At 66.7% G+C, this 114197-nt stretch carries 102 protein-coding genes (1 of these 102 running past the window's edge); 66 read left to right on the top strand and 36 right to left on the bottom strand.

From position 1 onward, the window contains the following. Positions 1–191 precede the first annotated feature (191 nt). A complete protein-coding gene (locus U5A57_RS31005) occupies positions 192–452 on the bottom strand; it encodes a hypothetical protein (protein WP_158762800.1) in 261 nt (86 codons plus the stop codon). A 138-nt stretch (positions 453–590) separates the two neighbouring features. On the opposite strand from U5A57_RS31005, the gene U5A57_RS31010 reads away from it, so the two are divergent. Together U5A57_RS31010 and U5A57_RS31015 are read left to right on the top strand one after the other, a co-directional pair. Continuing rightward, a complete protein-coding gene (locus U5A57_RS31010) occupies positions 591–1208 on the top strand; it encodes an HAD family phosphatase (protein WP_321915501.1) in 618 nt (205 codons plus the stop codon). 23 nt (positions 1209–1231) lie between these two features. Continuing rightward, on the top strand, positions 1232–1921 hold the full coding sequence (locus U5A57_RS31015; RefSeq protein ID WP_321915502.1) for a DUF4410 domain-containing protein: 690 nt from the start codon (positions 1232–1234) through the stop codon (positions 1919–1921). Positions 1922–1943: 22 nt separating this feature from the next. Here the strand turns inward: U5A57_RS31015 and U5A57_RS31020 are convergent, their stop codons facing one another. The 5 genes from U5A57_RS31020 to U5A57_RS31040 form a co-directional block, all read right to left on the bottom strand. Further along, positions 1944–2648, bottom strand: coding sequence for a glutathione S-transferase N-terminal domain-containing protein (locus tag U5A57_RS31020; RefSeq protein WP_321915503.1), 705 nt, complete (start codon positions 2646–2648; stop codon positions 1944–1946). Positions 2649–2791: 143 nt separating this feature from the next. Beyond that, a complete protein-coding gene (locus U5A57_RS31025; RefSeq protein ID WP_158762796.1) occupies positions 2792–3103 on the bottom strand; it encodes a cupin in 312 nt (103 codons plus the stop codon). Between the two features lie 46 nt (positions 3104–3149). After that, the gene (locus U5A57_RS31030; protein ID WP_321915504.1) at positions 3150–3923 is read right to left on the bottom strand and encodes a hypothetical protein; all 774 of its coding nucleotides are present in this window, start codon (positions 3921–3923) and stop codon (positions 3150–3152) included. A 125-nt stretch (positions 3924–4048) separates the two neighbouring features. Next, positions 4049–4771 carry a dienelactone hydrolase family protein gene (locus U5A57_RS31035; protein ID WP_321915505.1) on the bottom strand — a complete coding sequence of 241 codons (723 nt, stop codon included), beginning with the start codon at positions 4769–4771 and terminating at the stop codon, positions 4049–4051. Positions 4772–4856: 85 nt separating this feature from the next. Further along, entirely contained in the window at positions 4857–5276 is a 420-nt protein-coding gene (locus U5A57_RS31040) for a secondary thiamine-phosphate synthase enzyme YjbQ (protein ID WP_321915506.1), read from the bottom strand. A gap of 183 nt (positions 5277–5459) precedes the next feature. Between U5A57_RS31040 and nfsB the strand changes: the two genes are divergently transcribed. Together nfsB and U5A57_RS31050 are read left to right on the top strand one after the other, a co-directional pair. Continuing rightward, positions 5460–6110 carry an oxygen-insensitive NAD(P)H nitroreductase gene (gene nfsB, locus U5A57_RS31045; protein ID WP_321915507.1) on the top strand — a complete coding sequence of 217 codons (651 nt, stop codon included), beginning with the start codon at positions 5460–5462 and terminating at the stop codon, positions 6108–6110. Between the two features lie 73 nt (positions 6111–6183). Further along, positions 6184–6639, top strand: coding sequence for a PACE efflux transporter (locus U5A57_RS31050; RefSeq protein WP_321915508.1), 456 nt, complete (start codon positions 6184–6186; stop codon positions 6637–6639). 28 nt (positions 6640–6667) lie between these two features. Here the strand turns inward: U5A57_RS31050 and U5A57_RS31055 are convergent, their stop codons facing one another. From U5A57_RS31055 to U5A57_RS31070, 4 genes are read right to left on the bottom strand one after another with little or no spacing between them, the layout of a single operon-like run. Next, positions 6668–8257 (bottom strand): efflux transporter outer membrane subunit, encoded by a 1590-nt coding sequence (locus U5A57_RS31055; RefSeq protein WP_415774681.1) that lies wholly within the window; start codon positions 8255–8257, stop codon positions 6668–6670. A gap of 35 nt (positions 8258–8292) precedes the next feature. After that, entirely contained in the window at positions 8293–11607 is a 3315-nt protein-coding gene (locus tag U5A57_RS31060) for an efflux RND transporter permease subunit (RefSeq protein ID WP_321915509.1), read from the bottom strand. Continuing rightward, positions 11604–14762 (bottom strand): efflux RND transporter permease subunit, encoded by a 3159-nt coding sequence (locus U5A57_RS31065; protein WP_321915510.1) that lies wholly within the window; start codon positions 14760–14762, stop codon positions 11604–11606. Before U5A57_RS31065 ends, U5A57_RS31060 begins: the two co-directional genes overlap by 4 nt. 18 nt (positions 14763–14780) lie before the next feature. Next, complete coding sequence (locus U5A57_RS31070; protein ID WP_321915511.1) at positions 14781–16112, bottom strand: efflux RND transporter periplasmic adaptor subunit; 1332 nt, start codon at positions 16110–16112, stop codon at positions 14781–14783. Positions 16113–16481: 369 nt separating this feature from the next. On the opposite strand from U5A57_RS31070, the gene U5A57_RS31075 reads away from it, so the two are divergent. Then, positions 16482–16691, top strand: coding sequence for a hypothetical protein (locus tag U5A57_RS31075; RefSeq protein WP_321915512.1), 210 nt, complete (start codon positions 16482–16484; stop codon positions 16689–16691). 29 nt (positions 16692–16720) lie between these two features. Here the strand turns inward: U5A57_RS31075 and U5A57_RS31080 are convergent, their stop codons facing one another. Further along, the gene (locus U5A57_RS31080; RefSeq protein ID WP_321915513.1) at positions 16721–17533 is read right to left on the bottom strand and encodes a helix-turn-helix transcriptional regulator; all 813 of its coding nucleotides are present in this window, start codon (positions 17531–17533) and stop codon (positions 16721–16723) included. Between the two features lie 206 nt (positions 17534–17739). Here U5A57_RS31080 and U5A57_RS31085 point away from each other — a divergent pair, with 206 nt between their 5' ends. From U5A57_RS31085 to U5A57_RS31095, 3 genes are all read left to right on the top strand, one after another. Further along, complete coding sequence (locus U5A57_RS31085) at positions 17740–18963, top strand: AAA family ATPase (protein ID WP_321915514.1); 1224 nt, start codon at positions 17740–17742, stop codon at positions 18961–18963. A 14-nt stretch (positions 18964–18977) separates the two neighbouring features. After that, positions 18978–20768, top strand: coding sequence for a cobaltochelatase CobT-related protein (locus tag U5A57_RS31090; RefSeq protein WP_321915515.1), 1791 nt, complete (start codon positions 18978–18980; stop codon positions 20766–20768). 118 nt (positions 20769–20886) lie between these two features. Then, positions 20887–22014, top strand: a complete 1128-nt coding sequence (locus tag U5A57_RS31095) for a J domain-containing protein (RefSeq protein ID WP_321915516.1) — start codon at positions 20887–20889, stop codon at positions 22012–22014. Positions 22015–22035: 21 nt separating this feature from the next. On the opposite strand, the gene U5A57_RS31100 is transcribed toward U5A57_RS31095, so the two are convergent. Both U5A57_RS31100 and U5A57_RS31105 read right to left on the bottom strand, forming a co-directional pair. Beyond that, positions 22036–22377: a DHCW motif cupin fold protein gene (locus tag U5A57_RS31100; RefSeq protein ID WP_321915517.1), complete on the bottom strand. Its 342-nt coding sequence runs from the start codon at positions 22375–22377 to the stop codon at positions 22036–22038. Between the two features lie 45 nt (positions 22378–22422). Further along, positions 22423–22848, bottom strand: a complete 426-nt coding sequence (locus U5A57_RS31105) for a MarR family transcriptional regulator (RefSeq protein WP_321915605.1) — start codon at positions 22846–22848, stop codon at positions 22423–22425. 229 nt (positions 22849–23077) lie between these two features. Here U5A57_RS31105 and badH point away from each other — a divergent pair, with 229 nt between their 5' ends. From badH to aliA, 4 genes are read left to right on the top strand one after another with little or no spacing between them, the layout of a single operon-like run. Beyond that, positions 23078–23845 (top strand): 2-hydroxycyclohexanecarboxyl-CoA dehydrogenase, encoded by a 768-nt coding sequence (gene badH, locus U5A57_RS31110; RefSeq protein ID WP_321915518.1) that lies wholly within the window; start codon positions 23078–23080, stop codon positions 23843–23845. A gap of 50 nt (positions 23846–23895) precedes the next feature. Further along, positions 23896–24678 carry a 2-ketocyclohexanecarboxyl-CoA hydrolase gene (badI, locus tag U5A57_RS31115; RefSeq protein WP_321915519.1) on the top strand — a complete coding sequence of 261 codons (783 nt, stop codon included), beginning with the start codon at positions 23896–23898 and terminating at the stop codon, positions 24676–24678. Between the two features lie 57 nt (positions 24679–24735). Beyond that, positions 24736–25887 (top strand): cyclohexanecarboxyl-CoA dehydrogenase, encoded by a 1152-nt coding sequence (gene aliB / locus U5A57_RS31120; RefSeq protein WP_321915520.1) that lies wholly within the window; start codon positions 24736–24738, stop codon positions 25885–25887. Between the two features lie 46 nt (positions 25888–25933). Beyond that, positions 25934–27652 (top strand): cyclohexanecarboxylate-CoA ligase, encoded by a 1719-nt coding sequence (gene aliA / locus U5A57_RS31125; RefSeq protein ID WP_321915521.1) that lies wholly within the window; start codon positions 25934–25936, stop codon positions 27650–27652. On the opposite strand, the gene U5A57_RS31130 is transcribed toward aliA, so the two are convergent. Next, positions 27588–29171, bottom strand: a complete 1584-nt coding sequence (locus U5A57_RS31130) for an inorganic phosphate transporter (RefSeq protein ID WP_321915522.1) — start codon at positions 29169–29171, stop codon at positions 27588–27590. The two genes, aliA and U5A57_RS31130, sit on opposite strands and share 65 nt — an antisense overlap. A gap of 324 nt (positions 29172–29495) precedes the next feature. Here U5A57_RS31130 and U5A57_RS31135 point away from each other — a divergent pair, with 324 nt between their 5' ends. Then, positions 29496–31103 carry an AMP-binding protein gene (locus U5A57_RS31135; protein WP_321915523.1) on the top strand — a complete coding sequence of 536 codons (1608 nt, stop codon included), beginning with the start codon at positions 29496–29498 and terminating at the stop codon, positions 31101–31103. 34 nt (positions 31104–31137) lie between these two features. On the opposite strand, the gene U5A57_RS31140 is transcribed toward U5A57_RS31135, so the two are convergent. From U5A57_RS31140 to U5A57_RS31150, 3 genes are all read right to left on the bottom strand, one after another. Further along, positions 31138–32493: a PucR family transcriptional regulator gene (locus U5A57_RS31140; RefSeq protein WP_321915524.1), complete on the bottom strand. Its 1356-nt coding sequence runs from the start codon at positions 32491–32493 to the stop codon at positions 31138–31140. Positions 32494–32617: 124 nt separating this feature from the next. Continuing rightward, entirely contained in the window at positions 32618–33796 is a 1179-nt protein-coding gene (locus U5A57_RS31145) for a porin (protein ID WP_321915525.1), read from the bottom strand. A 120-nt stretch (positions 33797–33916) separates the two neighbouring features. Beyond that, a complete protein-coding gene (locus U5A57_RS31150) occupies positions 33917–35833 on the bottom strand; it encodes a bifunctional sugar phosphate isomerase/epimerase/4-hydroxyphenylpyruvate dioxygenase family protein (RefSeq protein ID WP_321915606.1) in 1917 nt (638 codons plus the stop codon). Between the two features lie 306 nt (positions 35834–36139). Between U5A57_RS31150 and aroQ the strand changes: the two genes are divergently transcribed. The 11 genes from aroQ (at position 36140) to U5A57_RS31205 (ending at position 48912) form a co-directional block, all read left to right on the top strand. Continuing rightward, on the top strand, positions 36140–36595 hold the full coding sequence (gene aroQ / locus U5A57_RS31155) for a type II 3-dehydroquinate dehydratase (protein WP_321915526.1): 456 nt from the start codon (positions 36140–36142) through the stop codon (positions 36593–36595). Next, positions 36592–37503, top strand: coding sequence for a shikimate dehydrogenase (locus tag U5A57_RS31160; RefSeq protein ID WP_321915527.1), 912 nt, complete (start codon positions 36592–36594; stop codon positions 37501–37503). The genes aroQ and U5A57_RS31160 overlap by 4 nt, the downstream gene beginning before the upstream one ends. Before the next feature lie 92 nt (positions 37504–37595). Then, complete coding sequence (locus U5A57_RS31165) at positions 37596–38888, top strand: MFS transporter (RefSeq protein ID WP_321915607.1); 1293 nt, start codon at positions 37596–37598, stop codon at positions 38886–38888. Positions 38889–39008: 120 nt separating this feature from the next. Then, positions 39009–39677, top strand: a complete 669-nt coding sequence (locus tag U5A57_RS31170; RefSeq protein WP_321915528.1) for a TetR/AcrR family transcriptional regulator — start codon at positions 39009–39011, stop codon at positions 39675–39677. Positions 39678–40026: 349 nt separating this feature from the next. Continuing rightward, positions 40027–41700 (top strand): methyl-accepting chemotaxis protein, encoded by a 1674-nt coding sequence (locus U5A57_RS31175; RefSeq protein WP_321915529.1) that lies wholly within the window; start codon positions 40027–40029, stop codon positions 41698–41700. Between the two features lie 13 nt (positions 41701–41713). Continuing rightward, positions 41714–42208, top strand: a complete 495-nt coding sequence (locus U5A57_RS31180) for a chemotaxis protein CheW (protein ID WP_321915530.1) — start codon at positions 41714–41716, stop codon at positions 42206–42208. Next, positions 42205–43686, top strand: coding sequence for a CheR family methyltransferase (locus U5A57_RS31185; protein ID WP_321915531.1), 1482 nt, complete (start codon positions 42205–42207; stop codon positions 43684–43686). The genes U5A57_RS31180 and U5A57_RS31185 overlap by 4 nt, the downstream gene beginning before the upstream one ends. After that, the gene (locus tag U5A57_RS31190) at positions 43679–44386 is read left to right on the top strand and encodes a chemotaxis protein CheW (protein ID WP_321915532.1); all 708 of its coding nucleotides are present in this window, start codon (positions 43679–43681) and stop codon (positions 44384–44386) included. The genes U5A57_RS31185 and U5A57_RS31190 overlap by 8 nt, the downstream gene beginning before the upstream one ends. Beyond that, positions 44383–46704, top strand: a complete 2322-nt coding sequence (locus U5A57_RS31195; protein WP_321915533.1) for a hybrid sensor histidine kinase/response regulator — start codon at positions 44383–44385, stop codon at positions 46702–46704. Before U5A57_RS31190 ends, U5A57_RS31195 begins: the two co-directional genes overlap by 4 nt. Then, positions 46701–47726 (top strand): chemotaxis response regulator protein-glutamate methylesterase, encoded by a 1026-nt coding sequence (locus U5A57_RS31200; protein ID WP_321915534.1) that lies wholly within the window; start codon positions 46701–46703, stop codon positions 47724–47726. The genes U5A57_RS31195 and U5A57_RS31200 overlap by 4 nt, the downstream gene beginning before the upstream one ends. Before the next feature lie 202 nt (positions 47727–47928). Continuing rightward, positions 47929–48912 carry a diguanylate cyclase gene (locus tag U5A57_RS31205; protein WP_321915608.1) on the top strand — a complete coding sequence of 328 codons (984 nt, stop codon included), beginning with the start codon at positions 47929–47931 and terminating at the stop codon, positions 48910–48912. An 11-nt stretch (positions 48913–48923) separates the two neighbouring features. Here U5A57_RS31205 and U5A57_RS31210 read toward each other — a convergent pair whose 3' ends face one another. After that, complete coding sequence (locus U5A57_RS31210; protein ID WP_321915535.1) at positions 48924–51116, bottom strand: hypothetical protein; 2193 nt, start codon at positions 51114–51116, stop codon at positions 48924–48926. Between the two features lie 226 nt (positions 51117–51342). Here U5A57_RS31210 and U5A57_RS31215 point away from each other — a divergent pair, with 226 nt between their 5' ends. Genes U5A57_RS31215 through U5A57_RS31225 form a run of 3 tightly spaced genes read left to right on the top strand, consistent with a single transcriptional unit; the run spans position 51343 to position 53550 of the window. Then, a complete protein-coding gene (locus U5A57_RS31215; RefSeq protein WP_321915536.1) occupies positions 51343–52119 on the top strand; it encodes a transcriptional regulator in 777 nt (258 codons plus the stop codon). A 55-nt stretch (positions 52120–52174) separates the two neighbouring features. Further along, positions 52175–52693 carry a sigma-70 family RNA polymerase sigma factor gene (locus tag U5A57_RS31220; RefSeq protein WP_321915537.1) on the top strand — a complete coding sequence of 173 codons (519 nt, stop codon included), beginning with the start codon at positions 52175–52177 and terminating at the stop codon, positions 52691–52693. Then, positions 52690–53550, top strand: coding sequence for an anti-sigma factor (locus tag U5A57_RS31225; protein ID WP_321915538.1), 861 nt, complete (start codon positions 52690–52692; stop codon positions 53548–53550). Before U5A57_RS31220 ends, U5A57_RS31225 begins: the two co-directional genes overlap by 4 nt. A gap of 88 nt (positions 53551–53638) precedes the next feature. Here U5A57_RS31225 and U5A57_RS31230 read toward each other — a convergent pair whose 3' ends face one another. The 4 genes from U5A57_RS31230 to U5A57_RS31245 all read right to left on the bottom strand — a co-directional run bounded on the left by U5A57_RS31230 (position 53639) and on the right by U5A57_RS31245 (position 57375). Then, a complete protein-coding gene (locus tag U5A57_RS31230) occupies positions 53639–55456 on the bottom strand; it encodes a trypsin-like peptidase domain-containing protein (protein WP_321915539.1) in 1818 nt (605 codons plus the stop codon). Between the two features lie 320 nt (positions 55457–55776). Then, positions 55777–56103, bottom strand: coding sequence for a DUF4148 domain-containing protein (locus tag U5A57_RS31235; RefSeq protein ID WP_415765459.1), 327 nt, complete (start codon positions 56101–56103; stop codon positions 55777–55779). Between the two features lie 133 nt (positions 56104–56236). Beyond that, on the bottom strand, positions 56237–56806 hold the full coding sequence (locus U5A57_RS31240) for a chromate transporter (RefSeq protein WP_158762757.1): 570 nt from the start codon (positions 56804–56806) through the stop codon (positions 56237–56239). Next, on the bottom strand, positions 56803–57375 hold the full coding sequence (locus U5A57_RS31245; protein ID WP_321915541.1) for a chromate transporter: 573 nt from the start codon (positions 57373–57375) through the stop codon (positions 56803–56805). The genes U5A57_RS31240 and U5A57_RS31245 overlap by 4 nt, the downstream gene beginning before the upstream one ends. 219 nt (positions 57376–57594) lie before the next feature. On the opposite strand from U5A57_RS31245, the gene U5A57_RS31250 reads away from it, so the two are divergent. Further along, the gene (locus U5A57_RS31250; protein WP_321915542.1) at positions 57595–58701 is read left to right on the top strand and encodes a PHB depolymerase family esterase; all 1107 of its coding nucleotides are present in this window, start codon (positions 57595–57597) and stop codon (positions 58699–58701) included. 377 nt (positions 58702–59078) lie between these two features. Then, positions 59079–59297, top strand: coding sequence for a hypothetical protein (locus U5A57_RS31255; RefSeq protein WP_321915543.1), 219 nt, complete (start codon positions 59079–59081; stop codon positions 59295–59297). A 14-nt stretch (positions 59298–59311) separates the two neighbouring features. Here U5A57_RS31255 and U5A57_RS31260 read toward each other — a convergent pair whose 3' ends face one another. From U5A57_RS31260 to U5A57_RS31280, 5 genes are all read right to left on the bottom strand, one after another. Beyond that, complete coding sequence (locus tag U5A57_RS31260; RefSeq protein WP_321915544.1) at positions 59312–60070, bottom strand: amino acid ABC transporter ATP-binding protein; 759 nt, start codon at positions 60068–60070, stop codon at positions 59312–59314. Next, entirely contained in the window at positions 60070–60747 is a 678-nt protein-coding gene (locus U5A57_RS31265; protein ID WP_321915545.1) for an amino acid ABC transporter permease, read from the bottom strand. The genes U5A57_RS31260 and U5A57_RS31265 overlap by 1 nt, the downstream gene beginning before the upstream one ends. A 13-nt stretch (positions 60748–60760) precedes the next feature. Beyond that, positions 60761–61540, bottom strand: coding sequence for an amino acid ABC transporter substrate-binding protein (locus tag U5A57_RS31270; protein ID WP_321915546.1), 780 nt, complete (start codon positions 61538–61540; stop codon positions 60761–60763). A gap of 178 nt (positions 61541–61718) precedes the next feature. Continuing rightward, entirely contained in the window at positions 61719–63167 is a 1449-nt protein-coding gene (locus U5A57_RS31275; protein ID WP_321915547.1) for an LLM class flavin-dependent oxidoreductase, read from the bottom strand. 5 nt (positions 63168–63172) lie between these two features. Then, positions 63173–64417 (bottom strand): acyl-CoA dehydrogenase family protein, encoded by a 1245-nt coding sequence (locus U5A57_RS31280; RefSeq protein WP_321915548.1) that lies wholly within the window; start codon positions 64415–64417, stop codon positions 63173–63175. Between the two features lie 358 nt (positions 64418–64775). Here U5A57_RS31280 and U5A57_RS31285 point away from each other — a divergent pair, with 358 nt between their 5' ends. The 11 genes from U5A57_RS31285 (at position 64776) to groL (ending at position 77098) form a co-directional block, all read left to right on the top strand. Then, positions 64776–66266 (top strand): sugar ABC transporter ATP-binding protein, encoded by a 1491-nt coding sequence (locus U5A57_RS31285; protein WP_321915549.1) that lies wholly within the window; start codon positions 64776–64778, stop codon positions 66264–66266. 3 nt (positions 66267–66269) lie between these two features. Beyond that, positions 66270–67328 carry an ABC transporter permease gene (locus U5A57_RS31290; RefSeq protein ID WP_321915550.1) on the top strand — a complete coding sequence of 353 codons (1059 nt, stop codon included), beginning with the start codon at positions 66270–66272 and terminating at the stop codon, positions 67326–67328. Positions 67329–67399: 71 nt separating this feature from the next. Continuing rightward, positions 67400–68638 (top strand): SfnB family sulfur acquisition oxidoreductase, encoded by a 1239-nt coding sequence (locus U5A57_RS31295; protein ID WP_321915551.1) that lies wholly within the window; start codon positions 67400–67402, stop codon positions 68636–68638. A 29-nt stretch (positions 68639–68667) separates the two neighbouring features. Further along, positions 68668–69765, top strand: a complete 1098-nt coding sequence (locus U5A57_RS31300; protein WP_321915552.1) for a substrate-binding domain-containing protein — start codon at positions 68668–68670, stop codon at positions 69763–69765. Positions 69766–69993: 228 nt separating this feature from the next. Beyond that, complete coding sequence (locus U5A57_RS31305; RefSeq protein ID WP_321915553.1) at positions 69994–70461, top strand: rhodanese-like domain-containing protein; 468 nt, start codon at positions 69994–69996, stop codon at positions 70459–70461. A gap of 72 nt (positions 70462–70533) precedes the next feature. Beyond that, positions 70534–71508, top strand: a complete 975-nt coding sequence (gene epsC / locus U5A57_RS31310; RefSeq protein ID WP_321915554.1) for a serine O-acetyltransferase EpsC — start codon at positions 70534–70536, stop codon at positions 71506–71508. Further along, the gene (locus tag U5A57_RS31315) at positions 71505–71759 is read left to right on the top strand and encodes a helix-turn-helix transcriptional regulator (protein WP_321915555.1); all 255 of its coding nucleotides are present in this window, start codon (positions 71505–71507) and stop codon (positions 71757–71759) included. Before epsC ends, U5A57_RS31315 begins: the two co-directional genes overlap by 4 nt. 195 nt (positions 71760–71954) lie before the next feature. After that, complete coding sequence (locus U5A57_RS31320; RefSeq protein ID WP_110382762.1) at positions 71955–72887, top strand: family 2A encapsulin nanocompartment shell protein; 933 nt, start codon at positions 71955–71957, stop codon at positions 72885–72887. Continuing rightward, a complete protein-coding gene (locus U5A57_RS31325) occupies positions 72862–74883 on the top strand; it encodes a family 2A encapsulin nanocompartment cargo protein cysteine desulfurase (RefSeq protein WP_321915556.1) in 2022 nt (673 codons plus the stop codon). Before U5A57_RS31320 ends, U5A57_RS31325 begins: the two co-directional genes overlap by 26 nt. A 267-nt stretch (positions 74884–75150) precedes the next feature. After that, positions 75151–75441, top strand: a complete 291-nt coding sequence (groES, locus tag U5A57_RS31330; protein ID WP_199124958.1) for a co-chaperone GroES — start codon at positions 75151–75153, stop codon at positions 75439–75441. A 22-nt stretch (positions 75442–75463) separates the two neighbouring features. Beyond that, positions 75464–77098 (top strand): chaperonin GroEL, encoded by a 1635-nt coding sequence (groL, locus tag U5A57_RS31335; RefSeq protein WP_321915557.1) that lies wholly within the window; start codon positions 75464–75466, stop codon positions 77096–77098. Between the two features lie 65 nt (positions 77099–77163). Here groL and U5A57_RS31340 read toward each other — a convergent pair whose 3' ends face one another. Beyond that, entirely contained in the window at positions 77164–78198 is a 1035-nt protein-coding gene (locus tag U5A57_RS31340) for a sulfonate ABC transporter substrate-binding protein (RefSeq protein WP_321915558.1), read from the bottom strand. A gap of 252 nt (positions 78199–78450) precedes the next feature. Between U5A57_RS31340 and U5A57_RS31345 the strand changes: the two genes are divergently transcribed. From U5A57_RS31345 to U5A57_RS31425, 17 genes are all read left to right on the top strand, one after another. After that, entirely contained in the window at positions 78451–79194 is a 744-nt protein-coding gene (locus U5A57_RS31345; RefSeq protein WP_321915559.1) for a GntR family transcriptional regulator, read from the top strand. After that, positions 79191–79934, top strand: coding sequence for an ABC transporter ATP-binding protein (locus tag U5A57_RS31350; RefSeq protein WP_321915560.1), 744 nt, complete (start codon positions 79191–79193; stop codon positions 79932–79934). The genes U5A57_RS31345 and U5A57_RS31350 overlap by 4 nt, the downstream gene beginning before the upstream one ends. Before the next feature lie 41 nt (positions 79935–79975). Continuing rightward, entirely contained in the window at positions 79976–80749 is a 774-nt protein-coding gene (locus tag U5A57_RS31355; protein WP_415774683.1) for an ABC transporter permease, read from the top strand. A 26-nt stretch (positions 80750–80775) separates the two neighbouring features. Continuing rightward, positions 80776–81774: an ABC transporter substrate-binding protein gene (locus U5A57_RS31360; protein ID WP_321915562.1), complete on the top strand. Its 999-nt coding sequence runs from the start codon at positions 80776–80778 to the stop codon at positions 81772–81774. 64 nt (positions 81775–81838) lie between these two features. After that, positions 81839–82843 carry an SDR family NAD(P)-dependent oxidoreductase gene (locus tag U5A57_RS31365; protein WP_321915609.1) on the top strand — a complete coding sequence of 335 codons (1005 nt, stop codon included), beginning with the start codon at positions 81839–81841 and terminating at the stop codon, positions 82841–82843. Positions 82844–82865: 22 nt separating this feature from the next. Beyond that, entirely contained in the window at positions 82866–83327 is a 462-nt protein-coding gene (locus U5A57_RS31370) for a PaaI family thioesterase (RefSeq protein ID WP_321915563.1), read from the top strand. Continuing rightward, a complete protein-coding gene (locus U5A57_RS31375) occupies positions 83327–84091 on the top strand; it encodes a VOC family protein (protein ID WP_321915564.1) in 765 nt (254 codons plus the stop codon). Before U5A57_RS31370 ends, U5A57_RS31375 begins: the two co-directional genes overlap by 1 nt. Then, positions 84088–85671 carry a class I adenylate-forming enzyme family protein gene (locus U5A57_RS31380; RefSeq protein WP_321915565.1) on the top strand — a complete coding sequence of 528 codons (1584 nt, stop codon included), beginning with the start codon at positions 84088–84090 and terminating at the stop codon, positions 85669–85671. The genes U5A57_RS31375 and U5A57_RS31380 overlap by 4 nt, the downstream gene beginning before the upstream one ends. Further along, positions 85658–86746, top strand: a complete 1089-nt coding sequence (locus U5A57_RS31385) for an ABC transporter substrate-binding protein (RefSeq protein ID WP_321915566.1) — start codon at positions 85658–85660, stop codon at positions 86744–86746. The genes U5A57_RS31380 and U5A57_RS31385 overlap by 14 nt, the downstream gene beginning before the upstream one ends. Further along, positions 86743–88044 carry an acyl-CoA thioesterase/bile acid-CoA:amino acid N-acyltransferase family protein gene (locus U5A57_RS31390; RefSeq protein ID WP_321915567.1) on the top strand — a complete coding sequence of 434 codons (1302 nt, stop codon included), beginning with the start codon at positions 86743–86745 and terminating at the stop codon, positions 88042–88044. The genes U5A57_RS31385 and U5A57_RS31390 overlap by 4 nt, the downstream gene beginning before the upstream one ends. Continuing rightward, positions 88041–88796 (top strand): ABC transporter ATP-binding protein, encoded by a 756-nt coding sequence (locus tag U5A57_RS31395; RefSeq protein WP_321915568.1) that lies wholly within the window; start codon positions 88041–88043, stop codon positions 88794–88796. The genes U5A57_RS31390 and U5A57_RS31395 overlap by 4 nt, the downstream gene beginning before the upstream one ends. After that, positions 88793–89590, top strand: coding sequence for an ABC transporter permease (locus tag U5A57_RS31400; protein ID WP_321915569.1), 798 nt, complete (start codon positions 88793–88795; stop codon positions 89588–89590). Before U5A57_RS31395 ends, U5A57_RS31400 begins: the two co-directional genes overlap by 4 nt. Positions 89591–89744: 154 nt before the next feature. Next, the gene (locus U5A57_RS31405) at positions 89745–90998 is read left to right on the top strand and encodes a DUF1479 domain-containing protein (RefSeq protein ID WP_321915570.1); all 1254 of its coding nucleotides are present in this window, start codon (positions 89745–89747) and stop codon (positions 90996–90998) included. 93 nt (positions 90999–91091) lie between these two features. Beyond that, entirely contained in the window at positions 91092–92144 is a 1053-nt protein-coding gene (locus U5A57_RS31410) for a transporter (RefSeq protein WP_415774074.1), read from the top strand. 104 nt (positions 92145–92248) lie between these two features. Beyond that, a complete protein-coding gene (locus U5A57_RS31415) occupies positions 92249–94153 on the top strand; it encodes a diguanylate cyclase (protein ID WP_321915571.1) in 1905 nt (634 codons plus the stop codon). A 125-nt stretch (positions 94154–94278) separates the two neighbouring features. Next, the gene (locus U5A57_RS31420; protein ID WP_321915572.1) at positions 94279–95889 is read left to right on the top strand and encodes an EAL domain-containing protein; all 1611 of its coding nucleotides are present in this window, start codon (positions 94279–94281) and stop codon (positions 95887–95889) included. Between the two features lie 154 nt (positions 95890–96043). Further along, positions 96044–97015: a sulfonate ABC transporter substrate-binding protein gene (locus tag U5A57_RS31425; RefSeq protein WP_321915573.1), complete on the top strand. Its 972-nt coding sequence runs from the start codon at positions 96044–96046 to the stop codon at positions 97013–97015. Between the two features lie 46 nt (positions 97016–97061). Here the strand turns inward: U5A57_RS31425 and U5A57_RS31430 are convergent, their stop codons facing one another. From U5A57_RS31430 to U5A57_RS31450, 5 genes are all read right to left on the bottom strand, one after another. Next, entirely contained in the window at positions 97062–98003 is a 942-nt protein-coding gene (locus U5A57_RS31430) for an ABC transporter substrate-binding protein (protein WP_321915574.1), read from the bottom strand. A gap of 112 nt (positions 98004–98115) precedes the next feature. Beyond that, entirely contained in the window at positions 98116–99159 is a 1044-nt protein-coding gene (locus U5A57_RS31435) for an ABC transporter permease subunit (protein WP_321915575.1), read from the bottom strand. Positions 99160–99200: 41 nt separating this feature from the next. Further along, positions 99201–100754: a sugar ABC transporter ATP-binding protein gene (locus U5A57_RS31440; protein ID WP_321915576.1), complete on the bottom strand. Its 1554-nt coding sequence runs from the start codon at positions 100752–100754 to the stop codon at positions 99201–99203. Next, a complete protein-coding gene (locus tag U5A57_RS31445) occupies positions 100741–102000 on the bottom strand; it encodes an ROK family transcriptional regulator (RefSeq protein WP_158762746.1) in 1260 nt (419 codons plus the stop codon). Before U5A57_RS31445 ends, U5A57_RS31440 begins: the two co-directional genes overlap by 14 nt. Before the next feature lie 355 nt (positions 102001–102355). Next, a complete protein-coding gene (locus tag U5A57_RS31450; RefSeq protein ID WP_321915577.1) occupies positions 102356–103495 on the bottom strand; it encodes an MBL fold metallo-hydrolase in 1140 nt (379 codons plus the stop codon). Between the two features lie 88 nt (positions 103496–103583). On the opposite strand from U5A57_RS31450, the gene U5A57_RS31455 reads away from it, so the two are divergent. From U5A57_RS31455 to U5A57_RS31480, 6 genes are all read left to right on the top strand, one after another. Beyond that, positions 103584–104201: a TetR/AcrR family transcriptional regulator gene (locus tag U5A57_RS31455; RefSeq protein WP_321915578.1), complete on the top strand. Its 618-nt coding sequence runs from the start codon at positions 103584–103586 to the stop codon at positions 104199–104201. Between the two features lie 94 nt (positions 104202–104295). After that, the gene (locus tag U5A57_RS31460) at positions 104296–104649 is read left to right on the top strand and encodes a YciI family protein (RefSeq protein WP_321915579.1); all 354 of its coding nucleotides are present in this window, start codon (positions 104296–104298) and stop codon (positions 104647–104649) included. A 145-nt stretch (positions 104650–104794) separates the two neighbouring features. Next, complete coding sequence (locus tag U5A57_RS31465; protein ID WP_321915580.1) at positions 104795–105214, top strand: YciI family protein; 420 nt, start codon at positions 104795–104797, stop codon at positions 105212–105214. Between the two features lie 32 nt (positions 105215–105246). Continuing rightward, positions 105247–105669: a VOC family protein gene (locus tag U5A57_RS31470; RefSeq protein ID WP_321915581.1), complete on the top strand. Its 423-nt coding sequence runs from the start codon at positions 105247–105249 to the stop codon at positions 105667–105669. Further along, the gene (locus tag U5A57_RS31475; RefSeq protein WP_321915582.1) at positions 105666–106970 is read left to right on the top strand and encodes an RNA polymerase sigma factor; all 1305 of its coding nucleotides are present in this window, start codon (positions 105666–105668) and stop codon (positions 106968–106970) included. Before U5A57_RS31470 ends, U5A57_RS31475 begins: the two co-directional genes overlap by 4 nt. A gap of 113 nt (positions 106971–107083) precedes the next feature. After that, positions 107084–108154, top strand: coding sequence for a hypothetical protein (locus tag U5A57_RS31480; RefSeq protein WP_321915583.1), 1071 nt, complete (start codon positions 107084–107086; stop codon positions 108152–108154). 15 nt (positions 108155–108169) lie between these two features. Here the strand turns inward: U5A57_RS31480 and solA are convergent, their stop codons facing one another. The 3 genes from solA to U5A57_RS31495 form a co-directional block, all read right to left on the bottom strand. Beyond that, on the bottom strand, positions 108170–109327 hold the full coding sequence (gene solA, locus U5A57_RS31485) for an N-methyl-L-tryptophan oxidase (RefSeq protein ID WP_321915584.1): 1158 nt from the start codon (positions 109325–109327) through the stop codon (positions 108170–108172). Positions 109328–109459: 132 nt separating this feature from the next. Then, positions 109460–109741, bottom strand: a complete 282-nt coding sequence (locus U5A57_RS31490; RefSeq protein ID WP_321915585.1) for a hypothetical protein — start codon at positions 109739–109741, stop codon at positions 109460–109462. 265 nt (positions 109742–110006) lie between these two features. Continuing rightward, positions 110007–111032, bottom strand: a complete 1026-nt coding sequence (locus U5A57_RS31495) for a LacI family DNA-binding transcriptional regulator (RefSeq protein WP_321915586.1) — start codon at positions 111030–111032, stop codon at positions 110007–110009. Between the two features lie 206 nt (positions 111033–111238). Between U5A57_RS31495 and U5A57_RS31500 the strand changes: the two genes are divergently transcribed. From U5A57_RS31500 to U5A57_RS31510, 3 genes are all read left to right on the top strand, one after another. Then, on the top strand, positions 111239–112375 hold the full coding sequence (locus U5A57_RS31500) for a sn-glycerol-3-phosphate ABC transporter ATP-binding protein UgpC (protein ID WP_321915587.1): 1137 nt from the start codon (positions 111239–111241) through the stop codon (positions 112373–112375). Positions 112376–112487: 112 nt separating this feature from the next. Further along, positions 112488–113753, top strand: coding sequence for an ABC transporter substrate-binding protein (locus U5A57_RS31505; RefSeq protein ID WP_321915588.1), 1266 nt, complete (start codon positions 112488–112490; stop codon positions 113751–113753). Positions 113754–113812: 59 nt separating this feature from the next. Continuing rightward, positions 113813–114197 carry the start of a sugar ABC transporter permease gene (locus U5A57_RS31510; protein WP_321915589.1) on the top strand. The gene runs 521 nt beyond the window's last position, so 385 of the gene's 906 nt are visible here — the first part of the coding sequence; the start codon lies at positions 113813–113815; its stop codon lies off the right edge, out of view.

Genomic DNA, 114197 nt, shown 5'->3' on the forward strand with positions numbered 1-114197 from the left:
TGGCACAAGGCCGGTATACGTAACACGCGTCCTGACGACTGACCTTGCGTCATGTCGACGGTTGCACGATGTTGAATCGGACGGCACTGAACCCTATCGTTGAACGAGACGGTTTCTTTCGTCAGCAGGAGGGCAGTCGCATGAGTGTGAAGATGGGCACTGCAATGGATGGCGCCCCCCAGGGGCGTGCCTCACTCCCCTTCGGGAATATCGAGTGCCTTGCGCTCGCGCCGTTCCTCGTTGCCGCGCCGCGCGCGCTGCCGCTGGCGCGAAAGCACAGTGATGATCTGGCCGGTGGTGGCGTCGGCGGGAATTTCGTTGCGGATCACGTTCGCCACCATCGGCAGCCCCTTGCGCTGGCGGCGCAGCGCCTGCGCGATCGCCTGGCGGCACGCTGGCCCGTGGCAATCCCATTCGTCGCGCAATTTTCCGCAGTACCGGCAGGTGTCCATGTGGTCCAGTTTACCCAAAATCCATCGACGGTTTCAGGGCGCGATCATGGTATGCCGCGCTTGCGCCAGCCCGGCGGTATGATCGGCAGCGGACGGGGTTAGGGACCGCAGTTGGACATTTCATCGCGGGAGCGGCAGATGGCGGCGATCGGCGTAGTCCTCTTCGACATGGAAGGCGTGCTGTCCCACTACGATCGCGACGCGCGCGTGGCGAGCCTCGCGGCCGCCACTGGCGCGCCGCCTGCAACCGTGCGCCATGCGATCTGGGGCTCGGGCCTCGAAGCGCGCGCCGACGCCGGTGAGATCGACCCCGACGCGTATCTGCAAGCGCTCGGCGCCATGCTCGGCTGCGAGGTGGCCCGCGACGTGTGGCTCGCTTCGCGGCGCGCCTCGATCACGCCGAACGAGGCGGCGCTCGCACTGGCGCAGCGCGTGGCCGCGCGATGCCGCATCGCTGTGCTGACCAACAACTGTTCGCTCGTCACGCATCACCTCGATTATCTGAATCCGCCGGTCGCGCAGCTTTTCGGCTCGCAAATCTATTCGTCGGCAACGTTCGGCGCCGTCAAGCCGGCTGCGCAGACCTATCTTGGCTGCGTGGCGCAGATCGGCGCCCAGCCACAGGAAACGCTTTTCATCGACGACAGCGAAGCGAACGTGACGGGCGCGCTCGACGCGGGTCTGCAGGCGTGTCACTTCGTCGAAACCGATTCGCTCGCGCGTGACCTCACGCGGCTCGGGCTGATCGACGTTTGATGGCCAATCTACGGGAGCATGCCATGAAGATACGACGTCACTGGAACCTGGTTGCGACGCTGTGGCTGTGTGCGTTCGCGCCGCTTGCTTCGGCGCAAGTCCTGGGCGCGCCCGCGGCGCCAGGACCTGCGCCTGGCGCGCCGGTCGTGTACGTGACGGATTTCGAACTCGACGCGGCCAACGTCAAACAGGATTCGAACCCTGTGGAGAATGCGCGCGAGCACGTGGGCGGGCTATTGCCACGACCGCTGCTGCGTCACCGCGACCCGCAGCAGCGGGCCGATCAGGACGTGGCAAAAATGGCCAATGCACTGGTGAACGACCTGCGCGCGAAGGGTCTCGACGCGCGCCGCCTGCCCAGTGGCGCGCCGCTGCCCGCGCAGGGCTGGCTCGTGCGGGGCGTATTCCTGAGCGTGGACGAAGGCAACAGCTTGCGGCGCGCGGTGGTGGGCTTCGGCTCGGGCGCAAGCCAGATCGAACTGGCGGTAGCGGTGGACAACCTCGCCACCCAGGCGCCGCAGCCGCTTTATCAGGTGATCGACAGCGAGTCGAGCCACGCGAAGCCGGGCGCCGGCGCGGCCATTGCGCTCAATCCGTATGTGGCGGCGGCCAAATTCGTGCTGGCGCGCGCCGATGACCGCAAGAACGTGGACCGGGCGGCGGCCGAAGTGGCCGACTCGGTCGCCGCACGCGTGAAAGCGGCGCCGCAATGACGCCGCTCGCGCACGACTTGCCTCAGCCGCGCGGCGGAATGTTGAGCCCGCGCTCGACTGCTGGCCGCGCGATGAACGCCGCGAGCACGCGTGCGACGTTTTTAAAATCGGCGTAACCCACGAGGTCGCCCGCCTCGTAGAAGCCAACAAGGTTGCGCACCCAACCAAATGTGGCAATGTCGGCGATGGTGTACTCGTCGCCCATGATCCACTTGCGGCCCTCGAGGCGCTGGTCGAGCACGGCGAGCAGGCGCCGCGATTCGGCGACGTAGCGGTCGCGCGGACGCTTGTCCTCGTATTCCTTGCCCGCGAATTTGTGGAAGAAGCCCACCTGGCCGAACATCGGGCCAATGCCGCCCATCTGGAACATGACCCACTGGATCGTTTCGTAGCGCGCCGCGCCTTCGCGGGCGAGGAAACGGCCGCACTTGTCGGCGAGATAAATGAGGATCGCGCCCGACTCGAAGAGCGCGAGCGGCTCGCCGCCCGGCCCGTTCGGATCGAGGATCGCGGGAATCTTGTTATTGGGGCTCAGCGAGAGGAATTCCGGCGACATCTGGTCGTTCGCGTCGAAGCGCACGAGATGCGGCTCGTAGGGCAGGCCGCTTTCCTCCAGCATGATCGAGACCTTGACGCCATTGGGCGTGGGCAGCGAATAGAGCTGAATGCGCTCGGGATGAAGCGCTGGCCACTTGCGCGTGATGGGAAATGCGGAAAGGTCGTTCATGCGAGGTCCTTGCAGTCCTGAAAGCCCATCGGCGCCGGGGCGCGAGCCGTGTTAGACGCGCCAGGGGCCGATGGAGGGAGTGGAGTCAGGCCGCCAAGTGTAGTGGAAACGGCGCGTGCCGTCTTTTCGCCGCAAGGCGCGGATTACACGCTGCCTTCACGCTCGACCACAAGAATGCGCGCCTCGCCGCGCGGGTGCGCGACATGCTCGCAGCCCACGCCCGCGAAGAACACGTCGCCGGCCTCGAGCACCGCGACGTGCTCCGCGCCGCCTTCGCGGTAATGCATGTCGACCACGCCGTCGAGCACGGCGAACACCTCCTCGCCGTCGTTGACGTGCCATTTGTACGGCTGGTCGGTCCAGTGCAGGCGCACAGTGGTGCCGCTCATGTTGGCGATGTCGAGCGCCCCCCAGGGGCGGCTGGCGGTGAAGGTTTTCGAACGGATGACTTTCATGGCTGGACGGGGATGGGCGCGATCATGCGGCGCCGCGAAGCGGCGCTCAAGGATTCGCAGGCAGGGATTGCGCAAGGCTCAACAGATTGATCGGCGCGACGCGAATCAAGCCGCCGCGCGGGCTGTCGATATCGGCGATGAGCGTGAGCGACAGCGTCACCGTAATGGGCAGCACGAGCAGCAGCACGCGCCGGCCGACCTGGCCGGACGCGCCGTAACCCTGCATCAGGTTGCTGAAGATGGCGATCACGATCATCAGCGCCCAGGCGGCGACGGGAATGCGATTGACCCACGCGGCCTGCGTATAGCCCTGTGAGTTGATGACGTCGTTCATGCCGCCGACCACGAGCGCCATCACCGGATTCGGCTGCGCCTTCGCGGCATCGCGCACGATCGCCCAGAGTTGCGTCTGGAGCTCGCCGGTGTTGCGGTTGACCTGATCGAGTGCGGCAGCGTCGTGCACGACATAGAACTGGATGCGCGCCTGAAGGTAGCGCGCGAGCAGCGCCTTGGTCTGGGCAGCCGCCTCGCCACCAAGCAGCTCGGCGCGCAGGTACTCCGTGCCGATCGCGTTGGCCTCGTCTTCTTCGAGGTTCTTGCGCTGGTCGTAGCGGCTCACGGCCATCGAGAGCGTGAAGCCGATCAGGAGCGCAAGCAGCGTGAGTGTCGCGCCCTGCACGATCTTGTAGTTCTCGCGCGCTTCCTCGGCGAGCGGGAAGCATCGGTGCAGCACTTTTGAGCCGAGCCCGGCGGCGAGCGGCAGGACCAGGATTAGCACGATGAAGAGCAGCGCAGGGCGCTGGAGGATGAGCGGCGTCATGAAGTCTCCGCGAGAGCGTGAGAGGGACGAAGGCGCTGCAATGCAAATCGGCGTCGGCCGCGCGAGGCGGGACGACGCCGATTCTACGACAGATCCGCGCGCCGGCGCGGGCCGCTGTCAGCGCTTCAGCGCGCCGCGCCTTGCGGCCACAGCGTGCGGCCCCAGAACGTCAGCGAGCGGTCCCACGCGAGCTGCGCCCAGACCGGGTCGTACTGGGTGATGGCGATGCGGGTCGGGCCCACGGCGGTCTCGTTCGCGAACGCGTGGTGGGCGAGATAGCGATGGAATTCGACGTCGACGTTGGCGTTCTTGAGCTTCGTTTCGAGCTCCGCCACGGTTTCGATGTTGAACGCCTGGTCCTGGGTCGCGAAGTGGCCGAGGATAGGCGCGGTGATCTTGCTCGCATCGATGTAGTCGAGCGGCGGGAAGCCATACCACACCACGGCGGCCGAAAGCCCCGGGACCATGGTGGCCGCGAGCAGCGTGAGCGCTCCTCCCATGCAGTAGCCCGTCACGCCTACGCGGTCCGTGAGCGTTTTCAGGTAAGTGACCGCGCCGTACACGTCCTGCGAGGCCGCGTCCGCGAAGTCGAGGCCCGTCATCAGATGGTGGGCTTCTTCCTGCTCGACCGTGCTCTTGCCGCGATAGAGGTCCGGCACGAGCGCGAGGTAACCCGCCTGCGCGAGCCGGTCGGCCACGCCGCGGATCTGGTCGTTCAAACCCCACCACTCCTGGATCACGACGATGGCGGGTGCGCCTTCGGCCTTCTCCGGCTTGGCGAGATAACCCTGGAGCGACTGGCCGTCAGGGCGGGTAAAGGAAATCATGGAACCGGCGGACTGTTTCATTTGGGGCAACCTTTGGTGAGTCGGTTGAACGAAAGACGCAAGCATAGCGCTTGCGTACGGGATTGGTGTGTATGCACCCGCGGGCTCATTCGCCGATCAGATGCAGCACGATGTCGCGCGTGTGCGCCGCGCGCCGATGTTCGAACACATAGATGCCCTGCCACGTGCCCAGCACGGGATTGCCGTGCTCGACCGGAATCGAGAGCTGCGTGTGCGTGAGCGCCGTGCGCAAGTGCGCGGGCATGTCGTCGGGGCCTTCGGTGTCGTGCTCGTAACGCGCTGGATCTTCGGGTGCGAGCTGCTCGAAAAAGCGTTCGAGATCGCGGCGCACCGAGGGATCGGCGTTTTCCTGGATCACGAGCGAGGCCGACGTGTGGCGGCAAAAGAGGGTGAGCAAGCCGGTGGCGATGCGCTGTTCGCGCACGAACGCGCGCACTTCATGGCTGATTTCGACCAGCCCGCGCGTACGCGTGTTCACCGGCAGATGATGGATGGCCTGGCGCATGATGGTGTTCTCCTTGCGGGCCTCGGCGCGTGGCTCACGGGCCGCCGCGGCAATGTCAACTCTCAAGCATAGCGCAGGCGCGCCTCGCGCGCAGACCGCGTCCGCGGCCGGCGCGCGATGCTGGTACGATGTCGGCCTTGCCGGGCGCTGCCTCGGCCGACCGCACACGAAGGAGAAAACCGCTTGAACCTCACCCGCTACGCGAAAGCCCGCCACGCCACCAAGGCGTTCGATCCCGCCCGCAAGATTCCCGCCGCTGTCATCGCGGAACTCAAGGAGCTGATCCGCTTCAGCCCCTCGTCGGTGAACTCGCAGCCGTGGCACTTCGTGCTGGCGGAAAGCGACGCTGCGCGCGCGCGTATCGCCCGCGGCATGGAAGGTTTCGCATACAACGAACCGAAGGTCACGCGCGCCTCGCACGTCGTGGTGCTGTGCGTGCGCACCGACATGGACGAAGCCCACCTCGCCGAAGTGCTCGCGCAGGAAGAGGCAGACGGCCGCTTCGCCAATGCCGAAGCGAAGGCCGGTCAGGAGAAGACGCGCTCGTTCTACGTGAACCTGCATCGCGAGCGCAACGACCTCCCCGCGTGGATGGAGAAGCAGGCGTATCTCGCGCTCGGCACGCTGCTGATCGGCGCATCGACGCTCGAGATCGACGCCTGCCCGATGGAAGGCTTCGACGCGAAGGCGCTCGACGAAGAGCTGGGACTGCGCGAGCAGGGCCTCACCGCGCTCGTGGTGATCGGTCTCGGCTACCGCAGCGCCGACGACTTCAACGCGAAGCTGCCGAAGTCGCGTTTGTCTGCGGCTTCGGTATTTACCGATCTGGGTTGATTCGCGAACGATTTCGCCGCGCGCGCAACAGGCGCGGCGATTGACGCGGGAGCCGCATCAGGAGCATTCGTCCATGCAGGGTATCAAGCGCCGCATCGTCTACGTCGCGTTGTTCGAAGGCATCGCGATCCTGATTACCGGCTCCAGCTTTGCCTCGCTCTCGGGCAGCGGCATGAATCGCGCGGGCGCCGCGGCGCTGTTTTCATCGCTGATCGCGGTCGGCTGGAACTTCGTCTTCAACGTGCTGTTCGAGCGCTGGGAAGCGCGCCAGACGAAACGCGGCCGCAGTGTCGCGCGCCGCATTGCGCATGCGGTCGGCTTCGAGGGCGGGCTCATCGTGTTTCTCGTGCCGATGATCGCGCTCACGCTGCAAGTCCCACTGATCGAGGCGTTCGCGATGGATATCGGGCTCTCGGTGTTCTTCCTCGTCTACAACTACGTCTACAACCTGATCTTCGACGCCGTGTTCGGGCTGCCGGCCTCCGCCATGCCTGTGACAGCCGCTTCGGACACGGAACCGCGCACGTAGCGCGAATTCCTTCGCTCACGGATTGCGATCAGGGGCTCTGAACGGCGCCCTGCGCGCGGCTCGCCTCCACGTTCGCTGGGCCACTCGCGCCCGCTGCCGGCGCTGCAGCGCCGGAAGCCGGCGTCGCCGCGCGCGCCGGATGCTGCGCATCGTGCAGCTCGCCGGACCAGCCGCCGCCCAGGTCGCCGATCAGCGAAGCCGTATCGAGCAGCCGCTGCTGCTGCACGTTGAGCGCGCTCTGCTGATTGGTCACCTGGGTGGCGAGCGCCGTGGCGACCGTCGTGTAGTCCACGGTTCCCGCCTCGTATTCGTTTTGCGTGATCTGCGCGCCGTGTATGGCGTCGCGTACGGCGGCGTCGAGCACTTCGGCCTGCTGCGCAAGGATGCGCAGGCCCGAGAGATCGTTTTCCACCCCCTGGAACGCCGTCAGCACCGTGCCGCGATAGTTCGCCACCGCCGCGTCATAGCTCGCGCGCGCCGCCGCCACCTGGCCGCTGCGCTGGCCGCCGTCGAAGATCGTCTGGGTCGCGCTCGCGCCAAGCGACCACACGTAATTGCTTATGTGCAGCAGGCCCGAAAGCGGCGACTGCGTGAAGCCGTCGAGCGCGGTGAGCGAGATCGACGGATAGTACGCGGCCACCGCCACGCCGATCGCCGCGTTGGCCGACGCCATCTGGCGCTCGGCGGTCGCAATGTCGGGCCGGCGCTGCAGCAGCGTGGAGGGCACGCCGGCCGGAATGGCGGGTAGCGCGGGAAGCTGCGTGCTGTGCGGTATATCGACCTCTTCGGGGTTGCGGCCCACTAGCACCGCAATGGCGTGCTCGTATTGCGCGCGCGCCACGCCCAGCGCGATCAGGCTTGCGCGAGCGGATTCGAGCTGCGTGCGCGCGGACACGAGGTCGGACGGCGGGACGGTGCCCGCCTGGTCCTGGTTGGCCACCACGCGCAGGAAGTCCGTGTATGCCTGCACGGTATGCGTGAGCAGGTCGATATCGGCGTCGGTGATACGCAGATTGATTACGGCGTTCGCCAGCGCAATTTGTTCGGACAGCGTAGCGTTGGCCAGCGTGGCCTCGCTCGCCTGCGCCGTGGCCGACTGTTCCTCGATCTGGCGGCGCACCTGGCCCCAGAGGTCGATGTCCCAGCTCGCGTTGGCTTCGAGCGTGCCGCCGTTGACGATGCGCGCGCCGCTCGGCGTGGAGGTGATGCTGCTCACGCTGCTGAGCGTGCCTGTGGAGGAGCGCTCGCGCGCAAGCGAGCCGGTAATGCCGATGGTCGGAAAGAGGCTCGCACGCGCCACGCGCACTTCGGCAAGCGCTTCCTGGTAGTTCGCGTAGCTTTGCCGCACGGTCTGGTTCGATACCACGACGAGCGGCTCCAGCTCATCGAGCAGCGGGTCCTGGAAGGCGGTCCACCAGTCGCCCTTGGGGCCCTGCGCGGCTTCGGGCTCGGCCTGGGTCCAGCCGGGCAGCGCTTTCCAGGTGGCGGGCACGGCAACCTCGGGCCGGTGGTAGTCCGGCCCGACCATGCAGCCCGCGAGCAGCAGCGCGGCGCTGAGAGGCGCGAGCGGCAGTGCGCGCGTGGCCGCGCAACGGGCGGCGGAGGTCAGCATTCGCATGAGCGATGGATTCGATGGGGCAAGGCAAGTCTTCATCATGATGCGCTCTCATCGGCCTGGCGATTCCACGGCAGGCGCGCGGCCCAGCGCGCAAGGCGTGCGCGCAGGCGGTCGAGGAACAGGTAAATCACCGGCGTGGTGTACAGGGTAAAGACCTGGCTCAGGATCAGGCCGCCCATGACCGTCACGCCGAGCGGCTGGCGCAGCGAAGCACCCTGGCCGATGCCGATCGCGAGCGGCGCCGCGCCGAGCACGGCGGCGAAGGTCGTCATCATGATCGGGCGCAGCCGCACCACGGCGGCTTCGTGAATCGCTTTGCGCGCTTCCATGCCTTCGTTGCGCTGCAACTGGATGGCGACGTCGACCATCATGATGCCGTTCTTCTTCACGATGCCAATGAGCAGGATGATGCCGATCATCGCGATCACCGAGAACGGCGTGCCGAAGATCAGCATGGCGAGGATCGCGCCAATACCGGCCGAAGGCAGCGTGGAGAGGATCGTGAGCGGGTGGATGGTGTTTTCGTACAGCACGCCCAGCACGATATACACCACGGCGAGCGCGGCCAGAATGAGCAGCGGCACGACGCCCATGGACTGCGCGTAGGCCTGCGCCGCGCCCGCGAACGCGCCGTGAATGGAGGCGGGCATGCCGATATTGCGCTCGGCCTGCTCGATGATGTTGCTGGCCTCGGAAAGCGAGCCGCCCTGGGGCAGGTTGAACGAGATCGTGCCCGCCACTTCGGTGCCCTGGTGATTGACCTGCGTGGCCGTATGGCGCGTTTTCCAGTCCATGAGCGCCATGAGCGGCACCATGGTTTCGGCGGCCGTGCTGTCCGCGCTGCCGCTCGAGCTGCCGCCCTTGCTGTTGGCAATCGCGTTGTTCTGCTGGTTGGCCACCGCATTGGCGTTGCGCTCGTTGGTGTTGCTGCTCGTCGAGCTGGTCGTGGTCACGGCCGTGAACGGCGTGACGCCCGAGATGACGCTCGACGGCATCTGCGTTTGCGCCGCGCCGCTCGCGTTGCCCGCCGCCGTGCTCAGCCAGATATCCTGGAACGACTGCGGAAACTGCCAGTATTGCGGCGCCACTTCCATCACGACGAAGTACTGGTTGATCGCGTTGTAGATGGTCGAAACGGTGCGCTGGCCGAAGGCGTCGTAGAGCACGTTGTCCACCTGGTTCGGATCGAACCCGTAGCGCTTGGCGGTCGAGCGCTGCACTGTCATGTAGGCCTCCAGACCATTTTGCTGCAGGTCCGAGTTCACATCCGTCATCTGGGCGCGGTGCTTGTTCAGCTCGTCCACGAGACGCGGCACCCAGGTGAAGAGGGCGTCGGCGTCGTCGCTCGTCAGCGTGTACTGATACTCGGCCGCGGACTGCCGCCCGCCGATCTGCAGGTCCTGCTGCGCCTGCATGAAAAGGCGTGCACCGGAAACGGCATTGAGCTTGGGGCGCAGACGGTTCACGACCTCGGTGGCCGTCAGGCGCCGCTCGGCAATCGGCTTCAGTTCGACGAACACGGTGGCCGTATTGAGCGCGCGCCCGCCCGTGAAGCCCGCCACCGACTGCACGGCGGGGTCGGCCTTCACGATGGCCTGCAGCTGCGCGAGCTTCTTCTCCATCGCCGTGAACGAAATGCTCTGGTCCGCGATGATCTGCCCGATCAGAATGCCGGTGTCCTGCTCGGGGAAGAACGTGCCGGAAAGCAGCCGCGCGAGAAACACGTTGCCGACCAGCAGCGCGAACAAGACGAAGATCGTGAGCCGCGCGTGATTGAGCGCCACGTCGAGCGTGCGCGAGTAGAACTGCTTGAAACGCTCGAACTGCGCGTCGATCCACACGGCCGCCCGCGAGGGCTTGTGGTGCAGCGCTTCGCGCTTGAGCACGTAGGCGCACATGGTGGGCGTGACGGTGAGCGAGATCACGAGCGAGATGAGGATCGCGATGGAGAGTGTCATCGCGAACTCGTGAAAGAGCAGGCCCACGATGCCGGGCATCAGCAGAATGGGCAGGAACACGGCGATGAGCGAAAGGCTCATGGAGAGCACCGTGAAGCCCACTTCGCCCGCGCCTTTGAGCGCCGCTTCCTTCGGCTCCATGCCGGCCTCGACGTGGCGCACGATGTTCTCCAGCACCACCACGGCGTCGTCCACCACGAAGCCGGTGCCGATGGTGAGCGCCATGAGCGAGAGGTTATCGATGCTGTAGCCGAGCAGATACATGGGCCCGAACGTACCCACGATGGAAAGCGGCAGCGCCACCGCCGGAATGAGCGTGGCGCGCGGCGAAAGCAGGAACACGAACACCACGCCGATCACGAGCAGCACGGCGATGAAGAGCGTGCGCTCGGTGTCGGCCACGGAGGCGCGCACCGACTCGGAGCGGTCGACCGCCACGTTCACCTTGATCGTGGCGGGCAGCGCGGCTTCGATGGAGGGCAGGCGCGCGCGAATCTGCTGTACCGTCTTCACGACGTTGCTGCCGGGCATCGGGTAGACGATCACGAGCACGGCCGACTTGCCGTTGTAGAGGCCCGCGTTGCGGATGTTTTCGTTGGAGTCGATGACCGAAGCCACGTCGCGCAGGAACACGGGCGCGCCGTTGCGATAGGCGATCACGACGTCGCGAAACGGCGCGGCGTTGCTGATCTGGTCGTTCGAGAGCACCGTGTAGCGCTGGTTGCCCTGGTCGATATGGCCTTTCGCGCTGTTGGCGTTGGCCGCGCCAATGGACGCGCGCACGTCTTCGAGCCCGATGCCGTAGCTGTTGAGCTTGCTGGGCTCCAGCTCCACGCGCACGGAGGGCAGCGCGCCGCCGCCCAGCGTGATCTGGCCCACGCCGTCCACCTGCGAGAGCTGCTGCATGATGACCGAATCGGCGGAGTCGTAGAGCTGCGCCTTGGTGAGCGTGTCCGACGTGAGTGCGAGCACCATGATCGGCGCGCTCGCGGGGTTGTACTGGCGGTAGGTCGGGTTGCTGCGCAAGGTGGTGGGCAGGTCCGCGCGCGCGGCCTGGATGGCGGCCTCCACGTCGCGCGCCGCGCCGTTGATGTCGCGGTTCAGGCCGAACACGACCACGATCAGCGACGAGCCCGTGTTGCTGATCGACGTGAGCTGGCTCACGTCGGCGATGGTGCCGAGGCGCCGCTCCAGCGGCTCGGCTACGGTCGACGCCATGATGTCCGGGCTCGCGCCCGCCATGTTGGCCTGCACGACGATCACCGGATAGGCGATGTTGGGCAGCGGCGCGACCGGCAGCCGGAAAAAGGCGAGCATCCCCGAAATGAGGATCGCGATCGCGAGTAGCGACGTCGCGACCGGCCGCCGGATGAAGAGCGCCGAGAGGTTCACGGCGTGCCCTCGGGCGCGGGTGGCGCGCCGTTGCCGGAGCCGCCTTCTGCGTCACTGTCTGCGTCGGTTTCCGGTTTGCGCTTGCGCCCGAATCGCTCGGCGAGCCGGTCGAAGTACAGATAGATCACGGGCGTCGTAAAGAGCGTGAGCAACTGCGAGAGCGTGAGCCCGCCGATGATCGCAAGGCCCAGCGGACGGCGCAGCTCCGAGCCCGTGCCGCTGCCGAGCAGCATGGGCAGCGCGCCGAGCATGGCCGCGAGCGTGGTCATGAGAATGGGCCGGAAACGCAGCAGCGACGCTTCGAAAATCGCCTCGCGCGCCGGCTTGCCGTGCACGCGCTCCGCTTCGAGCGCGAAGTCCACCATCATGATGGCGTTTTTCTTGACGATGCCGATCAGGAGCACGATGCCGATAATGCCAATCACGTCCAGGTCCTTGCCCGCGATCATCAGCGCGAGCAGCGCGCCGATGCCGGCCGAGGGCAGCGTGGAGAGGATCGTGACCGGGTGCACATAGCTCTCGTAGAGCACGCCCAGCACGATATAGACAGCCACGAGCGCCGCGATCAGCAGATACACCTCGCTGGAAAGCGAATCCTCGAACGCCTGCGCCGCGCCCTGGAACGACGACGTGATCGAGGGCGGCAGATTCACGGCGGCCTCGGCCTTGCGCACGTCGCGCACGGCGGCGGAGAGCGAGGCGCCATCGGCGAGATTGAACGAGATCGTGACCGACGGGAACTGCGCGAGGTGGCTGATCATGAGCGGCGAGCGCGTGATGCTGATCTTCGCAATGCCCTTGAGCGGCACCTGACCCTCGCTGCTCGTCTGGCTCGGCAGATACAGGTCGCCAAGTGATTCGACCGTGGGCAGCGACTCGGGCTTCGCGACCAGAATCACGCGGTATTGGTCCGACTGCTGGAAGATGGTCGAAACGATGCGCTGGCCCAGTGCGTCGTAAAGCGCATTGTCGATGGTCGCCGCCGTGATGCCGTAGCGCGCCGCGAGCTGGCGGTTCACTTCGACGTTCACGGAAAGGCCGTCCGTGTTGAGGTCGCTCGTGACGTCGCGAATCGACGTGATCTGTTTCATGCGCGCGATGAGCGCGGGCACGTACTGGTCGAACGCCTCCTGGTTCGGCCCGCGCAGCACGAAGTTGTACTGGTTGCGCGACACCGTCGTGTCGAGCGTGAGGTCCTGCTCGGGCTGCACGTAAAGGCGCACACCTGGCACGTTCGCGACCGACTGCTGGATGCGCCGCCCGATCTCGTCGGCAGTTTCGGAGCGGTCGTCGTGCGGCTTCAGGTTGATAAGGAAGCGCCCGTTGTTGAGCGTGTTGTTGATGCCGTCGATGCCCACGTACGAGGTGAGCGAAACCACATCGGGGTCCTTGAGAATTTCCTCGGCGAGCGCGGACTGGCGCTGCACCATCGCCTGGTAGGAGATGGAGTTGTCGGCCACGCTGATGCCCTGCAGCACGCCCACGTCCTGCACCGGAAAAAGGCCCTTGGGGATGACCACATAGAGCAGGCCGGTGAGCGCGACGGTCACCGCGAAAACAACGAGCGTGAGCACCTGGTGGTCGAGCACCCAGCGCAGGCCGCGTTCGTAGGCGTTCAGCGTCTTGTTGAAGAGCCCTTCGCTGATGCGCTCGAAGCGGCTAGGGTGCCGCTCGGCCTGGGCGCGCAAAATACGCGCGCACATCATCGGCACGACGGTGAGCGAGACCACGGCCGACAGCACGATGGTCACCGCGAGCGTCACGGCGAACTCGCTGAAGAGGCGCCCGATCACGCCGCCCATGAAGAGCAGCGGAATCAGCACGGCAATGAGCGAAATGGTCAGCGAAAGAATCGTGAAGCCAATCTGGCCTGCGCCTTTTAACGCTGCCTGCAGCGGTTTGTCGCCTTCTTCCAGGTAGCGCACGATGTTCTCGATCATCACGATCGAGTCGTCCACCACAAAGCCCGTGGCGATGATGAGCGCCATGAGCGAGAGGTTGTCGATCGAGTAGCCTAGCTCGTACATGAGCGCGAGCGTGCCGATCAGCGAGACCGGCACCGAGATGCTCGGAATGATGGTGGCGGGCAGGTTGCGCAGGAACACGAAGATCACGGCCACCACGAGCGCCACGGCGAGCACGAGTTCGAAGGCCGCGTCGCTTACCGAAGCGCGGATCACGCCCACGCTGTTCGACACCACCGTGACCTGCATGCCCGCGGGCAGCGACGCTTCGAGCTGCGGCAACTGCCGCATGATCTGGTTGACGGTCGCGATCACGTTCGCGCCCGGCTGACGCTGCACGTTCAGCACGATGGCGGGTGCCTTGTTGTACCAGGCGCCGCGCTCCACGTCCTGCGCCGCCGTGGACACGCGCGCCACGTCGCGCATGAACACGGGCGAGCCGTTCTGATAGGCGACGACCGTGTCTTCGTAGTCCTTCGGGTCCGAGATCTGGTCGTTCGAATTGATCGTGTAGTTGAGCTCGGGGCCGTCGAAGTTGCCCTTCGGGTTGCTCACGTTGACGTTGGCGAGCAGCGTGCGCAGGTCGTCGAGATTCAGGCCGTAGGCGGCGAGCTTTTGGGGGTCGGCCTCCACGCGCACGGCGGGCACGTTGCCGCCCGCGGTGGTGACGAGGCCCACGCCCGGCACTTCGGAAATTTTTGTGGCAAGACGGTTGTTGGCCGCGTCCTGCAACTGCGTGAGCGACATCGACTTCGACGTGATCGCGAGCGTGAGGATGGGCTGGTCGGCCGGGTTGACCTTGGCGTAGGTCGGCGGCGCGGGCAGACCGCTCGGCAGGAAGCTGTTCGCCGCATTGATGGCCTGCTGCACGTTCTGCTCGGCAACGTCCAGGCTCAGCGAGAGGTCGAATTGCAGCGTGATGACCGAGGCCCCCTCGGAGCTGTACGAGATCATTTGCTGCAGGCCGGGGATCTCACCGAGCTGCACTTCGAGCGGCGCCGTGACGGTGGTCGCCATCACGTTCGGGCTCGCGCCCGGATAGAACGTCTGCACCTGGATGGTGGGGTAGTCCACCGCGGGCAGCGAGGAAACCGGCAGGAACTTCATCGCGACGAGGCCGATCAGCACCATCGCGATCATCAGGAGCGAAGTCGCGACCGGCCGCAGGATGAAGAGACGCGAAATATTCATCGGCGCTGGGTCCGGGGCTTAACCAGCTTGCGAGGCGGCGGCGCTCGCGTCGGAGGCGTTCGGCGCCGTGGCGCCGGGGGCGCTCGACGCTACGGGTGCGCTGCCGTGATGCGGCGCGCTCGCGCCGCTCGCCGCACCTGCGGCGCCGGCGTGCGTGGCGGGCCTCGGTCCTGCCGGCTGGATCTTCGCGCCGTCGTTGAGGCGGTCGAGGCCGTCGGTCACGACGTGCTGACCCTGCTGCAGGCCCGCGGAGATCACGGTATAGCGGCCGTCGCTCGGCCCGAGCGTGACCTTGTGGACCGACACGGTGTTGTCGGCGTTCACGAGGTACACATAGTCGCCGGGCGCGCCGGTCTGCACGGCGGGCGTGGGCACGAGCACGGCGTTCTGCAGCGTGTCGACAAGCAGCCTCACGTTGACGAACTCGTTCGGAAAGAGCGCCTCGTCGTCGTTGGGCACGCTTGCGCGCAGCGTGACCGTGCCGGTGGCCGTGGCCATCTGGTTGCTGAGCGCGAAGAGCGTGCCGGTGGCGATTTTCCGCGTGTTGTCGCTGCTGTACACGCTGATCGGCAGCTTCGCGCCGGCGTTGACGCGCTCGAGCACGCTGCCAAGCGAGGTTTGCGGAATCGCGAACTGGACGGTGGTGGGCTTCATCGTCGTGATGACGGCAATGCCCGTGGAACTGGACGAGGTCACGTAGTTGCCCGGATCGACGAGCCGCAGGCCCACGCGCCCCGACACCGGCGCGGTGATGCGGCAATAGATCAGATCGAGTTCGAACAGTCTGACGTTCGCCTGATCGGCCTTGACCGCGGCCTCGTACTGCATGACGAGGAACCGCTGGTCGCTGTACGTCTGTTCAGCGATCGAGCGTTTCTCGTTCAACTGCGTGTAGCGCACGAGGTCGGCGCGCGCCTGGGCGAGCAGGGCCTGGTCCTTGGCGAGCTGCGCGATGGCTTGTTCCTTGCTGATCTCGTACTGGCGCGGGTCGATCTGCGCGAGGAACTGCCCCTTCACGACATCCTGGCCTTCCTTGTAGCCCACCTCGGTGAGGTAGCCGCTGATTTGCGGCAGAACCGTGACCGTGGCGACAGGCGTGACGGTGCCGAGCGCGTTGAGCGTCACGGGCATGGGCCCGAGCGTGGCGGCGGCCACGGTCACGACCTGCGGCGCGGCACCGTGCTCCGTCTTCTTGTTGCGCATGATGTGCACGACCACGAGCATGATCAGCAAGATCACGACAATCGCGAGAATGAGCGGGCCGAGCCGGCGGCGCTTCGGCGCCTGCGGCGGGGGGGCGGGCGGCGGGGGTGGCTGGGGCGCGGGGTGCGTCTGCGGGACGTCGCTCATGCCTGCCTCCATGAGGTCGGACCACCGCGCGAGGCGGTGTGGAGAAGCCGTATCGGCGCGTTCAACGGCTTGTCTGCCGCGAATTGCTGCCGGTGACTGTCGAGTTGCTGCATACGCATTCTCATGATTGTTATGCCGTCGAAGCCAGGCCCTGCCATGCAGCGAAGGCCAAGACTCGCAGTCTAACCAACTCGTGCGCCAATTTCGAAACGTTAGTTATTTGTAAGGTTTTCAGGCGGTTACAGCACGCGCGTCGGGTGATCGGGGAGCACCGGTCGCGGTGTGCAATGCAACGCAGAAATGCTTGTTTGCGTGTGCGCCCATGACTGTCTAGATTGGAAGGGGTCAACGCCTTGCAAGGAGTCCGCAATGTCGAAGTTGTCGATGCCGGCGTGGTTTGCGCGGCGCGGCCGTGCGAACAGCCCGCCTGCGCCAAACGGCGGCGAGCCTGAACCGCGCGATGCCTCGCGCGAAACCGAGCACCTCGAACGCATCGCCACGTATGCACGGGCCGGTTACTTCAATATGGGCTATACGCCCGACATGTTTCCGCTAGTGGGCGATCTGCCGCCGCATTGATCTGCGGTATGCGCCCGCGTGCGCGTCAGTCACTGCGCCGCGCTTTCCTCTGCGAAGCCCGCCGTGCCGCCCAGTGTGCCGGTGGGCCGGAACTCGCTGGGCGGCACACCCAGTTCGCGGCGGAACATGTCGCTGAAGCTGCTGGGCAGATAGCCCAGCATGCGCGCCACGGCGCTCACAGGCTCGCCTTCCGCGAGGCGCGATACCGCGAGTGCGAGCTGCACCTGGCGGCGCCACTCCGCAAACCCCATGCCTAGCTCGCGCGTGAAGAGCCGCGAGAGCGTGCGCACGCTTGCGCCCACCCACGCCGCATGTTGCTCGAAGCCGATATCGGCCGACGGGTTGTCGATTACTGCGCGGCACAGGGTGGCGAGGCGGCGGTCGGATGCGTCGGGCAGCGGAATGCGCAGCGTGGAGCGCGGCGCGTGGGCAAGCTCGATCGACGCGAGGCGATAGGCCGCGTCGAGCCAGGCGTCGTCTTCGCGCGCGCGTTCCGCGAGGCTCGTGATGAGTTCGCGCAGCAGGCCGTTGACCTCGAACACTTCGCAGCGCTCGCTCAGGTGCCGGCTGTCGCACTCGTGCAGATAGAGATTGCGCATCTCGACGGCGCTCAGCATATGAATGGCGTGCTGCGTGCCAGGCGGCAGCCACACGGCGCGCTGCGGCGGCACGACGAGCGCTTCGCGCTCCACCTCGACCCACATCACGCCGGAGACGGCGTAGAGCACCTGCGCCCAGGTATGCGTGTGCGGCTCGATCTGCAGCCCGCGCGGGTAGTGGCGCGCGAGCGAACGGCCGCGCCCGGGCTCGTCGTCGAGTTCGGGCGGCGCGGCTTGGGGCATGGGAGTCTCCGGGTGACAGGGGAGGCGTGCTTGCCTCGTATGGCGGTCGTCACGCTAGCATGGCTCGACGTGGCGTGGAAGCAGGGCCGTGGCGCGGGCGTGATCCTCGCTTGGTCGTCATTGTCACGCTTTTGCGCACTGCGACACGCACCGGTAATATGAGACGAATTTCCGGACCGCGCGCCAGCGCCCTGTATTGCCTGCCCATGAACGCATCCGATCCCGCACTGCAAGAAGAAGACCCGCTCGGCTTCTACACCCGCGGCGCCGGCCGCGCGCGCGAATGGTGGCGCGTTTCGCCTTCCGCACGTGCGCATATGTACCGCATCGAGCACGGCCAGGGCGAGGACGACAAGGTCGATATCGACACCGAAATCGACCTCGACAATCTCGAAGCGAAGCTGCTCAAGTGGCGTCGCGAGGGCTTCGTTTCCGATGCGCAGCGCGCCGATGAAGCGCGAGCCGCACAAGCGGGCAGCACGTTTTCGGCAGCCTTGCGGCAAGCCGTCGAAGCGGCGCGTGAGTCGAGAGCCGCTCAAACCCGTGCACAAGTTGAAGCGCCCACCGTACGCATCGGCACCGTTGATCTGCCGCGCGGCGAGCCGAACGCATTGGTGCCGCGCGTGAACGCGGCTTATCTTTTCACCGAACGCGGCGACGACATCGTTCAGGACATCGTAGAAAATCGCCGTGTCATGCTGATCGGCCATACGGGATCGGGCAAGACGAGCTTCATCGAGCAGGTGGCCGCACGTGCGAATTATGGCGTGCTGCGCGCGAACATGAACGGCCAGACCACGATTGGCGACTTCGTGGGCTTCTGGAGCGTGAAGGGCGGCGAGACGATCTGGGTGGACGGCGTGCTGCCCGTAGCGATGCGCGAGGGCTACTGGCTCATCATCGACGAACTCGACTTTGCCGAGCCGTCCATTCTTGCGGTGCTCACCGCCGTGCTGGAACCGAACGGCCGCCTGCTGCTCAAGGAGCGCGGCAACGAGATTGTCGAGCCGCATCCGTCGTTTCGCCTCTTCGCCACCGCGAACGCCGCAGGCGCGATGAGCGCGTACCGCCATCTGTACCAGGGTGCGAACCTGCTCAACGAGGCGTTTCTCGACCGCTGGCGCGTGTACCTGTTCGACTATCTCTCGCTTGAAGAGGAAACCGAAGTATTGCTGCGCACGCTGCCGGTGCTCACGCGGCCGCTCGCGCAGACACTCGCTGCCGTCGCCGCCGACTGCCGCGCGGCGTTCGCCCGCGAGGACCTCGCGAGCGCGTTTTCCACGCGGCGCCTGATCGACTGGGCCGAACTCATGCTGCGCACGGGCGACGTCGAGCGCGCGGCGGGGCCGGCAATCTACGCGAAGGTGAGCGCCGACGATGCAGCGCTCATACGCAGCATCATTCGTCATCACGTGATCTTCGACGCGTGAGTGCGGAGGCGTTTGTGTCCAGCTTGCGGGACGAAACGGAAGGCTTGACGGCGGGCGCCGATCCCGAGGGCGCGCTCGGGCGTCTTGCGCGCGTGCTGACCGGCGACACGCGCGTGAGCGTGACGTTCGGCGCGGGCGAGCCGCGCGTGGAAGGCGAACGCTTCGTGCTGCCCGCGCGCCTCGTGAGCGAAGGCGCGAATGAAGCCGCAAATGAAGCGGCACTGCTCGGCGCGCTCGACTTGCTGGCGGCGCGCCATCGCTACAGCCAGGCGGCGCGTCTCGACACGCCGCAAGCCGGCGTGACGGGGCGTATTGCGCAGGCGATCGAGGACCGTCGCGTGCTCGCGCAGCTCGCGCGAACGTTCCCTGGCGCGCGACGCTACGCGCAAAGCTGGCGCGCGCAGCGCAGCGACGACATCGCGCGGCGCTGGCCAAAACTGGCATGGCGCGAGCGCCTGGCTTGGGCGATCGAGCGCACGCTGTGGGGAGAAGCGCCGGGCGTGCTGGAGCGCGACGCCGCAGCGCTCGCCGCCGCGCTGCGCGCGATCGACGCTCCGCTCGACGCGGCCCGCGCGAGCCAGTCGACGCAGGCGAGCCTGCGTGCAGCCGCGGCGATCGTGGCGGGTGTGCGTTCGCTCGCATCGCGCGGCGTGAACAACATGATGCAGACGGCGGGGCCGGCCGAAGGCCTCGACGATGAAGCGGCCGGGCTCGCGCAGGCGATGGATGAATTCGGTGCGCCAGACGAAGTCGAACCGCCGGGCGGCGCGGCGCAGCCAGAGGACGCCCGCGAGCGTGACGGCGGCGCTTCGGCGCGCGCGAGCGCGGAGTCCGATTCCGCTGCCGGTGCATCGCTTTCCGAGGCGGACGCGCCGCACGCCGCCGCCGGCAATCGCGGCCCCGCGCACATGCGCCCACGCCTGTCGATCCCGCTGACCACCGAATTCGACGTCGTCACCGACCTCACGGGCCGCGGCGACTCCACCGCCTGGCGCAAGCTGCGCGCCTTGGCGCGCGCGGAAACCGGCGCGCTCAAGGCCCAGCTCGAGCGCGTGCTCAAGGCCGACGAACTCACGCACTGGAAGCGCGAGCAGGAGCGCGGCGAGATCGACCGCGCCGCGCTCGCGCGTCTCGCTGCCTCGCGCGGCTACCGCACGCCGTTTCGCGTGGCGCGCCACGCAAGCGGCCGCGACACGGTGGTCACGCTGCTGCTCGACCTGAGCGGCTCGATGGCGGGCGGCAAGATCGAACTGGCGCGCCTGTGCGCGGCGGCACTCGCCGATGCGCTCACGCAACTCGCTTTCGATTCGGAAGTGCTCGGCTACAGCTCGATCGAAGCGCCGGCAATGCGCGCGCGCTATGAGCGTGAACGCGCGGCCGGCGCCAATCTGCGGGTCTATAACCGCTTCGTCGAGCGGCTGGATCTGCGTGTGTTCAAGCGCTTCGATTCACGCGACTTGAGCGGGCTCGCGGCCATCGAGTGCGGCCACGAGAACCCCGACGGCGAAGCGCTCGCCTGGGCGGCGGCGCGGCTCGCGCAGCGCAGGGCGCGCAGGCGGCTGCTTTTCGTGCTCTCGGACGGCTATCCTTCAACGAGTGACGGCGACCCGGCGGTGTTGCGCACCGACCTGCTCGCGCGCGTGCAGGCGGTGACGGAGCAGGGCATCGAGCTGGTCGGCATCGGCATACTGGACGACGCCGTTGAGGCGTTTTATCCGAACGCCGTGGTCGTGCGCAAGCTGCACGAACTGCCGGCCACCGCGTTCGCGACGCTAAGCCGCCTGCTGGCGGGGCGGCCGCACTGAAACCGTGCAGGCGCGGGCGGCGGCGCTTTCCTTGCCGGACCGGGCGCATTGCGCTAATTTGAACAGGCAGGCGTTGCGCCTGCCTGCCCACCCATCCACTGACGAACACTGACAGGTCATGCCAGGCCGCGATTACCGACCCGTGGATTACGACCGCCTCTACTACCGGCTCGATCTGGAGCCTGGGGCGAGCGAGGCGGACATCAAGCATCACTATCGCCATCTCGCGCAGATCCTGCATCCCGACAAATGGCGGCACCCCACGGCCGCTTCGATGCGCTGGGCCGACGACCAGTTCAAGCGCGTCAAGGAGGCGCGCGAGTTGCTTGAGGCCTACTGGTCCGTGCATCACGCGCCGCCGGTGAGCCGCGCCGCGCTGAGCGTCGCGCAGGCTGAAGAGTTGCACGCGCAGATGCAGGCACTGCTGGCACAGCGCGAACGCGTGCGTGCCGAGCTGGACGGGCTGCGCGCCGAGCGCACGCGAACCCTCGACGAGATCCAGCGCATGCGCACCGAACGCGACTCGCTGCACGGCGAACTCACGGCAATGCGCGACGAAGCGGATGCTGGGCAGCCAGGCGAGCCTCAGGGTGCAGCCGAGCCTCAAGCCGTTGACGTGCAGGCGCGTTCAGGTGTGCGCGATTTCCTGTTTGCGAAACTCGACGACCCTTCGCGAGGCTGGCTGCTGACGCTCGCCGCGAGCGTGTTCGCGTGCATTGTGATCTTCGTGATCGCGCATTGGATCGTGGGCTTGCTGCTCGCGCCCATCGCGCGCTTCGAGCTTGGCCGCTGGCTTGCCCATGTTCTGCGTTGGGCGCTCGTGGCGGGCGGCGTGGTGCTCACGTTCGGCTGGGGCTGGTCGCAGCGCACGCTGTACCGCGCGGGGCGTGCCGGGTGCGAGCACCCCGTGGCGCTGCCCGGCGACGAAACGCGCCGCCGCGTGAGCGCGGCGTTGCGTCACGAGGCGCACTACGGCGCCGAGTGGAGCATCGAATCGTACGACGCCGCGCCCGACGATACGCAATTCGCGCTGCGTGCGGTCATGCGTTTCTCGCCTGGCTCGCAAACCGGCACGCGCCGCCAGGTGGTGGCGTTCTGGTGCCGGGCGCACACGACTGGCGCCGCGCAAACGGCGCTCGCGTATGACTTCTCCGTGGCGGCTCCCACGTGGTGGCTCGTGCCGGCCGCACGTGTGGTGCGCGATCTGCGCAAGCGGCTCGACGCCGATCTCGGCGCGCCGCGCTGAAGCGGCGCGCGCCGGCCGCTTTCAATCGACGACGAAAAGCTTCGCGCCCGTGCGCGTGTACGACTGGTGCGCCTCGGCGTTGTCCCCCACCTGATAGCTCATGCCAGGCGTGAGGACGAACTTGCGCCCGTCGTCGAGCGTCGTTTCGAGTTCGCCTTCGAGGCAGAACAGAATGTGCCCCTTCTTGCACCAGTGATCCGCGAGGTAGCCGGGCGAGTATTCGACCATGCGCACGCGGATCGGGTTGGCTTCGTCGCCGAAAGAGCGCGTGCGCCAGCTGGCCATGCCCGTTTCCCCTTTGTGTTGCGTGGGCTCGACGCTGGACCAGTCGGTGGTGCCAAAGCGAAATGCGTCCATTTTCACGTGGTTTTCTCCTTGCGCGTGTCGTCTGATTGTAGCGGAGCAGGCTCACGTTTCGTCGTCGTCCGCCGCGCGCTCCCGTTCGTCCACGCGCTTCATGTTGTCGAGCAGCTTAAGCAGGTAGTGCAGCGTGTGCGTCATGTCGTCGGACGAAAAATTGTCCAGCACGGCTTCGTAGTACGCCTCGATTTTCGGCGTGGCCTGCGCAACCCATAGCTTGCGTCCCGGCCCGGTCATGCAGACGAGCCGCGAGCGGCGATCGCGCGCATCCGCCTGGGTCGTCACATGACCGTCGCGTTCCATCCGGCTGATCAGGCCCGAGAGATTCTGGCGGCTCACCATCAAGTATCGCGCGAGGTCGCCCACGCTCATGCCGGGTTGAGCCTCCTTGCGCGAAAGCGCGCCGAGCACAGCCCATTGCTGCGTGGTCAAGCCCTCGGCCTCCACGGCGCGCGTACCGGTTTTGTGCAACATGTTTGCGCATTGATAGAGCCGGAAGAACAGCCGGTTGGCAAGATCGAAGCGGCTCGAATTCTGAATTTTTGATGTTTTTGGCAAGGGTTTCTCCTGGTGTTTCCGCGCTTGTCTTCGATCTGGGTGTTACCTAGTATACGTCAACATATTGACGTAATTCGATGCGGGGCTCAAAGAGGGCTGGCTTCGAAGGCGTCTATGGTACTGCTCAACCGAATGGAGGATCGCGGTGCGAAAACTCGAAGGCAAGACGGTCGTAGTGACGGGCGGCGGGGGCGGCATCGGCGGGGCGACCTGCCGGCGCTTCGCAGCCGAGGGCGCGCGTGTGGCGGTGCTGGATCTGTCGCTCGAAGCGGCGCTGAAGGTAGCGGAGGAGATTCGCGAAAAAAGCGGCGAGGCGCTGGCGCTGCGTTGCGACATCACGAACCGCGAGGAAGTGGATGCTGCGCTCCAGCAAGTGCAAGCGCAGCTCGGCCCCGTGGATGTGCTCGTGAACAACGCGGGCTGGGACGTGTTCCGCCCGTTCACGAAGACCGAACCCGTGCAGTGGGAAAAGCTCATCGCCATCAATCTCACGGGTGCGCTGCACATGCATCACGCGGTGCTGCCCGCCATGGTCGAGCGCAAGCGCGGGCGCATTATCAACATCGCCTCGGACGCCGCGCGTGTCGGTTCGTCGGGCGAAGCGGTCTATGCGGCATGCAAGGGCGGCCTCGTGGCGTTTTCGAAGACCATCGCGCGTGAGCATGCGCGCCACGGCATCACCGTGAACGTGGTGTGCCCCGGTCCGACCGACACCGCGCTCTTCGCCGAATACAAGGAAGGCGCGGGCAACCCCGACAAGCTGCTCGAAGCGTTCCAGCGTTCCATTCCGCTCGGCCGCATTGGCCAGCCTGAGGATTTGCCCGGCGCGATCGTGTTCTTTGCGAGCGACGACGCGAACTACATCACGGGACAGGTGCTGAGCGTATCGGGCGGTCTGACCATGGCGGGCTGATGCCGGCGAACGCTCTCTCTATCGACTACGAATCAGCAAAGACATCGATCATGAACTACGAAGACATTCTTTACGAAGTGCGCAACGGCGCGGCATGGATCACCATCAACCGGCCCGAGAAGATGAACGCGTTTCGCGGCCGCACCTGCGACGAACTGATTCACGCGATCAACAAGGCGGGCTACGACCGAGAGATCGGTGCGATCGTCCTGGCCGGCGCGGGCGACAAGGCGTTCTGCACGGGCGGCGACCAGTCCGCGCACTCGGGGCAGTACGACGGCCGCGGCACGATCGGCCTGCCGATGGAGGAACTGCATGCCGTGATTCGCGACGTCCCCAAACCCGTGATCGCCCGCGTGCAGGGCTATGCGGTGGGCGGCGGCAACGTGCTGTGCACGATCTGCGATTTCACCATTGCTTCGGAGAAGGCCGTGTTCGGACAGGTGGGCCCGAAGGTCGGCTCGGTCGATCCTGGCTACGGCACTGCGTTCCTCGCACGCGTGGTGGGCGAGAAAAAGGCGCGTGAAATCTGGTATCTGTGCCGCCGCTATCCCGCTGCCGAAGCGCTGGCCATGGGCCTCGTGAATGCGGTCGTGCCGCACGATCAGCTCGACGCGGAAGTGCAGAAGTGGTGCGACGAGATCATGGAAAAGAGCCCCACAGCGATTGCGATCGCCAAGCGCTCGTTCAATATGGACACGGCGCATCAGGCTGGCATTGCGGGCATGGGCATGTACGCACTGAAGCTCTACTACGACACGGAAGAATCGCGCGAGGGCGTGCGTGCATTCCAGGAAAAGCGCAAGCCCGAGTTCCGCAAGTACGTCAAATAAAGGCGTCTTCATGACGATCAGGATTGCGAATCGAATTAGCTGCTTCCGGGAGACACCATGAATCCGTATATCGACGAAGACCTCGCCGCGCTGGGCGAGCACGCGCGGCGCTTCGCGCAGGGACGCGTGGCGCCCGGCTTCATCGAACGCGACGCTACGCGCGTGCTCGATCGCGGCCTCATGCGCGAAATGGGCGAAATGGGCTTCATCGCGCCGGAATTGCCCGAGCAGTATGGCGGCCAGGGCCTGGGGTGTCTCGCCGCGGGTGTGATCCACGAAGAGATTGCGCGCGCCGACCTGAGCCTCTCGTACATCAACCTGCTTGCCTCGCTCAACGGGCAGATTCTCGCGAAGCACGCCGCGCCCGAAATTGCCCGCCCGTGGCTCGAGCGGCTCACGCAGGGCCGCGCGCTGCTCGCCATCGCGCTCACGGAGCCGCGCGGCGGCTCGGATGCCGCGAACCTGCGCCTGAAGATGGAGCGCGTGGGCGACCACTACGTCCTCAACGGCGAGAAAACCTCGATTTCCGCCGCCGACCAGGCCGACGCCGCCGTGGTGTTCGCGCGCACCGGCAGCGTGGAAGACGGCGCGCGCGGCGTGTCGGCCATTCTCGTGCCGATGGATCTGCCGGGCGTCACGCGCAACCGCTTCGACTGTCACGGGCAGCGCGCGATCGGACGCGGTTCGATCTTCTTCGAGAACGTGCGCGTGCCGGTGGATCATCTGCTGGGTGATGAGGGCAAGGGCTTTGTGCAGGTCATGCAGGGTTTCGACTTTTCGCGGGCGCTCATTGGCCTGCAGGTGCTCGCCGTGGCGAGCGTGAGCCTCGAGGAAACCTGGGCGTACGTCGCGCAGCGCGAAGCCTTCGGCAAGCCGCTCTCCGCGTTCCAGGGCGTTTCGCATCCGCTCGCCGAATACGCAACCCAGGTGGAGGCTGCGCGCCTGTTGTGCCTGCAAACCCTGTGGCTCAAGGACCGCGGTTTGCCCCACACGGCCGAGGCCGCCATGTGCAAGTGGTGGGGGCCGAAGCTCGCCTATGACGTCGTGCACCAATGCCTGCTTTCATTTGGGCACGGCGGCTACGACCGCGGGCCGCTCGAACAGCGTCTGCGCGACGTGCTGGGCTTCCAGATCGGCGACGGCACGGCGCAGATCATGAAGACCATCATCGCGCGCTCGAACGCGGGCCGCGACGCGGTGCCGGCATGATGCGCGCCGCCTGCGACGTTCCCTTCAACGCCACGGGAGGCAGCACATGGAGTTCGACGCGGTATTGATCGGGCCGCGCCGCGCGCGGGAGGAGGCACGGCGCTGGTGGCCCGGGCGCACCATCAACGACGAACTGGACGCCTGTGTAGGCGAATGCCCGGCGAAGATCGCGCTGACTGCCGTGCGAATCGAAGATGGGGAGGCCACGCGCTTCACCTACGCGCAGATGGCGCGCATGGCGGATCGCATTGCCGTGGGTCTTTCGCGGCTTGGCGTCACGAAGGGCGACGTGGTCTCCATGCAGCTGCCCAATTGCTGGCAGTTCACGCTGCTCTATCTGGCGTGCTCGCGCATCGGCGCAGTGCTCAATCCGCTCATGCCGATCTTTCGCGAGCGCGAGCTGTCGTTCATGCTCAAGCATGGCGCCAGCCGGGTGACGATTGTGCCGCAGCGCTATCGAGGCTTCGACTACGAGGCCATGATGCACGCGCTGCAGCCTGAGTTGCCGGCCTTGCGGCACATTGTAGTTGTGGGCGCAACGGATCGAGGAGAGCCTGCACAGCACAGCTTCGAAGCGCTCCTGAGCGGCCCGCGCTGGGAAGAGGCGAGCGACGCCGAAGCGATACTCACGCGCGATCGCCCGGGCCCCGACGACGTGACACAACTGCTTTACACCTCAGGCACGACGGGCGAGCCCAAGGGGGTGATGCACACGGCGAACACGCTGTTTTCGAACATCCTGCCTTATGCGCAGGCCATGCGTCTCGGTCACGACGACGTCGTGCTGATGGCTTCGCCGATGGCGCATCAAACCGGCTTCATGTACGGTCTGATGATGCCGATCGCATTGCGGGCGAGCGCTGTTCTGCAGGACGTATGGCAGCCGGAGGCAGCGCTCGCGCTGATCGCGCAGGAGCGCGCGACGTTCACGATGGCTTCCACGGCGTTCCTCGGAGATCTCGCAAACGCGGCTATCACGGCGGGAACGCGTGCGCCGACGCTGCGCACGTTCTTGTGCGCAGGCGCGCCGATACCCGGCGCACTGGTCGAGCGCGCGCGCCTGGCGCTGGGGGCGAAGATCGTCTCCGCGTGGGGCATGACGGAACTCGGTGCGGTGACGCTCACCGGTCTGGACGACGACGATGAACGCGCATCCACGACCGACGGCGTGCCGCTGCCTGGCGTGGAAGTGAAGGTCGTGGACGAGAGCGACCGCGCGCTGCCGCCGAACGTAGCGGGCCGGCTTTTCGTGCGCGCATGCTCGGGTTTCGGCGGCTATCTCAAGCGCGCGCACCTGAATGCTACGGATGCCGAAGGCTGGTTCGACACCGGCGACCTCGCGATTGTCGACGAGCGCGGCTATATCCATATCAGCGGGCGCAGCAAGGACGTGATCATTCGCGGCGGCGAGAACATTCCCGTGGTCGAGATCGAGTCGCTGCTCTACCGCCATCCGGCCGTTGCTCAAGTGGCGATCGTCGCGTACGCGGACGAGCGGCTGGGCGAGCGCGCGTGCGCCGTGGTGGTGGCGCGGCCTGGCGCGGCTGTCGATCTGCCCTCGCTCGTCGCATTCCTCAAGTCGCACAAGGTCGCCGTGCAGTATTTGCCCGAACGGCTATTGCTGCTCGATGCCATGCCGACCACGCCCGCAGGCAAGGTGCAAAAGTTCCGTTTGCGCGAAATGCTGCGTGAAGCCGACGTCAGAGAAACTGCCGGAACATCCAGTAAAGACCCGCAGCCAGCGCAATGGAAGCCGGCAACGTGAGCACCCACGCAAGCACGAGATTGCGCACGGTCCCCCACTGCAGGCCCGAGCCGTTCGCGGCCATCGTGCCCGCTACGCCCGAGGCGAGCACGTGCGTGGTCGACACCGGCATTCCGTAGACGTCGGCCATGCCTATGGTGATCATGGCCACGGCCTCCGCCGAGGCGCCCTGACCATAGGTGAGATGCTGCTTGCCGATCTTCTCGCCCACCGTCACGACAATGCGCTTCCAGCCCACCATCGTGCCGAGACCGAGCGCCACGGCCACGGCCACCTTCACCCATGTTGGAATGAACTTGGTCGAGTGGTCCATCTGCTGGCGGAAGGTTTCGAGCACCCTGGCGTCAGCGGGTGACATCGGCGGCGCCTTCGCCTTCTGCATCAGCCGGATCGCTTCGCTCGCGACATACATGTTGTTGCGCACGTTGTCGACGATTGTGTCGGGCACCGTCGCCATCGAGCCGGACAGCGCCACTTGGTCGCCGATGGTGTCGGTGAGCTGGCGCAGCGCGGGCAGCGTGGCGGGCGTGAGCTTGCGTGTGCGCACGAACGCTTCGACCTCGGCGCGGGCGTTGTCGGGCGGCGCGCCGTTAGCGTAGCGGCCGAGCGTGGCAGACGCCTCACGCGCCACGACCACGAACGCCGCGGTTTCCTCGGGCGTGACAGCCTTGTTGAGCGCATAGGCGGTAGGCACGACGCCGATCAGGATCAACATGATGAGGCCCATGCCTTTCTGGCCGTCGTTCGACCCGTGGGCGAACGAAACGCCGGTGCAGGTGAGGATGAGCAGCGTGCGGATCCAGAGCGGCGGCGGCTGGTTGGACTTGGGCTCGGCATACAGCGCGGGCACGCGCACGAGCAGCTTGAGCACGAGGAGCAGCAGCGCGGCCAGGACGAAGCCGGCCACGGGCGAGAACAGCAGCGCCTTGCCTACGCCCAGCGCCTGGTCCCAGTCCACGCCGCTCGTGCCGGACGGCCCGCTGATGAACTGGTTCATGATGCCCACGCCGATGATCGAGCCCACGAGCGTATGCGAACTGGATGAAGGCAGCCCGAAATACCAGGTGCCGAGATTCCAGACGATGGCAGCGATCAGGAGTGCGAACACCATGGCGAAGCCCGCACCGCTGCCCACCTGAAGGATGAGCTCCACCGGCAGCAGTTGCAGGATGCCGAACGCGACGGCGCCGCTCGAAACGAGCACGCCGATGAAATTCCACGCGCCCGACCACACCACGGCGAGATGCGGATCGAGTGAGTTCGTATAGATGACGGTGGCGACGGCGTTGGCGGTGTCGTGAAAGCCGTTCACGAACTCGAAGCCGAGCGCGATGATGAGCGCGAGCCCGAGCAGAACGAAGGGCAGCGCCGAACTCTCGCGAACGGCGCGCAAATCGACGACGAGATGATCGATGACATAGATCGCTCCGGCCGCGATGATGGCGAGAAATACGGCGACGCCGATGCCGCGGCGGCGTGCGCTTGGCGCGCGGGAGGGGGACAAGGGTATGTCCGGCATGAAAGCGATGCTCTGGTCAATCCGCTTCGGGAAGCGCCTCGACGCAGCGTATGCGTGTTAGCAAACGCGCGTGGCGCGATGCCGCGCCGGCACGCCAGAACGGCGATTGGGACGAGACGGTGCAGTGTCGCACAATTGACAAAGATCAGACACGGACGTGGCGTCGCACCTGCAGGCACGGGGCGCCCCCGTGAGTGTTTTTGTGACTTTTCACAATCACGTTATCCGCTTTCCCAGTTCTCCAGGCGCGGGCAAGTCCGTAGTATGGGCATGAAACGCGGCACCCTTGCAAACAAGCCGCGATCCGAATTCATGGAGACGAACGTGTCGAAAGCCCCCTGGCTCGCCAGCTACGGCGAGATTCCCGCTACTATCAATCCCGATCTGCATCCGTCGCTCGCGCACATGTTCGACGAAGCGATGCGCGAACACGCGCACCGGCCGGCATTGCGCGCGGGAGATGCCACGCTCAGCTACGCCGACGTCGATCGTCTCTCGCGCAATTTCGCGGCGTACTTGCAGCGCGCGGGCGTGAAGAAGGGCGACCGCGTCGCCGTGATGTTGCCAAACCTGCTCGCTTTCCCCATTGCGCTGATCGGCATCGTGCGTGCCGGAGCGGTGCAGGTGAATGTGAATCCGCTCTATACGCCGCGCGAGCTTCAGCATCAGCTCGTAGATTCCGGCGCGCAAACGCTCGTGGTGTTCGACGGCGCGCTGCCGACTTTCGAGGCAATCAAGGCGAATACGGCCGTGCAAACCGTGTTGAGCGTGGCCGCAAGCGATTGCGCGGGCAGCGAGCGCGAACCGCAGCCCGGCTCGTTCGCCGCGGCGCTCGAGCAAGGTGCAACCTTGCCGTTCGAAGCCCCCACGCTGTGCGGCGACGACGCGCTCTTCCTGCAATACACGGGTGGCACGACCGGGCTTTCCAAGGGCGCGCTGCTCACGCATCGCAACCTGGTCGCCAATGTCGAGCAGTTCAAGACCTTCATGCCGGGCTTCATGAACCCAGGCGAAGAAGTCGTCGTGACGGCGCTGCCGCTTTATCACATCTTCGCGCTGACGGTGAATCTCATCGTCTACTTCTCGATTGGCGCGCAGAACTGGCTCGTTGCGAATGCGCGCAATCTCGACGGCCTGATCGACGTGTTCAAGGCCGCGCGGCCCACGAGCTTCATGGGCGTGAATACGCTCTATGCGGGGCTCGTTGCGCATCCGCGCATTGGCGAGGTCGATTTTTCGCGGCTGCGGCTCGCGGGCGGCGGCGGCGCGGCGGTCATTTCCACCGTGTCCGAGCGCTGGCAGGCGATTACCGGCGGCTTCATCCGCGAAGGCTATGGGCTTTCGGAGACGAGCCCCGTGGTGTCGTTCAACCCAGGGAGCGTCGACCGCTTCACGGGCACGACGGGGCTGCCGGTGCCATCCACCGACGTCAAGCTGATGAACGACGGCGTCGAGGCAGCGCCGGGAGAGCCTGGCGAGATTTGCGCGAAAGGCCCCCAGGTGATGCAGGGCTACTGGAACCAGCCCGAGGCTACGCGCGCTGCATTCACCGACGACGGCTACTTTCGCACCGGCGACGTGGGCGTCTTCGACGCGCAAGGCTTCCTGCGCATCGTCGATCGCTCGAAGGACATGATCCTCGTGTCGGGCTTCAACGTGTATCCGAATGAAATCGAGGCGGTCGTGACCGCAATGCCGGGCGTGGCCGAATGCGCGTGCGTGGGCGTGGCCGACGAGCGAAGCGGCGAGGCCGTACGTGTGTTCGTGGTGCCCGCGCGTGAAGCGGTGCTGAGCGAGGAGGCGGTGATCGCGCATTGCCGCGCGCAACTCGCGGCGTACAAGGTGCCGCGCGTGGTGAGCTTCGTGGAGGCGCTGCCGAAGTCGACGGTAGGGAAGATCTTGCGGCGGGAGCTGCGCGACGCGGCGGCGTGAAACGTGTGAAAGCGAAAAGAGCGCGCCGCGACAATCAGCGCTCCGCGCTCTTCGCCTTTTTCACACCCAATCGTCCCTTCCTTTCCTTCTTTTTTCCGTCGCGCTCCGAACCCTGCGTCGCTGAACGCAGCTTGAGCGCGATATCGAGCCTGGCAATCCATTGCGCGTCGTCGAGCTTCGCGCCCAGCAGCGTTTCAATGCGCTCAAGCCGGTAATCGAGCGTATTCGGATGCACACCTAACGTTTCTGCCGTCTGCCTGCGGCGCTGGCCGCTTGCGAACCACGCTTGGAGCGTGGCGAGCAGGTCCGCTTCCGTCGCCAGTTGCTCGGCGAGCGAAACGAGGTAGCGCAGAACGTTGGCGCTACTGCGCACACTCTCCTCGATGGCGATAGACGAAAAGCGGTGCACGCAAAGGACGTTGCCGAATTCGTCGCCAATGTCGTTGTCGTCATTCGCGCTGCTGCCGCGCGGCGCGAAGTCCACGGCCTTCAGCGCTTCTTCCACCGAGGCCGCCCAGCCGCGCGCCCCTTCATTCATGAGCCCGATGCCGATGCTGCGCACGCGCGGCTCGGCACGAGAGAGCGCGGCCGCGTGCTCGGCCGCGCGCTGATCGTTGCGCGTCATCGAATCGCCGCGCACGCACGGCAGCCAGAACACCAGCCGCTCGCGATGCCACACGCGCACGAGCGCGTCGGGCTTCAGTTCGAAGTGACGCGCGGCGCTGAGCGCGAAACGATCGAGCGCATCCTCGCGCACCGAAGGCGCGTGATCGCGCAAGTCCAGATCGACGGCGAGCGCGATACGCGGCAGCGTGGCGTCGAGGCCGAGCGCCTCGACGGTCTCGCGAAAGCGCGCGGCGTCGTCCGGGGCATGGAACACGAGGTCGTAGAGCTGCTGCAGCAGCGAGCCGCGCCAGCGCGCCTGCTGATGCTGCTCGTCGAGATAGGCTTCGGCAATGTGCTCGGCCATTGCATCGAAGTAATCGAGCAGATAAGGCGAAATATCGAACAGCAACTCGTGCGCGAGCGCCGGGTCCGCTTCGGCAAGCTCCGTGCAGGTGCGCCAAAGCTCGCGCGCGCCGAGACGAAACGCGCGCAGCAGCGAGCGCAGCGGCACATTCTGGTGCACGCGGCGGCGCGCGAACGCCGCAGTCTGGTCCATGACTTCGGCGGAGGGCTGCGTGCCGTCGAGCAGGCACTGGAACCATAGGCCCGCGGAAAACGCGATCGAGGAGAAGATATCCTTGCGCGCCGCCGCTGAGAGCGTGCTATAGCCTTCGAGCGAGAGCAGCGTGTCGTAGGTGCGCTGAACGGCCTTGGGCTGGGTTTTGGCGAGCGTGCGCAGCTTGCTGCGCAGGCGTGGGCTGATGGCGGGAACGAGGGGCGGCACGGTGAGTTCGCGAGATTCGCGCGGATTCGTTGAGGCGATACCCGCGAGTGTACTCAGCGCCGTGCCGCTGCGTCGAGGGGTTGAGGGGGAACCGGGAGCCATCCGAACGGCCCCCGCTAACCGATCAGAACAACAGCGCGATACCCGCCATGCCGACGAACTGCGAGCGCGTGGACGAGGGCGTGGCGTTCTGCGAGTCGCCCACGGCCGGGCTCGCGTTGACGATGTTGCCCGCGCCGTTCGCGCCGAGCGTCTGGCCGCCCGCGTGCTGGTAGGCCTGCAGGGCGTAGAGCGTGGTGCGCTTCGAGAGGTGGTATGCCTCCTTGAGTGAGTATTGCTGGTAGCGCGCCGCGCTCGTGATGCCGTTGGCCTGCGAAGCGAGCGTGTAAGCGAAGCCGCCGCCCACGTCGAAGGCCGGCGTGAAGCGATACACCGCGAGCGCCGCCCAGGTGTTGAAGATGGCCGTGTCGTGGAAGATCGACTTGCCGCCCGCGATGTACTGAACGTTCGAATACGAGGCGCCGACGATCAGGTTGCCGATCGTGTAGTTGCCGGCCGCCGCGATGTGCTGGACCGCGCTTGCGGAGACATAGCCCGTGTTCAGTGAGGACTTGCCGAAGCTGCCGGTGGACGAGCTGTCGAAGCCGCTCGTCAGCTGCGCGTTGTCCATGCGCAGGATGGCCGCCGCGAGGCTCAACGGGCCGGCGGAATAGCGCAGCGCGGCGCTCCACGTCTGACCCTTGCCGGTGCTGCCCGCAATGCCGCCGAGCGCGTACATGGCGCTTGCCTGCACGCCGTAAAAGGTCGGCGAGGTGTAGGTGGCCGAATTGTTGATGCGCACGGTCGTGTCGAGACCGTCGATGTCGCCGGGGTGCGCGCCGGTCGCGCCGGTGAGCCAGGCGCTACCCGTGAGCGGGCCGACGAACAGGTAATACGGCGTGTACTGGCGGCCGGCCGTGAACGTGCCCAGATTCTGGTTTTGCAGGCCGACGTAGGCCTGGCGATTGAAGATCAGTCCGCTCGACGAAAGGGCGCCGCTGTTGAGGTCGAAGCCGTTTTGCAGGTCGAAGATCGCGAACGTGCCGCCGCCGAGATCCTCCTTGCCCTGCAAGCCGAACTTCGACGCATACAGGTTGCCCTGGCGCAGATAAACGTTCGAGTGACCGTTCTGGTTGTTGACGTAAGTGATGGCGTCGTCGACGGCGCCGTAGAGTGTGACGCTGCTTTGCGAAAATGCGGGGCTCGCCACAAGGGCTGCGCCAGTCGCGACAAGCGTACCAAGACCAAGGCCTGTTTTCTTCATCGTCGTGTGTCTCCGGTGAGATTTGGACTGCTTATTGTTTTCTTTGCTACGCCGCCCGATTTTCAGGTCGATGCGGCGTGCGTACTGCTGCGGGAAGTGACTAAATCGACTGCGTGTACATCAATCTTGCAGTTCGTGCGCCCCCTTTGCGGCAAGCGCACGCTGGCGCGCTTGCGCCGCGAGGCGCACAGCGGCGTTGGGCGCGCCGTAGCCGTCGTAGCCGCCGCGCCGCTCCACGATCTCCAGGAAGAAGCGCTGGTCGAGCGTTTCCGTGTAGGCGTGCAGGAACTCGCCGCCGCGTTCGTCGCGGTCGTAGAGCAGGTTGTGCTCGCGCAGCGCGTCGAGAAACTCGGGGTCGAGGGCGTGGCGCGCGTCGAGATCGTCGTAGTAATTTGCCGGCACGCGCAGGAGCGGCACGCCGGCCGCCTCGAACTCGGTCACCGCGCGGAAGATGTCGCTCGTGTTGAACGCCACATGGTTCAGGCCCGTGCCGTGGTAGGCGCGCACGGTTTCCGCCGCGGCTGTGTGCTGGTCCACCGAGGCGTTGAGCACGACGCGCAGCCCGCGGTCGCGGCTCATGAGCGCGCGGCTGCGCACGAGCCCATACGGATCGGGCAGCAGCACGGCGGGCGTAGCTTCGAGCCCGAACACCGACTTCAGGAACAACACCCAGGAGTCGAACGAGCCGGCCGGCAGCGAAAGGCTCACATGATCGATGCCCGAGATCGGGCCTACCTCGACCGGGCCATCGATATCGGTGAGCGCGAAATCGGCTTCGAAGAGCGTGGGCTGACCCGGCTCCTCGTTAACGAAATAGTTAAGACTGCCGTCCGGCCCCTGGACGGCGGGCACCACGCGCTCGTTCGGACCCACGCGGCCCGAGAACGGCTGGTAGCCGAAACCCGCGGCGCGTTCGAGCGCCTGGCGTGCATCGTCCACGCGAAACGCCGATGCGCACAGCGAGAGCCCATGACGCTGGAAAAAGGCGTCGGCGAACGAGTCGGGCTCGGCGTTCAGCACGATGGCGGCCGAGCCGTGCTGATAGAGCGTTACATCCTTCGAGCGATGCTGGCCCGCGCGGCGGAAATGCAGCGTTTCGAGCCAGTTCGCCACGTGCGCGCGCGCCGTGTCGTCCACGGCGAATTCGAGGAACTGCCACTGCGCGTGCGCGGGCGCGGCGCTCGGATGGTAGAGCGCGCTCGCTTCGACATGCTCCGCTTGCAGCGTCTCGCGCGTGAGCGATTCGAGCAGCAGCAGCGAGCGATGACCGTCGGCGGCCGTGGCGGCGGGCGGCGCGCCGCGAAAGCCGTCGTTGAAGATTTCGAGCGAGAGCGGGCCCGTGTAGCCGCTTTTCACCACCTGCGCCGTGAAATCGGCAAGCGCGAAGTCGCCCTGGCCCGGGAAGCAACGATAGTGCCGGCTCCATTCGAGCACGTCCATCTGCATTCTCGGCGCGTCGGCGATCTGCACGAAGCCGATGCGTTCGCCCGGAATCGCGGCGATACCGTCGGGCGTGTCGTCGAGCGAGAGCGTGTGGAAGCTGTCCAGCGCGAGCGTGAGGTTCGCGTGATTCACCGTGTTGACGATCCGCCACGCGTGGCCATAGGTGCGCACGTGGCGTCCCCACGCGAGCGCTTCATAGCAGATCGTCACGCCTGCCTCAGCGGCGGCTTGCGCGAGCGCGCCGAGCTGCTCGGCGGCGAGGCCGTCGTCGCAGATCGTTTCGGGCGAGACGTTGCTGCACACCAGCAAACGATCCGTGCCCAGTTGGTGCATCACGTCGAACTTGCGCTTCACGCGTTCGACGTTGCGTGCGAGGCGCTCGGGCGCGACGCCCTCGAAATCGCGGAACGGCTGGTACAGCACGATATCGAGCCCGAGATCGCCAGCCATGCGGCGCACGTCGGCGGGTGAGCCTTCGAAATAGAGCAGATCGTTTTCGAAGATCTCGACGGCATCGAAACCCGCGGCGCGGATGGCGGCGAGCTTTTCGGCGAGCGTGCCGCTGATCGACACCGTGGCGATCGAGCGGCGCAGCGCGCGAGAGGGGGTGTGGAGCGGCTTGGACATGGGCATGGCGAACGGGCTGACTGCAACTGCGGTGTTGAACAAGGGTCCGGCGCGGCGGCGTGGGGCGGGCGATTAACTCACTGGCGCACCGCAGGCACACTTGCCGCTGGAGTGTCCGAAGGATACGCCAAACTAACTAGTTAGTACAAATTCTGGCAAACCCCAGGTGACCGCTGGACCGCTTCGCGGCACACTTGCGACCATGCGGTGAAGCATGCGTCGGTTGCTCAGTATGCGCCGCGCCGGTCGTCAAGTTGTTCTGGAGTGTGTGTAATGGGAATGCCTTCGGTACTGGTCCTGAACGGGCCGAACCTGAATCTGCTGGGAACGCGGGAGCCCGCGATCTACGGCGCTGAAACGTTAGATGACGTTGCCAACCTGTGCCGCGAAGCGGCGGGGCGTCTTGGGCTCGAGATCGATTTTCGCCAGTCGAACGCCGAGCATCAGTTGATCGACTGGATTCACGAAGCGCGTACGCGCGCAGACGGCATCGTCATCAATCCGGCGGCCTATACGCATACGTCGGTGGCGATTGCCGATGCGCTTTCCGCGATCGCAAAGCCCGTGATCGAGGTCCATATTTCGAACGTGCACAAGCGCGAGGCGTTCCGGCACCATTCCTTCGTTTCGCCGATCGCAGAGGCGATCATCGTTGGCTGCGGCACGCAGGGGTATGTGCTCGCGCTGGAGCGCATGGCTACGCTGCTCGCGAAAAAGGTGGCGAAATGAGCGCGCAGAACTCAGGCAAAACGAACGCGCTCGGCGCGCGTGCAACCGCCCATTCATTTCTCTGCGGGCTGATCGGCTCCGGCATTAGCGGCTCGCTAACGCCCGCAATGCAGGAGCAGGAAGGCCGCGAACTCGGCTTCAACTATGTGTACCGGCGCATCGACCTCGAAGCGCTGAAGCTCACGCCCGCCGCGCTCCCCGAGTTGTTGCTCGCCGCCGAGCGCATGGGTTTCGACGGCCTGAACATCACGTATCCGTGCAAGCAGGCCGTGATCGAACTGCTCGACGAACTCTCCGACGACGCCCGCGCGCTGGGCGCCGTGAACACGGTGTTGTTCCGCGACGGCAAGCGCATCGGCCACAACACCGACTGGTCGGGTTTCGCGCGCGCGTTCCAGCGCGGCCTGCCCGATGTCTCGCTCGAGGCGGTGGTGCAACTGGGTGCCGGCGGCGCGGGCGCGGCAGTCGCGCACGCAGCGCTGCAGATGGGCGCCCAGACGCTCACGCTGTTCGACGTGGATGGATCGCGCGCCGAATCGCTCGCCAGCGAACTGCAGGCGCGCTTCCCGGCGGCCCGTGTGAGCGCGGGCGGCGATTTGCGCGAAGTGCTCCAGCATGCCACGGGTCTCATCCACGCCACGCCCACCGGCATGGCGAAGCTGCCCGGCATGCCGTTGCCTGCGGAATATCTGCACGAGCGGCTGTGGGTGGCCGACATCGTGTATTTCCCGATCCGCACGGCGCTGCTCGAAGCGGCCGAGGCGCGCGGCTGCCGCACGCTCAGCGGCGGCGGCATGGCGGTGTACCAGGCAGTGGATGCGTTCCGGCTGTTCACGGGCGTCGAGCCCGACGCGGAACGCATGTATGCGCATCTGCAATCCATGCTGGCGGCCAACGCCGGCGCATAACAAACAGTTTGGAGAGAGACATGGCACCACCCGTATCCACGGGGCGCGGCGACGCGCCGGCCCTTTCCGCAGCAACGCCCGCGGAGGGCGCGATGCGCCGCTCGAAGGCGCGCTATCGCATCCTGGGCCTGCTGGCCGTCGGCACGATGATCAATTACCTCGATCGCACCGTGCTCGGCATCGCGGCGCCACAGCTCACAAAGGAGCTGGGCATCAACGCGGCGCTCATGGGCGTCGTGTTCTCGGCGTTCTCCTGGAGCTATGTCGTCGCGCAGATTCCCGGCGGCGTGTTCCTCGACCGCTTCGGCAGCAAGTTCACCTACTGGCTTTCGATGACGCTCTGGTCGATGTGCACGCTCGCACAGGGCTTCATCAGCGGCGTGGGCGCGCTGTTCGCGTGCCGTCTGGGTTTGGGCGCCGCCGAGTCGCCGTGCTTCCCGACCAACAGCCGCGTGGTCGCCACGTGGTTCCCGCAAAGCGAGCGCGCGTTCGCCACCGGCACCTATACAGTGGGCGAGTATGTCGGCCTTGCGTTCTTTAGCCCGTTCCTCTTCGCGCTGATGGGCGCTTACGGCTGGCGCTCGCTGTTCTACGTGGTGGGCGCCGTGGGGATCGCGTTCGGTGCCGTGTGGTGGTTCCTGTATCGCGAGCCGCACGAACACCCCGCAGCCAACCGCGCCGAACTCGATTACATCGAGGCGGGCGGCGGTCTCGCTCGCCACGAGCGCAAGGCCGACGCGCAACCCGCAGGCGAGAAAAAGCAGGGCTTCGACTGGCGCATGGCCGGCCAGCTGGTGCGCCGCCGCCAGCTTGCGGGCATCTGCCTCGGGCAGTTCGCGGGCAACTCCACGCTCGTGTTCTTCCTCACGTGGTTCCCGACCTACCTCGCCACCGAACGCCACATGGGCTGGCTCAAGATCGGCTTCTTCGCGATCATGCCGTTCATTGCCGCCTCCATTGGCGTGATGTTCGGCGGCACGTTCTCGGACTGGATGCTGCGCCGCGGCATCTCGGCCAACGTGGCGCGCAAGCTGCCGATCATCGCCGGACTGCTGCTCGCCTCGACCATCATTCTCGCGAACTTCGTGGACAGCAACGTGGCCGTCATCGCGATCCTTTCGGTGGCGTTCTTCGCGCAGGGCATGGCCGCGCTCGGCTGGACGCTCGTTTCGGATATCGCGCCGGCTGGCATGCTCGGACTCACGGGCGGCATCTTCAACCTTGCCGCCAATCTCGCGGGCATCATCACGCCGCTGGTGGTCGGGCTGATCGTCGGCGCAACGGGCTCGTTCGTCTGGGCGCTCGTGTTCATCGGCGTGATCGCGCTGATCGGCGCGGCCTCGTATATCTTCATCGTGGGCGATATCAAGCGCATCGAGTTGTAAGGCGCGCAAGCCGCGTCCGGGCGGCTTCGAGCTGGATTGCGGGGCGCGGCGCCTGAGAAAGGGCCGCGCCCCGCATGCTAGAATCGCCCGCATTCCTTCCCTGCTGCGGGCCACAAAAACATGGCAAGACCGGCGGCTTCGGCCGAACGCAACGTTGCTCAATCCGAAAGCCGGCGCAAGTACGATCCCGAGCAGACCAAGCGCAATATCCTCGAAGTCGCGACCGCCGAGTTCTCGGCGATGGGTCTCGCCGGTGCGCGAGTCGACGCGATTGCCGAGCGCACCAACACCACCAAGCGCATGCTGTACTACTACTTCGGCAGCAAGGAAGGGTTGTACGAAGCGGTGCTCGACAAGGTCTACGGCGACATTCGCGCGCTCGAGCTGGACCTGCATATCGACGAACTGGACCCTACCGAAGGCCTGCGGCGGCTTGTCGAATTCACTTTCGACTATCACGACCGCCACCGCGACTTCGTGCGCCTCGTGACGATCGAGAACATTCACGGCGCGAAGTACATCGAGCGCCTGAAGACCTTCCGCAGCCGCAACGCCAGCGCGATCCGCACGATCGAAGACCTGCTCGCGCGCGGCGTGGCAAGCGGTGCGTTCCGCGACGACATCGATCCGATCGACCTGCACTTGCTCATCAGCTCGATGTGCTTTCACCGCGTGGGCAACCGCCACACGTTCGGCGCGGCGTTCGGGCGTGATCCGTCGCATCCGCGCCTGCGCGCGCGCCATCGCGAGATGGTCGTCGACGCCACGCTGCGCTTCGTGAAGAAGTAAGCCGGACCTGGGGACGCGGCCGCCCTGGCCGCTTCGCGCTTGCCCGCCGATGCACGACGCATGGATCAAGCAAGGGTCAAACATGGGTCAAGGCGCGCCCGCATCCTCGTAGAGCGCCGCGCAGTGCTGCCAAAACGCTCCGGCGAGCGCTGCAAATTCATCTCCAAAAGCCCGGTGAGCCCCGTCCTGCGTGGCTGTCAGCTAACCTTCCTTATCACAAAAAAGTACGCAAACGCATTACACTACGGCGGTCAAGGCCGCCGCGCGCGGTCTCGCCGTGCGCCGCCGCGCCCCGCCTCGCCGGCAGGGGCGGTGCGCCGGTCCACGCCACCGGAGAGCCCCAAGCGCAATGAGCACCGCCATGCCCCGTTCCGGCCAAGCCGGCCTGCCTCGACAGACTCAAGGTCGTTACACCCTCGGCACGCGCATCGTCCTCAGCTTCGGCTTGCTGTTCGTGCTGATGCTCGCCACGGCCGCCATCTCCTGGGACCGGCTGCGCGCCATCGACAGCGAGGCGATGAGCCTCACGCACGATTCGGTGCCGGGCCTGTTCTACGCGACCTCCATGCGCGCGGCGGCCAATCAGACCTACAGCCTCGTGGAGCGTGCGGCCTTCGTCGACGCCGATGCGGACAGCGTTGCGCGCGATGTCGCCGCGTTGCCCACGGCGATGGCGCAGGTCGAGGAGAATGCGCGGCAATACGAGCGCTCGCTCTTTCGCGCCGACGACCGCGAGCGCTTCCAGCGCTTTCGCGACGCCTACGCGCGCTATCTGCCGATGGCGAAAGCGGTGGCCAGCCAGTTGCCCGCGTCGCGCCCGGCAGCGCAGGCCGCGTTCATGCAGATCGGCCCGGTATGGCAGGAGGTGCTCGCCACGGCCAACGCGCTCGTCGACGAAAACCGTCAGCAGGCCGACGAGTCCGCTCAGACCATTCGCAGTTCGGTCACGGGTACGGAAATCACACTCGCCACGGCACTCGCTGTCGTGCTGCTCGCCGCGCTCGCTACGGGCTACGCGCTGTACCGCGCGATCACCGTGCCGATGGCGCGCCTCGTGGAAGTGCACGACTCCATGCGCACCGGCAACCTCTCGCAGCGTCTCGCGTTGAACCGCGGCGACGAATTCGGCGTGCTGGAAGACGGCTTCAACCGCATGAGCGACGAACTGGCGAGCCTCGTGGCCCAGGCGCAGAAGTCGTCGCTGCAGGTTACGACCTCGGTGGCCGAAGTGGCCGCGACCTCGAAGGAACAGCAGGCCACGGCGAGCGAGACGGCCGCCACCACGACCGAGATCGGCGCCACTTCGCGTGAGATTTTCGCCACGGCGCGCGACCTCGTGCGCACCATGAGCGAGGTGGCGACGGTGGCCGAGCAGTCGGCGGGGCTCGCCAGCACGAGCCAGAGCGGCCTCACGCATATGGAAGACACCATGCGCAGCGTGATGGAAGCGGCGGGCTCGGTGAACGCCAAGCTCGCCATCCTCAACGAAAAGGCCGTGAGCATCAATCAGGTCGTGGCGACGATCACGAAGGTGGCCGACCAGACCAACCTGCTTTCGCTGAACGCGGCGATCGAAGCGGAGAAGGCGGGCGAATACGGGCGCGGCTTCTCGGTGGTCGCCACCGAAATCCGCCGCCTCGCCGACCAGACGGCCGTGGCCACTTACGACATCGAGCAGACCGTGAAGGAGATCCAGTCGGCCGTCTCGGCGGGCGTGATGGGCATGGACAAGTTCGCTGAAGAAGTGCGGCGCGGCATGCACGACGTGCAAGCCGTGGGCGCGCAGCTTTCGCAGATCATCGGTGCCGTGCAGACGCTCGCGCCGCGCTTCCAGGTCGTGAACGACGGCATGCAGGCGCAGGCCACGAGCGCCGAGCAGATCACCCAGGCGCTCACGCAGCTTTCCGAAGCCGCCCAGCAGACGGCGGAGTCGCTGCGCCAGTCGTCGCAGGCCATCGACAATCTCACGCTCGTCGCCAACGAACTGCGCACCGGCGTGTCGCGGTTCAGGATCGAGGCGTGACGCGGGAGCCGCGATGCTCTTCCTGGTGTTCGAACTGGACGGCGAGCGCTACGCGCTCGATGCCCGCGAGATCGCGCACGTGCTGCCGCTCGCTCCCGTGCGCGCGTTTCCGGGCACGCCCGCGTATATCGCCGGCGTGATCGACTACGAGGGCGCGCCCGTGCCCGTGGTCGATCTGCCGATGCTCGCGCTCGGGCGGCCCGCGCGCGCGCTCATGTCCACGCGGCTCGTGCTCGTGTATGACCGCGAGGACGACGCTGGCGCGGCCGCCTCTCAGGTGCCGCCGCGCCGCCTCGCGCTGCTGCTCGAAAGCGCGACGCGCACGCAGTCGATCGCGCCCGAGTGCTTCGCCGAAGGCGGCATCGCCACGCCCGAAGCGCGGTGGCTTGGGCCCGTGGCGCGCGACGAGCGCGGTTTTGTCCAGTGGGTGAAAGTTGCCCAACTGCTCGACGCGCGCGTGCGTGCGCTGCTCTTTCCCGACCCGCCTTCGTGGCAAGGCGCGGCATGAGACAGGTCGACCCGCGCTTCGCCGCCTGGTTGCTCGAAGAAACCGGCATCGACGCCGAATCGCTGGGCGCCAACGCGCTCGCGCGCGCGGTGGGCGCACGGGCGGCGGTGACGCTCGAGGTTCAGGCGGACCTGCATCCGGCCGAGACGCGCAGGGAGTGGATGAGCGGCGCCGTGCTGCCTGAATGGGCGCGCGAAGCGTACTGGCAGCGACTCGCGACCACGCCGGCCGAGCGCCAGGCGCTGATCGACGCGCTCGTGGTGCCCGAGACCTGGTTTTTTCGCGAGCGCGAGGCCTTCGCCGCGCTCGCGCGCCTCGGTGCGAAGCGGCTGGCCGCGCAGCCGGGCGAAGTGCTGCGCGTGCTGAGCGCGCCGTGCTCGAGCGGCGAGGAGCCTTACTCGGCGGCGATGGCGCTGCTCGACGCGGGGCTCGCGCACGAGCAGTTCGCCATCGACGCGATCGACATCAGTGCGCAGTCCATCGCGGCGGCCGCGCGCGGGGTGTACGGCCGCAATGCGTTTCGCGGCGACGGCCTCGCGTTTCGCGAGCGCTACTTCGAAGCGACGCCCGACGGTTGGCGTATCGCCGCAACAGTGCGGCGCGCCGTGACGTTCGAGCGCGCGAACCTGTTCGAATGGCTCGCCCCGCACCCGGTGCGTTACGACTTCATTTTCTGCCGCAACGTGCTGATCTATTTCGACCGCGCCTCGCAGGACCGCGCCATCGACCTGCTGCGCGCGCGCCTCACGGCGGGCGGCATGATCTTCGTGGGACCGGCGGAAACCGGGCTGATGATGCGGCATGAAATGGTGTCCGCCTATATTCCGCTCGCGTTCGGTTTTCGCACGCCCGAACCCGGCGCGACGACGGATCATCATCCGGCGAGCCCGGCGGCAGCGGTGCCGCCCGCGCTCACGCCGCTGCCGGTGATCGCGGCTACGGCAGCGGCGCCCGCATTCGGCAGCGCGCCGGTGTTCACGCCGCTCGACGCGCCCGTGGCCGCAGCGGCACACCGGGCAAGGCCTGCGCCGCCGCGCCACACGCTGCGGCCGTTGCACGGCGCGCCGGCTCCGCGCGCCGCCGCTGTGGTGCGCGCACCGGCTGCGGGCGCGGAGTGTGTGGGCGCCACGCCCGAAGCCGCGCTCGCCGACGCGCGGCGCTTAGCCGATGCCGGTGCGCTCGACGAGGCCGAACGCCTCGCCGCTCAAGCGGCCAAGGCGCTGGCGCAAAATGCGGACACCTGGTACCTGCTCGGCCTGATCGCCGATGCGCAGGGCCGCGCCGCCGAAGCGCTCGCGCACTATCGCAAGGCCATCTATCTGGAGCCTTCGCACTACGAAGCGCTCACGCATCTGGCTGCGCTGCTCGAAGTGCAGGGCGACGGCGAGGGTGCCCGCCGCCTGATGCGCCGCGCGAAGCGCGTGGCGCAGGAGATGGCACAGCGCGGCGCGGCGGATGCGGGAGGTACCCATGCCTGAGCGCGACTTCACGGAGGACCTGGTGCTCGCAGCGCAACCGCTTGACCCGTGCTGGAAAACCATCGGCACGCTCGGCGACAACTCGTGCCCGCGGCTTCAGACGTGTGTGCGCTGCCTGAATTGCCCGGTTTTCGAAGAGGCGGCGGCGCGCATGCTCGACCGGCCCGCGCCGCTTGCGTCATCTGCGCTAGCGCCCGAACGTGTGCCGGAGTCTGCCGGCCCGCAAACGCGCCACGAAGGCTCGCTCGTATTTCGCGTGGGCGGCGAGTGGCTCGCGCTGCCCGCTACCGCGCTGCGCCATGTGGACGAAGCGCGCGCCATCCACACGTTGCCGCACCGTCGCAGCGCTGCCGTGCTGGGCGTGGTGAACGTGCGCGGCGTGCTCACGCTCGCGGTATCGCTGGCGGCGCTTCTGCGTATCGAAGTTGCGATGCCGCAAGCCGCTACGGCAGGCGCGCAACGGCGCGCCGCCACGCCGCGCCTGCTCGTGACCGAATGGGCGGGTGCGACGACGGCGTTTCCCGTCGACGCCGTGGAGGGCGTCACGAGCTTCGGCGCCGATGCGCTGCTGCCCGCGCCCGCCACGCTTGCGCAGTCGGCTGGGCGGCATGTGCGCGGCGTGACGCACTGGCGCGGGCGTTCGGTGGGCGTGCTCGACGCCGACGTGCTATTCGATGCGCTTGCAAGGAGTTTGCGATGAGCGACGACGAACTGAGCCGCCGCTCGCTGCTCGATCTCTTCCAGGAGGAGGCGGCGGCGCAGACGCGCACGCTTTCCGCCGGCCTGCTCGCGCTCGAATCCGCTCCCGACGATGCCTCTACGCTCGAAGCGTGCATGCGCGCCACGCACTCGCTCAAGGGCGCGGCGCGCATTGTCGGACTGCCGGAGGCGGTCGAGGTGGCGAGCGCGATGGAGGATTGCTTCGTGGCGGCGCAGCGCGGCGAATTGCGCATCGACGCGGCGCGCATCGACGCGCTGCTCGTTGGCATCGACTTGCTGAGCGCGGCGGGCGACGTTGCGGCGGTGCCGATAACGCACGAGGCGGTTGCGGCGTTCGCGGCGCGCCTGCAGGGTGTAGTGCAGCCCGGCGCGGCGAACGCTGACGCCAACGCGAGCGTGCGAATGCCGGAAGCCGACGACCTCGCTGCGCTTGCGGCATCGCTGCGCCTGCCCGAGCCGGAGCACGAATCCGAACCGGAACCTGAGGCCGTGTTATCCGGCGAAGTCGAATCCGCGCCATTGGCGCGGCCCGCGCAGCCCCGTTCAACCGACGCCGAGCGCATGCTGCGCGTGCGCGCCGGCACGCTCGACCGCTTGCTCGGTTTCGCAGGCGAATCGCTGGTGGAGTCGCGCCGCATGCGGCCGTTCGCCGAAGGTCTCTTGCGCACGCGCCGCGCGCAGGGCGACGTGCTCGCGGCGCTGGGGCAGTTCCAGGAACGCCACGCCGATGCGCTCGACGCCGACGCACGCGCCGCGCTCGCCGGCATACGCGATGCGCTGGCGTCGCTGGATCATCAGCTATCCGAACGATTCGACGACATCGACCGCATTGACCGGCGCGGCACTCAACTCGCGCAGCGCCTCTACGACGAGGCCCTGCAATGCCGCATGCGGCCGTTCGGCGACACGGCGCACACGTATCCGCGCGTGGTGCGCGACCTTGCTCGCTCGCTCGGCAAGCGCGTGCGCTTCGCGATTGTCGGCGAGTCGACGCAAGTGGACCGGGACATCCTCGAAATGCTCGACGCGCCGCTCGGCCACCTGCTGCGCAACGCGCTCGATCACGGTATCGAGGACCCCGAAGCAAGGCGGCGCGCCGGCAAGCCCGAAGAGGCAAGTCTCACGCTCGAAGCGCGCCATAGCGCGGGCAAACTGCTGATCGCCGTGGCCGACGACGGCGCGGGTATCGACCTGAACGCGCTGCGCACGAGCATCGTCGCTCGCTCGCTCGCGCAGCCCCAGGCCGTTGCCGCGATGTCCGACGCCGAACTGTTCGACTTCCTGCTGCTGCCGGGCTTCTCGATGCGCGACACCGTGACCGACGTGTCGGGCCGCGGCGTCGGCCTCGACGCCGTGCAGAACTTCGCGAAGGCCGTGCGCGGCACCGTGCGCATCGAGAGCGCGGCGGGGCAGGGCACGCGCTTCGTGCTGCAGTTGCCGCTCACGCTCTCGGTGGTGCGCAGCCTGATCGTCGAGGTCGCGGGCGAAGCCTATGCATTTCCGCTCGCGCACGTGCGCCGCGCGCTCAGCGTGCCGCGCAGCACGATCGAAATGCTCGAAGGGCAGCAGCACATTGCCTTCGAAGGGCGGCCGGTGGGACTCGTCACCGCGCGCCAATTGCTCGGGGCAGGCGCCGAACCCGCGGCCACGGAAGACCTGAACGTGGTGCTGGTGGGCAGCGAGGCGGGCCTCTATGGCGTGGCCGTGGACCGCTTCGCGGGCGAGCGCACGCTCGCCGTGCAGCCGCTCGATGCGCGTCTGGGCAAGGTGCGCAACGTCTCGGCGGCGGCGTTGCTCGACGACGGCGAGGTCGCGCTGATCGTCGACGTGGAGGACATCGTGACGTCGGTTGCGCGACTCGTGCGCGACGGTCAGCTCGCGGGCGTGGCGCGCGGCGCAGCCCTTGACGGTGCGCGCGCACGCAAGCGTATTCTCGTTGTCGAGGACTCCTTGACGGTGCGCGAGCTGGAGCGCAAGCTGCTCGAAAAGCGCGGCTATGACGTGACCGTGGCGGTGGACGGCATGGACGGCTGGAACACCTTGCGCAATGCGCACTTCGACCTGGTGATCACCGACGTCGACATGCCGCGCATGGACGGCATCGAACTCGTCATGATGATCAAGGGCGACGCGATGCATCGCAACGTGCCGGTGATGATCGTCTCGTACAAGGATCGTGAAGACGACAGGCGGCGCGGCCTCGACGCGGGCGCCGACTACTATCTGACCAAGGGCAGCTTCCACGACGAAGCGCTGCTCGACGCCGTAAGCGACCTGATCGGGGAGTCGACAGGATGAAAATCGGTATCGCCAACGACATGCCGCTCGCCGTCGAGGCGCTGCGTCAGGCCATTGCGACGCGGCACGGCCATCGCGTGCTGTGGGTCGCCGCGAACGGCGAGGAAGCCGTGCAGTTCTGCGCGGCGCAAGTGCCCGACGTGATCCTCATGGATCTCGTGATGCCGAAGATCGACGGCGTGGAGGCCACGCGGCAGATCATGGCGCGCTCGCCGTGCCCCATTCTGATCGTGACGAGCAGCGTGGGCGCGAACGCCTGGCGCGTGTACGAGGCGATGGGCGCGGGCGCGCTCGATGCCGTGGACACCCCCACGCTCGCCGGGCCCGACACGCGCCGCACGATGGACCTGTTGCTCGCGAAGATCGAGCAGATCGGGCGCGTATCCGGCGCGCCCGATTTCACCGCGCGCGCGCCGGCCGCAACTGCGCCAGGCATGCCGAAGGCGCCGCTCGTTGCGATCGGCGCCTCGGCGGGCGGACCCAGCGCGCTCGCCGCCGTGCTCGGCGCGCTGCCTGCCGGTTTCGGCGCGGGCATCGTGATCGTGCAGCACGTGGACCAATCGTTCGCGGCGGGCATGGCCGCCTGGCTCGACGACCAGACACCGCTCACGGTGCGCATTGCGCTCGAAGGCGAGCAGCCCGCGCCCGGATGCGTGCTGCTCGCCGCGACCAACGATCATCTGCGCATGACAGCGAGCGGTAAGCTGGCTTACACTCGCGAGCCGGCCGACACACCGTACCGCCCCTCTGTCGATACCTTCTTTCACAGCCTCGTCGAGTGCTGGACGGGCGAGGCGATCGGCGTGCTGCTCACCGGCATGGGGCGCGACGGCGCCATTGGCCTGAAGGCGATGCGCGCGAAGGGCTGGCACACGATCGCCCAGGACCAGGCGACGAGCGCCGTGTACGGCATGCCGAAGGCGGCGGCGGCGCTTTCCGCCGCGCGCGCGATCCTGCCGCTCGACGCCATTGCCCCCGAGCTTGCGAGCCGGGTGAAATCACCGCATCAATCTGCCGGCTAGACGCCAGCCATCACGAGACGCGACCGACATCATGACCGAGAAGTCCACTCTTCCAATCAGCGCAAACGTTGCCGACAGCACGGGCCTCGAGACGGGCGGCACGGATGCCGCCCTCGACCCCGGCAGCGCCGACGACGCCTCGCTCGCCGTTGCGCTGGACGCCGTGCGCAGCGCGCTGGAGCAAACGCTGCCCGTCGCCGACATGCCGATGATGGTGCTGCTGGTGGACGACCAGGCGATCGTGGCCGAGGCCGTGCGCCGGGCGCTCGCGAGCGAGCGCGAGATCGACTTCCACTACTGCGCGCATCCCGACCAGGCCGTGCGCATGGCGGAGGAAGTGCGCCCGACCGTGATCCTGCAGGACCTCGTGATGCCGGGCACCGACGGGCTCACGCTCGTGCGGGCTTATCGCGCGAACGACGCGACGCGCGACGTGCCGATCATCGTGCTCTCCACCAAGGAAGAGCCCGCCATCAAGAGCGCGGCGTTCGCCTCGGGCGCGAACGATTACCTCGTGAAGCTGCCGGACAGCGTCGAGCTGATCGCCCGCGTGAAATATCATTCGCGATCCTACGTAAACATGCTCCAGCGCGACGAGGCGTATCGCGCGCTGCGCCGCTCGCAGCAGGAACTGCTCCGCGCGAACCTCGAACTGCGCCGCCTCACGCATTCGGATGGCCTCACCGGCCTCTCGAACCGGCGCTATCTGGACGAATTCCTGAGCGCCGAGTGGAAACGCGCGGAGCGCGAGCGCACCGAAGTGTCGCTGCTCATGATCGATGTGGACTACTTCAAGCCGTATAACGACACCTACGGCCACGTGGCGGGCGACAACGTGCTGCGCTCGGTGGCGACGACGATCCGCCGCGAGATCCGGCAGCCGCGCGACCTCGTGGCGCGCTTTGGCGGCGAGGAGTTCGCAGTCGTCCTGCCGGGCACGGGCAGCGCGGGCGCGCGGCTGCTCGCCGAGAAAATGCGCCGCGACGTGGCGGGACTCGCACTGCCGCACGTGGGCTCCGCCGTGAGCGAGCACCTCACGATCAGCATTGGCGTGGCCACGCTCACGCCCGCGCCGGGCCTCGCGGAAACGGCGCTGATCGAGGAGGCCGACGCCGCGCTCTATCGGGCCAAGCGCGACGGGCGCAATCGTGTGGCGTTTTCCACGCAGGTGTCGGGGCGCTCGTAAAGCCTGAAGGTTTACCGCGGCGTCCAGTCGTACATCAGGATTTTCGCGCGCGCGTCGTCCTCCACGAGCACGACGTAATCGCCGTTATCGCGCTGCGCCGCGCTCATGCCCATATAAATGTCCACCCATCCGCTCGTGCTGCCCACGTTGGCGCCGGGCGTCATCGAGCCGGCGAGCTGGCCGCTGCGCGCGTCGTACACGTCGATCTTCTGCGTGTAGAGCTCCGCGATGAACACGTAGTTGCCGGCCACCGCAATGCCCACCGTGGTCACCTGCGGACTGCTGCTCGTGTTCCAGGGCAACGACGCCTGCCATGTGAGCGTGGGCGAACCGCTCGACCAGTTGTCGTAACGTGCGAGCACAGGCCCCGCTTCCTTCCAGTGCGACGCGTCCCACGGAATATTCGCCGTGAATCCGGTGATGTACATCGTGTCGGTTTCGGCCACGTAGACAATGCGCGCAATGCGGTTGAACGGCGCCGGCATTGCGAACATCTTCGACGATGCATAGGTGTACTGGGGATTGCCCTGCGCGTCGAGACCTTGCATCGGCATCTCGCGAATGCCCGAAAGCGGCGTGGCGAGCCATACATTGCCGGGCGTGTCCACCCACCAGTAGCCGTTGCCAACGGTTGCGCCCGTGGAGGGGTTCGAAGCGATCTCGCTCGCGTCCACATGGCCGTCGCTGTTCGCGTCGCGCCACATCCATTCGCCGTAGGCCGGTTGACCGGCGGGCCAGGTGCCCGGCATCGGATTCTGGGCGAGCAGGCCCGAGGGAATCGCGACTTCGCCATCGGTCGCGCTCGAGAAGCGGTAGATGTTCAGGTAGTGCGCGTACTGGTCGAGCGTGTAGAGGAAGCGCCGGCCGTTGAAGCGGCGCACCATCGGCGAGCCGCGCACGCCGCGCGTGGAATGGAGCGCGGGATCGTCCGGATACGCGAAGCGGTTGAGCGTGAAGCCCGCATAGGTCCATTGCTTGCCGGGCGCCTGGCGGTAGTCGAGCGTAAAGCGTTTGGAGCCGGTGAAGACGTTCGCGGCGTTGGTGGGGTCGAAGGCGGCGGCGTCGACGAAGGTCAGGCCATCGAGGCGCCAGCCCAGCGTGCGTGTGCCCATTGCGTAGCTTTCCAGCACCGCGCCCTGGCCGACGAGGGCGGTGCCGTACGGCCGCGGTCCCTGGCCGTTCTGCGCGACGTACAGATTGCCCGCCTGGTCGTAGCCGATGCTGGCGATGCCGTTGAAACGCCAGTCGCCGGGCGTGCCCGCCACGACATGGAAGATGCCCTGGCGCGTGCCCAGCGCGCCGGCTGCCGTCATCTGGCCATTCGACGCGCGCGCGTAGAGCAGGATCTGCTGCGAGGGGCCGTTGTCGGCAATCGAGAGCTGGCCGGATGGCGCGAAGGCGAGGTCGGTGGGCACAGTGCCGGCGGGCAGCACGGGCGCGTCGTTGAGCGCGGTGCCGTCCTTGCGGTAGTGGCCAATGCTCGGGCCGCTCGCGGCCTGCAAGCCCTGGATCAGCCACAGCGTGCCGTCGTTCGCGAGCGCAATGCGCCCCGGCGCGGGCACGGTGAACGAGCGCAGTTGACGCATGGTCTGCGCGTCGTAGACCACGATGCGGTTGTCGGCGGTATCGGCAACGTACAGCTCGGTATCGGTGGCTGCGAGGCCGCGCACGGCGCCGTCGCCAGTGCTCGGCGCAGCGAGCACGCGCAAAAAGCTGTTCTTCGTCGCGTTCGCGCTGTTGCCAATGCCGCTCGCGAACGGCGCGCCTTGCGTCACGTCCGAACGCAGGCGGCGCGTCACGCCGAACCACGTCTGGTTGGCGGGCGGATAGTCCGCGCCCACGAGGCCGTTGCTCTCGTTGCCGATCGACATCGCGGCATACACATAGGTGCTGTTCGCCGCGATGGCGTCGCCGCCCGCATTGCCCCAGCCGTGCGTATTGCCGGCCACGGCGAGCTTGTCGCCGCCGCGGTAGACGCCGATCTCGCTGCCGCTTTCGTCCCACGGCGCGTTCGCGTAGACGGTGCCGTCGGGTGCGACGGCAATGGCCTCCACGTCTTGCTGCATCCACTTGCCGTCGCCGAAACCAAAGCTGTTGCCGATCCAGGACGTGGTGTAGTTGAGCGTGCTTTGCGCAATGGCAGGGTGAGTGGCGAGACCTTGCAGCGCGAGCGACAAGGCGATGAGGCGAGCAGCATTTTTCACTTGAATTCCCGTAAATCACGAACCTGCCGCAAGGTGTGCGGCCGTTGGGCGTGATGCTCGCACGCGCTTTTAAGGAAATAATTCAAATATTATTCAATGCGGGTAATGTGGCGTTTTTTTATGCGGATGCGATGCAAGAGCGGCCGCGCAGCGCAAAATCGCTCGAGCGCCGTGCGAATGCAAAAGGGGGAATTTCGCCGCCCGCAGGAATAATCGGCGCCGCCGCGTGTTAGTCCCCGCATCGCCACCCAATCAGCATCGCATCACGATCATGAAGTTCCGCGGGCCGCTCGACGAGCCGCCGATTTCCGAAGCCGATATCCAGGCCTATAGCGACGGCACGCTCGCCGGCGCGCGGGCGGCGCATGTGCGGCGCTACCTTGCGGGCAAGCCCGGCGAATGGCATCGCATCCTGTTCTACCGGCGCCTGAACGCGCAGATTCGCGACGCATACCCGGCGCAGGCCGCGCAGACGGCGCAGCCGCGCACCGCTACGGCCCGAGGCGGGCGGGTGTTGCGCTACGCTATCGCTCTCGCGGCGGCCCTGGCGCTGGCGAGCGCCGCCTTGGCGTGGGTCGCCGTGACTGAGCCGTCGCAGCAAGTCTTGAACAACGCCGCGGTCATGGCGTTGATGGAGGCCGAAAACGGGCAGCCGGAGGCGCTGGAAGCAGGCGCGGCGCGTGCGCCGTTCGATTTCGGCGCGGCAGGCCTGCACTTCCTGGGCGGCGGCGAAGTGCGGGTTGGCCCGTTCGCGAACGCGCAGCGCTATGTCTACGAGAACAGCCAGGGCGAGCGCGTGGTGCTGCTCGCGAGCCGCGCCTGGCTGGCGGGCGCGGCGCCCCAATGGAGCGCGCACCGCGCGGGTCCGCTGAGGCTGTTGATGTGGCGCGAGCATGGCACGCGCTGGGTGCTCGCGGGCAACGCGCAAACGCGCGGCCTGATGCGCGCGGCGGACCTCGCGACGCTCGCCACGCCGCCGGCGCGCGAGGGCGAAGGATCGTGAAGCCACCCGGCGATGCAAACCGCGCAATGACCCTTGCAGCAATCCAGGATGAAACATGGACATCCGTGACGAGCTGATAGAACACGTGCCGCGCCTGCGACGCTACGCGCGCGCGCTGATCAACAACCGCGAGCTTGCCGACGACCTCGTGCAGGACACGCTGGAGCGCGCGATCGCCCGCACGGAGCTGTTTCGCTCGGGCACCGACCTGCGCGCCTGGCTTTTCACGATCATGCACAACATCTTCGTGAACCAGGTGCGCAAGTCGGCAGCGCGCGGCGCGCATGTTTCCGTCGACGACGAAAGCGTGCCCGAAACCGACTACGCCGTGCCCGCCACGCAGACGGGCGCGCTCGAAGTGCGCGATCTGGATTTCGCGCTGCAGCGCTTGCCGGTGGAGCAGCGCGAAGTGGTGCTTTTGGTAGGACTGGAGGAAATGAGTTACGCCGACGTCGCATTGGCGCTGGACATCCCGATCGGTACGGTCATGTCGCGTCTGTCGAGGGGACGTGAGCGCCTGCGCGCGCTCATGGCCGGTTCCGTCCCGCGTGCGAATCTGAAGGTGGTGCGATGAGCGAACAACAAAATCCAGTCACGCAAGACGAGATCCACGCCTACGTGGACGGCACGCTTTCCGAGGCGCGCCGCGCCGACGTGGAGCGCGAACTCGAGCGCAATCCCGAGCTTGCCGCGCGCGCGAGCGACTTCTTCGCGCTCAACAACCTGCTGCACGAGCGTTACGACCGCGTGCTCAACGAGCCGCTGCCCGCGCGCCTGCGCGTGGCCGCGCCCGAGCCCGAGCCGCAGGTGCAAACGGTGCAAAACACGCGGCCGGCGTCGAACTGGCCGCGCTTCGCGGGCCTCGCGGCGACGCTCGTGCTGGGCGTGGCAATCGGCTGGGGCATGCACTACGGCATGAGCGGCACGGGCGCCACAGGCGGACCTGCAGGCGTGGCGGGCGGCGGCGAGCTGCACGCGGTGAGCGCGGACGGCTCCATGCGCTTCGCACGGCAGGCGGCGCTCGCACACGTGGTCTACATGCCGACGGTGGTGCGGCCCGACGCCATGGACGACAGCCAGGAGCAGGACTTCGTGAAGTGGCTCGCCAACCGGCTCGGCACGAATGTGCGCGCGCCGATGCTGTCGAAGAGCGGCTTCGAGCTTTCGGGCGGGCGCTTGTTGCCCGCCGACGACGGCGGCCAGGTCGCGCAGTTCATGTATCACAACGCGCAAGGCGAGCGCGTGACGCTGTGTATCTCGCACCGCAAGACGAGCGCCAACACCACGGCGTTCAAGCTGTATCAGGATGGACCGGTGAACGTGTTCTACTGGGTGGACGGCGACTTCGGGTACGCGCTTTCCGGCGGTATCGACCGCAAGGCGCTTTTGCAGCTCGCGCACGACGTTTATGCGCAGTTGACGCCGAGTTGAGCACCGCCGGGCGCGGGCACGGCGGCTTGTCAGGCCGCCGTGCCGCGCTTGTTTGTTCCAGGCCTGTCAGCTGAACTTCACCTGAGCTTCACCTGAGCTTCACCGCAACAAAGCTGCGCGCGTTGTTGCGCTGAATCAGCAGCGACACGCTCTTCGTCGCCTTGGCTTCGAGCGCGGCGGCTTCCTCCTGCGATTCGACTAGCGTGTCGTCGAGCGACAGCACGACGTCGCCAGCCCGCACGCCCGCCGTCGCGGCGGGGCCGGTCGAAGCGTCCACCATCAAACCGAGCGGCAGGCCGGTTGAGCGCTTTTCCTCTTCGCTCAGCGCGTGCGCGACGAGGCCGATGCGGTCCGCGGCGTGGCGCGGGGCCTGCGCGGCGACGGGTTGGGCGAGCGGGGCGCCCGTGTCCGTCATCACCGTCTTCATGGCGTGCACATTGGCCGGCGGCGCCTTGCTTGCCGCATCCCCGGCGGCGGGCGCGACTGGCGCGTCGGTCTTTTCCGCTGCCTGTTCGGCGTCGGCTGCCTGTGCCGCTGCTGCCCCTGTTGCGCCTGCTGCGCCTGCCGCAGCAGCAGGCGCATCCTCCGCCTTGGCCTCGTACGCGGTGTTCGAGAACCCGGCCACCGCCGGGCGCCGGTTGCGGATCACCTTGAGCGCAGCCGGCGTGGCGGGCGGCACCGCTGCGAGCGCGGCGGCGAGCGTCGCGGCCCGGTCGACGGGTTTGGTGCCGACCTGCATGATCACGTCGCCGGCCCGGATACCCGCTTTGCCCATGGGCGAGGCGGGGTCGACGGAATCGACGAGCGCGCCGCCCGCGTGCGGCAAGCCGAGCGCCGCCGCGAGCCCGGGGCTCACGTCTTCGACCTGCATGCCGAACGTGCGGATCGTGCCGCCGTTGCCCGCGTTTGCCCCGTTGGCTCCATTCGCCGCGTTCGCCGCATTGGCGCCGCCGGCGTTCGCCGCCTTGCTCGCCTGCAACTGGGCGCGGAACTGGTTGGCGGCGTCGATCGGAATCGCGAAGGTCAGGCCGCCGTAGCGGCCGGTGTCGGCGTAGATCTGCACGTCGATGCCGATCACCTCGCCCGCGCGATTGAAGATCGGCCCGCCGGAGTTGTCGGGGTTGACCGCCACGTCGGTCTGGAGGAACGGGAACGACTTGCCGTCGGGCAGCGTGCGCGAAGTCGCGCTGAGGATGCCCGTCGTCACGGTGTTCTGGTAACTGTCCGGCGAGCCGATCGAGAGCACCGGCTCACCGGCGTGCACCTTCGCCGTTTCGGCGAGCTTCACGAACGGCAGACCGTGCGCGTCGATCTGCAGCACGGCAACGTCGCTTTGCGGGTCGACGCCGACCACCTCCGCCTTGAACTCGCGCTTGTCCGTGAGCCGCACGGTCACCTGCCCGGCGCTGTCGACGACATGCGCCGTGGTGAGCACGACGCCATCGGGGCTGACGATGAACCCGGAGCCCATGCCTGTCATCACGCGCGGCCCGCTGGCGTCCGCGTCGGACGCCGGCTTCGGCGCGCGCCTGAAGAAGGCGAAGAAAGGATCGTCGGCGTCGATGGCCTCCTGCTCGGGCTGCGCGGACGGGTCGTCGGCGCTGCGCGCGATCACGTGCACGACGGCGGGACCGTAGCGCTCGGCGAGCGAGAAGAAGTCGGGTGTGGCGGCCGCCGGCGCGGACGTCTCGGCGGCGGCCGGCTGCGCGGCTGCCTTGTCGCTGGCGGCCTTGTCGTTAGCCGCCTTGTCGTTTGCGGCCTTATCGGCGGCTGCTTTACTGGCGGGCGGCTTGGTGGGGGCCGCAGGCGGCGTGGCCGCGTTAGCATCAAAACAGAAAGCGCTGGCAAGCGCCAAGGCAAGCGCTGCCGCGGAGCGCGAATTGCGGGCGAAGTTCAGGCGGAGCACAGCACACCTCCCAGTGGTCATCGTGCTGGCGGGCGGCACGCGAACGCGGATAGCAAACGAATGCCGACGCACATAGTGTAGTCACGCCACAAGACAATTGGGGGGCAGGGTTTGTCCTGTAGCGCACGAAAGTCTGCACGACGGCGTGCCGGTGCATGCCCGGCGCATCGAATATGGCGCGTTGCCGACACTGCGGCTGGCCAGGACGCTTGGGGGGGCGGTAGAGGGCGGCGGCGAAAAAGGCGCGCGCGATGCCCCGCTCGTCCTGAGCGGGGCGTTCGACTGCGGCAGGGGCGACTAGCGGGAGGCGGCAGTCGCTTTCAGCTACCCGAATACAGGTTGCAGAAGCTCACCGGCCCAACGCACGCCGCGTGCGGCGCGCCGGAGTCGCTCGTGCCTTGCATGGGCGCGCCCATGCCGCTGGGTGCCTGTTGTTGCTGTTGTGCCTTCGCATGCGCGACTTGTTGCGCGAATACGGGGCTCACATCGGGATACGAGGTATCGGTCACGAATTGCGAGCCGTTGGCCTGCGCTTCGATCAGCTGTTGGCGCACCTGGGCGCGCGTGAGTCCTTGCGCGGAAGCGGTGGAGACGGCGCCGATGCAAGCAGTCGCGACGAGGAAGGCAAAAAACGGGCGGCGGTTAATCATTTCGAACTCCTGATGAAATTGCGTGGTACTGCGACCGGCTGGAGCACGGTCGCATCAACGGAGACTGCAATGGGTATACCGCGGCGGGTGGGCTGCTATTCCCGTGGAGTTGTAACGGCGGCGCGTTTTTTTACGTGAGCTGTACCTGGAGCCAGTGCGGCAGACCCGCACCGATCAGGCTCACGCCAACGAGCGCAAGCGCGCCGGCCAGGAGAAGAACCAGCGGACTGACGCGCGTTCTGAGCAGCACGCAAAGCGATACGACGGCAATCGCCTTCGCGGGAAGGCCGCCGTTCAGCGATTTGAGCAGCACCCAGCCCGCCGCGAGCATCATGCCGGCCGCGATGGGACGCAGGCCGCGCTCGAGCGCGAGCTGCCACGCCGCGCCCTGATAGCGGCCCCAGATATGCGTGACGCCGTAGATCAGGAAGCCCGTTGGCAGCAGGAGCGCGGCGGTCGCCACGAGCGCGCCCCAGAAACCGGCAACCTGCCAGCCGATCAGCGTGACGAGCAGCGAGCCCGGGCCCGGTGCCATGCGTGAAATCGCGAAGTCGGCGGCGAATTGCGAGTGCGTCATCCAGGGATGCACTTGCACGACCTGGCGCTGAATCTCCGCGACGATCGCCTGGCCGCCGCCGATCGTCACGAGCGAAAGTGGCGCGAAAATGGCGGCCAGCTGACCGAGCAGGCGTGCATTCATCGCGCACCCCGGCGGATCGCCACGTATTCGTAGAGCACGCTAACCGTGCCGCCGATGACGACCACCCACACCAGCGACAAACGCAGAATGCCGATTGCAAGGAAAGTCGCCGCCATGAGCAGCAGCGGAAGGATTTGCCGCCGCACGCGTCGCGCGGTCACGACGCCCATCGACAGCGACAATCCTGTGGCCGCAGCCGCGGCGCCGGCGATCAGAATCTGCGTGAGCGGATGGAAGATGAGCGCGCCGACCACGCTGCCAATCACGATGATCAGGCACGCGGGCGGCACGACGATACCGGTGACGGCCACGGCGGCCCCGCGCCAGCCCAGCAGCCGATGCCCGATCCAGATCGCCATGTTCTTGACGTTGATGCCGGGCAGCGCCTGCGAGATGGCGAGCCCGTTGAGGAAGTCCTCTTCGCTGATCCAGTGGCGATCCTGAACGAATTCGCGCAGCAGCCAGCCGCTCAAACCGCCACCAAAGCTCGTCAAGCCAATGCGGCTGAATATCAGAAAGAGTCCGAACAGCGTGGGGCGCGGCGGGGCGTTGGGTGTGGAAGCAGTCACGGGAATGGTGGAATGGGCGGCGCAGCAACGGTCGCCGAAATTATAGCGCCAGCGACACGCGTGACGCGGGAGCGGTTAGCGGCGCGCTGTCACGCAAAATTCAGCGCGAGGTCAGGGCCGCTATGATGGTTGGACTCGCAGCGACACGATCGCTGTGTCGCGCTGTCCGCCGCGTGGCTCCTGGCGTGACGTGAACAAAACGCCTTGTCGCCATTGCTCATGCCCAGGAAAAAGACCAACGTTTGGCTCAAGGGTCTCGAACTGCTCACCCGCATGAGCACAACGCGACCGAAGAAAAAGGCCTCCGCACGTAAAACGGCGCCCGCGAAGGCCGCGAAGCCCACGCACGTCGCGAAGCCGGGAACCAAATCGGCGAAACACACCGGCAACGCGCACGTGGCGCATGCGCAACCGGCGGGCACGGGCGGCAGGTGGTTGCGTTCCTGGCATTCCGCGCCGCCCAGGGCCGGGCATCTCATCAACCATCTCGCGTATGCGCTCTATCTGCCCGCCGGCGTGGCCAGGGCCATGCCGCTCGTGGTCATGCTGCACGGCTGCAAGCAAACGGCGGAATCGTTCGCCGCGGGCACGCGCGTTTGCCGGCTGGCGGATCGGTCAGGCTTTGCCGTGCTGCTTCCCGAGCAGGCGAAAACGGCGCATGCACAGCGCTGCTGGCACTGGCACGGCGATCATGCGCAGTCGGAGGCGCCAGCGGTCGCATCGCTTGTCGACGCGATCGTGCGCGAGCACGGATTCGATCGCGAACGCGTCTACCTGGCGGGCATCTCGGCGGGGGCGGGGCTCGCGTCCGTGCTCGCCATGCGCTATCCGTGGCGTTTCGCAGCCGTTGGCCTGCACTCCGGGCCGGTATTCGGCGCGGCCACCTCCACGATGAGCGCGATGAGCGTCATGCGTCACGCGAGCCGCGAAGAACCGGTGCATCTCGTCGATGCCGCGCTCGACGTCGCCGTGCATCCGGGCATGCCCGCCTTCATCGTGCAAGGCGAACTCGACGCGGTCGTGGCGAGGCGCAACGCGATGCAACTTGGCATGCAGTTCGCGCGAGTCAACCGGCTGCTCGACGCGCAGAGCGAATTGCGCGTTGGCGAAATACGCAGCTATAGCCGCGACGCGGTGGCGTACACCGACTATGTCAAGGCGGGCAGGCTCGTCGTACGGGTATGCGTTGTTCGAGGGCTCGGGCACGCATGGAGCGGCGGCGACCCGAGCGAGCCGTTTCATTCGGATCGAGGCCCCGACGCGATGTCGATGATGTGGCAGTTCTTCCGGCGGCAGCGCCGAAGCGCTGCAGGCGCAATGGCGTGAACGGGGCGTTCAGATCACAAAAAAGCCGTGCGTGCCGTCTTTCCCGAGTTGAGCGACGAGACCATACTCCCATTCCAGGTAGGCGTTCATCGCGTCACGCGCGTTGCCAGGCAGATATTGTTGATACCGCTCGGGCGAGGGGGCGGCGCATGGCGGCTTTATCAGATCATACGTAATCCTTATCATGCGGCGACACGATCTGCCCGCTTGGCAGCGATGCGAATGCACGCAAACGACATCGAGGCCAAACGGTAATCCCGAATCGGCGGCCGCGCTGATTTGCTAACGCCAAAACATTCTTTGGCTGCGCGCGTTTCGCGCACTAGCATGAAGTGCCGCGGACGCTCGTGTCCGCGCCTGCTTTCACGGGAACCTACATGCGATACAAGGGATACAACGTCGAACCGTCCGCGCATGCGCTGCCAAGCGGACTCTATGCGGCGAACCTGACCATCGAGAACAGGTCGCCGGCGCTTGAAACGTCGTTTTCTTTCGAAGCGCTCGATTATTTTTTCGAGCCCGATCACGCCATCGCGTATGCCTCACGCTGGGCGCGCCTGTGGATCGATCAGCGCGGCCTGCGGGCGGCGGGGTGATGCGCCGCGTAGGATCAGAATGCCGGCAGCGCTTGCGTGAGCGTGGAGACGAAGCGCGCCGTGCGCGCATCGCGCGGGCGCGAGAAGAGTTCGCTGGACGGTCCGGCTTCGACGATCGCGCCATCCTTGAGGAAGACCGCGTCGTGCGCGACGGAAGCCGCGAGCCGCAGGTCATGCGTTGCCATCAGCATGGTCGTACCCTCCAACGCGAGCTGCCTGAGCACCTCCACGACTTCGGCGGAAAGCTCGGGGTCGAGCGCCGAGGTCGGCTCGTCGCATAGCAATACCTGCGGTGAGGGGGCGAGCGCGCGTGCAATGGCCACGCGCTGCTGCTGCCCGCCCGACAGCGTGGACGGCCACGCGTCGGCCTTCTGGGCGATTCCGACCTTCGCGAGGAGCGTGGCCGCGCGCTCGCGGGCGCGATCCTTGTCCCACTTCAGGACCGTCAGCAGTCCTTCCATCACGTTCTCGATGACGCTCAGGTGCGGAAATAGCTGGAAGTTCTGGAATACCATGCCGGTATGTCTTCGAACCGACGCGATTTCGCCGTGAGACAGCCGGCGGCGCGGGCCGAACTCCACGCGGGCGTCGCCCACGTTCAACGCGCCCGAGTCGGGGACTTCCAGCAAGTTGATGCAGCGAAGGAGCGTGCTCTTGCCGCTGCCCGAAGGTCCGATCAGCGCGGTGACGCTGCCGGGTTTGAGCGTCAGGTCGATGGCTGCGAGAACCCGATGCTCGCCGAACGACTTGTGGATTTGCTCGATACGGATCATCAGCGCCCCACCGAAAACAAGGCGTGGCGGCCGTAGCGCGCTTCGAGCCGGCCCTGCGCCTGCGAGAGCACGGAACTGAACACCAGGTAGATCAACGCGGCCTCGGTATAGAGAATCAGGGGTTCGTAAGTCACGGCCGCGATGCGCTGGGCAGCCTGGAAGATTTCCGGCACGGTCAGCACCGCCGCGAGCGAGGTGTCCTTCACGAGCGAAATGAACGAGTTCGAGAGGGCGGGCAATGCCACGCGGATCGCCTGCGGGAGGATGGCGCGGCGCAACGCCTGCGCGCGCGTCATGTTCATCGAATAGGCCGCTTCCCACTGCCCGCGCGGAATGGATTCGATCACGCCGCGAATGACTTCCGCGTTATAGGCGCCGACATTGAGCGAAAAGCCGATGATCGCCGCCGTCAACGGATCGAACACGATGCCCACATTGGGCAGTCCGTAGAAAATGACGAACAGCTGCACGAGTAGCGGCGAGCCGCGAAATAGCCAGATATAGAAGCGCACGGCAGCGACCGCCCAGCGCTGTCCGAACAGGCGTACGAGCGCCGCGCAGAACGCAAGCGCCATGCCGATTGCAAAGGAAGCCAGCGTGAGCGGGACGGTAAACACCAGTCCCGCGTAGAGCAGTGGCCACAACGATTGCGCCATCAGATGCAGCCATGCAGGCATCGTTCAGTCCGCCTTATTGCGAAATGTCTTTGCCGAAGTACTTCCGGGAGATTTTGGCGTAGGTGCCGTCGGCCTTGATGTCCGCGAGCGCCTTGTCGACTGCCGCGACCAGCTCGGGGTTGCCCTTGCGGAGCAGCACGCCGGACTGGTCGTCGGCGGAGGAGGTGTCGGTGGCTGCGATCCTGAGTTTGGCGTCGGGCTTGTGCTTCTGGAAGTCGAGGAACGAGAGCGAGTCGTTTACGGTGGCGTCCACGCGGCCCGAGGTCAGCAGATCGATCGATTCGTTGAAGCCTTGCACCGGCACGACATCGGCGCCGTGCGATGCCGCGAGCTTGCCGAAGTTGCTGGTCAGCGTATTGGCCGACTTCTTGCCTTTGAGGTCGTCGAAGGAGTGGATGTTCGTATTGTCCGAGCGCACGATCAGCACCGCATGCGTCGAGATATACGGCGTCGAAAAATCGTACTTGACCTTGCGCGCGTCTGTGATCGAAACCTCGTTGATCACTGCGTCATAGCGGTTGACGTCGAGGCCGGCGATCAGGCCGTCCCACTTGCCCTCGACGAATTGTGGCTTCACGCCGAGCCGCTGTGCGATGGCCGTTGCAATGTCGACGTCGAAGCCCGTCAGCTTGCCTGTTTCGTCGTGGTAAGTGAACGGTGCGTACGTGCCTTCGGTACCGACGCGAAACACCCCGGACGTCTTGACTTGTGCGAGGTCATCGGCGGCGAGGGCGGGTACGGCGGCAACGGCCGACAGGAGCGCGGCAACGAGAACGGAGCGAATGGCTTTCATGATCGAGAAGGAATAGTTAAAGGTTTAGTAGCGTGGTCATCGAAGAGCGGACCGATTCTACGAGGCGCGCGCGTGGCTGCAAAACAGCCACATTCGCTATGCATATGCTGTAGCGGAATATGACGACGGATGGGCCGCAGCGGCGGATGAAGCGGCAGTGCTGGCGTACGCGATCTGACTATTCGTGCGGCAATGCAGCGACCGCGTCTTCCGGCGTTTGAACGGTGCCCGGTTCACTGGCGCGCGCCGCGAGTTCGCGCTTCACGCGTTCGATATCGCGAAAGCGCGCGGCGGGATGCTCGTCGGGCAACCGCGCGCCGGCGCCGAACAGCTTTTCGCGCAGCGTGCCCGGCGCGTAGTCGCGTGGGTACACGCCGCGTCGCTGCAACTCGGGTACGAGCAGGTTCACGATGTCCTCGAACGTCTCGTGCGCGACCGCGTAGGCCAGGTTGAAGCCGTCTACGCCCGTGGCCTCGACCCACTCCTGAAGAATGTCCGCTATCGTCGCGGCGGAGCCCACGAACACGGGCCCCATTCCGCCGATGCCGCCCCACCTCGCCAGCGCCTCGATCGTCCACGTTTTGTCGCCGCCTGAGAGATGATCGACGGCGGAGTGAATGGCGTTCGTCTGCACGCGCTTCACGGTGTCGGTAGGCAGGTACTGGCCGAAGTCGATGCCGGTCCAGCCCGACATGAACACGAGCGAGCCGTCATAGGAGACATGGCGCTGGTACTCCTCGAAGCGCGCCAATGCCTTTGCGTCAGTCTCGTCGACGATCACGGTGACGAGGTTGTAGATCAACAGCTTGTGCGCGTCGCGACCGGCGAGCGCTGCCTGGCGGCGTACATCCGCGACGTAGTCGCGCAGCTGGGCCTGCGAGAGCGCGGCGACGAACACACATTCCGCATGCTGCGCCGCGAACGTCTTGCCTGGACCGGATGCGCCCGCCTGGAACAGCACCGGCGTGCGCTGCGGCGAAGGCTCGCAAAGATGATAGCCTGGCACTTCGAAGTATTTGCCCTTGTGACCGATCTCGTGCACTTTCTCCGGATGCGTGAACACGCGCCGTTCGCGGTCGCGCACCACGGCGTCATCTTCCCAGCTGCCCTCGAACAGCTTGTAGAGTACTTCTACGTATTCGGTCGCGACTTCGTAGCGGTCGTGGTGGTCGCGCAGGCCGCCTTGCCCGATGTTCTTCGCGCCGCTCTCGAGATACGACGTCACGATGTTCCAGGCGAGGCGCCCTTGCGTGTGGTGATCGGCGGTCGAGAGGCGGCGCGCAAACGTGTACGGGTGCTCGAAGCTCGTGGAGGCGGTGATGCCAATGCCCAGGTGCGACGTGACCATCGCAATGGGCGCGGCGAGCTGCAAGGGATCGTTCACCGGGATCTGGGCCGCCTGATGAAGCGCGTGGTAGTTGCTGCCCTGGTAGACGTCGTAGTAGCCAATCACGTCCGCGATGAAGATCGCGTCGAACACGCCCCGCTCGAGGATCTTCGCGAGATCGGTCCAGTAGGCGAGGTCCTTGTATTGCCAGGAGCGGTCGCGCGGATGCGTCCAGAGGCCCGGCGACTGATGCGCCACGCAGTTCATTTCAAAGGCATTGAAACGGATGGTTTTGCTCATGATGGTCATTGGCTCCCGCGTTTCGGTCCGTTGCCGATTTGCCAGACAAAGGGCGGCTCAGTGCCGTTGATGGTCCAGTCGCCCACGATCTTCGCTTTGTAGACGAGCGGATTGTGCGACGACACGGCGCGTGCATTGCGCCAGTGCCGGTCCAGCGCGTGGTCTGCGCGGATGGCCGAGGCGCCGAGCGCGTCGAACAGATGCGTCGCGGCGCGCAGCGCGAACTCGGAGGCGACGAGCTGGCTCTGCGCCGAGGCGATTTCGGCCTCCACGTTCGCCGCGCGCTCGGCTTCGTCGTCGCCGCCAAAGCGTGCTTCGTATGCGCGCTGCACCGCCTGCGCGGCCTGCAAGGTCACGGCCCGTGCGCCATAGGCCCACGAGGCGATCTCGCCCACCACCTGCTGGATCTGCGCGTCGTCGCTCGCGCGCCCGGCGTTGCCGTGGCTGTAGATGCGTTTGCGGCTGCGCACGAGCGCGGCGGCGTCGCGTTGCGCAGCTTGCGCAATGCCCGCGAGCGTGGCGACATGAAACAGCTGATAGAAGGCGGTCTGATACTTGAAACGGCGGCCGAAGTCGATGACATGGCGCGCGTGCACCTCGGCGTTCCGGAACACGGTGGTGCCGCTGCCGGTCGTCGTCTGGCCGAAGCCGTCCCAGTCGTCTTCACGAATCACGCCGGGCTGGTGCACATTCACCGCGACGATGACGTCGCTGCCGTCGTCGTCACGCTGCGCGAAGACGTCGATCCAGTCCGCGTAGAGGCTGCCGGTGCTGTAATACTTCGCGCCGTTCAGCACGAACCCGCCATCGCGGCGGCTCACCTTCGTGTTGATCTGGCCGAGCGCGACATCGCCGGCTTCGGTCCACGCATTGCCAACCAGCTGCCCGCCCGCGAAACGATCGAGCCAGGCGCGCTGGTCCTCGTCCGCTGGCGCATTCAACCTGTCTTCGACAAAGGCGAAGTGGCCGCGCAGCGCCTGCGGCAAATTCGAATCGGCCGCCGCCAGTTCGATGATCAGGCGGAACAGTTGCTCGATCGAGGCGCCTGCGCCGCCGTGACGAGCGGGAACGCGTACGGCGCCGAAGCCCGCTTTCTTGAGCAGGGCGACCGCTTCATGCGGCAGGCGGCGTGTGCGATCGCGCTCGGCGGCATCATCGGCGATTTCCGCGAAGGCGGGGAGGAAACGGGCGGCGAGGGCGTCGTAGTCGGCGCCGCTGGAGAGTGTGTCGTCGGATCGCGATGAACTCATGCTTTCGTTCTCGAATGAGGAGTAACAACACTGCGCGAGGCAAGGGCCGCGTAGCCGTGTGGGGCAGCACGCGCCGCCGTTGGCACGGGACGAAGAGGATGAGTATAGGAAGGCGTGTGACGCCACTCCAATAACCGATTGTCGAATCGATATCGGTTTGCCGGATTTGCGTGGAGGCACGCCGCGCGATGACAGCGATTGCGCTGCCATCGCGGAAGTGCTGCGCGGCAGCTGTTATGTAGTTTCCCTTATCAATCGGGGGCGCATGAATATGAGCATCGCTTCGTTTGGCTGACTGCCGCGCCTCGCTAGGATGAGTGCCAATGCCAACCTTCGATGCGCGAACGCGTACGCTGCGATGTCCGCTCCGATTCTGACTGCTCATGCGATCACCAGGCGCTTTGGCGCAACCGTTGCGCTATCGCGGCTCGACTTTTCCATCCGCGCGGGCGAGGTCGTCGCGCTGATGGGCGCGAACGGGGCGGGCAAATCGACGTTCGTGAAGATCCTGAGCGGCGTGAACCTGCCCGACGAAGGTTCGCTCACGCTCGGCGGGCAACCCTACGCGCCCGCTTCACCGCAGGCGGCGAAGCGCCTGGGCGTCGCCACGGTGCATCAGAGCATTGCCGACGCCGTGGTGCCCGCGCTGTCGATTGCCGACAATCTGTTGCTCGATGCGCTGTGTGACGGCCACGCGCACTGGTGGACGCCGCGGTCCGCGCGCCGGGAACGCGCGCGCGCATTGGCCGCGCGCGTGGCGCTCGAAGCCGATCTCGACGCGCCGCTCGGCTCGCTCTCGCTTGCCGGGCAGCAACGCGTCGTGATCGCACGTGCACTGGCGTCGCGCCCGCGCCTGCTGATCCTCGACGAGCCGACGGCCAGCCTTTCTGCAAGCGAGGCGCAGCGGCTTTACGTGCTCGTCGAAGGCCTGCGGGCCGAGGGCGTAGCCGTGTTGCTCGTCTCGCACCGGCTGGGCGACCTCCGAAGGCTCGCTTCACGCGTTTCGATCCTGCGCGATGGCCGCATTGTCGGTGAGCAGCACGCGCCGGTGGATTACGACGCTGCGCTCGAAGCGATGATCGGCCGGCCGCTGGCGGCGGCGCGAACCTTGCCTCACACGCGGCTGGCCGGTGCGCAATCGGTGCAGCCCGCGCTGCGGTTGCGCGGTCTGCGTCTCGCGCCGGGTTGCGATGCATTCGATCTCGAGGTGGCGCAGGGCGAGATCGTCGCGATTGTCGGCCCGGTCGGGGCGGGCAAGTCGCGGCTCGCGCAGGTGATTTTCGGCGCGCTGCGAGCGGCAGCGGGCCAGATGGAACTCTACGGGCGCCCTTGGGCGCCGCGCACGCCCGCAGAGGCGATTCGCGCAGGCGTATTTCTCGCGGGCGAAGACCGCTGGCGCACATCGCTCTTTCCCGACACGGTGGCGTTCGCATCGATCGCCGGCACGATCAGCTTCCCGTTCTTGTCGCGCTGGCGGCGCGGCGGCGCGTTGCCGCACGAACGCGAGCACGCCGAGGCGCGCAACGCGATCGAGGCGTTCGGCATTCGCTGCTCGGGACCGGACGACCGCGTCTCACGGCTGTCGGGCGGCAACCAGCAGAAGGTGCTGCTTGCGCGCTGGCACGCCGAGCCCGCGAGGCTGCTCCTGCTCGACGAGCCGTTTCAGGGCGTCGATGCGGGAGCTAGAGCCGATATCGCTGCCACATTGCGTCATCGCGCGGCCGGTCGCGCGACGCTCGTTTTCGTCAGCGACCTCGAAGAGGCGCACGAAGTCGCCGACCGCATCGTCTCGTTCGATCGCGGCGCGATCGATCATCAGGATTCCACAGTCTCCCACCTCGCCCACTGAATCATGAGATCCGTCACGCCGACACTCGCCACCGAAGACTCTCCCGCCCGTCACGAGACTGCACGGCATCGCCGCGGCCTTTTCGTCGCGCTCGAACGCGCCGGGCTGCTGATCGTGCTCGCTGCGCTCGTGGTGATCTTCACGGTACGTGAACCGGCGTTTCTGAATATCGCCAACCTGTTCAGCATCCTGCAGGCCGTATCGATCGTTGCGTTGCTCGGCATCGGTGTGACGATCACGCTCGCCGCTGGCGGCTTCGATCTTTCGGTGGGGAGCGTCGCCGCCTCCGCGCAGATGGCCGCGAGCTACGTGCTCGTGGTGTGGCACGGCAGAAGCTGGGAGGCCGTGCTCGCTTGTCTCGCGCTTGGCGTCGCGGCGGGGCTGTTCAACGGCGTGCTCATCACGCGCCTGCATGTGCCGGACCAGCTTGCGACGCTCGGCACGCTCTTCCTGCTCGCCGGCCTGCAACTGATTCCGACAGGCGGCCGTTCTCTAGCCACAGGCACGATCCTGCCGGACGGCACCGAAGCAAGCGGCATGTTTCCGGCTGCATTTCTCGCGCTCGGACGCGCACGCTTCTTCGAGGTGGTGCCTGTTCCCGTGCTCGTGCTGCTCGTGCTGACCGTGCTCGTTTCGGCCGTCATGGGCTCGACGCGATGGGGTCGCGTGATCTATGCCATCGGCGGCAACGAGAACGCGGCGCGACTGGCGGGCGCGCCCACGGCCCGTTACCGGATGGGCGCGTATGTCGCTTCGGCGACGATCGCGGCACTCGGCGGACTGCTCATTGCCGCGCGCGTTGGTCGCGGCGACGTGAGCGCTGGGCATTCGTTGCTGCTCGACGCGGTGGCGGCGGCACTCGTGGGCTACGCAGTGTGGGGCGCAAAGCGGCCCAACGTGCCGGGCACGGTCGTCGGCGCCGTGTTCGTTGGCGTGCTGCTCAACGGTCTCACGATGCTCAACGCGCCTTACTACCTCCAGGACTTCATCAAAGGTGCGTTGCTGGTCGTGGCGCTGGCATTTACGTTCAGCGTCGGCCGCAGGACGCAAGGCCGCGACTGACGCCATCCGAAGGCCGGCAGATTTTATTTTCTGGTTTGCGAGTCATACAACCTGATCGAGCGGAGCACAACATGGCAGAGACACTGGCAGACATCGCGGCACAGGGTGCCACACCCGCAACCGAAGCCGCACATGTCATCGCCACGGACAGCGAGGCGATAGCGGTTGCAAAGGAACTGGCCGCACGGCTGGCCGAGGGCGCCGCGCTGCGCGATAGCGAGCGGCGTTTGCCGCATGAAGAAGTCGAGTGGTTTTCGCGCTCGGGCCTGTGGGGCATCACGGTGCCGAAGGCATACGGCGGCGCTGGCGTTTCGTTCGTTACCCTAACGGAAGTGGTCAAGCTCATTGCCGCCGCGGACGCGTCGCTCGGGCAACTGCCGCAGAACCACTTCGGTCTCGTCGACGTGATCGCGCTAACGGGCACCGAGGAGCAAAAGCGTGGCCTGTTCGGCCAGGTGCTCGCCGGCAAGCGCTTCGGCAACGGTTTCTCGGAGAAGGGCACGAAGCATGTGCTCGACCTGAAAACACGGGTGCGCCGTGACGGGGACCACTACGTGGTCGACGGCACCAAGTTCTATTCGACGGGCGCGCTATTTGCCCATTTCGTCCCCGTGCTCGGACTCGACGAGGACCTCAGGGGATGGCTCGCCTATATTCCGCGAGGCACGCAAGGGCTCAGCGTGGTTGACGACTGGTCCGGTTTTGGCCAGCGCACCACCGCGAGCGGCACCGTCACGCTCGAAAGCGTACACGTGCCGGCCAGTCTCGTGTTGCCCGCGCATCGCGTTTCCGAGCAGCCCACGCTCAATGGTCCGCTCTCGCAGATCATCCAGGCCGCGATCGATGCGGGCATTGCCCGCGCCGCGATCGACGACACGCTCGCGTTCGTGCGTGCGCGCACCCGGCCGTGGGTTGACAGCGGTGTCGAGCGCGCGAGCGACGATCCGCTGACGATCCGTGAGGTCGGCCATCTGCATATCCAGCTGCATGCGGCTGAGGCGTTGCTCGAACGCGCGGCGCGCGTGCTCGACGAACTCGCGGCACAGGGTGCGACAACGGAAGAGGATGTGGCGCGCGCCTCGGTCGCCGTGGGAGAGGCGAAGGTGCTGACGACGGAAATCGCCCTGCTAGCAGGGGAGAAGCTGTTCGAACTGGCCGGCACCCAGGCGACGCTCAGTGTCCACAATCTCGACCGCCACTGGCGCAATGCGCGCACACACACGCTGCATGACCCGGTGCGCTGGAAGTATCACCTCGTCGGGAATTACTACCTCAACGGCGTGAAGCCGGCGCGTCACGCCTGGAATTGATCCAGACACACACACACAACGGGAACGTCATGAAGACATCGATTCACCAGCTCATTCGCAACGGCGCATCGCGCCGCCGTTCTTCGGCGCGCCGCGCGCTTGGCGCATTCACGCTGTGCGCTGCGAGCCTTGTTGGCTCGCTCGCTGCGCACGCCGAGCCGCTGAAGGGCGCGCCGGCGCCGTTCGACAAAGGCGGCGTCAAGGTCGCTTTGGTCAACTATATTTCCGAGGGCGACTTCTTCCAGGCCTACGAAGCGGGCGCACAGAAGCAGGCGAAGGCGCTCGGCATCGATTTGCGCATTTACGAAGGGCGTCAGGACGCGGCGCAGCAGCGCGACCAGATCCAGCAGGCCATCAATCTCGGCGTGTCCGCCATCATCGTCAATCACGGCTTGCCCGAGTCGTTGGGCGACGTCGTTCAGCAGGCGCTCGACAAGGGCATCAAGGTCATTGCGTTCGACGTCAATCTCGCGAACCCCAAGGTCCCGCAGATCGAGCAGAGCGACGGCGATCTCGCATCGCTGTTGCTTGCGCAGGCCGTGAAGGATAACGGCAAGGCGTTTTCCGCCGGCTACGTCTACGTGGCGGGGTTCGCACCGCTCGATCGCCGCGACGCGGTGTGGCAATCGTTCAAGCGCGAGCATCCGGGGGTTCAGGAAAAAGCGCGCTGGGGCACCGTGGACAATCCGATTGCGCAGTCCGTGGCGAATCAGGCGGCGGCCGCCTATCGCGCCCATCCGGATATCCGCGTGGTGATCGCGCCTTATGACGAGTTCGCGCGCGGCGCCAATCTCGCGGCGAACGAGGCGAATCTCGGCGACAAGCTGCGGATCTACAGTGCGGACATCTCGACCGCCGACATCGAGGCGATTCGCGCGCCCAACAGCGCGTGGGTGGCCACGGCCGCGACGAATCCCGCTGTCGTGGGCGCGGTGTCGGTGCGCGCCGCGGCAATCGCCGTGGCCGGGCAGCCGCTCGCCCATCAGATCGTCGTGAAGCCCACGCTCGTTACGCGCGACGATCTCGTGAAGAACGATATCCGCACGGTCGCCGAACTGGGGACGAAGTTTCCGGCATTCCGCACGAGCAACGCGGCGACCGCTCCGTGGATTCCCGTGGAGCAGTGATTTGCCGCTGACCGGCTGACGGTGTCGCGCCGAAGGTTCGCGATGCACAAGCCGTCTGCGATCACCGCTGAACTGGCGTAATTGCATGTGAAGCGTATGCCCATTTGGATAGCATTTTTAATTGGTTGGACGCGCGCCGCCTTGCCCGCATAGTGAATTCCTGATGTCTAAAGGCGGCAGCTTCTCCCAAAGGGCCTGATGTGCCGCCAACATTACATGGAGGCACTGATGACAGTGGCATTGCAGGAAAAGCCGTTGCACGCGGATCTCGAAGCCGCGCTTGGCGCCGCGCGGGCGGCCGGTTTGCCGTATGCGGGCAGCGTGACTGCGCAGCAGGCGTGGGCGCTCCATCAGGCGGGCGAGGCGGTGCTCGTGGATGTGCGCACCGGCGAGGAGCGCAAGTTCGTCGGCCACGTGCCCGACACCTTGCACGTGGCCTGGGCGACCGGCACGAGCCTGACGCGCAATCCGCGCTTCGTGCGCGAGCTGGAGGCGAAGACCGGCAAGGCCGCCGCGGTCTTGCTGCTGTGCCGCAGCGGCAACCGCTCGGCGCAGGCTGCCGAAGCCGCCGCCAAAGCGGGCTTTGCGCACGTCTTCAACGTAGCCGAAGGCTTCGAAGGCGAACTGGACGATGCGGGGCATCGCGGCTTGCATAACGGCTGGCGTTTTCATGGCCTGCCGTGGGTGCAGGACTAGACAGGGCGAAAGCAGCCCCGGTTGCGCACCCGCTCGCCGATCATTCATGCGAACAACGAAGAGAGAACTGGCGTGACCGTATTTCATGTGGCTGAAATCGTCGACGCGCTGCAGGGCGTGCGGCAACAATGGCGTGAACTGCAGCGGCGGGCGCTGGAGCCGGGTGGCCGCGACCTGCCGGCGCGCGAGGCGCTGGCCGAAGTCGTCGAGACGCTCAAGGGCGTGCTGTTTCCCATGCGGCTCGGGCCGCCGGATCTGCGCCAGGAGAGCGAAAACTTCTATGTCGGCCACGCGCTCGACGCGGCGCTGCATGCGTTGCTTGCGCAGGCGCGGCTCGAACTGCGCTACAAGGCGCGGCACGCGGAAGCCGCCCCGGAGGAAATCGACGCGCGCGCGCTGGCCGCGGTGCGCGCGTTCGCGCAGCGCCTGCCCGCCATCCGCTCGCTGCTCGACACCGACGTGCTCGCCGCCTTCAACGGCGATCCCGCCGCAGGCAGCGTGGACGAAGTGCTGCTCTGCTACCCCGGCGTGCTTGCCATCACGCATCACCGGCTTGCGCATGAGCTGTACTGCCTCGGTTTGCCGCTGCTCGCGCGCATTATCTCGGAGCTCGCGCACGCGGCCACGGGCATCGACATCCACCCAGGCGCGCAGATCGGCAGCGCGTTCTTCATCGATCACGGTACGGGTGTGGTGATCGGCGAAACTGCGGTCATCGGCGAGCGTGTGCGTGTCTATCAGGCGGTGACGCTCGGCGCGAAGCGCTTTCCGCGCGATGCGCACGGCAACCTCGAAAAGGGCTTGGCACGCCATCCCATTGTCGAGGACGACGTCGTCATCTACGCGGGCGCGACGATACTCGGGCGCGTCACCCTCGGGCGCGCCGCGGTGATCGGCGGCAACGTCTGGCTGACCGAGAGCGTGCCGCCAGGTGCGCACGTCACGCAGGCCATCTCGCGCCACGAAACACGCGCGCCGGCGGCGGTCGCAACGGCCGAGGCCGGCGCAGCCGCGCCGGTTGCGCTTGCGGCGGGCGCCTCGCGATGAGCGCCATCGTTCATGACTTCGGGGCCTCGGTACGGCGCCTGCGCGAAGCGCATGCGTGGTCGCAGGAGCGGCTCGCCGAGCATGCGGGATTGAACCGGACCTACGTCGGCGAAATCGAGCGTGGCGCGGCCATCGCATCCATCGTCACGGCGGAGAAACTCGCTCGCGCGCTAGGCGTGGATATCGGCGACCTGCTTGCCGGCGGCGCGGTTCATGCCGCTGTGCTGCCGGGCATTCCACTGTCTCCCTGATTGCATGTCTTTTCGGACGGGCACTCGCGCCTGGAATGGCGTCGCATGCTTCGCGCAGCGCCGCGCCATTGCGCTTGATGCCGCCTGTGTCCGCCTGATGTCTATAGCCGGTTGAACCGGAGAATGGCTCTCCTCATAATCGGCCGTCTTCATAAGCAAAGCAGTTTTCGTTATAAGTAACCGGAGCCTTCATTCATGTCCACGACTCTGAGCGGCCAGACCGCGCTTGGCGATAATGCCGCGCGGCAACTGGCGAATGCCACCAAGACCGTCCCGCAGCTTTCCACGATCACGCCGCGCTGGCTCACGCACCTGCTGCAATGGGTGCCTGTCGAAGCCGGCATTTACCGTCTGAATCGCGTTAAGGACCCCGAAGCAGTGCGGGCTGCCTGTACCGCGCGCGAGGACGAAGGCACGCTGCCCACGACTTTTGTGCCGTACGAGGAGCAGCCGCGCGAGTACTTCCTCAACGCGGTGAGCACGGTGCTCGACGTTCACACGCGGATCTCCGATCTCTATAGCAGCCCGCACGACCAGATCAAGGAGCAGCTGCGCCTCACGATCGAGACGATCAAGGAACTGCAGGAAAGCCAGCTCATCAACAATCCCGACTACGGCCTGCTGGCAAATGTGGAGGAAGACCAGCGCATTTTCCCGCTGACCGGCGCGCCGACGCCCGATGACCTCGACGAACTGCTCACGAAAGTGTGGAAGGAACCCGCGTTCTTCCTCACGCATCCGCTGGCGATTGCCGCGTTCGGCCGCGAATGCACGCGGCGCGGCGTGCCGCCGCCGACGGTCAGCCTGTTCGGCTCGCAGTTCCTCACGTGGCGCGGCATTCCGCTGATTCCGTCCGACAAGGTGCCGGTCGCCGACGGCAAGACGAAGATCCTGCTGCTGCGTGTAGGCGACAAGCGCCAGGGCGTGGTGGGCCTTTATCAGCCGGGTGTGGCGGGTGAGCAGGGACCGGGGCTTTCGGTGCGCTTCATGGGGATCAACAATCAGGCGATCGCGTCGTACCTGATCTCGCTGTATTGCTCATTGGCCGTCCACTCGCCGGACGCGCTGGCTGTCCTCGATGACGTGGAGATCGGCAAGTACCATGACTATCCAGACACCTACCGCTAATCCCGCGGCATTGCCGCAAGCGGCAGGGCGCGCGCCGCTGCCGGGTGGTCTGCCGGACCCCGCTACGCTCGCGCGGCTCGCCAACGAGTTCTTCAACTCGCTGCCGGGCAGCGCGGGCGCGCCCGAAGTCGCGGCGGGCAGCGGCGCCGTTGGCGGCGTGCCGTCGGCGTTGCCCGCGGCCGCGCCGATACTCGCCTCGGTCAGCAATCCGGCGCCCGCGGGCTCGCCGCTCGCGGGACCGGCCGGCACAGGCACGGGCGTGCCGGGTTTCTCGCCGCCGCAGGGCAAGGTGCCGGGCGCGAACCTCGCGCCTTCCGCGCCGACTCACGTGCTCTCGCTCGGCAACCGCGCACCGGCGCTCGCACCGCATGCGGCGGCGGCAAACGGACTGCCGGACAACGCCGTCGCAATCGCGCCCGCGCTGGAGCCGCGCGTGGGCGGCGCGCTGCTCGGCGTGCCGCAGGCGTATGCGCCGGAGGAGCCGGTTCCGGTCGCAGTTGCGCCCAGCGAGCGCTCGCCGTTCTATTTCACGCAAGCGGACACGCACGGCTGGCGCCGGGAGGCGCAGGAGATCGAGGTGCCCTCGCGAGGCCTTGCTGCGCCGGAGACATTCGGACTGCCAGGCGAAGACACGCTGCGTGAACTGCTCGCGCTCAATCGACGGGACACCAATGGCCAGGATGGGCCTGCGCGATATTTCCTCGACGCAAGCGAGGGCGTCGCGCCCGGCACACGCACTGGCAGCGCCGCACAGGGCGACCTGCTGCGCGGCGCGCATCCGCCCTTCGATGTCAACGCCGTACGCCGCGACTTCCCGATCCTGCAGGAGCGGGTGAACGGCAAACAGCTGATCTGGTTCGACAACGCCGCCACGACGCACAAGCCTCAGGCCGTGATCGATCGTCTCGCGTACTTCTATGCGCACGAGAACTCGAACATTCACCGCGCCGCGCATGCTCTGGCCGCGCGCGCGACCGACGCCTACGAGCATGCCCGCAAAACGGTGCAGCGCTTCATCAACGCTGCGTCGCCCGAGGAGATCGTGTTCGTGCGAGGCACGACCGAGGCGATCAATCTGATCGCCAAGAGCTGGGGCGTGCAGAACGTCGGCGAGGGCGACGAGATCATCGTCTCGCACCTGGAGCATCACGCGAATATCGTGCCGTGGCAGCAGCTCGCGGCGCTCAAGGGGGCGAAGCTGCGCGTGATTCCCGTCGACGATTCGGGCCAGGTGTTGCTCGACGAGTATCGCAAGCTGCTCAACGACCGCACGAAGATCGTTGCGGTGACGCAGGTCTCGAACGCGCTCGGGACCGTGGTGCCGGTGCGGGAGATCGTGGAACTCGCACATCGCGCGGGCGCGAGAGCGCTCGTCGACGGCGCCCAGTCGATCTCGCACATGCGCGTGGACGTGCAGGCGCTCGACGCCGACTTCTTCGTGTTTTCCGGCCACAAGATTTACGGTCCGACCGGCATTGGCGTCGTGTACGGCAAACGCGAGGTGCTTGAAGCCATGCCGCCGTGGCAAGGCGGCGGCAACATGATTCAGGACGTCACGTTCGAAAAGACGGTGTTTCATGGTGCACCCGCGCGCTTCGAAGCGGGCACGGGCAATATCGCGGATGCAGTGGGTCTCGGCGCGGCGCTCGACTACGTGAGCCGTATCGGCATCGAGAATATCGCCCGGTATGAGCACGACTTGCTTGCGTACGCAACGAGCGTGCTCGCGCCGGTGCCGGGCGTGCGTCTCGTCGGTACGGCGCGCGACAAAGCGAGCGTGCTCTCGTTCGTGCTGAAGGGGTATACGACCGAGGAGGTGGGGCAGGCGTTGAGCCGGGAAGGCATTGCCGTACGCGCCGGGCACCACTGTGCGCAGCCGATCTTGCGGCGTTTCGGTCTCGAAGCGAGCGTGCGGCCTTCGCTTGCGTTCTACAACACCTGTGACGAGGTCGATGCGCTGGTGTCTGTCGTGCGTGCTCTGGCGCCACGTCAATAACAAAACGCGGGGCGCATGCGCCCCGCGTTTTCTCCTTGTTGCGCGGCTTGACCGGTGCTCGCGCAACCATCGCCTCCATCCCCTTCATCGCCGCGCTATCGAACCGCGAGTCGCGTCACCGCGATATCCATAGGCGCGTTCGCGAGATATCCATCTGCCAATTCGTTATTGGAGCGCCGCTCGCGCGCTTTCTATACTGGGCTTTCCATCAGCACTCGCATGTGGCGAGTGCCAATCTCATCGAGAACACCCCGGAGAAAGCCGCCCATGAGCCTGCGCCCCTTGCACGATCGCGTGATCGTCAAACGACTCGACCAGGAAACCCGCACCGCGTCGGGCATCGTCATTCCCGATAGCGCCGCGGAAAAGCCCGATCAGGGCGAGGTGCTCGCCGTGGGTCCGGGCCGTCGCGACAACGACGGCCGCCGCATTGCGCCGGACCTGAACGTGGGCGACCGCGTGCTGTTCGGCAAGTACGCGGGGCAAACCGTGAAAGTCGATGGGAACGAGCTGCTCGTACTGCGCGAAGAAGACATCGTCGCGGTCGTGAATCAATAACGGAACCTGAGAGACCATCACTATGGCAACCAAAGACATCGTATTCGGCGACCTCGCCCGCACCAAACTCATTGAAGGCGTGAACCTGCTCGCCGACGCCGTAAAGGTCACGCTCGGCCCGAAGGGGCGTAACGTCGTGCTCGAACGCAGCTTCGGCGCACCCGTCGTGACCAAGGACGGCGTGTCGGTCGCGAAGGAAATCGAGCTGGCTGACAAGCTGCAGAACATCGGCGCGCAGATCGTCAAGGAAGTCGCCTCGAAAACCAGCGACGCGGCTGGCGACGGCACCACGACGGCCACGGTGCTGGCTCAAGCCATCGTGCGCGAGGGCCAGAAGTACGTGGCCGCGGGGCTCAACCCGCTCGATTTGAAGCGCGGCATCGACAAGGCCGTGCTGGCGGCCGTGGAGGAGCTGAAGAAGATCAGCAAGCCCACGACCACGAGCAAGGAGATCGCACAGGTCGCGACCATCTCGGCCAATGGCGAGGAGTCGATCGGCCAGCGCATTGCCGAGGCGATCGACCGGGTGGGCAAGGAAGGCGTGATCACGGTGGAAGACGGCAAGTCGCTCGCCGACGAACTCGACGTCGTGGAAGGCCTGCAGTTCGACCGCGGCTATCTCTCGCCGTACTTCATCAACAATCCCGACAAGCAGATCGCGGAACTCGAAAACCCGTTCATTCTGCTGCACGACAAGAAGATCTCGAACATTCGCGACTTGCTGCCGGTGCTCGAACAGGTCGCGAAAGCGGGCCGGCCGCTCTTGCTCATTGCCGAGGACATCGAGGGCGAAGCGCTCGCCACGCTCGTCGTCAACAACATTCGCGGCGTACTCAAGACGGTTGCCGTGAAGGCCCCCGGCTTTGGCGACCGCCGCAAGGCGCTGCTCGAAGATATCGCGATTCTCACCGGTGGCCAGGTGATCGCGGAGGAAACGGGCCTCACGCTGGAGAAGGCCACGCTGCAGGAGCTGGGACAGGCCAAGCGCATCGAGGTGGGCAAAGAGAGCACGACCGTGATCGACGGCGCGGGCGAAGCGGCCGGCATCGAAGCGCGCGTGAAGCAGATTCGCGCGCAGATCGAGGAAGCCACGTCCGACTACGATCGCGAGAAGCTCCAGGAGCGCGTGGCGAAGCTCGCGGGCGGCGTGGCGGTGATCAAGGTGGGCGGCGCGACCGAGATCGAAGTGAAGGAAAAGAAGGACCGCGTGGACGACGCGCTGCACGCCACGCGCGCGGCCGTGGAAGAGGGCATCGTGCCGGGCGGCGGCGTCGCGCTGATCCGTGTGCGCCAGGCGATTCTCGACGTGAAGGGCAACAACGCCGACCAGACAGCGGGCGTGAAAATCGTGCTGCGCGCGCTGGAGGAGCCGCTGCGCCAGATCGTCACGAATGCGGGCGAAGAGGCGAGCGTCGTGGCGGCGCGTGTCGCGGAAGGCTCCGGCAACTTCGGCTACGACGCAGCCACAGGCGAATACGGCGACCTCGTCGAGAAGGGCGTGCTCGACCCGACCAAGGTCACGCGCACGGCGCTGCAAAACGCGGCTTCGGTGGCGGGCCTTTTGCTCACGACCGACGCGACCGTGCACGAAGCGCCCAAAGCCGGAGCTGCGACGGCGCCGGCCGGCGGTCCTGGCGGTGCGGACTTGGGTTTCTGAAGCGCGCTGCACGCGCCATGCGCCCGGACCGCTGCACATGGCGGCGGTTCGTGGCGCAGGCGCGTTCAGGCCGAGCGCCAGCGCGCGTCGGCCACGACGAGCTTCTTCGGAATGAGCTTGAGACCGGAGAAGGTGTCGGCGATCTGCTGCTGGTAGGCGAGCGTGGCAGCATCGATGGGCTGCACGCCATATCCCGCACGCTTGAGCGCGACTTCGAGCGTCGGCGCGTCGAGCCCCACGAGAGGCGAAAGCTGCGTGGCCACGGCGGGCACGTTGTCGCGCGCCCACGTGTCCACCGCGCCGATCTCGTCGAGCAGCGCGTGGATGATCGGCGCGTGCGCATTCGCGAAGCCGCGGCTCGCAATGTAGTACTGCGTATTGCGCACGAGGCTCTCACCGTTTGCGATCGAGCGCGCGTTCGCCTGGCGTTCGATGGCCGCGAGGTACGGGTCCCAGATCACCCATGCATCGACGCTGCGGCTCGTGAATGCGGCGCGCGCATCGGCGGGCGCGAGATAGATTGGCTGAATCTCTTCGTACTTCAGGTTGGCCTTCTCGAGCGCTTTGACGAGCAGATAATGCACGTTCGAGCCCTTGTTCAGCGCCACGCGCTTGCCGCGCAGGTCGGCGCTCGTACGGATCGGCGAGTCCTGGTGCACGACGATAGCCTCGCCCTGCGCAGCGGGCGGTTCGCTCGCGATATAGACAAAGTCCACGCCACCGGCCTGCGCGAAAATGGGCGGCGTTTCCCCAACCGTGCCGACATCCACCGCGCCCGCGGCCAGCCCTTCCAGCAACTGCGGGCCGCCCGGGAACTCCAGCCACTGCACCGAGAAGCCGAGCGGCGCCAGCCGCCTTTCCAGGGTGCCGCGTGCCTTTAGCACGACGAAGTTGCCGTACTTCTGAAACCCGATGCGCAGCACCCTGGCGTCTTGTGCGCGCGCAGTGCCGCTTTGCAGCGCCAGCGCGGCCGCGCCTACAAGGCCCGTTACGCCCGTTACACCGCGCAGGGCGGCGCCGGTCGCGGCGAGCGACGCGAGCTTGATCAGTGCCCGTCGCGGGCGGTTTGCAGCGGGGTCGTCATGCTTGTCGATCGACATGTCTCTTGTGCCTTAATGGAAATACGCTGAAACGGCCGCGCGTGCGCGGCAAAGCGCTTCTCACCTTAGTCCGTTTCGTCGCCGGCACAACCAAGATATTGTCAGATGCTTATCTCTGAGCCGCTCACGATATCGCGATTGCACACATCATTCGTCGGTTTTATTCGTTATCAAGGCGCCCCTGCACGACTACGATGCTTGCATGGAAGCCTCAAGAACGAATTGTGAGCAGCTCACGAAGGCGAGTGCGAGATGAACGAAACTGGCATTGCATCCGGCCAGCCGGAACAGAGCGACCTGCCGGCGCTGCGCGGTGAGGACGCCTACTGGCGAATCCGCCGCGATGTGCTGTCGTGCCGCTTCATGCCTGGCGCGACCCTCACGGAAAGCCAGTTGATGGAGCACTACGGGATCGGCAAAAGCACGTGCCGCGTCGCGCTCGTGCGGCTCGTTCACGAAGGGTTCATTCGCGCCATGCCGCGCCAGGGCTACCGCGTCGCGCCGATCACGTTGCGCGACGTCGAAGAGGTCTTCGCCCTGCGCGTGCAACTGGAGCCGCTCGCGGCGCGCCTTGCATGCGGCCGCGTCGACGTCGCGCTGCTGCGCAAGCTGGAAGCGGCTTGCCGCGTGCCTTACCCCGAGCGTGAGCTCTCCGATCAGATCGACGTCTTTCTCGACGCGAACCGCGAGTTCCATCTCGCGATCGCCCAGGCAAGCGGAAACGTACGCCTGCACCACACGCTAGCCAACCTGATGGACGAGATGTCGCGCCTCGTCGCGCTCGGCTTCGGCGTGCAGGGCACCAAGCCGGAAATCCGTCACGACCATAATTCGATGATCGACGCATTCGAGACCAACGACGCACGGCGCGCGGAAACGATCGCCCGCCGGCACATCGAAACGTTCCGCGACATGACGATGGAGAAGGTCTACGCGAGCTTGTCCAGCTCGGGCGCGTCGCTGCCCGTGTATACCGTTGCGGAGTTGAGACGGTGACGACAGCGGCCATTTCGGTGCGGGGCATCGGTAAATATTTCGGATCACTAAGCGTACTGGACGATATCCGGTTCGACGTCGGGCAGGGCGAGATCGTGGCGCTGCTCGGCGCCTCGGGCTGCGGCAAGAGCACGCTGCTCAATATCGTCGCGGGCCTGGCCGGGGCCGATTCGGGCGAACTGTGGCTGCACGGCGAGCGCGTCGCGCCTGGCAATGGGCGGCAGTCGCTTTCGTACATGTTTCAGGAAGACCGGCTGCTGCCGTGGCGCACGGTGCGAGCCAACGCGGAGTTCGCGCTCGAATCGGCCCGCCCGCGCCTTGCGGCCCGTGAGCGGCGCGAGCGTGCGGCGGCCGTGCTCGACATGGTGGGTCTCGCTGCGTTTGCCGAACACCACCCGCATCAACTATCGGGCGGCATGCGCAGTCGCGTGGCGCTCGCGCGCAGCCTTGTGAGCGAGCCGGGCATCTTGCTGATGGACGAGCCTTTCTCGAAGCTCGACCCGCAAACGCGCGCGCAGATGCACGCCGAGGTGCTGCGGCTGCGCGCGCTGCGCCCGACCACGATCCTCTTCGTCACGCACGACGTGGAGGAGGCCATCGTACTCGCCGACCGCGTGATCGTGCTGGCGCCGCGCCCCGGCCGCGTGCGCGAGATCGTGCCCGTCAATCTGCCGCGCCCGCGAAGCGCGACCGACGCCGAAGTCGCGGAAGCGATCCGCCGTCTTCGCCTGCTGGTATGAGCCTGATGCCATCCACTACTGCACGCCGCCAGGGCCCTTCGATGCCTGCCTTGCTGTCCCGTTCCTTCGTTTCGCTCGCCGCGCAGCGCGTGGCGCTCGTGGCCCTGCTCGTGGGGGTCTGGTGGATGGCGGCGCGGCGCATGCCGGCCTTCGTGATGCCGGGCCCCGGGCAGGTCGCGCACGCGCTCGTTGCGTTGCTGCACTCGCCCTCGTTCTTCCGCGATCTCGGCGCGACGCTCTACCGCGTGCTGGCGGGCTTCGCGCTCGCGGCCGCGGTGGGTGCGCCGCTCGGCGTGGCCCTTGGCGCAAGCCCACGCGCGGCGCGCTTTTTCGAGCCGTTGCTGGCGATCGTGAACACAGTCTCGTCGGCGATCTGGGCTGTGTTCGCGATCATCTGGTTCGGCATTTCGAACGCAACGACGATATTCGTCGTCTTCATGACCGCCATGCCGCTGATCCTGACCAACGTATGGCAGGGCGCGCTGACCGTCGACACGCAGCACGTCGGACTCGCGCGAAGCCTGCGTTTTTCGCCCGCGCAGATCATGCGCAAGATCTACTTGCCGACCATCCTGCCGCACTTTTTCGCGGGCGCGCGGCTCGCATTCGGCTTCGGCTGGCGCGTCTCGCTCGTGGCGGAGACGATCGGCGCGTCGGACGGCATCGGCTACAGGCTGCGCCAGGCCGCCGATCTCGTGCAAACGGATCAGGTGTTCGCCTGGACCGTGACGCTCGTCGTGCTGATGCTGCTGCTCGAGGCGGGCGTGCTCAAGCCGATCGAACGCCGCCTCTTTCGCTGGAAGCGCGCGGCCTGAATCCACTGACTACGGGGAATGACACCATGCAAATGACACGACACATCAAGCGGGCAGCCGTTGCGGCGCTGGTCGCCGCCGCTTCGACTTGCGCCGCGCAAACGGCGCTGGCCGACACCGTCCGGATCGGTTACTGGACGAGTGGCGTGAGCCTTGGCTTTGGGGCGGTGCTCGAGGCGAAGCCCTTCCTGCAGCAGCGCGGGCTCGACGTGCAGTTCGTGCGCTTCGCCGACGTCAATGCGCCGAACCGGGCGCTCGCGGCCGGCGCAATCGACTTCGCCTTCGCCGCGCCGGCTTCCGCCGTGTTCAGCTCCGCTTCGCAGGGCGCGCCGCTGCGCATCGTGCTGGCGACCCAGCCCGCCGACGTCGCTTTCGTTGCGCCCGAAGACTCGCCTATCCGCTCGCTTGCCGAACTGCGCGGCAAGAAGGTTGGCATGTCGCCGCCGGGAAGCTCGGTCGCATCGATCGCAACCGCCGTTCTGCAAGGCAACTACGGCATTCGCAGCGCCGACTTTTCGATCGTGCCAGGCAACGAAGGGCGTCTCGCGCAGTTTCTCGTGCAGAAGCAGGTCGATGCAGCGGCGGTGCGCACGATCACCGTGGCGCAGTTGAAAGACCTGAAGGTGCGCCAGCTCGGCACGTTCGGCGACGAATGGAAGAAGCTCACGAAAAGCGACGCCGTGCCGTATATCGGCGTGAGCGCGGTGCGCGCGGACTGGCTCGCGCAGCATCCGGCCGACGCGGCGAAGCTGATTGCCGGCTTGCGCGCCGCGCTGCAATGGGGCGCCGCACACCACAGCGACGTTTCGGCGATCCTGCAAAAGAGCGCGAACCTTCCTGCGGCCGACGCCGATGCCTACGCGGCGCGCTGGTCTGAAATCAACCGCGTGAGTTTCGAGCCGGCCGACATCGAGACCTTGCAGCACGAGCACAAGATCTTTGTCGACGGCGGCGTGATTCAAGGCGAATTGCCCGCCGGTCTGTTCGACACCGCGCCTTACACCGCCTCGCGATCCATTCAGTAACCCTCATCTATTTTTTTCGGCATTCATTCGGAGTCCAGATATGGCAGTTTCCCTTCCTTCCACCATGAAGGCGCTCGTGCTGCGCGCGCACGGCGACCTCGACCAGCTCGAGGTCGTGAGCGACAAGCCCGTGCCGCGGGCCGAGCCGGGCGGCGTGGTGATCCGCGTGCGCGCTTCGTCGTTCAACTATCACGACGTTTTCACGGTGAAGGGCATGCCGGGCATCAAGGTGCCGCTGCCGGTCGTGATCGGCCTCGACATGGCGGGTGAGATCGTCGCCGTCGGCGAGGGCGTGGAAGGCTGGAAGATTGGCGAGCGCGTGCTTGTGAACCCGCTCAACCGCGAGAAGGGGCTGATGGGCGAGATGCTCGACGGCGGCATGGCCGAATATTGCGCCGTTTCCGCCGCGCAATTGATCCCGCTGCCCGACGCGGTGAGCTTCGAGGCGGCCTCCGCGTTGCCGGTTGCGTATGGCACGGCGCATCGCATGCTGATCACGCACCAGACCGTGAAGGCCGGCGACCGCGTGCTGATTCTCGGCGCGAGCGGCGGCGTGGGGACGGCTTCGCTGCTGCTCGCGAAGCAACTCGGTGCCGAAGTGATCGCCTGCGCGGGCAGCGACGAAAAGGCCGCGCAACTGAAGGCGCTCGGCGCCGACCACGTCGTCAATTACCGCACGACCGACTTTTCGAAATGGGCGATCGCGCAGTACGGCAAACCGCAGCGGCGCAGCCAGGAAGGCGGCGTGGACGTGCTCGTGAACTTCACGGGCGGCGAAACCTGGGTGCCTTCGCTCAAGTGCGTCAAGCGCGGCGGAACGGTGCTCGTATGCGGCGCGACGGCGGGTCACGACCCGAAGGAAGACCTGCGCTACATCTGGAGTTTCGAACTGAAGGTGATCGGCTCGAACAGTTTCTACGACGACAACCTGCGTGCGCTGCTCGCGCAGATCGCGCGCGGCGAGCTTACGCCCGCCATCGATCGCGTGCTGCCCCTCGAAGAGGCCGCCCAGGGCTTGCGCCTGATCCGCGACCGCGAGGTGCTGGGCAAGATCGTCGTCACACCGTAATCGGGGCAAGGAGAGAATACGCATGAATCAGGCAGCAAACCCAACGGCATTGCCGACAGCCGAAGACGTAGAGGCGCGTTTGCGCCGTGGTCCGTATCACGAATGGCTCGGGCTGAAGGTCGTCGCGGTTGCCGACGGCGAGATCGAACTCACTGCGGCGTGGCGCGAGGAATGGGTCGTGAACCCCGAGAAACGCTACACGCATGGCGGCATCCTGGCCGCGCTGGTCGACCTCGCCGCCGACTGGGCGCTCGTTTCGAAAACGGGGCGCGGCGTGCCGACGATCGACCTGCGCGTCGATTACCACCGCGCGGCGCTGCCGGGCGACCTGCGCGTGAAGGGCAAGGTGATCCGCTTCGGCGCGCAGATCGCGACGGCCGAAGCGCAGGTGTTCGACGCGGACGGCAAACTCGTCGCGAGCGGCCGAGGCGCCTATTCCACCGCCGGCGCAGCCGCACCCGCGCCGCAGCCGGCACGCCCGTGATGCTGAGCCTCGATCACCTCGTCATCAACACGCGCTACGACACCGACGCGGCGCAAGCGCTGTTCGGCGCACTGGGCTTTACACTCACGCCGCGCGGGTTCCACACGCTCGGTTCGATCAATCACGCGATCGTGTTCGAAGGGCACTATCTCGAACTGATCGGCCTGCCCGCCGACGGCTCGGCCACGCGGCCGGAGATCGCCGCAAGCCCGCTTGGCGCGGATGGCCTCGTCTTGCGCAGCGACGATCCGCAACGCACCTTCGACGATCTGCGCACTGCCGGTTTCGACGCAACGCCGCCGCAGCACTTCTCGCGGCCGGTGGCGGGGCTCGGCGATGCGCGCTTCGTGACCGTGCGCCTTGGGTCCGGCCAATTGCCGGGCGGGCGTGTGTACTTCTGCCAGCACCTCACGCCCGAGTTCGTGTTCCGCGAAGCGTGGCGCACTCATGCCAACGGCGCGTATGCGCTCGCGGCGCTGCATCTCGTGGACGCGGAGCGCGAGGACTATGCGCGTCTTGGCGAGCCGGAGCCGGGCTTCGAGCTGGTCTTTCACCGTCGCGCCCAGTTTGACGCGTATTTCGGCGCGCTCGCCGGGCATGTTACGGCGCGCGCGCCGCGCTACGGCGCGGTCACGATTCGGACTCCAAAGTGGCGCGAGATCGGTACGTACGCGCAGCGCGCGCAATTGCCGTATGAAGTGGAAGCCACGCGTAGCCTTGTCGCGTTGCCTCGTTTCGATACCTTGCTGGAGTTCGTGCCATGAGCTTGCCGCGCAACCTCGGCGATCTGATCGACCGCAGCGGCGACGCCGCAGCGCTCGCGCTCATCGAACTCGACGACGCGCTGACACCGGTGCGCTACCGTTTCGGGGAACTCGACGCGCTGGCGGACCGCGTCGCGGCAGCGCTCGCCACGCGCCACGCACGCGGCGAGCGCATCGCCGTGCTCGCCGCGAACTCGGCGCACTATGTTGCGACGGTGCTGGGCATCATGCGGGCGGGTCTCGTCGCGGTGCCTGTAAACTTCCGCTTCCCTCGCGCGCTCATCGCCGACGTGATAGCGGACAGTGGTGCGAGCCTCGTGTTCTGCGACGCGAAACGCGTGGCGGACTTGCCACCGGGTCTCGCGGGCGTCGTGTTCGATGCGCGCGCGCCGTTGCTTGCAAGCGAATTGCCCGATCACGTCACGCCGTTTTCGGCCTTCGTGGCGAACCTGCGCGCGACGCGTTTCGAGCCAGTCGAGCCGCTGCCGGGCGAAGCCGCGCTCATGCTCTATACATCGGGCTCGACGGGGCGGCCCAAAGGCGTTGTACTGTCGCACGAGAGCCACCTGTGGGTCGTACACACGCGCCTGCTGTCGCAGCCGCTCGCAGGTGAGCGCGTGCTGATCGCCGCGCCGCTCTTTCACATGAATGCCCTTGCGCTGGCGTTCCTCACATTGGCTGCGCGCGCAACGACCGTGATGTTGCCGCAATTCGAGGCCGGCAACTATATTCGCGCCGTGGCCGCCTGGCGCTGCACGTGGCTCACCGCCGTGCCGCCGATGATCGCCATGATGCTGCAACAGCGCGAACTGCTTGCGCAAAGCGATCTTTCCTCCGTGCGCTACGTGCGGATGGGCTCGGCGCCCGTCAGCGCCACGCTGTTGCAACAGATCCACGCACTGCTGCCGAACGCGCGCGTCATCAACGCGTACGGCACCACGGAGGGCGGCCCGGTCGTGTTCGGCCCGCATCCGCAGGGCTTGCCGACACCGCCGCTTTCGGTCGGCGCCGCGCATGCGCTCGTCAAGCTGCGTCTCGTCGACGAAAACGGCGCACAGGCGGAAGAGGGCGAGTTGCATTTGCGCAGCCCGGCGCTGATGACCGGCTATCACAACCGCCCGGACGTGCGCGCGCCGCTCACGCAAGACGGTTACTACCGCACCGGCGACGTCTTCCGCCGCGACGCGCAGGGTTTCTACACGTTCGTCGGCCGCCGCGACGATATGTTCGTCTGCGGCGGCGAGAACATCTATCCGGGCGAAGTCGAGCGCCTGCTCGAACGCCATCCGGATGTCGCGCAGGCGTGCGTCGTGCCGGTGGCCGACGAGATCAAGGGCGCAAAGCCGGTGGCGTTCGTCGTCCTGAAAGCCGGCGCGCAGGCTGACGAAGCCACGCTCAAGCATTACGCGCTGGAGCACGCGCCCGCTTTTCAGCATCCGCGCCGGGTGTGGTTCGTCGACATGCTCCCGATCGCTTCGACAAACAAGATCGACCGCGCCGCACTCAAAGGCGAGGCCGCGCGCCGCGTGGCCGCGACCGCGCCCACCCACGGAGACCACTCATTCCATGAAACCCCGTAACAGACTGGCCGCCTGGCTCGCCGCGGCCTGCGCGCCGCTTTTCGCGCTTGCGGCAAGCGATGCCCATGCGCTCGATGCCGTCACGGTCGGCCTCGCGATTCCGCCCGCCGTGCACGACGGCGCGCCTTATGCCGCCGCCGACAAGCTGGGCCTCTTCAAGAGCGAAGGGCTCGACGTGAAGCTCGTCGTGTTCCAGGGCGCAGGGGCGCTAATTCCGCAGGTGGCGAGCAAGCGTATCACGTTCGGCTACCCGACCTCTGAGCCGCTCCTGTCGAGCTATCTGAACGGCGGCACGCCGCCGCCCGTGCGCTACTTTTACAACGGCGTGCCCGCGAACACGATGGAGTTTGCCGTGCTCGCCTCGTCGCCGGTGAAAAGACTGGCCGATCTGGACGGCAAGAAGATCGGCGTTGGCGCGCTCACGTGGGGCACGATTCCGGGTGGCCGCGCCGCGTTGCGCGAGGCAGGGCTCACGCCTGGCAAGAATGTGGACTACGTGCCCGTGGGCTCGCTCGGCTCCGGGTTTCAGGCACTGAAAACGGGCGCCGTCGACGCGCTCAATTTCAACAGCAGCTGGGACGACATGCTGGAACTTTCGGGCACGCCGATCCGCCGCCTCCGCTATCCGGCCGTGTTCGACGAAACGGCCGGCAACGGCTTCATTGCCCATCGCGATACGTTTGCCGAGCGGCCGGACCTGATCGTGCGCTTCGGCCGCGCCTATACGGAAGCGCAAATCGTCTGCGATGCGAATCCGGCGTTCTGCGTGAAGGCCTTCTGGGAGGCGCACCCCGAGTCGAAGCCGCCAGGCGACGAAGCACACAACCTGCGCGTGGCGGAGGAACTGCTCAAGCGGCGTCTCTCCCGCGTGCTGCGAACTGCAGACGGCAAACCGCGCCAGCCCGGCGCATACGACTTGCCCGCCGTGCGCGCGAATCTGGCCGAGATGCAGCGGGTGGGCGAGTTCCCGAAGGGCGAGGTGCCGCTCGATCAACTGTTCTCGAACCAGTTCGTGGCCGACTTCAGCCACTTCGACGAGGCCGCGCTGCGCGAACGCGCGCGGCAGCAGCCGTGAGCGCGCGCATCGAGGTGACGCCGCGCGTGGCGCTGATCGATGTCGCGCGGCGCATCGTGCTCAAGGGCTTCGCGCCGCATGCGCAGGTCGAGTTGACCGCGCGGCTCGACATGCCGGACGGCAGCGCATGGCGCAGCACGAACCGCTTCGCGACCGACGCCGACGGCAACGCCGATCTCGGCGAGGTCGCGCCCACGGCGGGCGACTATGCGCACAGCGGCGTGCAGCCGATGGGCGTGGTCTGGTCGATGCGCTGCGAGAGCGAGCCGACGCGTGCCGAAGGCATCGAGCCGCTGACCGTCGAACTCGTTGCGCGCCAAACGGGAGGGGCGGACACCGCAGCCACGGCGCAGTTCGTGCAACAGTACGTGGCCGATGGCGTCGTGCGCCGCGAGATTCGCGAAGCGGGCGTGGTCGGCACGCTGTTCACGCCCGCGACGCCTGGGCCGCATCCAGCCGTGGTCGTGCTCAATGGCTCGGGCGGCGGCATCAACGAGCCGCGCGCGGCGCTTTACGCGGCGCACGGTTACGCGGCGCTCGCGCTCGGCTATTTCAACGCGCCGGGACTGCCGCCCACCATTTCGCACACGCCGCTGGAATACTTCGCGGCGGCGCTCGACTGGCTGCGCGAGAGCGTGCACCCGCAAAACGATTTTGTGGCCGTGGCGGGACAGTCGCGCGGTGGGGAACTCGCGTTGCTGCTCGCGGCGACGTGGCCCGAGCGGGTTTCGGCCGTGATCGGCTATGTGCCGAGCGCCGTGCTGCACGGCACGCTGCGCGCGGGCGCGCCCGGCGAACCGCCGGATTCGGTCGCGTGGACGCTTGGCGGCCGCCCGCTCGCGCATGTGTGGGAGCGCAATACTCACGCCGACTGGACCGCGTTCCGCCACGCGAGTGCGCCGGGCGAACCGGTGCGTCAGGCGCCGGCCTTCGAGTCGGCGCTCGGCGACGCCGAGGCCGTGGCCCGCGCGCGTATTCCCGTCGAGCGCATTGCCGGACCGGTCTTGCTGATTTCAGGCACCGACGACGGCTTCTGGCCATCGTCGCGCTACGCCGAAATGATCGCCGCCGATCTCGCGGCGCGCGGCTTCCCGCACCGCGTCGAGCATTTGCGCTACGAGGGCGCGGGCCACTCGATCCTGTTTCCGCATGTGCCGACCACGCAGATCGCACGCGTGCATCCGGTCGCGCGCGTGCCGATCACGGCAGGCGGCACGGCCGCCGCGAATGCGCGCGCAAACGAGGCTTCGTGGCCGCGTGTGCTGCAGTTCCTCGACGCAGCGAGGCGCGCGCCATGAGCACGAGCGCCTTTCATGCCGAGCGGGTCTCGGTGAGCTACCGCACGCGTACCGGCACGATCGACGCGTTGCTCGACGTGGACCTGCGTATCGAGGCGGGCGAGTTCGTCGCGCTGCTGGGGCCGTCCGGCTGCGGCAAGTCCACCTTGCTCAAGGTGGCGGCGGCGCTGATTGCGCCGACCTCGGGGCGTGCGCGCCTCGGCGGCGCGGCGCTGACGAAGCCGGGCCGCCAGGTCGGCGTAGCGTTCCAGAAGCCGAACCTGCTGCCGTGGCGCAACGTACTCGACAACGTGCTGTTGCCCGCGCGCACGCTCGGCCTGCCGATGGAGCACGCACAGGCGCGCGCACGGGAACTGCTTGAACTCGTGGGACTGGATGCTTTCGCGCGCAACTATCCAGCCGAGCTTTCCGGCGGCATGCAGCAGCGCGTGGGCATTGCGCGCATGCTGCTGCATGACCCCGAACTGCTGCTGATGGACGAGCCCTTCGCCGCCCTCGACGCGCTCACGCGCGAGCGGCTCACGCTCGAACTCCAACGTATCTGGCTCGCGCAGCGCAAGTCGGTGCTGTTCATTACGCACAGCATTCCCGAGGCGGTCTTTCTCGCGGATCGCGTCGTCGTCATGTCGGCGCGGCCGGGCCGCATCGTCGACGAACTGGTGGTGCCGATCGCGCGAGCGCGTGACGCGGACACCCTCAGTTCCACGGCATTCGTCGATGCGTGCGCGTATTTGCGGAGGCACTTCCAATGAATCAACGAAAGCGCAAAGGCATGCCCGCGGCGCTGTATCCGCTCGCGAGCCTCGCGGCAGCGATCGCCTGCTGGCAGGCCGTGGTCGCATGGTGGTCGATACCGGACTATGTGCTGCCCGCGCCCGCCGAAGTGGGCCGGGCACTCGCGGCGGGCTTCGCCGACGGCACGTTGTGGCCGCATATTGCCGCGACCCTCGGCGAGACGCTGCTTGGCTACGCAATCGGCAGCGTGCTCGCCGTCGCGACCGGTGCCGTGCTCGCGGAGTCGCGTACGTTCGAGCGTTTCGTGTTCCCGCTGCTCGCTGGCCTGCAGGCCATGCCGAAGGTCGCGCTCGGGCCGATCATTCTCGTCTGGTGCGGCTATGGCAGCGCCTCGAAGGTCGTGCTCGTCGTGCTCGTGTGCTTCTTCCCGCTGTTCGTGAACACGGTCAATGGCCTCAAGCGCGCCGACCCGGATCTGCTCGACGCGTGCCGGGCATTCTCGGCCTCGCGTGCGTTTCTGTTCTTGCACGTGAAGTTGCCTTGCGCCGCGCCCGAAATCTTCAGCGGCCTGCAGATCGGCGTGTCGCTGGCGCTGATCGGCGCGGTGGTCGGAGAGTTTCTCTCTTCGCAGCGCGGGCTCGGTTATCTGATCAGTTCGGCCTCGGTCAATATGAGCGTCGCGACGATGTTCGCGGGCGTCGTGCTGCTCGCCGTCATTGGCGTGGGCGGCGCGCAGGCCGTGCGCGCGGTGCAGCGCCGAGTGGTGTTCTGGGAGCGCAGTGACGGCGATACCAGTCGCGTGGGCGGCTGAGGAGGTCGGCGCGTATCGGGTCGCTCAAGCCGCACGCCGCTCATCATCCAGCCAGCTTTCTGATGATGCCGCCTGCGTTGAACCGGCCAGAAGTGCCCCATTCGAGCGTATGCTTGCCATTAAACGACGGCATTCAACCCCGATGGAGACACGCATGGCGGCACTTCAGATCGACGATGTCCCGGCCGCGATCCGGCAGGCCAAGCGCACGTTGCGCGCGCAACTGCCGAACTATCGCGAAGTGTTCGAGGAGGTCGCGCAGGCCATAGGCGAAGAGGCGCGGAGCATCGCGCGACTGCGCGAGGCGGGCGAGTCCGTGATTCCGGAGATCGCCTTCGCCGACATCGCGGCGCAGCGCGTGAGCGCCGAGACGATCGCGCGCGTGAAAGCGCGCGGCGCCTGCGTGATCCGCCGCGTATTCGAGCCGGAGCAGGCCGCGCGCTGGGATGCCGAAATCGCGGAGTACGTGGCGCGCAACGATCTCGACGCGCTCGCAACCCAACGCGCGGCGCAGCGCAATGCCCTCCCGCCGCAAGCGAGCCGCCCGCTGATCTACGGCTTGTACTGGTCGCGCCCGCAAGTGCAGGCACGCGAGTCCGCCGAACTCACCGCCGCGCGCGTCTTTCTCAACCGTCTGTGGCGCCACGAGAGCGAAGGGCGCGTGCATTTCGATCCCGATGTCGTGCCCGCCTACGCCGACCGCCTGCGGCGCCGGCCGCCCGGAACGGCGGCGCCCGGCCTCGCCGCGCATTGCGACGGCGGCGCGGTCGAGCGCTGGGTCGACGAGAGCTTCCGCCAGGTGTATCGCCACGTGTTCTCGGGCGACTGGCGGCGCTACGACCCGTTCGACGGCGCTTACCGCACGCACGCGAGCGAGATTCCTTCGCGCATCGCTTCTTCGATGTTCCGCACCTTCCAGGGCTGGACCGCGCTCACGCCGCAGGGCCCCGGCGACGGCACGCTGCAGATCGTGCCGATCGCCAACGCCATGGCGTACGTGCTCCTGCGCGCGCTGCAGGACGACGTGGCCGAAGACGACCTGTGCGGCGCGCAACCGGGCCGCGGGCTGCCGATCAGTTCCGAATGGCACGCGCCGCTCGTCGACGCGCTGACATCGATTCCGCAGATGCAAGCCGGCGACACCGTGTTCTGGCACTGCGACGTGATTCACTCGGTGGAAGACGAGCACCGCGGCACGGGATACAGCAACGTGATGTACATCCCGGCCACGCCGGGTTGCGCGAAGAACGACGCCTATTTGCAGCGCCAGTTGCCGAGCTTCCTCGAAGGCCGCAGCCCGCCCGATTTTCCCCCTGAGCACATCGAAGCCGATCTGGCGGACCGGGCGGGCGTGGCCGATCTCACCGCGCTCGGCCGCACCCAGCTAGGTCTGCCCGGCGCCGCCTAGCACAGGCAGATGACGCGCGCGTGTCGGTGCATCGATTCGCGCGCTTGCCTGCAAAAGCACGCCTATGGCATGCTGTGCGCCGATCAACCGGCCATGACGACCATGGATTTCGCTTCGTCCGTCGCAACGTATGGCGCCGACCTGTCGGGTCTCGTTTGCGGTTTTCGCTTCACGCCGGGGCAACCCGGGCAGTCCGTCACGTGCGACGATGTACTCGACGCGCTGCGGCGCACGCACGAAAGCGGCGAGCCGCAAGCCGCGCACGACGACTCGTTCTACTGGCTGCACTTCAATCTCGCCCACGCCGCGGCACAACCGTGGATGCGCGCGCATCTCGACCTGCCCGACGCCTTCTTCGAAATGCTCGTGGAAGGCTCGCACTCCACGCGCATCGAACACGTGGACAACGGGCTCTTCGCCGTGGTCAACGACGTGATGTTCGATTTCGAACTCACGCCCTCGCAGATCGCGACCCTCTGGTCATACACGCACGAACGCATACTCGTCACGGCGCGGCTGAAGCCGCTGCGCTCCATCGACCGTCTGCGCGGCTACGTGCGCAACGGCGAGACGTTCCGCTCGCCGGCCGAGTTGCTCATCCACTTGATGCGCGATCAGGCCGACCTGATGGTGGAGATCGTGCGCCGCACGAGCGTCGATGTCGATCGCGCCGAGGACCAGTTTCTTGCCTCGCGCCGCTCGGCGAGCCGTCATGAACTCGCGGCCATGCGGCGCATCCTGGTGCGCCTGCAACGGATGCTCGCGCCGGAGCCTGGCTCGATTTTCCGTCTGCTCGCGCGCCCGCCGCGCTGGCTCCAGCTAGCCGACATGCAGGACCTGCGCGAGGCGACCGAGGAGTTTTCGCTCGTGCTGGGCGACATGGCCGGACTGGTGGAGCGCATCAAGCTCCTGCAGGAAGAAATTGCCGCGCGGCTCGAGGAGCAGAACAACCGCACGCTTTTCACGCTCACGCTCGTGACCGTGCTCGCGCTGCCGATCAACATCGTCGCGGGCTTCTTCGGCATGAACGTAGGCGGCATTCCGCTTGCGGAAAACCGCCACGGCTTCTGGCTCATGGTGGTGCTGGTCGCGACCTTCACGGCGCTGCTGGGATGGTGGGTGTTCCGCCGGCGCGGGGACACCTGAGGCACGCGTTGCCTATGAGGCACCGCAGGCTCGCGGGGCCGCCGCCGGGCCCTCACGCGCGCGCTATATACTAGGCGCTCGAATTTCCTGTTTGAGCGCCTGCCATGACCGTTCCCTCGTCGACGCCCGAGGCCGTGCCCCCCGTAAGCGATGCCGCGTATGCCGGGGTGCGGGAGCCGGACGCCGACCTGCGCGAGCCGTTGCGCTCGCACGATCATGCGGTTTTTCCCGGCGCCGGGCACGCAACGGCGGACCCGTTGCTCGATGGCCTGTTGCGCCTCGTCGCGGCGCATTTCGGGGTGGCGGCAGCCTGCGTGGTGCCCGGCGAGGCGCCCGCCGTGCACGGGCGCGGCGCCGGCGTGGACGAGACGGTCTACGAAGCACTGCGCACGCTTGCGCATCCGACCAGCGAAAGCGGCGCAAGAGAGCCGCTCATCGTGCCCGATATATCCACCGACCCCGCCTGGTGCACTGTGCTTGCACACGCAAGCAAGCCGCTCCGGTTCGTGGCCGCGTGGCCCTTGTACGGCGCGCAGGGCGAGCACGTCGGCAGCCTCTGCCTGATCGACCCCGCCCCGCGCGAGCTGGACGCCGCCGCTCGCGCGAGTCTCGGCGACTTTGCGCGCGTGGCGGCCGCGCTGGCCGCGCGGCCGGCGCGCGCCACGAGCCGCGATATCGACGTTCCCGCCACAGACGAACCCGCGCTGTATGCCGAACTCGAAGCATTGCGCGAGCAGGAACGGCTGCTCGCGCACGCCATCGACGGCAGCGGCACAGGCATCTGGGACCGCGACGTGGTGACGGGCGAGATCCGCTATTCGGATGGCTGGAAGGCAATACTCGGCTACGCCGGGCACGAGTTGACGAGCCGTATCGAAGACAGCTATCTGCGACTGCACCCCGAAGACGCCGAGTACGTGAAGGCCGCGATGCAGGCGCACTTCGAAGGCCGCACGCCGACGTACGAAGTCGAGCACCGCATTCGTTGCAAGGACGGCCGCTACAAGTGGATCTGCAGCCGCGGCAAGGTCATGAGCCGCGACGCGAACGGGCGCGCGCTGCGCATGATCGGCACGACCACGGACATCACCTCGATGCGCGAGATGGCCGAGCGTTTGCGCGAGAGCGCGGCGCTCGTCACGAACCTCACGAACGAGGTGCCGGGCCTCGTGTTCCAGCGCCGCCAGACGTCCGGCGGCCACGCGTTGTTCTCCTATGCGAGTGCGGGCATCGCGGAAATCTTCGAACTCACGCCCGCGCAGGCCGCGCACGACACGGCGTGCATCGACGCGCTGATTCATCCCGACGATCTCGACGCATGGCGCGCCTCGTTCGAGCAGTCGGCGGCGAACCTCACGCCGTGGCATCTGGAGTTTCGCGTGCTGCTGCCGCAGCAGGGCTTGCGCTGGCGCCAGGGCGATGCGAGGCCGCAGCGGCTCGCCAACGGCACGACGGTCTGGCATGGCTTCATCACGGAAGCGACCGAGCGCAAGCGTATCGAAGCCGAACTGCAGGAATTCGCGAGCACCGACGGCCTCACGCGTCTGGCCAACCGCCGTCACTTCATGGCCCGCGTCGAGGCGCAGCTTGCGCAGGCGCGGCGCGGCGGCGCCAGTGCGGCCGTGATGATGTGCGACCTCGACCACTTCAAGTCGATCAACGACCGCTGGGGCCACGCGATCGGCGACGACGTGCTGCGCCATTTCGCCGAGATCCTGCGCACGCAGTTGCGCGTGGGCGACCTGGCCGGCCGTATCGGCGGCGAGGAGTTTGCGATCCTGCTCGCGGCCACCGACCTCGAAGGCGCGCATAGCGTCGCGCAGCGCATACAGGAGCGCTTCGCCGCGCAACCGCTCGCGGTGGTGGGCGAGGTCGTGGCGCTTACCGTGAGCATCGGCATCACGCTCATGAACGCCGCCGACATGAGCGCCGAAGCCACGCTCACGCGCAGCGACTTCGCACTCTACCGCGCGAAAAAAGGCGGACGTAACCGCATCGAATGCGCATAACGCGCGGCCACGTTAGCTGACGTTCGCGTGCGCCGGGCACCGCGCACGCGCGCAGCGCGCGCGTTGGTGTATGTTGGCGCCATACCGTAGCCGCCTTCCATGACGGCCCAGGTGCGGAGGACGCTTTGCCCGAAGTCTCGCCCAACCCCGGCGCAGTCCGCGCGCGAGTGTCGCGTTTGCTCGTGCTGCTGCTCGTGGCGCTGATTCCGATCGTGCTGTGTGTGGCGCTCGGGCGCTACGAGGCCGAGCGTATTGCGCGGCGCGAGGCGACGCTCGCTTCCACGTTCATCGTCGGGCAGGTCGTCTCGATCGTCGAGACAGCGCAGAGCGCGGCCCACACGCTCGCGCCGCGCGCGGCCGAGGCATGCGAGACGCTCTCGCCGGACCTCACGCTCAAGGCCGCCGCCGTGCCTTATGTGCGCACACTCAACATCCTGTATGGCGGCCGCTTCACCTGCTCGTCTGCACTCGCGCAACACTCGATTCCCGCCAACGGCGTGCTCAACGGCTATGTGCCGCCCTCGAACGGCGAATGGCTCAGGATCGTCAACGACACGCCGATGGTGCGCAACCGCCCCTCGCTGCTGGTTGGCGTAGCGGGCGAAGCGGGGCGCGCCGTCGTGGCCGTGGTGGACGTGCAGTATCTGCTGGACCTGCTGCATGGCGCCGCGCCGCTCACGGTATTTCGCCAGGCCGAGTTGAGCGTGGGCGAGGGCACCGTGTTGCGCGAAGCCATGGCGCTCGTGAACGTGCGCGGCGCGCCGTTGCTGGCCGACGTGCAAAAGCGCATGTCGGGCACCACGATCGACCTGAAGATCTATGGGCGGCCCGAGCGCATCAACGAAGCGTGGGGCGCTCTGCTGCTGCGCTATCTGCCATGGGCGGCCGCGCTCTCCGCGCTGCTCGTATGGCTCGTGCGGCGTTTGCAGCAAAACGGGCGGTCGCGCCGCGATCAACTGCTGAGGGGCATGCGCGCGAACGAATTCCACGTCGAATACCAGCCGCTCTACGGCGTGGCGACGCAGCGGTGCGAGGGCGTGGAGGCGTTGCTGCGCTGGGTGCGGCCAGGCCAGGGTGCGACGCGCCCGGACGAGTTCATCCAGGCGGCTGAAGAAGAGCACGTGATCGTGCCGCTCACGCAGCATCTGCTGAAGCTCATCGCGCGCGACGTCGCGGCGTGGGACATCGCGCCGGGCTTTCACCTCGGGGTCAATTTCGCGCCCGAGCATTTGTCGGGCGAGCAGCTCGTGAGCGACGTGCGGCGGCTGCGCACGGCCGTGGCGCAGCGCGGCGCGACGATCACGGTGGAAATTACCGAACGCACGCTGGTGTGCAATACCGAGCAGGCGCGCAACAGCCTCTTGACCTTGCGGCACGAGGGCGTCAACGTCGCTATCGACGACTTTGGCACCGGGTATTGCTCGCTCTCGTATCTCGAGAAATTTCCATTCGATATCCTGAAGATCGATCGGGGCTTCGTGCTCACGATCGATCCGGAAGGCAAGAAGGCGGCGGTGCTCGACGCCATCATCGACCTTGCGCATAGCCTGGGGGCGCGGCTCGTGGCGGAAGGCGTGGAAACCCAGGTGCAACGCGACTATCTGTGTGCGCGCGGCGTCACATACATACAGGGCTTTTTCTACGCGAAGCCCATGCGCTCGGAGGCGTTCATGCGCTGGTATCGCGCGAACGGGGCGCATATGGCGCCCGATCCGCATATGACGGCGGGTGCGTAGGGCTCAGGCGAGGTGCCCGCAGGTGCATTCCCGCTGGGGTGATTTGCTTAGCGCGAAACATCGGTTCTGGGAGCCCGTGTATGCCGGTAGCATCGACGGTTCGATGGCTGCGCCGTGTGGGTGCATGCCCAAAGCCAACACGGATTAGCCGAACATGACTCGCCCCATGCATCCTGCAACCTGGTCACGCCGCCATTTTCTCGCCACGCTGGGCGCGACGCTCGCCGGCGCTGCGCTGCCCGCCACCGCATTCGCGAAATATCAGCCCGACCAGTTCCGCATCGGCTACCAGAAGGCCGCGAGCACGCTCGTGCTGCTCAAGGCGAACGGCACGCTGGAAACGCGCCTCGCGCCGCTCGGCATCAAGGTGTCATGGACCGAGTTCCCGGCCGGCCCGCAATTGCTCGAAGGCCTGAACGTGGGCGCAATCGACTTTGGTTACGTGGGCGAAGCGCCACCCGTGTTTGCTCAGGCCGCGGGCGCGGATTTCGTCTACACGGCGTACGAACTGCCCACGCCGCACGCAGAGGGCGTGGTCGTGGCAAAGCAGTCGCCGATCCAGGACGTGGCTGGGCTGAAGGGCAAGAAAATCGGCCTGAATCGCGGCTCGGACGTGCATTGGTTTCTCGTCGCGCTGCTGCAAAAGCACGGCCTTTCCATCGCCGACGTGCAACCCGTATTCCTCGCACCCGCCGACGCGCGCGCGGCGCTGCAAAGCGGCGCCATCGACGCCTGGGCGATCTGGGACCCGTTCCTCGCCGCCGTCGAAGCGCAGGATGGCGCGCGCCTCGTCGCCGATGCCAGCGGCGTGGCGAGTCATCACCAGTTCTTCTTGAGCCAGCGCGAATTCGCGCAGAACCGCAAGGACGCCCTCGCGATCGCGCTGGACGAACTCGGCAAGACGGGGCAGTGGGTGCGCGCCAACACGGCGGCAGCGGCCGCGAAGCTCTCGCCGATCCAGGGGCTGGATGCGGCGACGATCCAGACCGGCCTCACGCACTACGCGCATGAATACCGGCCTATCGACGCCGCCGTGATCGCGCAGCAGCAGAAGATCGCGGACACGTTCTACGAGCTGAAGATCATTCCGCGCCGCGTGGTGACGAAGGACGCCGTGCTCGCGTAACGCCTGCGGGCACGGTCGCCTTCCGGGAGCGCTTGGCGCTAAGTGCTTAGTGCGACGACCAGCCCTTGTAGCTGCCCACGTTGTCGCGCGTGACGAGCTGAGGCGTCATTTCGATCATCGGGTTGGCGGGCTTCTTGCCGTTCATGATGTCGTAGCCCACCTGCACGGCCGTTTGCGCCATCTTGTACGGGTCCTGGCTTGCCGAAGCCTGCACGAGCGTGTCGGTCTTGAGCGCCGTTTCGATATCGGGCGCGCCATCCACCGAGGTGATCACGATGTTGGTGCGGTGCAGTTGCTTCGCGGCGAGGTCGCTGCCAATGGCCTGCGGATCGTTGATGGCGAACACGCCGTCAAGCTTCGGAAAGCGCGTGAGATAGCCCTGCATCACATTCATGCCGCCTTCGCGCGAGCCTTTGGCGTCCTGGTCGTCGGAGAGAATCTTGATGCCCGGCGCCTTGGCGAGCACCTGCTTGCAGCCGTTCACGCGGTCGATCACGGCCGAGACCTGCGGGCCGTTCTGGATGATCACATTACCCTTGCCGTTGAGCTTCTTTTCGAGGTATTCGCACGAAATCGCCCCGGCCTTCACGTTGTCTGTTTGTACGGTCGCGTTGGCGCCCGCGGCGCTCACGTCCACCGCCATCACCACGATGCCGGCCGCCTGGGCCTTCTTCACCGCCGGTTCGATCGCCTTCGGATCGGTCGCGTTCAGGAGGATCATGTCCACGTGCGCCGAAATGAAGTTGTCGATCTGCGTGAACTGCTTGTTGAGGTCGTAGTCGGCGGAAACGGCCGTGACCTTGGCGCTCGGGTTGATCTCCTTGGCCTTCGCCTGCGCACCCTGCACGATCGTCACGAAGTAGGGATTGCCGAGCGAACCCACGGTAATGCCGATCGACTTGAGCTGCTTGTCGGCGGCATGCGCGCCCTGCAGTGCGAAGCCAAATGTGAGGGCGGCAGCGGCGAGAACGGCTTTTTTCTTGAACATGAGATTGTCTCCTGAGGGGGCCTGCTTGGGTCCTGTTTGAGTGCTTTCCCGGCGAGCGCAGCAGGACCGCCTGCGCTCGCGCCTGTTTCTGTCCGTTGACGGATTCAGTGGCTCACGTGCGGGCCGAGCCACGCTGGCGGTAGCGGTCCAGCGCCACGGCGCCGACGATCACGAGGCCCTTGATGATGTACTGCCAGATGTCCGAGACGCCGAGCAGCACGAGCCCATTGGTCAGGACTGCGATGATGAGCGCGCCGATCAGCGTGCCGATAATCGAGCCTACGCCGCCCACGAAGCTCGTGCCGCCCAGAATGACCGCGGCGATCGCATCGAGTTCATAGGACTGGCCCAGTTGCAGGCCGTTGGCCGCGTAGAGCCGGGCGGCGGACATCACCGCGCCAAGACCCGCGAGCAGACCCGAGATGGCATAGACGAACATCTCGATGCCCCACACCTTGATGCCGGAGAGGCGCGCCGCTTCCGGGTTGCCGCCCACCGAGTAGATGCGCAGGCCGAGCACCGTGCGGCGCAGTACGAACCACGAGCCGGCCACCACGACGAGCGCGATGATCACGAGCCAGGGCACGCCGAGCACCGTGCCGTTGCCGATGAATGCGAACGAGAGCTGCGGGTTGAAGATCGTCGTGTCGTGGCCCATGAGGCGCGCAATGCCGCGCACCGCCGTGAGCGAGCCGAGCGTGACGATGAACGGCGGCAGGCGCAGGAGCGAGATGAGCGCGCCGTTGATGAGGCCGAAGCCGAGCCCCACCGCGAGCGCCATGGGCACGCCGAGCCAGCCCCAGCCCGCGATGTTCGAGCCGATCATCGCGGCCATGGCCGCGGCGGCCAGCACGGAACCCACCGAGAGGTCGATGCCGCCCGTGAGAATCACGAAGGTCATGCCGGCGGCCAGCACGATGTTGATCGACGCCTGCTGCGTGACGATCGAAAGATTCTCCAGCGTGAAGAAGCCATCGGTGAGCACACCGAAGCCGATACACAGCAGCACCAGCACCGGCAGCATGCCAGCCGTGCGCACGAGCGACTTCATGCGCTGGCGGTGGCCGTCGACCGCGACGCTGCGTGCGGGTTGAGCGCCTTGTGCGGGCTGCGTGGGCGAGGCCGCGACACCGTGCCGGGGAAGAATGCTTTTCATGTCGTACTCCTGAGGGACGTATCTTGCGTATGCGGTGAAGGTCAAGCGGCTTCGCCGAGCGGTTGCTGCGAGCCGGTGGCGAGTTCTATGATCGCTTGCTGGGTGATCGGCTTACCCGTATAGCCGCCAAGCTCCCCGGCGAATTCGCCTTCACGCATGACGAGCACGCGATCGGCCACGCCGATGATCTCGGGCAGTTCGCTCGAAATCACGATGATGCCCACGCCGGTTTTGGCGAGGTCGTTGATGATGCGGTAGATCTCGGACTTCGCGCCAATATCGACGCCGCGCGTGGGCTCGTCGAGAATCAGCACGCGCGGCTTCGTTTCCAGCAGCCGCGACAGCAGCACCTTCTGCTGGTTGCCGCCCGAGAGCGCGCCCACGTTCACGCGCGAGTTCGGCACGCGAATGGAGAGCGAGCGGATGGCTTCCTTCGCGCGCTCGCCGCCGCGCGCGAGGTCGAGCACGCCCATGCGCGCGTCGCGCCCGGCCACGGCCACGTTGATGTTGTCGCGCACGCTCATGTCGAGAAAGAGGCCTTGATGCTTGCGGTCCTCGGTCAGATACACGAGGCCCGCGTTGATCGCATCGCGCGGCGTGTGCACATGGAGCGTCTTGCCGTCGATGGCGATCTCGCCACGCACGCGCGGCTCCGCGCCGAAGATCAGGCGTGCAAGCTCGGTGCGGCCCGCGCCGACGAGGCCGGCAATGCCCAGCACTTCGCCCGCGTGCAGGTCGAGGCTGCAGCCGCGCACGCGCTTGTCGTCGGCCACGTCGCGCACGGTGAGCACGGCCTTGCCCGGATCGTAGGGGGCATGCGCCTTTTTGTAGAAGCCCGAAATATCGCGGCCCACCATCATGCTCACGAGGCTTTCCGCGTTGAGCGCGTCGCGCATGAGCGTGCCCACGTAGGTGCCGTCGCGCAGCACGGACACGCGGTCCGACAGTTCGTAGATCTCAGCCATGCGGTGACTGATGTAGATGATCGCCAGCCCTTCGTCGCGAAGCTGGTTGATCAGCTTGAAGAGACGTTCCGTTTCGCGCGAGGACAGCGGCGTGGTGGGCTCGTCCATCACGATGATGCGGGCGTCGCTATGCACGGCGCGCGCGATCTCCACGAGCTGGCGCTCGGCGATGGAAAGCGAGCCGACCAGCGTGGTGGGCCCGAAGCTCGCGCCGAGGCGCTTGAGCACGTCTTCGCAACCACGCTCCATGGCGCGGCGGTCGACGGTGCCGAAGCGGCGGCCGCCTTTGCGCAGCTCGCGGCCCGCATGAATGTTCTCCGCGACCGAGAGATTGGGCGCGAGGCTCAGCTCCTGATAGATCACCGCCACGCCCAGTTCGCGCGAGGCGTGTGGCCCATCGATCACGACCGGTTTGCCTTCGATGAGAATCTCGCCGCCGGGATCGGCCTGATAGGCGCCGGAGAGAATCTTCATCAACGTGGACTTGCCTGCGCCGTTCTCGCCCATGAGCGAGTGGACCTCGCCGGGAAAGACGGTGAGGCGCACGTTGTCGAGCGCGCGTACGCCCGGAAACGTTTTGCTGATGCCCCGCATTTCCAGCAGCGGCGGCGTGGACTCAGAGGGCGACATGGCTCTCCTCCTGCGCTTGAGCGTAAGTTTGTGCGCCGGCGCCCATGAGGATGCCCGCGCGCGGCGAAAAGTTGAAAAACATGGGCAGCGTGGCCGCGCCGAGCGCGCCCGCATCGGGTCCGAAGGTGCCGCGCACGAGGGCGGGTGTGCCGCGCGCCTCAGGCGCGGTGGCCGCCACCGCGAGGCGCAGGCGCTGCATGAGCGTGTCGATGAGGCCCGCGTCCACGTCGGCGTCGAGCACTACGGCGGGCACGTCGAGCACGCAGAAGGCGGAACGCAGCGCGGGGGCGAGCGCATCGATGCAGTCGTCGAGCCATTCCTGCACGCCGGGGTGGCCGCGCGCGATGCAGGCTTCGAGATCGGCGCGGCTGTCGATCGTCTCGCCGCAATACTGCAGGTGACGCCGCAGCGCGATGAGCGACGCGCGCGAAAGCAGGATGTCCCATTGGCCTGCAGGCTTGTGCGCGGAGGGCAGGCGGCTCGGCGGCACGGGCATCACCGCGAAGTCGCCCGCGTTGCCGGTGAGGCCGCGCACACAGTCGCCGTCGATGGCGATGCCGCCGCCAATGGCCGGGCCGAGAAACAGATAGAGGAAGTCGTCGCGCTGGCGCCCGCAGCCGTAGAAAATCTCGGCGATCGCGGCTGCGTTGCCGTCGTTTTCGCTGAACACGGGCAGCGCCGTGGCGCGCGCGAGTTCGCCCGCGAAGTCCACGTCGTTCCACACGCGGAAGGTGTCGGTGGGCAGGCCCAGCTCGCGCAGCCAGCTGCCGAGGTTGTACGGCTGCGCCACGCCAATGCCGGCCAGGCGGCTGCGCTCCTCGGTCGTCAGTAACCCTAATAGTTCGGCGATGTCTCGCTGCACGATTTCTTGCGCGACCGAGGGTTGCGGCAGCAGCATGTCGCGCGAGCGGCGCTCGATCATCTGACCCGCGAAATCGACGAGGACGGTTTCGATGTTGGTCCGGTCGAGCCGCACGCCGATAGCGAACGCGCCACGCGGCGAGAGGCGCAGGAGCGAGGCGGGCTGGCCGCGCTGACCGTCGCGGCGGCCGCTCACCTCGATCAGGCCATTGGCCGTGAGCGACGTGATGATGGTGCCGACCGCCGTGCTCGTGAGATTCGCGAGACGCGCGAGATCGGCCTTCGACGCCTCGCCCGCGCGACGCAGCGCCTGCAGCAGCAGGCGTTCGTTGAAGCGGCGGACGTTGGCGGAATTGCTGCCCTGACCGACATGCGGACTTCTCACTTGTCTCCTCCTGTCGACCCGGAGTTAGTGCTTCAGCACTGACTCCGGTCCCATGCAAAGCTCCCATGCAAAAGCTGAAGGGAGTGTCGGCGTTCGGGGTATCCGTCGCTGACTAAATAAATCAAGTTGATTTATTTAATGCCAGAAATCGGGGGCTGTCAGCCTGGGGAAATCCCGTTAAGGGTAATGGGGTGCGATGCGGCGGGCCGGCGCGATGCGCGGCCGTCCGATGCAAAAGCTTAGGAGACTTTGGGAAGGAAGGGGAAGAAGCGGGGAACGAGCAGTTGGCGTGCCCGCGCGCGTTCGTTTAGCTGTGCGGCGCGCGGGCAGCGGTGAGGAGGGACAGGCGCGAGCGCTACGAGGACTGAGCTTCACCCGCATCGCGACAGCCAAACCACCGGCGCAAAGCACGCGGCGCCTTCGTGCTTTCTGCGCTATCGGCCACCTCACGCCACCAGCGCTCGCCGCGATGCGGCTGCGCCAGATCGAACCGTTCTCCCATGCGCGGCGTGGAGAGCGTCACGCCGCGCGCGAGCGCGAGGCCGGTTACGCGCTCGAACGGATCCTGCCAGCGATGCATCGCCAGATCGAATGTGCCGTTATGAATCGGCACGAGCCAGTCGCCGCGCAAATCCACGTGCGCCTGCACCGTTTCCTCGGGCTGCATGTGGACGTACGGCCAGTGCGGGTCGTACGCCCCCGTCTCGATGAACGTCGCGTCGAACGGGCCAAGGCGCTCACCAATCGTGCGAAAGCCGTCGAAGTAGCCGGTGTCGCCGCTGAAGAACACGCGCAGGTTGGCGTCGGCGATCACCCATGAAGCCCACAGCGTGCTGTTGCCGTCGAACAGGCTGCGCCCCGAGAAGTGCTGCGCCGGCGTAGCGGTGAATTCAATGCCCTCGACGCTCGCGCCTTGCCACCAGTCGAACTGGCGCACCTTCGCCCCGTCGATTCCCCAATCGATGAGCCGGTCGCCCACGCCAAGCGGCGTGAGAAAGACGCCCGTCGTCGCGGCGAGCGCGAGTACGGTTTCGCGGTCGAGGTGGTCGTAGTGGTCGTGCGAGAGGATCACGCCGCGCAACGGCGGCAGGTCGGCCAGCGCGATGGGCGGCGCGTGAAAGCGCTTCGGCCCGAGGTTCTGAAACGGCGAGGCGCGCTCGGCGAACACGGGGTCGGTGAGCCAGTAGTGGCCGCGCAGCTTGAAGAGCAGCGTGGAATGGCCAAGCCGGTAGACGCTGCGGTCGGGCGCGGCGGCGAGTTGCTCGCGCGTGAGCGTTTGCACGGGCAGCGCGCCGGCGGGCATGGTGCCGCCCGGCTTATGAAAGATCATGTTCCACATGATCTTCAGCGTCTTGCCAAGGCCCTCGGCCGGACGCGGACGCACGTTGCGAAAGCGCTCGCCGTCATGTTGCGGCGAAGTGTGCGAGAGCTCGCGGCCGCGTTGTGCGGCACTCAGGCCCAAGGTACGGCTCAGCGATGCGAAAGGCGAGGTCATGGCGGCGGCTGCCTCTGGGAGCGTTAAGTAGACTACACAGTGTAGTTTAAACTGGCAAAAAGTAAACTATGTGGTGTAAGATTTTGAAATGGATTGCACCCCAGCCACCCCTCAGCGCCTGACCGACCGCAAGCGCGCCGCCATTGTCGCGGCGGCCATCGACGAATTCCTGACCTCGGGCTTCGACGCCACGAGCATGGACCGTATTGCCGCGCGCGCGAGCGTCTCGAAGCGCACGGTCTACAACCATTTCCCAAGCAAGGAGGCGCTGTTCGCGTCGATCCTGTGCCAGCTCTGGGACGCGAGCGCGACCGCCGACGCGCCGGCCTATCGCGCGGGCGAGCCGCTGCGCGCGCAGCTCATCGAATTGCTGATGCGCAAGCTGCGGCTCCTGAACGACGAGGCGTTTTTCAAGCTCGCGCGCGTGGCGATCGCCGCGGGCATCCACTCGCCCGAACGCGCGCGCGACATGGTGGCCCGCATTGGCGAGCGCGAAGAGGACCTCACGATCTGGGTGCGCGCCGCCGCCGCCGATGGCCGCCTGAAGGCGGCCGACCCGGCGTTCGCCGCGCAGCAACTGCAAGGCGTCGTGAAGGCATTCGCCTTCTGGCCGCAGGTCGCGATGGGCCAGCCGCCGCTCGACGAGGCGCAGCAGCGCCAGGTTGCCGAATCGTCCGCCGATCTCTTCCTCGCGCGCTACGCGTGAGCGCCTGCAGGCGTGCACGGCCCCGACGCCCGCCGGTTCTTCTGGCATAGACTCTTGCCTTTCAGGATCGCAGGCTGACCGGGAGGACACCTTCATGCCATTCATGCTGCTCATCGCCGAACCGCGAGGCCAGCGCGATACGCGCGCGCAATCCGAAGGCGAGGCGCTCTACGCGCGCATGGTCGCGTTCGCGGATCAACTCGCCGTCGAGGGCAAGCTGATCGACGCGCACGCGCTTACCGCCGACGCGAACGGCGCCCGCGTGCAGGTGCGCGAAGGCCGTACGAGCATCGTCGACGGTCCGTTCGCCGAAGCGAAGGAGATGATCGGCGGCTTTTTCCTCGTCGATTGCGCCACGCGCGACGAGGCGCTCGCCATCGCGCAGCGCTGTCCCGCGGCGCAATGGGCGAGCATTGAAGTGCGTGAAACCGGGCCGTGCTTCCGCTGAAGCGGCGTCTTCCCAGGTAGTTTCCCCAGGCACGTAATAAATTTCGCTGTCCGTTGTCGATTTCCGTGGGCGCCGCGCGTCGTGTTCATGAGCGCCCCCACGGGGGCCTTCGACCATTCCCGAACGTCACATTCAGGAGAAGACAATGCGATTCATGATCATGGTGCGCGCCAACGCGTTGACCGAAGCGGGCGAGCCGCCCGACGACGTGGAAATATTCGCCGAGATGGCCCGCTATCACGAAGAACTGGCGAAGGCGGGCGTGCTGCTCGACGCCTCGGGCCTGCAGCCAAGCTCTCGCGGCTTTCGCGTGCACTACACGAACGGCAAACCCACGATCGTCGATGGCCCGTTCGCCGAGACGAAGGAGCTGATTGCCGGCTATACGCTGATCCAGGTGCGCTCGCGCGACGAAGCGATCGAATGGGCGCGCCGCTTCCCGTCTCCCTTCGGCCGCGCTGAATGTGAGGTCGAAGTGCGGCAGCTCTACGAACTCGACGAATTTCCGGCGTGCGAGGGCGTGGAGAGTTTTCGCCAGCTTCAGCAACAACGTAAGTCATCCTGAGCATTTTCATCGATCACTGCGAGAACACACTCATGCATAAGCACATCTTCGTCAATCTGGGCGTGCGCGATCTCAAGCGCTCGATGGACTTCTTCGGCCAGCTCGGCTTCACGTTCGACCCGAAATTCACCAACGACCAGGCCGCCTGCATGGTGCTGGGCGAAAACATCTACGCCATGCTGCTCACCACCGGCTTCATGCGCAATTTCACCGACAAGGCGCTCGTCGACGCCCGCGAAAGCACCGAGGTGCTGACGTGCCTCTCGTGCGTGTCGCGTGAGGAAGTGGACACGCTCGTGGACAAGGCGCTTGCGGCGGGCGGCACGTCGAAGCGTCCGCCGATGGAAAACGGCACCGACATGTACGGCCGCAGTTTCGAAGACCCCGACGGCCATATCTGGGAGCTGATGTATATGTCGCCGGCCGCGATTGAAAAGGGCGCGCACGGTTCGTGACCGGGCGAGGCGACAAGCGGGACGCATTCGCCGCCACGCGCCGCGCGGTCGAGGCCGTGTGGCGCATCGAGTCGGCGAAGGTGATCGCCCACGCCGCGCGCATTGTGCGCGACGTGGGCGTGGCCGAGGAAATCGCGCAGGACGCGTTCGTCGTCGCGCTCGAAAGCTGGCCTGCGAGCGGCATTCCCGAGAACCCCGGAGCGTGGCTCATGACCGCCGCGAAACATCGCGCGCTCGACCGGCTGCGTCGCGCGGCTTCGCATGCCCGCGCGCACGAGGCGATGGGCGCGGATCTCGAAGCGCTCGAAGCGCACTTCGCACCCGACTTCGTCGAAGCGCTCGACGCCGCGCGCGAGGACGAAATCGGCGACGATCTGCTGCGGCTCGTGTTCGTAGCGTGCCATCCGGTGCTGCCGAAGGAAGGACGCGCGGCGCTCACGCTGCGCTTGCTCGGCGGCCTCACCACGGCGGAGATCGCGCGCGCGTTTCTCGTGCCGGAGGCGACCGTCGCGCAGCGCATCGTGCGGGCCAAGCGCACGCTCGCGGCCGCGAAGGTCCCGTTCGAAGTGCCGCGGCTTGCCGACCTCGAACCGCGGCTTGCTTCGGTGTTCGAAGTGATTTACCTGATCTTCAACGAAGGCTATGCGGCCACGGCAGGCGCGGACTGGACACGGCCCGCGCTGTGCGAAGAAGCGCTGCGGCTTGGCCGCATGCTGGCGGAACTCGTTCCGCTCGAGGGCGAGGCGCACGGTCTCGTTGCGCTGATGGAACTGCAGGCTTCGCGCTTGCCCGCGCGCGTGGACCGCGCAGGGCGCGCCGTGCTGCTCGCCGATCAGGACCGCGGCCGGTGGGACGCGCTATTGATCCGGCGCGGACTCGCCGCGATTGCGCGCGGTGCGGCTTGCGCGGCTGCGCCGGGCCCCTACGCCCTGCAGGCTGCGCTGGCGGCGTGCCATGCGCGCGCGCCGAGTGCGGCGGCGACCGACTGGGCGCAAATCGTTTCGATCTATGACGCGCTTTTGCAACTCGACGCCTCGCCCGTCGTGCGCCTGAATCGCGCGGTGGCGGTGGGCATGGCGCAAGGGCCGCAGGCGGCGCTCGACCTTGTCGATGCGCTGTGCGCAGAGCCCGCGCTGCGCCACTATCCGTGGCTGCCGGCCACGCGCGGCGACTTGCTCGACAAGCTCGGGCGCCGTGCGGAGGCGCGCACGGAATTCGAGCGCGCGGCCGCGCTCACGCAAAACGCGCGCGACCGCGAAGTGCTGCTGGCAAGGGCGCTGGCGTGCGCGCCGCGCAGATAGAACACGAGCCGCTGAGCGGCAATTCCCTGCTCGTCTGAAATTTCGGGGCACAACGCTTGCTACCTGTGCGCGCGGACCCACTCTCTGCGCGCGGCCGGCCGCGCAAGCTTGCAATGATTTCAAAAACGACGATTCTGGCGGTTTCGTGCTCGGCCTTGCTGGGCACGGCATGTGTGCATCTCGGCCCGACGCGCTTGCGCGCGGATCAGGTCGACTACGCAAGAGCGTTAGGTGATGCAAAAAAGCGCGAAATTCTCGCGGCGGTGGTTGGATTGCGTTACGGCGATGCGCCCGCCTTCCTCACGGTGAGTTCGATCATCGCGGCGTATCAATTCGACTCGACGGCGGGCGCGACCGGCAATATCGGCTCGGGCTCGGAACCGAACTATGCGCTGGCGACCGGCAGCGTCTCCTGGTCGAATCGCCCGACCTTCACATTCTCGCCGACCACGGGCGAAGCGTTCGCGTCCGCCTACATCCGTCCGCTTGCGCCGGAACTGATCATGCCGCTCGCCGAAGGCGGCATGCCGGTCGATCTCCTGTTGCGCATCAGCGCGCAATCGATCGGCGGGCTGCAGAACGGTAGCGCGCTGGGTGGAGACGGCAGCGCGGGCTCGGCCGGGTTCTTCCAGTTGCTGCAGGCACTGCGTCGCCTGCAACTGGCCGGCGAGCTGAACGTGGAGTCGCGTAACGAGAACGGCAGGAACAGCGTGTTTCTCGCGCTCGGCGCGACGAACAGCGCGCAGTCGCCGCAGGTTTCGGCGGACCTTGCGCGCGTGCGCGAACTGCTCCATCTCGCGGCCGACACGCGCACCTACGAGATTGTCTACGGCCCCTCGGCGCAGGGCGGCAACCGCATTCCGATGGTCACGCGCTCGGTGCTCGGCATCCTCACGAATATCGGCGCCCAGGTTCAGGTGCCGGACGCCCAGGTGCAGAGCGGCGCGACGAAGCCGACCGTTGGACTGATCGGCGGCGAAACGCGTCCGATTATCGTCGTGCATCAGGGGCCGAAGGCGCCGGCGGATGCCTATGTGGCGATCGACTACGACGGCACGGCGTACTGGGTCGAGCGCGCCGACTTCGATTCGAAATATGCGTTCACGGTGCTGCAAAACCTCATGGCGCTCGCGGAAGCCGACACGAGCAGCAAGGCGCCGGTCGTGACGATTCCCGCGAACTAGGTCAAGGCCGCCCCGTCATGCAAAGCGCTTGCGCGCGAACATCGCAAGGTCGATGCGGCTTTCGCCTTGCGTAATCCGCTCGGCGAGCGCCTCGCCGATCGCGCTGGCGAACTTGAAGCCGTGCCCGGAAAAGCCGGTCGCGACGTGCACGTGCGGGCAGGTGGGCACCCGGTCGATGATGAAATGCTCGTCCGGCGTCATGTCGTATTCGCATGCGCGGCCCACGCGCAGCTTGCCCGCGCCAGGTAAATAGCGTTCCAGAAAGGCCTGGAGATCGCCGAGGTCAGACGGCTGCGCACCGAATGGCGCGAGCGGGGCGTCGGCCGCCACGGGCTCGCCGCCATCGTGCCGGCCCAGTTTCAGGCCGCTGCCGTCGAGATCGGGGAAGCCGTAATAGGCCCCCACTTCAGAGGCGACGGAAAAGCCCGGAAAGCGCTCCGGCGCAAAGAGGCCGGGCTCGCCCTCGAACCACGCAAAGCTCTTGCGCACGCGCGCAACCGGAACCTCGAGGCCCAGCGGGGCGAGCAAGCCGCGAGTCGATTTGCCGGCGCATACGATCAGGTCGCGCGCGGTGAACTTCTCGTTCTTGTCGGTCCAGACGTTGACGCTCTCGCGCCCATGGCACTCGATGCGTGCAACACGCGTATTCGTGCCGAGCGTTGCGCCGAGCGCGGTCGCGAGCTGGCGGTAAGCGCTGATCGCGCGCTCGCAATACAGCACGCCCGCGCCGGGTTCGAAGCTCGCGATCTGCTCCGGCCTGAGGCGCCATGCTGGCCAGCGCCGGCTGGCCGTGGCTGCGTCGAGCGTTTCGAGCGCAATGTCGTAGCGGGCCGCGCTCGCCTGCACCTCGCGCAGAAACGCGTCGCCGGGCGAGCCGATATTGACGACGCCCGTGCGCACGAACAGGGCCGTTTGCGCGTGCTGCTCGAGGTCTTCCCAAAGCTGCTGGGCGCGCAAGGCGAGCGGCACGTAGGCGGCGCCTTCGCCGTAGGCGTGGCGGATGAGGCGCGTGGCGCCGTGATGCGCGCCCTGATCGTGAGGCGGATCGCCGGCGTCGAGCAGCAGCACCTTGTTGCCGAGGCGGCTCAGATAGTAGCCGGCGGCCATCCCCATCGAGCCTGCGCCAACGATGATCGTGTCGAAATGTCGATTGCTTACGTTTGTGTCCTGCATGTGTGCCCTGTGCGCGCCAAGGCGCGCGAACGTCTGCGCGCCCGGCCCCGCACATCGGGACCGCGCGCACGTAAAGGGCATTTATTGTCGGCGCTTCGCCCGCACCTGTCGAGCGAGGCCGCGCGCGCCGGATCAGACCCGCTCGTGCGGCGGCAAACTGAGCAGGGCGTCGCGTTCGAGCCGGTCGAGCAGGTCGACGATGCGCTTGCGCTGGGTCGCAACGAGATCGTAGGTTTCGGCCACGGCTCGCAGGCGCTTGCGCCAGTAGGCGTAGTCGAAGCCGCTCACCGCAGCGTCGCCGTGGTGGGTGTAGTACTGGACCATGCGCTCGACGTGGTCGAGTTGCGTGTCTGCCAGCGCTGCGGGCAGTAGCCCCGTGATCTTCGGAGGCACGTGTTTGGCCAGGATGCTCATTTTCTTTTTGGGTTCTCTCAGGTCGCCATGGTGGCTGCACGGCCCGAATCGGTGCGTTCCTGGCATATGAAATGCCGCGCACGGCTTGCCTCTCCCCCGGCAGGCATTGCCATGCGGAACGCAGGAATCCGGTCCATCAGACGGGCCAGCCGCCGCAGGAGCAGGCAGACGTGTCTCGCTGTAGCGCAAATGTAGCGCGCTCGGCGGGGGCTGCTTGACCTTGCGTCTCAATTTTCGGCGCGGTGGCGTTTTCGCCACACCGCATTCAGGCCCGCGCGCGCCGCCTGCGCGGCCCCGTGGACATGCGCGTGACCAGCTCCGGCGGCGGCCCGAGCACCATGGGCGGCTGCTGCTCCGGTTCTGCGATCAGCCGGATCAGGCTGCGGATCGACAGTTCGGCCACGGCCTCGGTCTGGATCGCGACCGTGGTGAGCGCGGGGCGCATCTGATGGGCGAGCTGAATGTCGGTGATGCCGATCACGGACACATCATCGGGCACGGCGCGCCCCATGCTGACGAGCGCCTGAATCGCGCCGATCGCGAGCAGGTCGTTGGTCGCGAAGATCGCGCTCACATTCGGGTGCTGCGCCAGCAATGTGTGGCAGGCCGCGTAGCCGGAGTCGATCGAGTCGCGCACCTGCATCTGCGCCACGCTTGCGGGATTCACGCCGCCTTCGCGCAAGGCCGTTCGGAATCCTTCCGAACGCGCGTCCTGCAAGCCGCCGCAGCCGTCGCCGATCAGCATGGCGATATTCCGGTGTCCCAACTCAAGCAGATGCTGCGCGGCGAGCGCACCGGCGCGCGCGAAGTCCACGGCCACGCACGGCAGCACGGGCGGATTTTCGGGGTGCTCCCACATCGCCAGCAGAATAGGGCCGTTGTGCATGGCCGAAATGCACAGCTCGTTCATGGCGATGTCGGTGTTCATCACGAGCACGCCATCCGCGAAGGTGCCCGCAATCTGGTTCAGGTAGGCACGGCCGATTTGCGCGTCGTCGTCGGTGTTGCAGACCATGAGGAAGTGACCTGCCTTGCGCGCGGCGCGCTCGGCCGCGAGCACGAACTCGGGGTAGAACGGGTTGGAGATGTTCGAGAGCATGAGCGCGAGCGTGGAGGAGCGGCCCTGCGCCAGCGCGCGCGCATTGAGGTTGGGGCGGTAGCCCAGTTCGGCGATGGCCTGCAGCACGCGCTCGGCTGTCTCGGGGCGGACTTTCTCGCGGTTGCGCAGCACGTTCGAGACGGTCGCCGCGGTAACGCGAGCGCGGCGCGCGACTTCTGACAAGGTGACCATGGAGGACCTTTCCCACATTCAGGGAAGATGATTCAAATGTTGCAATGCTGCGGCCGGGTTTGCTACTTTTCTCCCACAACATCAACGGAGACAACGAATGCGCGAGTATGCCGGATTCGAATTTAAGCGGTTAAATGCCCGCTGTGCAAGGGCTGCGTGCTGTTTTCAGCAGAAAAATTTAAGCGCTTAAATTTCGAGGCGAGAACATGGCGACGATACAGCTCTCGGGCGTCGGCAAACGCTACGGCGATCATCCTCCGGTGGTCCGGCGCGTCGATCTCGACATCGGGCATCACGAGTTTTGTGTGTTCCTTGGGCCTTCCGGCTGCGGCAAGTCCACGCTGCTGCGCATGATCGCGGGTCTCGAGGAATTGAGCGAAGGCGAATTGCGCATCGGCTCGCGCGTGGTGACGGACGTGCCCGCCGCCGAGCGCGGCGTGGCGATGGTGTTTCAGAGCTACGCGCTCTTTCCGCACATGACGGTGTTCGACAACATCGCGTTCGGCCTGAAGATCGCGAAGGTGCCGAAGGCCGAGATCGAGCGCCGCGTGCGCGACGCCGCGCGCAGCCTGCAACTGGAGGCGCTGCTCGACCGGCATCCCAAGGCGCTGTCCGGCGGGCAGCGGCAGCGCGTTGCGATTGGCCGCGCGATCGTGCGCGAGCCCGGCGTGTTCCTGTTCGACGAGCCGCTTTCCAACCTCGATGCCGCATTGCGCAGCCACACGCGTGTGGAGATCGCGCGCCTGCACCAGCGTTTCACAGACGCGAGCGTGGTGTATGTCACGCACGACCAGGTCGAGGCGATGACGCTTGCCGACCGCATCGTGCTGCTGCACGCGGGCGCCGACATGGAGCGCCACGGCAGCGTGGCGCAAAGCGGCGCGCCGCTCGATCTCTATCACCATCCGAAGTCGCGCTTCGTGGCCGGGTTCATCGGCTCGCCGCGCATGAACTTCATCGATGCGACCGTCGAAACGGTGGACGAGGAGGGCGTGCGCATCGCGCTCAACGGCGGAGAGACACTGCTCGCCTGCGTGGACGGCCGCGCATTGCAGCGCGGCCAGCCCGTCACGCTGGGCGTGCGTCCCGAACATCTGCGGCTGACCGGCGACGATCAATCGATTGCGTGCGCAACGGTCCTTGCCGAGCGCCTGGGCGAACATAGCTATCTGCACGCGGATCATGCGGCGGGCACACTGGTCGCCAAAGCGCCGGGCGATTCGCTCATTGGCGTGGGCGAGCGCATCCGCGTACACGTGCCGCCGCAAGCGTGCCATCTGTTCGACGCAGAAGGCGTTGCACTACCCCGGCTTGCGATAGCGCACGCGCCGGCGCTGGCCTGATTTCGTTATACCCCGCCGGCAGAGCGGGTTACCAGGTCTGGCGGCGCGAGTGCCGTCAGTCGACAAAGGCAGTCCAACAGCAAGTTGGATGGATCGACCCAGGAGACAACAGATGTTTTCTAATCGCTTGAAAACGTTCGGTTCGCTGGCCCGCGCCTCGGCGGCCGTTGCGATCGTTGCGGCGACCGCGTTCACGAGCATGGCCGCCAACGCCGGGACGCTAACCGTCAACGTCTCGGCGCGCGCGAACCAGCGCTCGACATGGCAAGACGCCTTCGACAAGTTCCAGAAGGCCAACCCCGACGTGACACTCAAGGTGTCCTATATAACGGAGGAGGCCTACAAGGTCCAAATGGGCGGCTGGCTCGCGACCGATCCGCCCGACGTGGTGTCGTGGCACGACGGCGAGCGCATGGCCTATTACGCCGAGCGCGGCCTGCTGGAAGACCTGTCGCCGGACTGGGCCAAGAACGGCTGGAACGAGCAGTACGCGTCGGTGAAGAGCGCGTCCACGTGGAACGGCAAGCAGTACGCCGCGCCGCTCGGCTATGACGCCTATGGCTTCTTCTACCGCAAGGACCTGTTCGCCAAGGCTGGCATCAAGTCAGAGCCGAAGACCTTCGACGAATTGCTGGAAAGCTGCAAGAAGCTCAACGCCATTGGCGTGCAGCCCATTGCCGTAGCCGCGCGCGATAGCTGGACGCTGGCGGCCTGGTTCGACTATCTGGACCTGCGCATCAACGGCAACGAGTTCCATCAACAGTTGATGGCCGGTCAGATTCCCTATACCGACCCGCGCGTGAAGAAGGTGTACACCACGTGGAAGACGATGATGGACAACCATTGCTTCATGGAGAACGCGCTTTCATACGACGTGGATTCGATCGCGCCGGTGCTCGTGAACGGCAAGGCGGCGATGATGCTGATGGGCACGTTCTTCTCGGCCAGCTTCCCGGCGAACATGAAGCAGGACGTGGGCTTCTTCCGCTTCCCGATCATCGACGCCAATGTGCCGACGGCCGAAGACGGTCCCGTGAACGTGCTGCTGATTCCTGCGAAGGCTAAAAACAAGGCCGACGCGCGCCGGCTGCTGGCCTTCATGGAAACGCCCGCGATCAACGCCGAACTCGCGCACGGCTGGGGCCAGTTGCCTTCGAACAACAAGGCCGCGGAGCCTGACGATCCCATCTCCAAGGTGGGCTTCCAGACGCTCGCGAGCACGCGCGGCGGCATTGCGCAGTTCTACGACCGCGACATGCAAAAGGAAATGGCCGACGAAGGCATGAAGGCCATGCAGCAGTTCTATAGCGACCCGTCGCAGCTCGACACGCTGCTTGCGCGCCTCGAAACGACGCGCCAGCGCATTTACCACAAGTAAAGCCGTGGTGCGGCCGGCCCGCTGGCCGCACCTTCTGCAATCTCCGGCGAGACTTCACCATGTCCGATACCCTGGCGCGCCCCATTGGGGCGGCGCGGCCACGTCGCGTCTCTACTGTGCGGCGGCAACAGAATCGCGCCGCGCTGTTCTTCCTGCTGCCGGGCTGCGCGCTCTTTACGCTGTGCGTGATCTACCCGATTTTCAGCAGCATTACGCTGAGCTTCTATAACTGGGACGGCATGACCGCGAAGACGTTTGTCGGCCTTGCCAACTACGTCGAGCTGTTCCAGACCGACACGTTCTATACCGCGCTCAAGAACAACCTGCTGTGGCTCGTGCTGTTCCTGCTCGCGCCGCCGCTCGGTCTCGTGTTCGCGCTGTATCTGAACCAGCACGTGCGCGGCATACGCGCGGTGAAGTCGCTGTTCTTCGCGCCGTTCGTGC

This window comes from Paraburkholderia sp. J11-2 (assembly GCF_905220185.1).
GTDB lineage: Bacteria > Pseudomonadota > Gammaproteobacteria > Burkholderiales > Burkholderiaceae > Paraburkholderia.

What these genes read in the sequence shown, in the direction of transcription:
- U5A57_RS31005 (WP_158762800.1), bottom strand. Translation starts at nt 452, where the DNA reads ATGGACACCTGCCGGTACTGCGGAAAATTGCGCGACGAATGGGATTGC.
- U5A57_RS31010 (WP_321915501.1), top strand. Translation starts at nt 591, where the DNA reads ATGGCGGCGATCGGCGTAGTCCTCTTCGACATGGAAGGCGTGCTGTCC.
- U5A57_RS31015 (WP_321915502.1), top strand. Translation starts at nt 1,232, where the DNA reads ATGAAGATACGACGTCACTGGAACCTGGTTGCGACGCTGTGGCTGTGT.
- U5A57_RS31020 (WP_321915503.1), bottom strand. Translation starts at nt 2,648, where the DNA reads ATGAACGACCTTTCCGCATTTCCCATCACGCGCAAGTGGCCAGCGCTT.
- U5A57_RS31025 (WP_158762796.1), bottom strand. Translation starts at nt 3,103, where the DNA reads ATGAAAGTCATCCGTTCGAAAACCTTCACCGCCAGCCGCCCCTGGGGG.
- U5A57_RS31030 (WP_321915504.1), bottom strand. Translation starts at nt 3,923, where the DNA reads ATGACGCCGCTCATCCTCCAGCGCCCTGCGCTGCTCTTCATCGTGCTA.
- U5A57_RS31035 (WP_321915505.1), bottom strand. Translation starts at nt 4,771, where the DNA reads ATGAAACAGTCCGCCGGTTCCATGATTTCCTTTACCCGCCCTGACGGC.
- U5A57_RS31040 (WP_321915506.1), bottom strand. Translation starts at nt 5,276, where the DNA reads ATGCGCCAGGCCATCCATCATCTGCCGGTGAACACGCGTACGCGCGGG.
- U5A57_RS31050 (WP_321915508.1), top strand. Translation starts at nt 6,184, where the DNA reads ATGCAGGGTATCAAGCGCCGCATCGTCTACGTCGCGTTGTTCGAAGGC.
- U5A57_RS31055 (WP_415774681.1), bottom strand. Translation starts at nt 8,257, where the DNA reads ATGCGAATGCTGACCTCCGCCGCCCGTTGCGCGGCCACGCGCGCACTG.
- U5A57_RS31065 (WP_321915510.1), bottom strand. Translation starts at nt 14,762, where the DNA reads ATGAATATTTCGCGTCTCTTCATCCTGCGGCCGGTCGCGACTTCGCTC.
- U5A57_RS31070 (WP_321915511.1), bottom strand. Translation starts at nt 16,112, where the DNA reads ATGAGCGACGTCCCGCAGACGCACCCCGCGCCCCAGCCACCCCCGCCG.
- U5A57_RS31075 (WP_321915512.1), top strand. Translation starts at nt 16,482, where the DNA reads ATGTCGAAGTTGTCGATGCCGGCGTGGTTTGCGCGGCGCGGCCGTGCG.
- U5A57_RS31080 (WP_321915513.1), bottom strand. Translation starts at nt 17,533, where the DNA reads ATGCCCCAAGCCGCGCCGCCCGAACTCGACGACGAGCCCGGGCGCGGC.
- U5A57_RS31085 (WP_321915514.1), top strand. Translation starts at nt 17,740, where the DNA reads ATGAACGCATCCGATCCCGCACTGCAAGAAGAAGACCCGCTCGGCTTC.
- U5A57_RS31095 (WP_321915516.1), top strand. Translation starts at nt 20,887, where the DNA reads ATGCCAGGCCGCGATTACCGACCCGTGGATTACGACCGCCTCTACTAC.
- U5A57_RS31105 (WP_321915605.1), bottom strand. Translation starts at nt 22,848, where the DNA reads ATGTTGCACAAAACCGGTACGCGCGCCGTGGAGGCCGAGGGCTTGACC.
- badI (WP_321915519.1), top strand. Translation starts at nt 23,896, where the DNA reads ATGAACTACGAAGACATTCTTTACGAAGTGCGCAACGGCGCGGCATGG.
- aliB (WP_321915520.1), top strand. Translation starts at nt 24,736, where the DNA reads ATGAATCCGTATATCGACGAAGACCTCGCCGCGCTGGGCGAGCACGCG.
- aliA (WP_321915521.1), top strand. Translation starts at nt 25,934, where the DNA reads ATGGAGTTCGACGCGGTATTGATCGGGCCGCGCCGCGCGCGGGAGGAG.
- U5A57_RS31130 (WP_321915522.1), bottom strand. Translation starts at nt 29,171, where the DNA reads ATGCCGGACATACCCTTGTCCCCCTCCCGCGCGCCAAGCGCACGCCGC.
- U5A57_RS31145 (WP_321915525.1), bottom strand. Translation starts at nt 33,796, where the DNA reads ATGAAGAAAACAGGCCTTGGTCTTGGTACGCTTGTCGCGACTGGCGCA.
- aroQ (WP_321915526.1), top strand. Translation starts at nt 36,140, where the DNA reads ATGGGAATGCCTTCGGTACTGGTCCTGAACGGGCCGAACCTGAATCTG.
- U5A57_RS31160 (WP_321915527.1), top strand. Translation starts at nt 36,592, where the DNA reads ATGAGCGCGCAGAACTCAGGCAAAACGAACGCGCTCGGCGCGCGTGCA.
- U5A57_RS31165 (WP_321915607.1), top strand. Translation starts at nt 37,596, where the DNA reads ATGCGCCGCTCGAAGGCGCGCTATCGCATCCTGGGCCTGCTGGCCGTC.
- U5A57_RS31170 (WP_321915528.1), top strand. Translation starts at nt 39,009, where the DNA reads ATGGCAAGACCGGCGGCTTCGGCCGAACGCAACGTTGCTCAATCCGAA.
- U5A57_RS31175 (WP_321915529.1), top strand. Translation starts at nt 40,027, where the DNA reads ATGAGCACCGCCATGCCCCGTTCCGGCCAAGCCGGCCTGCCTCGACAG.
- U5A57_RS31180 (WP_321915530.1), top strand. Translation starts at nt 41,714, where the DNA reads ATGCTCTTCCTGGTGTTCGAACTGGACGGCGAGCGCTACGCGCTCGAT.
- U5A57_RS31185 (WP_321915531.1), top strand. Translation starts at nt 42,205, where the DNA reads ATGAGACAGGTCGACCCGCGCTTCGCCGCCTGGTTGCTCGAAGAAACC.
- U5A57_RS31190 (WP_321915532.1), top strand. Translation starts at nt 43,679, where the DNA reads ATGCCTGAGCGCGACTTCACGGAGGACCTGGTGCTCGCAGCGCAACCG.
- U5A57_RS31195 (WP_321915533.1), top strand. Translation starts at nt 44,383, where the DNA reads ATGAGCGACGACGAACTGAGCCGCCGCTCGCTGCTCGATCTCTTCCAG.
- U5A57_RS31200 (WP_321915534.1), top strand. Translation starts at nt 46,701, where the DNA reads ATGAAAATCGGTATCGCCAACGACATGCCGCTCGCCGTCGAGGCGCTG.
- U5A57_RS31205 (WP_321915608.1), top strand. Translation starts at nt 47,929, where the DNA reads ATGCCGATGATGGTGCTGCTGGTGGACGACCAGGCGATCGTGGCCGAG.
- U5A57_RS31220 (WP_321915537.1), top strand. Translation starts at nt 52,175, where the DNA reads ATGGACATCCGTGACGAGCTGATAGAACACGTGCCGCGCCTGCGACGC.
- U5A57_RS31225 (WP_321915538.1), top strand. Translation starts at nt 52,690, where the DNA reads ATGAGCGAACAACAAAATCCAGTCACGCAAGACGAGATCCACGCCTAC.
- U5A57_RS31240 (WP_158762757.1), bottom strand. Translation starts at nt 56,806, where the DNA reads ATGAATGCACGCCTGCTCGGTCAGCTGGCCGCCATTTTCGCGCCACTT.
- U5A57_RS31250 (WP_321915542.1), top strand. Translation starts at nt 57,595, where the DNA reads ATGCCCAGGAAAAAGACCAACGTTTGGCTCAAGGGTCTCGAACTGCTC.
- U5A57_RS31255 (WP_321915543.1), top strand. Translation starts at nt 59,079, where the DNA reads ATGCGATACAAGGGATACAACGTCGAACCGTCCGCGCATGCGCTGCCA.
- U5A57_RS31260 (WP_321915544.1), bottom strand. Translation starts at nt 60,070, where the DNA reads ATGATCCGTATCGAGCAAATCCACAAGTCGTTCGGCGAGCATCGGGTT.
- U5A57_RS31265 (WP_321915545.1), bottom strand. Translation starts at nt 60,747, where the DNA reads ATGCCTGCATGGCTGCATCTGATGGCGCAATCGTTGTGGCCACTGCTC.
- U5A57_RS31270 (WP_321915546.1), bottom strand. Translation starts at nt 61,540, where the DNA reads ATGAAAGCCATTCGCTCCGTTCTCGTTGCCGCGCTCCTGTCGGCCGTT.
- U5A57_RS31275 (WP_321915547.1), bottom strand. Translation starts at nt 63,167, where the DNA reads ATGAGCAAAACCATCCGTTTCAATGCCTTTGAAATGAACTGCGTGGCG.
- U5A57_RS31280 (WP_321915548.1), bottom strand. Translation starts at nt 64,417, where the DNA reads ATGAGTTCATCGCGATCCGACGACACACTCTCCAGCGGCGCCGACTAC.
- U5A57_RS31285 (WP_321915549.1), top strand. Translation starts at nt 64,776, where the DNA reads ATGTCCGCTCCGATTCTGACTGCTCATGCGATCACCAGGCGCTTTGGC.
- U5A57_RS31290 (WP_321915550.1), top strand. Translation starts at nt 66,270, where the DNA reads ATGAGATCCGTCACGCCGACACTCGCCACCGAAGACTCTCCCGCCCGT.
- U5A57_RS31295 (WP_321915551.1), top strand. Translation starts at nt 67,400, where the DNA reads ATGGCAGAGACACTGGCAGACATCGCGGCACAGGGTGCCACACCCGCA.
- U5A57_RS31300 (WP_321915552.1), top strand. Translation starts at nt 68,668, where the DNA reads ATGAAGACATCGATTCACCAGCTCATTCGCAACGGCGCATCGCGCCGC.
- U5A57_RS31305 (WP_321915553.1), top strand. Translation starts at nt 69,994, where the DNA reads ATGACAGTGGCATTGCAGGAAAAGCCGTTGCACGCGGATCTCGAAGCC.
- U5A57_RS31315 (WP_321915555.1), top strand. Translation starts at nt 71,505, where the DNA reads ATGAGCGCCATCGTTCATGACTTCGGGGCCTCGGTACGGCGCCTGCGC.
- U5A57_RS31320 (WP_110382762.1), top strand. Translation starts at nt 71,955, where the DNA reads ATGTCCACGACTCTGAGCGGCCAGACCGCGCTTGGCGATAATGCCGCG.
- U5A57_RS31325 (WP_321915556.1), top strand. Translation starts at nt 72,862, where the DNA reads ATGACTATCCAGACACCTACCGCTAATCCCGCGGCATTGCCGCAAGCG.
- groES (WP_199124958.1), top strand. Translation starts at nt 75,151, where the DNA reads ATGAGCCTGCGCCCCTTGCACGATCGCGTGATCGTCAAACGACTCGAC.
- groL (WP_321915557.1), top strand. Translation starts at nt 75,464, where the DNA reads ATGGCAACCAAAGACATCGTATTCGGCGACCTCGCCCGCACCAAACTC.
- U5A57_RS31340 (WP_321915558.1), bottom strand. Translation starts at nt 78,198, where the DNA reads ATGTCGATCGACAAGCATGACGACCCCGCTGCAAACCGCCCGCGACGG.
- U5A57_RS31345 (WP_321915559.1), top strand. Translation starts at nt 78,451, where the DNA reads ATGAACGAAACTGGCATTGCATCCGGCCAGCCGGAACAGAGCGACCTG.
- U5A57_RS31355 (WP_415774683.1), top strand. Translation starts at nt 79,976, where the DNA reads ATGCCTGCCTTGCTGTCCCGTTCCTTCGTTTCGCTCGCCGCGCAGCGC.
- U5A57_RS31360 (WP_321915562.1), top strand. Translation starts at nt 80,776, where the DNA reads ATGCAAATGACACGACACATCAAGCGGGCAGCCGTTGCGGCGCTGGTC.
- U5A57_RS31365 (WP_321915609.1), top strand. Translation starts at nt 81,839, where the DNA reads ATGAAGGCGCTCGTGCTGCGCGCGCACGGCGACCTCGACCAGCTCGAG.
- U5A57_RS31370 (WP_321915563.1), top strand. Translation starts at nt 82,866, where the DNA reads ATGAATCAGGCAGCAAACCCAACGGCATTGCCGACAGCCGAAGACGTA.
- U5A57_RS31375 (WP_321915564.1), top strand. Translation starts at nt 83,327, where the DNA reads ATGCTGAGCCTCGATCACCTCGTCATCAACACGCGCTACGACACCGAC.
- U5A57_RS31380 (WP_321915565.1), top strand. Translation starts at nt 84,088, where the DNA reads ATGAGCTTGCCGCGCAACCTCGGCGATCTGATCGACCGCAGCGGCGAC.
- U5A57_RS31385 (WP_321915566.1), top strand. Translation starts at nt 85,658, where the DNA reads ATGAAACCCCGTAACAGACTGGCCGCCTGGCTCGCCGCGGCCTGCGCG.
- U5A57_RS31395 (WP_321915568.1), top strand. Translation starts at nt 88,041, where the DNA reads ATGAGCACGAGCGCCTTTCATGCCGAGCGGGTCTCGGTGAGCTACCGC.
- U5A57_RS31400 (WP_321915569.1), top strand. Translation starts at nt 88,793, where the DNA reads ATGAATCAACGAAAGCGCAAAGGCATGCCCGCGGCGCTGTATCCGCTC.
- U5A57_RS31405 (WP_321915570.1), top strand. Translation starts at nt 89,745, where the DNA reads ATGGCGGCACTTCAGATCGACGATGTCCCGGCCGCGATCCGGCAGGCC.
- U5A57_RS31410 (WP_415774074.1), top strand. Translation starts at nt 91,092, where the DNA reads ATGACGACCATGGATTTCGCTTCGTCCGTCGCAACGTATGGCGCCGAC.
- U5A57_RS31415 (WP_321915571.1), top strand. Translation starts at nt 92,249, where the DNA reads ATGACCGTTCCCTCGTCGACGCCCGAGGCCGTGCCCCCCGTAAGCGAT.
- U5A57_RS31425 (WP_321915573.1), top strand. Translation starts at nt 96,044, where the DNA reads ATGACTCGCCCCATGCATCCTGCAACCTGGTCACGCCGCCATTTTCTC.
- U5A57_RS31430 (WP_321915574.1), bottom strand. Translation starts at nt 98,003, where the DNA reads ATGTTCAAGAAAAAAGCCGTTCTCGCCGCTGCCGCCCTCACATTTGGC.
- U5A57_RS31435 (WP_321915575.1), bottom strand. Translation starts at nt 99,159, where the DNA reads ATGAAAAGCATTCTTCCCCGGCACGGTGTCGCGGCCTCGCCCACGCAG.
- U5A57_RS31440 (WP_321915576.1), bottom strand. Translation starts at nt 100,754, where the DNA reads ATGTCGCCCTCTGAGTCCACGCCGCCGCTGCTGGAAATGCGGGGCATC.
- U5A57_RS31450 (WP_321915577.1), bottom strand. Translation starts at nt 103,495, where the DNA reads ATGACCTCGCCTTTCGCATCGCTGAGCCGTACCTTGGGCCTGAGTGCC.
- U5A57_RS31455 (WP_321915578.1), top strand. Translation starts at nt 103,584, where the DNA reads ATGGATTGCACCCCAGCCACCCCTCAGCGCCTGACCGACCGCAAGCGC.
- U5A57_RS31460 (WP_321915579.1), top strand. Translation starts at nt 104,296, where the DNA reads ATGCCATTCATGCTGCTCATCGCCGAACCGCGAGGCCAGCGCGATACG.
- U5A57_RS31465 (WP_321915580.1), top strand. Translation starts at nt 104,795, where the DNA reads ATGCGATTCATGATCATGGTGCGCGCCAACGCGTTGACCGAAGCGGGC.
- U5A57_RS31470 (WP_321915581.1), top strand. Translation starts at nt 105,247, where the DNA reads ATGCATAAGCACATCTTCGTCAATCTGGGCGTGCGCGATCTCAAGCGC.
- U5A57_RS31480 (WP_321915583.1), top strand. Translation starts at nt 107,084, where the DNA reads ATGATTTCAAAAACGACGATTCTGGCGGTTTCGTGCTCGGCCTTGCTG.
- solA (WP_321915584.1), bottom strand. Translation starts at nt 109,327, where the DNA reads ATGCAGGACACAAACGTAAGCAATCGACATTTCGACACGATCATCGTT.
- U5A57_RS31490 (WP_321915585.1), bottom strand. Translation starts at nt 109,741, where the DNA reads ATGAGCATCCTGGCCAAACACGTGCCTCCGAAGATCACGGGGCTACTG.
- U5A57_RS31495 (WP_321915586.1), bottom strand. Translation starts at nt 111,032, where the DNA reads ATGGTCACCTTGTCAGAAGTCGCGCGCCGCGCTCGCGTTACCGCGGCG.
- U5A57_RS31500 (WP_321915587.1), top strand. Translation starts at nt 111,239, where the DNA reads ATGGCGACGATACAGCTCTCGGGCGTCGGCAAACGCTACGGCGATCAT.
- U5A57_RS31505 (WP_321915588.1), top strand. Translation starts at nt 112,488, where the DNA reads ATGTTTTCTAATCGCTTGAAAACGTTCGGTTCGCTGGCCCGCGCCTCG.